General features: G+C 49.1%; 86 protein-coding genes and 3 riboswitches. Of the genes, 65 read left to right on the top strand and 21 right to left on the bottom strand.

The window, feature by feature from the left end; genetic code table 11:
- The first annotated feature begins 195 nt into the window (after nucleotides 1-195).
- The 14 genes from NE619_RS19310 to NE619_RS12660 all read left to right on the top strand — a co-directional run bounded on the left by NE619_RS19310 (nucleotide 196) and on the right by NE619_RS12660 (nucleotide 16,012).
- Complete coding sequence (locus NE619_RS19310; protein WP_420314508.1) at nucleotides 196-372, top strand: DUF6870 family protein; 177 nt, start codon at nucleotides 196-198, stop codon at nucleotides 370-372.
- Nucleotides 373-461: 89 nt separating this feature from the next.
- Nucleotides 462-2,114, top strand: coding sequence for a recombinase family protein (locus NE619_RS12720; RefSeq protein WP_256132805.1), 1,653 nt, complete (start codon nucleotides 462-464; stop codon nucleotides 2,112-2,114).
- Nucleotides 2,115-2,374: 260 nt separating this feature from the next.
- On the top strand, nucleotides 2,375-2,662 hold the full coding sequence (locus tag NE619_RS12715; RefSeq protein WP_256132804.1) for a type II toxin-antitoxin system Phd/YefM family antitoxin: 288 nt from the start codon (nucleotides 2,375-2,377) through the stop codon (nucleotides 2,660-2,662).
- On the top strand, nucleotides 2,650-2,958 hold the full coding sequence (locus NE619_RS12710; RefSeq protein ID WP_256132803.1) for a type II toxin-antitoxin system RelE/ParE family toxin: 309 nt from the start codon (nucleotides 2,650-2,652) through the stop codon (nucleotides 2,956-2,958). Before NE619_RS12715 ends, NE619_RS12710 begins: the two co-directional genes overlap by 13 nt.
- Before the next feature lie 83 nt (nucleotides 2,959-3,041).
- Nucleotides 3,042-3,869: an FAD-dependent oxidoreductase gene (locus NE619_RS12705; protein WP_330640745.1), complete on the top strand. Its 828-nt coding sequence runs from the start codon at nucleotides 3,042-3,044 to the stop codon at nucleotides 3,867-3,869.
- A gap of 387 nt (nucleotides 3,870-4,256) precedes the next feature.
- A riboswitch (glycine riboswitch) is annotated at nucleotides 4,257-4,344 on the top strand.
- Between the two features lie 119 nt (nucleotides 4,345-4,463).
- A complete protein-coding gene (gene gcvT, locus NE619_RS12700) occupies nucleotides 4,464-7,121 on the top strand; it encodes a glycine cleavage system aminomethyltransferase GcvT (protein ID WP_256132802.1) in 2,658 nt (885 codons plus the stop codon).
- Between the two features lie 100 nt (nucleotides 7,122-7,221).
- Nucleotides 7,222-7,605: a glycine cleavage system protein GcvH gene (gene gcvH, locus NE619_RS12695; protein WP_256132801.1), complete on the top strand. Its 384-nt coding sequence runs from the start codon at nucleotides 7,222-7,224 to the stop codon at nucleotides 7,603-7,605.
- A gap of 36 nt (nucleotides 7,606-7,641) precedes the next feature.
- Nucleotides 7,642-9,003, top strand: a complete 1,362-nt coding sequence (gcvPA, locus tag NE619_RS12690) for an aminomethyl-transferring glycine dehydrogenase subunit GcvPA (RefSeq protein WP_256132800.1) — start codon at nucleotides 7,642-7,644, stop codon at nucleotides 9,001-9,003.
- Between the two features lies 1 nt (nucleotide 9,004).
- Nucleotides 9,005-10,468, top strand: coding sequence for an aminomethyl-transferring glycine dehydrogenase subunit GcvPB (gcvPB, locus tag NE619_RS12685; protein ID WP_256132799.1), 1,464 nt, complete (start codon nucleotides 9,005-9,007; stop codon nucleotides 10,466-10,468).
- The gene (locus NE619_RS12680; protein WP_256132798.1) at nucleotides 10,461-11,477 is read left to right on the top strand and encodes a lipoate--protein ligase; all 1,017 of its coding nucleotides are present in this window, start codon (nucleotides 10,461-10,463) and stop codon (nucleotides 11,475-11,477) included. Before gcvPB ends, NE619_RS12680 begins: the two co-directional genes overlap by 8 nt.
- Nucleotides 11,478-11,531: 54 nt before the next feature.
- Entirely contained in the window at nucleotides 11,532-12,908 is a 1,377-nt protein-coding gene (gene lpdA / locus NE619_RS12675; protein ID WP_256132797.1) for a dihydrolipoyl dehydrogenase, read from the top strand.
- Nucleotides 12,909-13,086: 178 nt separating this feature from the next.
- Nucleotides 13,087-13,788, top strand: coding sequence for a LytR/AlgR family response regulator transcription factor (locus tag NE619_RS12670; RefSeq protein ID WP_256132796.1), 702 nt, complete (start codon nucleotides 13,087-13,089; stop codon nucleotides 13,786-13,788).
- 11 nt (nucleotides 13,789-13,799) lie between these two features.
- Nucleotides 13,800-15,074: a sensor histidine kinase gene (locus NE619_RS12665; protein ID WP_256132795.1), complete on the top strand. Its 1,275-nt coding sequence runs from the start codon at nucleotides 13,800-13,802 to the stop codon at nucleotides 15,072-15,074.
- 83 nt (nucleotides 15,075-15,157) lie between these two features.
- Nucleotides 15,158-16,012: an Mrp/NBP35 family ATP-binding protein gene (locus NE619_RS12660; protein ID WP_256132794.1), complete on the top strand. Its 855-nt coding sequence runs from the start codon at nucleotides 15,158-15,160 to the stop codon at nucleotides 16,010-16,012.
- A 193-nt stretch (nucleotides 16,013-16,205) separates the two neighbouring features.
- Here NE619_RS12660 and NE619_RS12655 read toward each other — a convergent pair whose 3' ends face one another.
- Both NE619_RS12655 and NE619_RS12650 read right to left on the bottom strand, forming a co-directional pair.
- Nucleotides 16,206-16,658: a threonine/serine exporter family protein gene (locus NE619_RS12655; RefSeq protein WP_256132793.1), complete on the bottom strand. Its 453-nt coding sequence runs from the start codon at nucleotides 16,656-16,658 to the stop codon at nucleotides 16,206-16,208.
- A complete protein-coding gene (locus NE619_RS12650; protein WP_256132792.1) occupies nucleotides 16,655-17,461 on the bottom strand; it encodes a threonine/serine exporter family protein in 807 nt (268 codons plus the stop codon). The genes NE619_RS12655 and NE619_RS12650 overlap by 4 nt, the downstream gene beginning before the upstream one ends.
- A gap of 192 nt (nucleotides 17,462-17,653) precedes the next feature.
- On the opposite strand from NE619_RS12650, the gene NE619_RS12645 reads away from it, so the two are divergent.
- From NE619_RS12645 to NE619_RS12630, 4 genes are all read left to right on the top strand, one after another.
- A complete protein-coding gene (locus NE619_RS12645) occupies nucleotides 17,654-17,812 on the top strand; it encodes a hypothetical protein (RefSeq protein WP_256132791.1) in 159 nt (52 codons plus the stop codon).
- Between the two features lie 132 nt (nucleotides 17,813-17,944).
- Nucleotides 17,945-18,649, top strand: a complete 705-nt coding sequence (locus tag NE619_RS12640; RefSeq protein ID WP_256132790.1) for a pseudouridine synthase — start codon at nucleotides 17,945-17,947, stop codon at nucleotides 18,647-18,649.
- A 13-nt stretch (nucleotides 18,650-18,662) separates the two neighbouring features.
- Nucleotides 18,663-19,394 carry an ABC transporter ATP-binding protein gene (locus NE619_RS12635; protein ID WP_256132789.1) on the top strand — a complete coding sequence of 244 codons (732 nt, stop codon included), beginning with the start codon at nucleotides 18,663-18,665 and terminating at the stop codon, nucleotides 19,392-19,394.
- Entirely contained in the window at nucleotides 19,387-20,304 is a 918-nt protein-coding gene (locus NE619_RS12630) for a SufB/SufD family protein (protein ID WP_256132788.1), read from the top strand. Before NE619_RS12635 ends, NE619_RS12630 begins: the two co-directional genes overlap by 8 nt.
- 539 nt (nucleotides 20,305-20,843) lie before the next feature.
- Here the strand turns inward: NE619_RS12630 and NE619_RS12625 are convergent.
- Together NE619_RS12625 and NE619_RS12620 are read right to left on the bottom strand one after the other, a co-directional pair.
- A complete protein-coding gene (locus NE619_RS12625; protein WP_256132787.1) occupies nucleotides 20,844-22,241 on the bottom strand; it encodes an APC family permease in 1,398 nt (465 codons plus the stop codon).
- Between the two features lie 41 nt (nucleotides 22,242-22,282).
- A complete protein-coding gene (locus tag NE619_RS12620; RefSeq protein ID WP_256132786.1) occupies nucleotides 22,283-23,521 on the bottom strand; it encodes a metal-dependent hydrolase family protein in 1,239 nt (412 codons plus the stop codon).
- Nucleotides 23,522-23,753: 232 nt separating this feature from the next.
- On the opposite strand from NE619_RS12620, the gene NE619_RS12615 reads away from it, so the two are divergent.
- Both NE619_RS12615 and NE619_RS12610 read left to right on the top strand, forming a co-directional pair.
- Nucleotides 23,754-25,829 (top strand): helix-turn-helix domain-containing protein, encoded by a 2,076-nt coding sequence (locus tag NE619_RS12615; protein WP_256132785.1) that lies wholly within the window; start codon nucleotides 23,754-23,756, stop codon nucleotides 25,827-25,829.
- 318 nt (nucleotides 25,830-26,147) lie between these two features.
- Nucleotides 26,148-28,043, top strand: a complete 1,896-nt coding sequence (locus NE619_RS12610; protein WP_256132784.1) for a heavy metal translocating P-type ATPase — start codon at nucleotides 26,148-26,150, stop codon at nucleotides 28,041-28,043.
- Between the two features lie 76 nt (nucleotides 28,044-28,119).
- On the opposite strand, the gene NE619_RS12605 is transcribed toward NE619_RS12610, so the two are convergent.
- Nucleotides 28,120-28,530, bottom strand: coding sequence for a MerR family transcriptional regulator (locus NE619_RS12605; protein WP_256132783.1), 411 nt, complete (start codon nucleotides 28,528-28,530; stop codon nucleotides 28,120-28,122).
- A 113-nt stretch (nucleotides 28,531-28,643) separates the two neighbouring features.
- Here NE619_RS12605 and NE619_RS12600 point away from each other — a divergent pair, with 113 nt between their 5' ends.
- Nucleotides 28,644-29,762: an aldo/keto reductase gene (locus tag NE619_RS12600; RefSeq protein ID WP_256132782.1), complete on the top strand. Its 1,119-nt coding sequence runs from the start codon at nucleotides 28,644-28,646 to the stop codon at nucleotides 29,760-29,762.
- Nucleotides 29,763-29,768: 6 nt separating this feature from the next.
- On the opposite strand, the gene NE619_RS12595 is transcribed toward NE619_RS12600, so the two are convergent.
- Complete coding sequence (locus tag NE619_RS12595) at nucleotides 29,769-31,424, bottom strand: AraC family transcriptional regulator (protein ID WP_256132781.1); 1,656 nt, start codon at nucleotides 31,422-31,424, stop codon at nucleotides 29,769-29,771.
- Nucleotides 31,425-31,626: 202 nt separating this feature from the next.
- Between NE619_RS12595 and NE619_RS12590 the strand changes: the two genes are divergently transcribed.
- The 3 genes from NE619_RS12590 (at nucleotide 31,627) to NE619_RS12580 (ending at nucleotide 36,905) form a co-directional block, all read left to right on the top strand.
- Entirely contained in the window at nucleotides 31,627-33,300 is a 1,674-nt protein-coding gene (locus tag NE619_RS12590) for an APC family permease (RefSeq protein ID WP_256132780.1), read from the top strand.
- Entirely contained in the window at nucleotides 33,272-34,903 is a 1,632-nt protein-coding gene (locus tag NE619_RS12585) for an amidohydrolase (RefSeq protein ID WP_256132779.1), read from the top strand. Before NE619_RS12590 ends, NE619_RS12585 begins: the two co-directional genes overlap by 29 nt.
- 478 nt (nucleotides 34,904-35,381) lie before the next feature.
- Nucleotides 35,382-36,905 (top strand): serine hydrolase, encoded by a 1,524-nt coding sequence (locus tag NE619_RS12580; RefSeq protein WP_256132778.1) that lies wholly within the window; start codon nucleotides 35,382-35,384, stop codon nucleotides 36,903-36,905.
- 376 nt (nucleotides 36,906-37,281) lie between these two features.
- On the opposite strand, the gene NE619_RS12575 is transcribed toward NE619_RS12580, so the two are convergent.
- A complete protein-coding gene (locus NE619_RS12575) occupies nucleotides 37,282-38,187 on the bottom strand; it encodes a MerR family transcriptional regulator (RefSeq protein WP_256132777.1) in 906 nt (301 codons plus the stop codon).
- Nucleotides 38,188-38,303: 116 nt separating this feature from the next.
- Between NE619_RS12575 and NE619_RS12570 the strand changes: the two genes are divergently transcribed.
- The 14 genes from NE619_RS12570 to NE619_RS12505 all read left to right on the top strand — a co-directional run bounded on the left by NE619_RS12570 (nucleotide 38,304) and on the right by NE619_RS12505 (nucleotide 58,223).
- On the top strand, nucleotides 38,304-38,945 hold the full coding sequence (locus NE619_RS12570; RefSeq protein ID WP_256132776.1) for a GNAT family N-acetyltransferase: 642 nt from the start codon (nucleotides 38,304-38,306) through the stop codon (nucleotides 38,943-38,945).
- A gap of 11 nt (nucleotides 38,946-38,956) precedes the next feature.
- Nucleotides 38,957-40,603 carry an APC family permease gene (locus tag NE619_RS12565; protein ID WP_256132775.1) on the top strand — a complete coding sequence of 549 codons (1,647 nt, stop codon included), beginning with the start codon at nucleotides 38,957-38,959 and terminating at the stop codon, nucleotides 40,601-40,603.
- A 51-nt stretch (nucleotides 40,604-40,654) separates the two neighbouring features.
- Nucleotides 40,655-41,569 (top strand): agmatinase, encoded by a 915-nt coding sequence (gene speB / locus NE619_RS12560; protein ID WP_256132774.1) that lies wholly within the window; start codon nucleotides 40,655-40,657, stop codon nucleotides 41,567-41,569.
- 161 nt (nucleotides 41,570-41,730) lie between these two features.
- On the top strand, nucleotides 41,731-45,621 hold the full coding sequence (locus NE619_RS12555; protein WP_256132773.1) for a hypothetical protein: 3,891 nt from the start codon (nucleotides 41,731-41,733) through the stop codon (nucleotides 45,619-45,621).
- A 24-nt stretch (nucleotides 45,622-45,645) separates the two neighbouring features.
- The gene (locus NE619_RS12550) at nucleotides 45,646-45,813 is read left to right on the top strand and encodes a hypothetical protein (RefSeq protein WP_256132772.1); all 168 of its coding nucleotides are present in this window, start codon (nucleotides 45,646-45,648) and stop codon (nucleotides 45,811-45,813) included.
- Between the two features lie 16 nt (nucleotides 45,814-45,829).
- Nucleotides 45,830-47,158, top strand: a complete 1,329-nt coding sequence (locus NE619_RS12545) for a hypothetical protein (RefSeq protein WP_256132771.1) — start codon at nucleotides 45,830-45,832, stop codon at nucleotides 47,156-47,158.
- Nucleotides 47,159-47,180: 22 nt separating this feature from the next.
- Nucleotides 47,181-47,900 carry a hypothetical protein gene (locus NE619_RS12540; protein WP_256132770.1) on the top strand — a complete coding sequence of 240 codons (720 nt, stop codon included), beginning with the start codon at nucleotides 47,181-47,183 and terminating at the stop codon, nucleotides 47,898-47,900.
- Nucleotides 47,897-50,179, top strand: a complete 2,283-nt coding sequence (locus NE619_RS12535) for a pentapeptide repeat-containing protein (protein WP_256132769.1) — start codon at nucleotides 47,897-47,899, stop codon at nucleotides 50,177-50,179. Before NE619_RS12540 ends, NE619_RS12535 begins: the two co-directional genes overlap by 4 nt.
- A complete protein-coding gene (locus NE619_RS12530) occupies nucleotides 50,170-54,444 on the top strand; it encodes an SDR family NAD(P)-dependent oxidoreductase (RefSeq protein WP_256132768.1) in 4,275 nt (1,424 codons plus the stop codon). Before NE619_RS12535 ends, NE619_RS12530 begins: the two co-directional genes overlap by 10 nt.
- 129 nt (nucleotides 54,445-54,573) lie before the next feature.
- Nucleotides 54,574-55,485 carry a ketopantoate reductase family protein gene (locus tag NE619_RS12525; protein ID WP_256132767.1) on the top strand — a complete coding sequence of 304 codons (912 nt, stop codon included), beginning with the start codon at nucleotides 54,574-54,576 and terminating at the stop codon, nucleotides 55,483-55,485.
- A 407-nt stretch (nucleotides 55,486-55,892) separates the two neighbouring features.
- Nucleotides 55,893-56,420: a GNAT family N-acetyltransferase gene (locus tag NE619_RS12520; protein ID WP_256132766.1), complete on the top strand. Its 528-nt coding sequence runs from the start codon at nucleotides 55,893-55,895 to the stop codon at nucleotides 56,418-56,420.
- Nucleotides 56,421-56,903: 483 nt separating this feature from the next.
- The gene (locus tag NE619_RS12515) at nucleotides 56,904-57,119 is read left to right on the top strand and encodes a hypothetical protein (protein WP_256132765.1); all 216 of its coding nucleotides are present in this window, start codon (nucleotides 56,904-56,906) and stop codon (nucleotides 57,117-57,119) included.
- 10 nt (nucleotides 57,120-57,129) lie between these two features.
- Nucleotides 57,130-57,267 (top strand): hypothetical protein, encoded by a 138-nt coding sequence (locus NE619_RS12510; protein WP_256132764.1) that lies wholly within the window; start codon nucleotides 57,130-57,132, stop codon nucleotides 57,265-57,267.
- Between the two features lie 2 nt (nucleotides 57,268-57,269).
- Entirely contained in the window at nucleotides 57,270-58,223 is a 954-nt protein-coding gene (locus tag NE619_RS12505) for a PstS family phosphate ABC transporter substrate-binding protein (protein WP_256132763.1), read from the top strand.
- A gap of 15 nt (nucleotides 58,224-58,238) precedes the next feature.
- Here the strand turns inward: NE619_RS12505 and NE619_RS12500 are convergent, their stop codons facing one another.
- From NE619_RS12500 to NE619_RS12475, 6 genes are all read right to left on the bottom strand, one after another.
- Nucleotides 58,239-58,952 (bottom strand): ABC transporter permease, encoded by a 714-nt coding sequence (locus tag NE619_RS12500; RefSeq protein ID WP_256132762.1) that lies wholly within the window; start codon nucleotides 58,950-58,952, stop codon nucleotides 58,239-58,241.
- Nucleotides 58,945-59,679: an ABC transporter ATP-binding protein gene (locus tag NE619_RS12495; RefSeq protein WP_256132761.1), complete on the bottom strand. Its 735-nt coding sequence runs from the start codon at nucleotides 59,677-59,679 to the stop codon at nucleotides 58,945-58,947. The genes NE619_RS12500 and NE619_RS12495 overlap by 8 nt, the downstream gene beginning before the upstream one ends.
- A gap of 88 nt (nucleotides 59,680-59,767) precedes the next feature.
- Nucleotides 59,768-60,412, bottom strand: coding sequence for a TetR/AcrR family transcriptional regulator (locus NE619_RS12490; RefSeq protein WP_256132760.1), 645 nt, complete (start codon nucleotides 60,410-60,412; stop codon nucleotides 59,768-59,770).
- Between the two features lie 171 nt (nucleotides 60,413-60,583).
- Nucleotides 60,584-61,339, bottom strand: a complete 756-nt coding sequence (locus tag NE619_RS12485) for a hypothetical protein (protein ID WP_256132759.1) — start codon at nucleotides 61,337-61,339, stop codon at nucleotides 60,584-60,586.
- Between the two features lie 15 nt (nucleotides 61,340-61,354).
- The gene (locus tag NE619_RS12480; protein ID WP_256132758.1) at nucleotides 61,355-62,206 is read right to left on the bottom strand and encodes an ABC transporter ATP-binding protein; all 852 of its coding nucleotides are present in this window, start codon (nucleotides 62,204-62,206) and stop codon (nucleotides 61,355-61,357) included.
- Entirely contained in the window at nucleotides 62,203-62,571 is a 369-nt protein-coding gene (locus tag NE619_RS12475) for a GntR family transcriptional regulator (RefSeq protein ID WP_256132757.1), read from the bottom strand. Before NE619_RS12475 ends, NE619_RS12480 begins: the two co-directional genes overlap by 4 nt.
- 445 nt (nucleotides 62,572-63,016) lie before the next feature.
- Between NE619_RS12475 and NE619_RS18895 the strand changes: the two genes are divergently transcribed.
- Nucleotides 63,017-63,979: a ubiquitin-like domain-containing protein gene (locus tag NE619_RS18895; protein ID WP_305146635.1), complete on the top strand. Its 963-nt coding sequence runs from the start codon at nucleotides 63,017-63,019 to the stop codon at nucleotides 63,977-63,979.
- A 22-nt stretch (nucleotides 63,980-64,001) separates the two neighbouring features.
- Nucleotides 64,002-65,105, top strand: a complete 1,104-nt coding sequence (locus tag NE619_RS18890) for a 3D domain-containing protein (RefSeq protein WP_305146634.1) — start codon at nucleotides 64,002-64,004, stop codon at nucleotides 65,103-65,105.
- A gap of 296 nt (nucleotides 65,106-65,401) precedes the next feature.
- Here NE619_RS18890 and NE619_RS12455 read toward each other — a convergent pair whose 3' ends face one another.
- Nucleotides 65,402-66,628: an alanyl-tRNA editing protein gene (locus tag NE619_RS12455; RefSeq protein ID WP_256132756.1), complete on the bottom strand. Its 1,227-nt coding sequence runs from the start codon at nucleotides 66,626-66,628 to the stop codon at nucleotides 65,402-65,404.
- A 198-nt stretch (nucleotides 66,629-66,826) separates the two neighbouring features.
- Between NE619_RS12455 and NE619_RS12450 the strand changes: the two genes are divergently transcribed.
- The 7 genes from NE619_RS12450 (at nucleotide 66,827) to NE619_RS12420 (ending at nucleotide 76,871) form a co-directional block, all read left to right on the top strand.
- On the top strand, nucleotides 66,827-67,603 hold the full coding sequence (locus NE619_RS12450; RefSeq protein ID WP_256132755.1) for an N-acetylmuramoyl-L-alanine amidase: 777 nt from the start codon (nucleotides 66,827-66,829) through the stop codon (nucleotides 67,601-67,603).
- 272 nt (nucleotides 67,604-67,875) lie between these two features.
- Nucleotides 67,876-69,411: a helix-turn-helix domain-containing protein gene (locus tag NE619_RS12445; RefSeq protein ID WP_256132754.1), complete on the top strand. Its 1,536-nt coding sequence runs from the start codon at nucleotides 67,876-67,878 to the stop codon at nucleotides 69,409-69,411.
- A gap of 124 nt (nucleotides 69,412-69,535) precedes the next feature.
- Nucleotides 69,536-70,819, top strand: coding sequence for a saccharopine dehydrogenase family protein (locus tag NE619_RS12440; RefSeq protein WP_256132753.1), 1,284 nt, complete (start codon nucleotides 69,536-69,538; stop codon nucleotides 70,817-70,819).
- Between the two features lie 132 nt (nucleotides 70,820-70,951).
- Nucleotides 70,952-71,143: a hypothetical protein gene (locus NE619_RS12435; protein WP_256132752.1), complete on the top strand. Its 192-nt coding sequence runs from the start codon at nucleotides 70,952-70,954 to the stop codon at nucleotides 71,141-71,143.
- 125 nt (nucleotides 71,144-71,268) lie between these two features.
- Nucleotides 71,269-72,534 carry a 4Fe-4S dicluster domain-containing protein gene (locus tag NE619_RS12430; protein ID WP_256132751.1) on the top strand — a complete coding sequence of 422 codons (1,266 nt, stop codon included), beginning with the start codon at nucleotides 71,269-71,271 and terminating at the stop codon, nucleotides 72,532-72,534.
- A gap of 136 nt (nucleotides 72,535-72,670) precedes the next feature.
- Complete coding sequence (locus NE619_RS12425; protein ID WP_256132750.1) at nucleotides 72,671-73,210, top strand: CHAP domain-containing protein; 540 nt, start codon at nucleotides 72,671-72,673, stop codon at nucleotides 73,208-73,210.
- Nucleotides 73,211-73,415: 205 nt separating this feature from the next.
- Entirely contained in the window at nucleotides 73,416-76,871 is a 3,456-nt protein-coding gene (locus NE619_RS12420; RefSeq protein WP_256132749.1) for a Cna B-type domain-containing protein, read from the top strand.
- Between the two features lie 83 nt (nucleotides 76,872-76,954).
- Here the strand turns inward: NE619_RS12420 and NE619_RS12415 are convergent, their stop codons facing one another.
- Nucleotides 76,955-78,085 carry an aldo/keto reductase gene (locus tag NE619_RS12415; protein WP_256132748.1) on the bottom strand — a complete coding sequence of 377 codons (1,131 nt, stop codon included), beginning with the start codon at nucleotides 78,083-78,085 and terminating at the stop codon, nucleotides 76,955-76,957.
- A gap of 488 nt (nucleotides 78,086-78,573) precedes the next feature.
- Between NE619_RS12415 and NE619_RS12410 the strand changes: the two genes are divergently transcribed.
- The gene (locus NE619_RS12410) at nucleotides 78,574-79,656 is read left to right on the top strand and encodes a serine hydrolase domain-containing protein (RefSeq protein WP_256132747.1); all 1,083 of its coding nucleotides are present in this window, start codon (nucleotides 78,574-78,576) and stop codon (nucleotides 79,654-79,656) included.
- Here NE619_RS12410 and NE619_RS12405 read toward each other — a convergent pair.
- Nucleotides 79,640-80,821, bottom strand: a complete 1,182-nt coding sequence (locus NE619_RS12405; RefSeq protein ID WP_256132746.1) for a hypothetical protein — start codon at nucleotides 80,819-80,821, stop codon at nucleotides 79,640-79,642. The two genes, NE619_RS12410 and NE619_RS12405, sit on opposite strands and share 17 nt — an antisense overlap.
- Before the next feature lie 132 nt (nucleotides 80,822-80,953).
- Nucleotides 80,954-81,069: riboswitch (SAM riboswitch) on the top strand.
- An 84-nt stretch (nucleotides 81,070-81,153) separates the two neighbouring features.
- Here NE619_RS12405 and metK point away from each other — a divergent pair.
- From metK to NE619_RS12380, 5 genes are all read left to right on the top strand, one after another.
- Nucleotides 81,154-82,344 carry a methionine adenosyltransferase gene (gene metK, locus NE619_RS12400; protein WP_256132745.1) on the top strand — a complete coding sequence of 397 codons (1,191 nt, stop codon included), beginning with the start codon at nucleotides 81,154-81,156 and terminating at the stop codon, nucleotides 82,342-82,344.
- A gap of 18 nt (nucleotides 82,345-82,362) precedes the next feature.
- Complete coding sequence (locus NE619_RS12395) at nucleotides 82,363-83,679, top strand: aspartate kinase (RefSeq protein WP_256132744.1); 1,317 nt, start codon at nucleotides 82,363-82,365, stop codon at nucleotides 83,677-83,679.
- 106 nt (nucleotides 83,680-83,785) lie between these two features.
- A complete protein-coding gene (locus tag NE619_RS12390; protein ID WP_256132743.1) occupies nucleotides 83,786-86,986 on the top strand; it encodes a J domain-containing protein in 3,201 nt (1,066 codons plus the stop codon).
- A gap of 8 nt (nucleotides 86,987-86,994) precedes the next feature.
- A complete protein-coding gene (locus tag NE619_RS12385; protein ID WP_256132742.1) occupies nucleotides 86,995-88,704 on the top strand; it encodes a molecular chaperone HscC in 1,710 nt (569 codons plus the stop codon).
- Between the two features lie 16 nt (nucleotides 88,705-88,720).
- On the top strand, nucleotides 88,721-89,032 hold the full coding sequence (locus NE619_RS12380; RefSeq protein ID WP_256132741.1) for a DUF6506 family protein: 312 nt from the start codon (nucleotides 88,721-88,723) through the stop codon (nucleotides 89,030-89,032).
- Between the two features lie 82 nt (nucleotides 89,033-89,114).
- Here the strand turns inward: NE619_RS12380 and NE619_RS12375 are convergent, their stop codons facing one another.
- A complete protein-coding gene (locus tag NE619_RS12375; protein WP_256132740.1) occupies nucleotides 89,115-89,564 on the bottom strand; it encodes a hypothetical protein in 450 nt (149 codons plus the stop codon).
- A 148-nt stretch (nucleotides 89,565-89,712) separates the two neighbouring features.
- Nucleotides 89,713-89,788, top strand: a riboswitch (cyclic di-GMP riboswitch).
- Between the two features lie 128 nt (nucleotides 89,789-89,916).
- Between NE619_RS12375 and NE619_RS12370 the strand changes: the two genes are divergently transcribed.
- A complete protein-coding gene (locus NE619_RS12370) occupies nucleotides 89,917-92,286 on the top strand; it encodes a hypothetical protein (protein WP_256132739.1) in 2,370 nt (789 codons plus the stop codon).
- 110 nt (nucleotides 92,287-92,396) lie between these two features.
- On the opposite strand, the gene NE619_RS12365 is transcribed toward NE619_RS12370, so the two are convergent.
- Both NE619_RS12365 and NE619_RS12360 read right to left on the bottom strand, forming a co-directional pair.
- Nucleotides 92,397-94,151 carry a helix-turn-helix domain-containing protein gene (locus NE619_RS12365; RefSeq protein ID WP_256132738.1) on the bottom strand — a complete coding sequence of 585 codons (1,755 nt, stop codon included), beginning with the start codon at nucleotides 94,149-94,151 and terminating at the stop codon, nucleotides 92,397-92,399.
- Nucleotides 94,152-94,274: 123 nt separating this feature from the next.
- Nucleotides 94,275-94,568, bottom strand: coding sequence for a hypothetical protein (locus NE619_RS12360; protein ID WP_256132737.1), 294 nt, complete (start codon nucleotides 94,566-94,568; stop codon nucleotides 94,275-94,277).
- 859 nt (nucleotides 94,569-95,427) lie between these two features.
- Between NE619_RS12360 and NE619_RS12355 the strand changes: the two genes are divergently transcribed.
- The 9 genes from NE619_RS12355 (at nucleotide 95,428) to NE619_RS12315 (ending at nucleotide 109,337) form a co-directional block, all read left to right on the top strand.
- A complete protein-coding gene (locus tag NE619_RS12355; RefSeq protein ID WP_256132736.1) occupies nucleotides 95,428-96,654 on the top strand; it encodes a saccharopine dehydrogenase family protein in 1,227 nt (408 codons plus the stop codon).
- 243 nt (nucleotides 96,655-96,897) lie between these two features.
- The gene (locus NE619_RS12350) at nucleotides 96,898-98,169 is read left to right on the top strand and encodes an HD-GYP domain-containing protein (RefSeq protein WP_256132735.1); all 1,272 of its coding nucleotides are present in this window, start codon (nucleotides 96,898-96,900) and stop codon (nucleotides 98,167-98,169) included.
- A gap of 104 nt (nucleotides 98,170-98,273) precedes the next feature.
- Nucleotides 98,274-99,563, top strand: a complete 1,290-nt coding sequence (locus NE619_RS12345; RefSeq protein WP_256132734.1) for an HlyC/CorC family transporter — start codon at nucleotides 98,274-98,276, stop codon at nucleotides 99,561-99,563.
- Nucleotides 99,560-102,313: a preprotein translocase subunit SecA gene (gene secA / locus NE619_RS12340; protein ID WP_256132733.1), complete on the top strand. Its 2,754-nt coding sequence runs from the start codon at nucleotides 99,560-99,562 to the stop codon at nucleotides 102,311-102,313. The genes NE619_RS12345 and secA overlap by 4 nt, the downstream gene beginning before the upstream one ends.
- 18 nt (nucleotides 102,314-102,331) lie before the next feature.
- Nucleotides 102,332-103,075 (top strand): alpha/beta hydrolase, encoded by a 744-nt coding sequence (locus NE619_RS12335; protein ID WP_256132732.1) that lies wholly within the window; start codon nucleotides 102,332-102,334, stop codon nucleotides 103,073-103,075.
- A 223-nt stretch (nucleotides 103,076-103,298) separates the two neighbouring features.
- Nucleotides 103,299-104,403, top strand: a protein-coding gene (gene prfB, locus NE619_RS12330; RefSeq protein ID WP_256132731.1) for a peptide chain release factor 2 whose coding sequence is annotated in 2 segments (ribosomal slippage) — nucleotides 103,299-103,373 and nucleotides 103,375-104,403 — 1,104 coding nt in all. Because the reading frame shifts where the segments join, the coding sequence is not laid out codon by codon here.
- Nucleotides 104,404-104,415: 12 nt separating this feature from the next.
- Complete coding sequence (locus NE619_RS12325) at nucleotides 104,416-106,674, top strand: Tex family protein (protein WP_256132730.1); 2,259 nt, start codon at nucleotides 104,416-104,418, stop codon at nucleotides 106,672-106,674.
- Between the two features lie 126 nt (nucleotides 106,675-106,800).
- On the top strand, nucleotides 106,801-107,952 hold the full coding sequence (locus NE619_RS12320) for a sodium ion-translocating decarboxylase subunit beta (protein ID WP_256132729.1): 1,152 nt from the start codon (nucleotides 106,801-106,803) through the stop codon (nucleotides 107,950-107,952).
- A 431-nt stretch (nucleotides 107,953-108,383) separates the two neighbouring features.
- Entirely contained in the window at nucleotides 108,384-109,337 is a 954-nt protein-coding gene (locus NE619_RS12315) for a N(5)-(carboxyethyl)ornithine synthase (RefSeq protein WP_256132728.1), read from the top strand.
- Between the two features lie 4 nt (nucleotides 109,338-109,341).
- Here NE619_RS12315 and NE619_RS12310 read toward each other — a convergent pair whose 3' ends face one another.
- Nucleotides 109,342-110,232: a LysR family transcriptional regulator gene (locus NE619_RS12310; protein WP_256132727.1), complete on the bottom strand. Its 891-nt coding sequence runs from the start codon at nucleotides 110,230-110,232 to the stop codon at nucleotides 109,342-109,344.
- Nucleotides 110,233-110,342: 110 nt separating this feature from the next.
- Between NE619_RS12310 and NE619_RS12305 the strand changes: the two genes are divergently transcribed.
- Nucleotides 110,343-110,927 carry a LysE family transporter gene (locus NE619_RS12305; RefSeq protein WP_256132726.1) on the top strand — a complete coding sequence of 195 codons (585 nt, stop codon included), beginning with the start codon at nucleotides 110,343-110,345 and terminating at the stop codon, nucleotides 110,925-110,927.
- On the opposite strand, the gene NE619_RS12300 is transcribed toward NE619_RS12305, so the two are convergent.
- Nucleotides 110,889-111,440 carry a helix-turn-helix domain-containing protein gene (locus tag NE619_RS12300; RefSeq protein WP_256132725.1) on the bottom strand — a complete coding sequence of 184 codons (552 nt, stop codon included), beginning with the start codon at nucleotides 111,438-111,440 and terminating at the stop codon, nucleotides 110,889-110,891. The genes NE619_RS12305 and NE619_RS12300 overlap by 39 nt on opposite strands.
- 239 nt (nucleotides 111,441-111,679) lie before the next feature.
- Between NE619_RS12300 and NE619_RS12295 the strand changes: the two genes are divergently transcribed.
- Nucleotides 111,680-112,597, top strand: coding sequence for a tyrosine-type recombinase/integrase (locus tag NE619_RS12295; protein WP_256132724.1), 918 nt, complete (start codon nucleotides 111,680-111,682; stop codon nucleotides 112,595-112,597).
- Nucleotides 112,598-112,819: the final 222 nt, after the last annotated feature.

Raw genomic sequence — 112,819 nt, 5'->3', positions numbered from 1 at the left:
GATGGATACAGAGCCTGCGAAAAGCAGGAAGTGTATGGACATGGAGCGATAGATAACTGCTGAAAGCGGTGTATGTATCGCAATATGAGACACAAATTTATTATTATATAAAGGGAATCTTGTTTTAATACTGGTCAAAAGGCATATTTGCCTATCGGCCAGTATATTTTTTTGTAAAAGGGGGTGTGTGCATATATGGAAACAGCAAACAGATACACCAAAGAATACAAAATAAAAGCATATATAAAACAAAACGACAATCCCTATTGCTTCCTTAGTGGGGAAACCAAAGTGACCATGTGCTTTAGCGATAACAGCCAAACGATCGAAAACAGATTAAGGCAGTATTTCATCACAATGAATCGCCGTTAGCATACAAAGGCGGTAATTGGCACATTACAGTTTCAAAGGCAACCTATGATAAAATAGAAGTACATGAAACTGTGGTTAAAGGAGGAACCATGGGAACAAGACTTACAAAGGAGGGTAAAAACAGAAATGGCGTCTATTTTCGCAGTCAAGGTATGCCGATTGTTTGGAATATCGGAGTGTATATCCGGCTTTCCGTGGCCGATGGAAACGATGTAAGCCTTAGCGTAAAAAACCAGGACGCGATTATTAAGAACTTTTTGGAAAACGAATTCAATGAACCCTACAGGCTCTATAAAACCTATATTGACGATGGCGTCAGCGGAACCACCAATGATGAAAGAAATTCTTTTCAGCAAATGATTCGGGATATTGAAGGTGGAAAAGTAAACTGCGTAGTGTCCAAGATGCTGTCCAGGGTTTTCCGAAACTATTCTGACCAGGGATATTTTCTTGAAGAGTATTTCCCAAGGATGGGTATTCGGTTCATCACCTTGGAAGCCCCAAAAGTAGATACCTATATGAATCCCAACGTAGTGCATGGCTATGAGCTGCCTTTAAATGGAATCGTCAACGACAGAATTGCGGAGTCCGCGTCCATGTCGGTTAGACAAACCTTTCGCAATATGCGTAGAGAGGGAAAATTTCAAGGAGGCTTTCCGCCATACGGGTATATAAGAAATCCAGAAGATAAGTACAGCTTTGTCATAGACGAAGAGGCTGCCGGTATTGTACGACAAATTTTCCATTGGTATGTATTTTGCCGTATGAATTTAGAAGAAATAAGACGGACTTTAAATGAAAGAAACATACCAAATCCCACTGGCTATAAAGTCTCAAAAGGATGTAACTACCAAAATCCCGGGGTTCAGGGAAATGAAAGCTTCGCCTGGAGCGCCCGAACGATCAAGATGATTTTGCAAAATCGAACCTATCTGGGAGAGATGATACAAGGAAAGCTTACGGTAATAAGCTACAAAGTTCATAAGCAAATCCAAGTGCCCGAAGATCAATGGGCGTCTGTCGCCAATCGACATGAGCCGATCATAGAGCAAGAGGTTTTTGACAAAGCGCAAGAGCTGTTGGAATTAAACAAAAGTATGAAAAGCTACCAATCGGAACCGTCGCTGCTGTCAGGATTTCTCTATTGTGCGGATTGTAGACGGAAAATGCACAAAAGAAAAAACGGGAAAAGAGTCTATTATGCGTGCAGTACCTATTATAAAAGGAACAAAAATGACTGTACATCGCATTTTACTAAGGCGGATATCATAGAGAAGGCAGTATTGGAAGCAGTTCAGCTACAGATTTCTTTCGCAGATGTGGATGAAGTTTTAGAGGGCATCACCGAGCTGGATGAAATGGAATACCGCAAGGAACAAAAGAATCAGCTTAAAACCGTAAAAGCAAAAATAAAAAAACTGGATAAACAATTAGAAGCCTTGTATTTGGATTACAATAAACGTATGCTGACGGAGAAGGAGTACCTGGGTTTTCGGAAAAAATTCTGTACGCAGAAAGAGGCTCTGGAAAAAAGCCTTGCCCAGATGGATGCTAATCTGAATGATGAAAAACAGAGGCAGGCCAAGCGAGATCAATGGAAAGAAGTGTTCAGAAAACATAAGAATATCACGGAGCTTAACAGGCAGATTCTGGAGGAACTGGTAGATCGGATTTATGTTGATGAGGAAAAGAATATTACCATTCAGTTTAAGTTTGGGGATTTGTTCAAAGCCTACATATAAGAAATGCCAGTCAGTGGCTGGCAAATTAACACGGATGTATTATAGCGAGTTGATTTCAGCTTCTGTCCGGAGCAGACAAAGCTGATGGATACTTACTTTGGATACAAATTGCTGGACAGAAAACAATACGATATTCTTTAATTGATCCGACTTCACTACAAGGTGGAATAGGCGTGAAATTTGCTCGACATAGCTCACAAATTATAGTAGAATTAATATAGTTTATAGGCAGGATTATACTATATGGAAGGAAGACGATTATGACTACGATTATCAAACCATCTGCCGCTATCAGGCAGAATTATAATGAAATTGCAGCTCTGTGCAAAGAAAAAAGGGAACCTGTGTTTCTGACGAAAAATGGTGAAGGCGAATTGGTCGTTATGGATGTAGAGACATATGATCAAAGAGTAAAGCAACTAGAGCTAAGAGAAAAATTAATAGAAATTGAAGAGCAGAGAAATCTGGGAGTTAAAGATTTCTCTGCCAAAGAAGTCGGAGCTGAACTGCGGCAAAAGCTCAGGGAGTATGCGGAATGTATGAAGTAGTGATATCTCCTGTGGCAAAACAGGCTTTTGAAGATTATATGCTTTTGTTATTGTCGGATAAAGGAATCGGTACAGCTGAAAAGTTTATTGCCGCATATGAAGAGAAAATCGATACATTAGCACAACTGCCATACTCTGGCTGCGGGAGGATCCCTAACATTCCTTCCAAGTACAGAGTGCTGATGTTTTGGCCTCATTTGTGGTTTGTTTATCAAATCAAGGAAGGTGAAAGCCCTACTGTTTATATAGAACATGTCATAAATGATATACAGAATTACGGAGATTTTCTTTTTTGAACAAGAAAAAAGTGATTCGAGTATTCCCTGAGTGCGTATAGCCCTAAAATCTGCTTACCAAATTACACGGCTCTACCGGGCCCATGGGCAACTGCCTTACATACGGCAACGGCTGCTGCATGTGCATCCTCAGATGCCCGTCCTTTGGCCCGAGAGTCAGCATCACCCAGAAAGCCGGTAAGAGCGATATCATGGGCAAACGAAAAGACGGCGCCTTCGGAGCCTTTAGCGGATCAGGCAAACTGGAAAAAGGGTCCCTGTCCGATGAGATCCGCCAGCAGCTGGACGAATACGGAGTAGCCGTGATTCCGGTGCCGAAGGAAGAAATCGTGCCGGAGAAGCTGGACCTGAAGGTCTGCCAGCAGTACGCCCTGACTGAGTACGCGGAGAACATCGTGCTGCTGGATACGGGGTACGCCAAGATTATGACGCCATTCTTCCCGTTGGAAAGCCTGCGGCGAGTTCCCGGCTTTGAAAACGCCAGGTACGTGGACCCCTATGCGGGAGGGAAAGGTAATTCGATCCGCTATCTGTCCGTTGCCGAACGGGAAAACACCATGAAGGCCACGGGAATTGAAAACATTTTCTGCGGCGGAGAAAAATCCGGGTTATTCGTGGGTCACACGGAGGCCATATCCACGGGAAGCCTTGCTGGGCACAACGCGGTGCGGTATCTAAAAGGAATGAAACTTCTGGAACTGCCCATCGGTCTGGCGATCGGCGACCTGATCGCTTTTGCTAACAAAAACCTGAAAAAGGAAGAAGGGCTGATGACCCGCTACACCTTTGCCGGAGCGGAATATTTCAAGAGGATGAAGGAAAAGGGGCTGTACTCCATTGACCCGGAGGAAATCCGGGAGCGGGTAAAGCGATATGGTCTTGAGGATATTTACAGCGAAAAACTGATTTAACGCAAAAGCAGAGAGGGCCGCCTTGAATGAACGGCCCTCTCTTTTAAATCTGCGGGATTTTAGCAGACAAGTTTTTATTGAAATATCAATTTCATTTCTGTATAATAAAGACAAGAAGGATGGACCGTTGAAAACGGTTAGCCTAATGTGGTTAAAAAAGTAACCGACACTTTGCTACGAGGCGGTTACTTTTTATGTATTCGATCAAAACCATCACAATAACACCGCTTTCGCCACCCATTCATGCCTTTCCTTATTATAGAGGAACCATCCAACGATTTCGACATATTTATAGTAAAATTTTTACAATTCATTTGCGGCATCTTAGTGAAAAATAATTGACGGAAAAATCTGACTATGATATAATTAAACAAAATTAAAAGTCGGATGAAGAGTTGGGGAGAGACTGTAGCGGATACAGCGCCGAAGGTGAACAGAGCGAAAAACTCTCAGGCAAAAGAACCGAACTTGGACGACACTCTGGAAAGCAGCAATGCACCGAAGAAGATAAATCTTTCAGGTAAAGAGACAGAGCGCACAGACATAATTTGTTTGTGCGCTTTTTGGTATTTTAAAAAGTGAGGAGGAGCTATAATGGCAGAATTAAAGCAGACGCAACTGCACCAAGCCCATGTGGACGCAGGCGCCAAGATGGTCGATTTCGGGGGATGGGAGATGCCGATGCAGTACCCGACCGGAATCATCGCGGAGCATCTGTATACCAGACATGGGTGCAGCATCTTTGACGTATCCCATATGGGTCGGCTGATCATAAGAGGACCGGAAAGAGTGGGGTTTCTGCAGCACGTAATGACCGGAAATGTGCAGGCCTTAAAGCTGAATCAGGCGCAGTATTCAATCATACCCAATGAACAGGGAGGTGCCATTGATGATGCCTATGTGTATCGTTTTGAAGAGGACTATTTTTCCGTGGTAGTAAATGCCGCCAATACGGATACTGTGTGGGAGCATTTTTCCGAGAAAATCAAAGACTTTGATGCTGTTATGGAGAATGTGACGCCCCTATGGGCAGCCATTGCCGTGCAGGGGCCGGAATCCAAAAACATTCTGCAGAGAATCGTCGGCAGCGTGCAGCTGACAGAACCGATGAGAAATGAACTGAATACCCTGACTGTGCCTTCTTTGGATAATATGGTGATGCGGATAGCCAAGACCGGTTATACGGGCGAACCCATCGGCTATGAAGTGTATGTGAAGAGCGAATATGCCCGAAAGCTTTGGGACAGATTGATCGAAGAGGGAGCGAGACCGGCCGGCCTGGGAGCACGGGACACAACCCGCCTGGAAGCGGGAATGCCCCTGCACGGGCATGAGCTGGGGCAGGATGAAGAGGGAAAGGAAATCCCCATCTTTGCCATCCCCCTGGCAAAGTTTGCCGTCAGCTTCGCGGAGCAAAAGGGCGCCTATATTGGGCGAGGTCAATTGGAAAAACAGCAGCAGGCCTTTTTGCGGATACATAATCGGGACTTCTCCGACTGCGCCGCTCTGCCGCGGAGAATCATGCCCATCACCCTTCTTGGCAGAGGCGTAATGCGCGCCGGCTGTCCGGTGCTGAAGGATGGAAAGAAAGTCGGCTATGTTTCCAGCGGAACGATGGTGCCCTACTATGTGTCGGAAGGCAAAGGTCTGAGTACGAAAATCACGGAGCAGATCAACCGGCGGAGCATCGGCTTTTGCTATATTGACAGCACCATACTGACCGATGAACGGGTGCAGGTGGATATCCGGGGGAAAATGGTGGATGCGGTGATACCGGAATTTCATATGAAAAATGACGCGCCGCCGTACACCCGCGTGATTCTCTATCGCCAGAAGGAAGACGAACCGGCGGAAAAGACGATACCGGGACAGGACGCCGCTTACAAGCTGATTGGCGATACCCTGAGCAACCATATTTGGCGGCAGGAGGAATGCATAAACCTGATCCCATCGGAAATGTCCGCTTCAAAGGCCGTGCGTATGCTGGAAATCGCAGATCCCTCATTCCGGTATGCGGAGCATCGAAAAGTAGCCTCCTTTTATGACGAAGAAATCTTTTACTATCAGGGAACGGAATTTATCGGCCGGGTGGAAGAGCTGCTGATGGAAGAGATGAAACGCTATCTGGGCTGCAGGGAAGTGGAGACCCGCGTAATCAGCGGCCAGATGTCCAACACCTGTGTGTTCTCCGCTCTCGTTGATTTTAAAAACCGCCTGAATCGGAAACGGGAACCGCGGCGCCTCGGCTATGTGCTGAACAACCATATTATCAAGGGCGGCCATCTTTCCGCTCAGCCAATGGGCGCGCTGAAGGATTACATCGCTGTGGACCCGGTTACAGAACGAAAGGCAGTTGTAAATTTCCCCGTATGCGCCGAAGATCCGTATCGGATCGATGTTGAAGAAACGAAAAAAATCATCGACGAATACAAACCGGAATTAATCATTTTTGGCAAGAGCATGGTAATCTACCGGGAACCGGTAAAAGAAATCAGCCAGTTCGTCCGTGAAATGGGATATGATACGAACATTATGTACGATATGGCCCATGTTTTGGGGCTGATCGGCGACCACTTTCAGAAGCCATTCGAAGATGGCGCGGACCTGGTAACCGGCTCCACCCACAAAACCTTTTTCGGCCCGCAGCGGGGCATAATCGGGGGAAACTGGAAAGAAACCGATCTGAAATACGAGTTATGGGAAACCATCCAGTCCCGCGCTTTCCCGGGGAGTACCAGCAACCATCATCTGGGCACCCAGCTGGCGCTTTTGATGGCAGTTTATGAGATGAACGCGTACAAGGACAAGTATCAGAAAAATGTCATTGCGAGTGCCAAAAGCTTCGCCCAAAGCCTGAACAGAGAAGGGTTGAGGGTGGAAGGCGACCCGGCGCTCGGCTTCACACAAACCCATCAGGTAATCGTGAATGTGGGATACGGAACCGGGCCGGAAGTGGCACAGAGGCTGGAGGACAATAACCTGATCTGCAACTATCAGGCAACGCCGGTGGAAGAAGGCTTCACCGCCTCAGGTGCGCTGCGGCTGGGAGTGGCGGAAATGACCCGTTTTGGCTTTACGGAAAAGGAATTCGATGAGCTGGCCGGCCTGATGGCCGCGTGTATACTCAAGGGGAAAAACGTAAAAGACGAGGTAATAAAGCTTCGCAGCAAATTTACCGATATGAAATACTGCTTTGACGATTCAAGGATGAGCAAAGCCCTGGAAGACCTGGGCGTGCGTTTGGGACTGTAAACAGCGTCAATGGCGGCTGGCAGTGAGAAGGTCAACATTTAAAAGGGGTATACAAAGTAAATGATTTGTATATTTGATATTAGTTTATGGAGGTAAAATTATGAATTTCCCAAAAGAATTAAAGTATTCCAAAACACATGAATGGATTAAGATGACGGATGATACCACGGCTTTGGTAGGGCTGACGGACTACGCCCAGAAAGAGCTGGGAGATCTGGTATTTGTCAATTTGCCGGAAGAAGGAGAGGAGTTTGGCGTCGATGATGTTTTCGCGGACGTGGAATCGGTGAAAGCGGTATCCGACGTCCTGTCGCCTCTGTCCGGGAAAATTGCGGAAATCAACGAGGAGCTGCTGGATGAACCTCAGCTTATCAATGCCGACCCCTATGAAGCCTGGCTGGTGAAAATCGATGAAATTACGGCTTTCGCGGACTTCCTCAATTCCGAGGAATATGAAGCCTTCGTTGAATCCTTAGAAAAATAATGATCCTTGAAAGAGTAGCTAAAGGAGGTGTTTTAAATGGGCTCCTATGTTCCCAATACCGAGCAAGAACAGATGGAAATGCTGAAAGAGGCGGGGTTCGACAGCTTTGAGGACCTGTTTTCCGAACTGCCGCAGGAGATGATAATCCCGGAGGGGCCGGATATTCCGGCAGGGATGAGCGAACTGGAAGTGGTCCGCAAGATGAAGTCCGTGTCGGAGAAAAACAAGGTCTATAAGAGCTGTTTTCGCGGGGCGGGCGCTTACCGGCATTACATTCCGTCCATTGTGACCAGCATCGTTGAGAAGGAAGAATTTAAAACAGCATATACTCCCTATCAGGCGGAGCTGAGCCAGGGGATTCTGCAATCGATCTTTGAATATCAGACCATGATTTGCGAGCTGACCGGCATGGATGTTTCCAACGCATCTGTCTACGACGGCGCGGTCGCGGCGGCGGAAGCGGCGATGATGTGCAAAGACAAACGCCACGAAACGGTTTTCGCAGCTGACACCATTCATCCCAATGTGATGGAAGTCATGAAAACCTACTGCCGGGCATCCAATACCAAACTGGTCGTTGTTCCCCGGACGGAAAGCCATCTGATCGATGCCGATTCACTGCGGGAGCTTCTTGAAAAAGAGGAGAAGCCGGCCTGCTTTTACATGCAGCAGCCCAATTTTTACGGCCTTCTTGAAGAACCGGAGCCTTTGGTGGATTTGACGCATCAGGCGAAGGCAAAGTTTATTATGGGCTGTGAGCCCACATCGCTGGGAATCTTAAAGACGCCGGGTGAATATGGAGCGGATATCGCAGTGGGAGAAGGGCAGCCCCTCGGTATTCCCCTTTCCTTTGGAGGCCCGTACCTGGGCTACATGGCGGCAAAAAAAGATATGATGCGCAAGCTCCCGGGGAGAATCGTGGGAGAAACAACGGACGCTGACGGCAAGCGGGCGTTTGTTCTGACCCTTCAGGCCCGGGAACAGCATATTCGCAGAGACAAAGCCAGTTCCAACATCTGCTCCAACGAAGCCCTGTGCGCGTTAACAGCCTCGGTTTATATGGCGGCGATGGGGCCGGAAGGAATTGCGGAGGTAGCCAGGCAGTCGGCTGCGAAGGCCCACTATCTGGCAGAAAAACTCTGCGAGGCAGGCCTGGAAATCGACAGGGAGCATGAATTCTTTAACGAATTCGTCGCAGCTGTGCCAAGGGGCTCTGGGGTTTCCAATGAAGAGATTTTGCGGGCGCTGGAGGAGCAGGGGATTTTAGGCGGACTGCCTCTTTGGGAAGGACACCTTCTCTGGTGCGCGACCGAGCTCAATACAAGAGCCGAAATCGAGGAAGCCGCCGGAATTGTAACGTCGGTTTTACGCAAAGCAGCTGATGGAAAGGAGGCATAGCATGGACTTGATTTTTGAAAAAAGCACTTCCGGGAGAAGGCTTTCGGTTCTGCCTGTATGCGATGTGGAGGAAGTTAGTTTTTCTCCTGACCGGTGCAGAACGAAAGCACTGAGACTGCCGCAGATGTCGGAGACCGAAATCAGCAGGCATTACAGCAGACTGGCAGAGCGGGCGTACGGTGTAAACGATGGTTTTTACCCCTTGGGTTCCTGTACAATGAAGTACAATCCCAAGGTGAATGAGACGGTCGCGGCATATAAAGAACTGACGGATATTCATCCTTTGCAGCCGGAAGATTCGGTTCAGGGCTGGATGGAAATTTTGGATTCAGCGGAAGAATATCTGTGCGGGATCACGGGGATGGACGCCGTGAGTTTTCAGCCGGCGGCCGGCGCCCACGGAGAATTTACAGGGCTGCTGCTGATCAAGGCGTATCATACCGCCAATCATGATACAAAGCGAAACAAGATCCTGGTGCCGGATTCTTCCCATGGTACGAATCCGGCCAGTGGAGCCATGTGCGGATATGAAGTGATCAGCGTTCCTTCCAATGAAGACGGCGGTCTGGATTTAGAGCAGCTGGCAGCGATGGCCGGGGAAGACACGGCGGGCCTGATGCTGACCAACCCCAATACACTGGGGATCTTCGACAAAGATATCCTGAAAATCACGGAAATCATCCATGAGGCGGGAGGACTGTGCTACTATGACGGAGCAAATTTAAACGCCATCATGGGAATTGTCCGCCCGGGCGACATGGGATTTGATGTGATGCACATGAATTTACATAAAACCTTTTCCACGCCCCACGGCGGAGGCGGTCCGGGCAGCGGCCCCGTAGCCTGCAAGGAATTTCTTGCGCAGTATCTGCCGGGAAAGAGGGTCAGCAAAACGGAAGGCGCCAATGGCGGACAGTATTGCTTTGCCTCCCCGGAACGTTCTTTCGGGTCAGTGGGTATGTTTTACGGCAATGCGCTGGTGGTGGCGAAAGCGCTGGCCTATCTGCTGGTTCTCGGCCGGGAAGGCGTGCCCTATACGGCGAAGAACGCGGTACTCAATGCCAAGTACATGAAAGCGAAGCTGGAAGACGTTTATTCCATTCCATACAGCGAGGCCTGCATGCACGAGTTTGTCATCAGCGCGGAAGACCTGAAACGGGAAACCGATGTGACCGCCATGGATGTGGCAAAAGCCATGATTGATTACGGGATCCACCCGCCCACTGTGTACTTCCCGCTGATCGTAAAGGAAGCGCTGATGATCGAACCGACGGAAACGGAAACCAGAGAAACCCTTGACGAAGCAATATCCATATTGCGGAAGATACGAGAAGAAGCGTATGAGAACCCGGAAAAGCTTGCCGGCGCCCCGCACAAAGCGGCCATAAAGCGGCCCGATGAAGTAACCGCCGCCAGACATCCGCTGGTCCGCTATTCGTTCGCTGAGTGTGAGAACGATGATTAAGCGATTATGGCTGTTGGACACAGCGGAAACGCTGCCGTACAAAAACCTGGCGGTAGAAGAATATCTGACCATGAACGTGCCGGAGGAAACGTGCATTTTATTCCTGTGGCGCAACCGTCATACGGTTGTGATCGGAAGGAACCAGAACCTGCTGAAGGAATGTGACGTGGAAAGGGCGGAGAAAGACGGTATATTTATGGTCAGGCGGCTTTCGGGAGGCGGCGCCGTATTTCACGATCTGGGAAACCTGAACTTTACCTTTATCGTCAGAAAAGAGGATTATGACATCTCCCGGCAGATCGGAGTGATTCTCGCGGCGCTGGAGAATCTGGGCATTACAGCGGAGCAAACAGGCAGAAACGATGTGACCGTCTGCGGTGCCAAGATATCAGGGAACGCGTTTTATCGGATGTCCGGGCGTTGTTACCATCATGGTACCCTGCTGATCGACACGGATAAAAACAAAATCGAAAAATATCTGCGAGTCTCAAAGGAAAAGCTTGCGCTCAAGGGCGTTGATTCTGTCAAATCACGGGTGGCCAACCTCCGGGATTTTAAGGCGGACATTACGGTCAGCGAAGTTAAGGAAGCTCTGGAAGATGCCTTTGGCCGGGTCTACGGCCTGCCGGTGAACCGCTTATCAGAAGAGACTCTGCCGTCAGGGACCATCGATCCGCTTGTGCAGAGATATCTTTCGGAGGAGTGGAACCGGGGCGAGAACCGCTTTTATAACCGGAGGCTGAAGCAGCGCTTCGATTGGGGCGACATAGAGATGCTTCTTCAAATTAAAAAGGGCATCGTCAAAGAGGCAGATATTTATTCGGATGCCATGGACCAGGATTATATCTCGCGTATGAAAACAAGTCTGGCAGGATGTGAATCTTCCAAGGAACGTTTAACAGCGGCCATTGACCGGGTTGCCGTTTCGCAGAACAATTTGTCGGATTCCATGATCGAGCGAATCCGCAGCGATGTGAAAGCGCTGATCCAAAACAGCGATCTGCAGTGAGGCCGGAGATGGTTTTAACCTGTTTGAACATTGAACGACGCAAGGAGCGAAGAAATGGAAAAGAAATATGACTTGATTATAATCGGGGGCGGACCCGGCGGGACGGATGCCGCGGAAGCAGCGGCGAAAAGAGGCCTGAAAACAGCGATCGTTGAAAAAAGCGCCATCGGCGGAACCTGCCTGAACAGGGGCTGCATCCCGACGAAAACGATTTTGCACACAGCGGGCATCTATCGGGAGGCGAAAAACGGCGGCTGCCTCGGCCTCGTCAATCAAGAGGGATTGAAGATCGATGCCGCCGTTCTGCAGGACCATAAGAATGAAATCTTAGAAAAGCTGCGGGACGGACTGACCTATACTATGGAGCATTGCAAGGTTGACATCATTGAAGGAACCGGAACGATCCTTGACAGCAGGCGTATAAAAGTCGGCGAGCGGCTGCTGGAAACAGAGCGTATCCTGATTGCTTCGGGTTCGACATCCATGAAGCTGCCCATAGAGGGAAGCGATCTGCCCAATGTGGTAACCAGCGATGAGCTGCTGGCATCGGTGCGCGTTCCCGACAGCATGGTGATCATCGGCGGTGGCGTGATTGGCATGGAATTCGCTGCCATATACAGCGATTTTGGCTGCCGTGTCACGGTCCTTGAATCCCTGAAACGGGTGCTTGATAATTTCGATAAGGAAATCGGCAGAAGCATAGCTATGATACTGTCCAAACGAAATGTGGATATCCATACAGAAGCCAAAGTGAATTCCATCGCCCGGGCTGATGATGAGCAGAGACTGATCTGTGAATATGAGGAAAAGGGGAATGTCTGTCGGGCCGAAGGAGAACTGGTTCTGATAGCGGCCGGGCGCTCTCCGTATGTGGAGTGCCTTTTCAGCGATGAAAGCTCTTCCGAAGTAAAACAAATGAAACGGGAACACGGCTATATCGCGGTCAATGATCGCTATGAGACCAGCGTTCCGGGGATTTACGCCATTGGCGATGTGACAGGCGGCATTCAGCTGGCCCACGCGGCCAGCGCGGAGGGCGTAAACGCAGTGGCCTGTATGGCCGGGGATCCGCCGCCTTTCAACCTGGACCTGGTACCGTCCTGCGTTTATACGGAGCCGGAGATCGCCAGCGTCGGACTTACGGCTGACCTTGCCAAAGCGGCCGGGCGGAAGGTCATAACAAGGAAATATCCAATGGGCAGCAATGGAAAATCCGTCCTGACGATGCAGGAACGGGGATTCATTAAAATAATCGCTGACGCCGAAAGCGAGAAGGTTTTAGGCGCGCAGCTGATGTGTGCCAGAGCGACCGATATGATTACACAATTTTCCCAGGCAATCGCAGCGGGTCTCAGCCTGAACCATATGGCGGAGATTCTTTATCCCCACCCCTCTTTCTGCGAAGGGATCGGAAAGGCCGCAGCCAAATGATAACAGGACTTCTCCTGAAAGATATGATATTGAAGGCTGAAAACGGGAAAGACTGCGGAGATTTTCGCGGTCTTTTTGCTTTTACAGCAAAATTCGCTAAAAAATCGACAAGAATAACAATCCATTATATGCAATTTATTTTATAATAAACAGGTATAATAAAATGGGAGGTAGCCACATGCATATTGCGATTTGCGAAGACAACCTGATGGATGCGCAGCGGCTCACATCGATGATCGACATGGCTCATACCTATGAAGTCTATTCCAGTGGGCAGAAACTGATTTCTGAAATGGAAGAATTATCTGCTCATTTCGATTTATATCTTCTCGATATTTTTCTGGACGATAACATGGACGGTGTCCGGCTGGCGCACAAGATACGCGACATAGATTCTGAGGCCTTGATTTGTTTTGTTTCCGCCAGCGATGATTTTTACCGGGAGGCCTATGACTTATATGCTTTTCAATATCTGGTCAAACCGGTGGGCCGTCAGGATTTTGAGAAAATGCTGGAGCGGGCGGCTCATACCATCAGACGCAACAGAGAAAGGGTCGTGACCTTTGAGCGGTACGGAAAACCCTATGCGATTCCTTACGGAGACATTCTGTACATTGCCAGCCAGGGGCATCGCCTTCTGTATAAATGCAAAGGCGGAGTGAAATATCAAAGCAACGGCAAACTCCAGGACGTGGCGGAAAAGCTGGACCCGGAAGTGTTCGCCCGCTGCCATCAGAGTTTCCTTGTAAATTTATATAACGTGGACGACTTGAAGCAGAATATGTTTTTGTGCGAAGGTGAAGAAATTCCGATTTCCCGCCCCTATTATAAGGACGTGAAGAAGCAATACAGGAAAGCACTTTTTGATAGCTTTGATTAGGAGAATATACTATGGAGACTTTACGTCAATTATCGATCATATGGGCACTGTTTCACGTATTTGTATTATTCATGATTATCTACCGATCCCGATATTCTTTTAAAACGACGATTACTGCTACGGTAACCTGCATTGGAATCATGGTCGCAGGCAATATATGGGGACTGATTGTGCTTGGCATAGATGTTATGGGAAAGTATTTTATTCTGACCTGCACGCTGCCCAGCATGATCTTCTATTTCTTTATGTCAAAGGACCGGGGCGGCCGTTTCTTTTTTACTTTTTGTCTTGTAGATACAATAATCCTCTGGCTTATGATTGTAACAAACTTAATCGATGTTTACATTCATGGGAAGGGCGTATTCATGCTGGTGAGCAGACTGCTTATTTTTCCGGCAGCGGAAGTGCTGGCATATAAATATGTACGAAAGCCCTATCTGGAAGTGCAGAGCAATGTAAAACGCGGATGGATTGTTTTTGCCGCGATGACAGCTCTGTATTATCTGCTTCTGGCTGTAATGGGAAATTGGCCGGCGCCGATTACCGACAGACCCGATGATTTACCGGCCATGCTGATGATTCTGCTGTTAATGCCCATGACTTACCTGGTTATCTTCGCGGCTCTTTATCGCCAGATATTGCTGTTTCGGACGCAGCAGAGTCAGCGGGAACTGCAGACCCAGCTGGAACATTATCGAATTCAGCTGGATAATCAGCAGATGGTTCGTAAAATGAAACACGATATGAAAGGGCACTTTACCGCGCTGTCGGGAATGCTTTCCGAGGGAAAAGTGCAGGAAGCCAGATCCTATCTGGAGGAAGTGGGGGATTATCGGGAGGAACTCAGCGGCCAGCAATATTGCGCGGATCCCTATTTAAATGGTGTGATCAGTCAATTTGTGATCCGTTTTGAGGAGCTGGGCGTCAGCCCGGAGCTTTCCATTTCCGTCGAAGCAGTCTTCAAACACAGGGTAGAACTGTGCCTGATTTTGTCCAACGCACTGGAAAACGCCCTGGAAGCCACGGAAAAACTGCCGGCCGCAGAGCGGTTTGTCAGCATACAAATGCAGAGAAAAAACAAGGACTTATTGCTGCTTCGAGTGAAAAATAACTGTGATAAGAATCTTTATATCAGGGAAGACCATCTGCCGCAGTCCGATAAAGAAGAGCCGGGCCACGGATACGGTCTCAGAACCATAAAGGATTTATCCGGCCGGCTTAACGGAGAAATGGTATGCTTCGCGGAAGGCGGGATGTTTGTTCTTGACGTAATGGTAAAAATTTAAAGACATAGACGGTTGACCCGGCGGCGCTGACCCGATATAATATAAATAACATATGTCAATAACAAAAGAGAGGAAATTAGAAAATGGAAGAAAATACAAGAGGCTGCAGCGATACCGGATGCACGGAAGAATGCTGCAGCGGATGTGAACACGCATGTGGAGATCAGCAGCCTGAGAGCCTGATCGAACCGACCAATGAATACAACAATATTAAAAAAATAATCGGCGTTGTCAGCGGAAAGGGCGGCGTGGGGAAATCCCTGATAACGTCCCTTTTGGCAGTAACGATGCAGAGAAAAGGCTACAAAGCGGCGATTCTGGACGCGGATATCACAGGCCCGTCCATCCCCAAGGCTTTTAATCTGAAAGAAAAGGCCGTGGCCAATGAACTGGGAATCTTCCCGATCAAGACAAAGACCGGAATCGGCACCATGTCCGTAAACTCTCTTCTGGAAGACGATACGGATCCGGTAGTTTGGAGAGGCCCGGTCATTGCGGGAACCGTAAAACAGTTCTGGACCGATGTGCTCTGGGGCGATGTGGACTACATGTTCATCGATATGCCGCCGGGTACGGGCGATGTGCCACTGACGGTATTCCAGTCCATTCCGGTGGATGGCATTGTCATCGTCACCTCCCCGCAGGAGCTGGTATCGATGATCGTTTCCAAGGCCGTTAAGATGGCCCAGCTGATGAATATTCCAATCGTGGGACTGGTGGAAAACATGTCCTACTTCACCTGCCCGGACAATGGAAAAGATTACAAAGTGTTTGGAGACAGCCATATTGAAGAGGTTGCAAAACAGCACGATCTGGAAGTGCTGGGGCGTCTGCCGATCGATCCCAAGCTGGCTGCGGCCTGCGACAAGGGAATGATCGAGCTCTTTGAAGGTGATTGGCTGGAAGCTCTGGCCGAGAAACTGGAGAAAATGGAGTAGCCGCCGGGAAGATAAGGAGAAGCGTATGGATTTGCAGGGACAGAACTGGATGCCTTGGGCGCTTGCCGGAGTCATCATCGTAGTAATGGTTTTATATGCGCTGGAAATGCGGCGAAGAAGGAACAAAAGAAAGTAAGAAAAGAGAGGGACCTGTCCGTGGATTGAAGCGGACAAGTCCCTCTTTTGACATGGGTTAAAGTTTTCCCGCTATATAGCTGGCTCTGTGGACGATGGAGAGAATGATGCGCAGGACCGCGCCTACTGCCAAAAGGCCCAGAGCGATTGAACCTGCCATCATCAGTGTATTGCTGCCGGTGGAGGCCGCCTCTTTGAGATCGCCGGAAACCAGGGCCGCCATTGTGTTGTACATGCCGGAGCCAGGTACCAGACAGAGGATACCGGGAATCGTGAAAATCGTTGAAGCGTCCTTGAACACCCGGGATGCGATATCGCTGAGCAGCCCTACCGCGCAGGAAGCGATAAAGCAGGCCACGATGGCCGACGTTCCCTGAGACATGAACAGCTGATAGACTACCCAGCCGCAGCCTCCGATGCAGGCAGCCACCGGGATGTGGCGGGTAGGCACATGAAAGATGATACAAAACCCCAGGGTCGCGAACAGCGCAAAGAAAAATGCGGATATCATATGAACGTACCTCCTCCTATCAGTGAACTGAACAGTGTGCTCCAAAGCTTCATCATGACGCCTGCCCCCGCAGCCAGAGAAATGGCGATCAGCGCCGCTTCCGTAGCTCGGGCCAGACCGGACAGCATATCGCCGGAGAGAAAATCACGAATTGAGTTGGTAATCGCCACGCCGGGGACGAAGATCATCAGGGTTCCGATGATAATGGCGTTGGAATTGGTATAAGGGATAAACGCCGTTGCCGTGAGGGCCAGAACCGCCGATACCGCACAGCAGCAGAACCCCCGGATAAAATAGTTGATCGAGTAGCGTTTCAGCAGCAGCGACAGCAGGTAACTGGCCGCTCCGATCAACAGCGCGCAGAGGAAATCCAGGACTCCTCCGCCAAAGAGCACCGAGAAAAAGGAGGCTACCAGAGAAGCTCCCAGCAGCCGTACCGGCAGCGGTGTCGGCGGAATATTATCAATTTCCTTAAGCCGTTTCATACCGTCTTCCACAGAAAGGTCCGTAGTCGTGAATTCTCTGGAAAAACGATTGATTTCGGATATTTTCGTAAGGTCGGTATCTCCGCCGCCCTTGATTCGCTTTACATAGGTATACATATCGCTGTGGTCCTCACCGCTGTCCAGGGAAACGAAGATCCCGGTAGGCATGGCGAACACTTCCACGTAATGAATCCGGCAGGCCTTGCAGATCCTCTCGATCGTATCCTCCACACGATAGATTTCCGCCCCGTTTTTCATCATCAGCTCCCCGGCGCGCACAGCCAGGATCAGCACCTTTTTTTGAAATGGATTAATCATGTAATAAGCCCTTCTTCGCAACATTTTACAGATATATGATTGATTACGTCCCATTATACCAAAAGGCCCTGCGGACAGCAAATGAAGAATCCATTAAAATATCTTCATAAAATCGAAAAAATCGGTTGACTTTTCCAGCGCATCACGTTATCATGGTAAAGTAATAAAGAAAATGTACGAAGGGAGGGCCACATGATGACAGTTCTGATTAAGGACAGCGATGGAAACGTTGTAATTGAGAAAGAAATCAACAAAGAAGAAGTTTTGTTGAAGGTATGCGTACGGGATGACGACCTTTCCGGAGGACAGAAAGAATACAGTCTTGAACAGGTATTTGGTTCTTACCACTAAGTATATAAATAAATCAACTCTCTTGAGAAGACCATGGAAGCATGGTCTTTTCATTTTGCCGCAAATGTGATAGAATCAAGCGATAGAGGAATCCGGAGGCTTAAAGGCCTCTTATATTTTGAGGAGAGAGTAATGAGACTGAATAAATATATAGCGCATGCCGGGCTGGCCAGCAGGAGAAAAGCCGATGAGCTGACCATAAACGGAAATGTGAAGATTAACGGAGTGACTATGCGCGAACCGGGCTATGATGTAAAGACGGGGGATGTGGTGGAAGTCAATGGAGTCACCATTCGCAGTCAGGAGAAAAGCGAGTACGTGCTTCTCAATAAGCCCATCGGATACATCACTTCCGTCCATGACGAACAAGGCCGACCGGTGGTGATGGAGTTGGTGGCGGACGTGGACGCGAGACTGTTTCCTGTGGGAAGGCTGGACTATAATACTTCCGGGATGCTGATTCTGACCAACGACGGAGATCTGGCCCATCACCTGACTCATCCCAGGCATCAGGTTCCCAAGACGTATCGGGCGAGGGTTTCCGGCGTGCTTTCGAAGGAAAAGCAGGACAAGCTGAGAAGAGGCGTGGATATCGGAGGCTTTGTGACTTCTCCCGCGCAGGTAAAGGTGATTAAGCAGACAGAGCGCTCCGCGATCGTGGAGATACAGATACGGGAAGGAAAGAACCGGCAGGTTCGGAAAATGTTCGCGGCAGTGGGAAACAAGGTGCAGGAATTGGAGCGAGTGGCCATCGGAGAGCTGTATCTCGGTCGTTTAAAAGAAGGCCATTATCGAAAGCTGACAAAGAAGGAAATCGAATATCTCAAAAGCTTATAGAGGAGGAAAAAACATGCTGAGATTAGAACATATTGCCTGGGAATCGCCGGACGGCGAAGAGATCATCCGGGACATTGACCTGAGTATAGGGAAGGGAAAGCTGATCGTTGTCACAGGACCCAACGGCGGAGGAAAGACGACGCTGGCCAAGCTGATCGCAGGACTTGTGACTCCGTCTTCGGGGCGGATTCTGCTGGACGGCGAGGACATCACAGAGGCTAATGTGACGGATCGGGCGAAAAAAGGAATCGCCTATGCTTTTCAGCAGCCGGTGCGCTTTAAGGGTCTGACAGTAAGAGACCTGCTGGATCTGGCCGCGGGCGGAGGGCTGGACGACATCGCCATCTGTACGCTGCTGGGGAAAGTCGGCCTTTGCGCGGAGGAATACATAGACCGGGAAATGAGCGCGTCTCTTTCAGGCGGTGAAAGCAAGCGAATTGAGATCGCCACGGTGCTGGCCCGAAATGCCAAGCTGTCGATCTTCGATGAACCGGAGGCGGGCATTGACCTTTGGAGCTTTACCCGTTTGGTGGAAACCTTCCAGGAGCTGCGGGAAGAACAGGACGGAACACTGCTGGTGATTTCCCATCAGGAACGAATCCTGTCCATTGCCGATGAGATCGTCGTCATTGGAGACGGGCATGTAAAAGGCGCCGGAGACAGAGAGGTGATCCTGCCGACGCTGCTGTCAGAAGAACGGACTATCCGCTGTCCGCAGGGAAAGGAGGAGATCTGCCATGAATAAGATTACAGAAACATTGCTGCGCATTGTCTCCGAGTACGACGGAGATTTTAAAGGCGCTTTCAATATCCGCGAAGACGGCATGTGCGCAGGCCGCCAGTCTACGGAAAATGTGCGTATTGAGCCTAAGAAGGACAAGCCTGGGCTGGAAATTCATATCAAACCGGGAACAAAAGGCGAGAAGATTTCCATACCGGCCTGTGTGACCAGAGGAAACGTTGACGACCTGGTATACAATGATTTCTTTGTGGGTGAAGGTGCGGATGTAACCATTGTCGCAGGCTGCGGCGTTCATACGGACAGCGACGATGAAGCCCGCCACAACGGAATCCACCGTTTTGTTCTGGACAAGGGAGCCCATGTCCTGTACACGGAGAAGCATATCGGCACCGGCAGCGGTACGGGAGCCCGGCGCATCGATCCGGTTACGGAAGTGGAATTGGCTGAAGACGCCACTCTGGAGATGGATACTGTGCAGATTAAAGGCGTTGACAGCACCATCCGCAAAACTACAGGCACCCTGGCGGCGCGCGCTACGCTGGTGGTCAGGGAAAGAATCATGACCGACGGCTACGAGAAGGCTGAAACGGATTTTGAAGTTACCCTTGCCGGAGAGGATTCAGGGGCCGACCTGATTTCCAGATCCGTTGCCCGCGGCAATTCCCACCAGATGTTCCGCTCTGTCATCAAAGGAGAAAATCGCTGCACCGGCCATTCGGAGTGCGATGCGATTCTGGCTGACAACGGAACCGTGTCCGCCGCTCCTGCACTGGAAGCCTCCCATGTGGACGCAGAGCTGATCCACGAGGCGGCCATCGGCAAGATCGCCGGCGAACAGATCCTCAAGCTCAGGACTCTGGGCCTTACGGAAGAAGAGGCGGAAGAAAAGATCATATCGGGATTCCTGAAATAAATAGATGGAGAGTCTTACACAATAAAGAAGAGCATTTGCAGCAAACACGTTTGCTGCAAATGCTCTTCTTGTGTTTTTTCCGGCCGCCCCCGGCTCTCCCGGCTTCGGCCCAAATGGCTGCGGTAACTTTTGATTATTTTTTCGGAAAGTTACGCAAAGCTGTGAGTTTGCGGGTACTCAAAATCGTAAACAGTGAAAATTTGTGCTGCAAACCGTTTTGAAGGCCGCGGAATCGTTGCGGGCTTGCGACCAAATCCTGATTTTACTGATAAATCCCGCGACCATTGTCACCGAAAAAGCACTTTGGTCGCAGATCAAATAAAGGGGAAGTCGAAGCTTTTTAAGCGATGTGCATACTTGTTCAACAACGGATTCATTTTAGCTTTCTTGTTGAGGTATTTCCAAGGTTTGCGGTCTCTGTAGCTGCGTAAAAAGGCATATTGATCGAAATCTTATGCTCCCATGCTTCTGTATCCTTGGAAAAAGGTCAACAAAAACTTGATTTTTTGCTGCGTGTTGATAAAAATTGAAAATACCCTTTATTGATGTTCCGAAGGGTCGTCCTCGTCAAAAGACAGGCGCTTGGGCGCAAGCTTGAACCCTTTTGTTGTGATAGCCAGATAGAGGAAGCCAAACAGGGCCCATGCGCCGCCTAATATCAGAGCCGCCCGGTCGAGATTGATCCAGATGATAAAGCAAACGGCCGCTCCGATCAAAGGTGAAATCAAATACTTTATAATATCCCAAAGGCTGCGCCGCCGTTTCTCCTTGATGAAATAATGAACGATTACGCTCAGGTTCACCATCACAAATCCGGCCAGGGCGCCGAAGTTGATGATAGAAGCGATGGACAGCAGGTCGATGAAGCTGCCGATTGCGATTACCAGTCCGGTCACGAGCAGGATGTTCTTGGAAGGCGTCTTGAACTTTGGATGAACATAACCGAAAAACTTCCTGGGGAAAACACCGTCTTTCCCCATTCCATACAGCAGCCTTGATGCGGAGGTCTGCGCCGCCAGGGAACAGGCGATACATGTTATTACAAATATTCCGGTATAAATATAGGCCATTGCGCTGCCGGCAACGCGTTCCATAAGCTCCACTACGGCAGTATCCGGGTCCGCAAATTCCCGCCAGCCTGTGGGCCAGCTCAACTGCATAAGATAGTTGATGACTACGAAGTATGCGCCCATGCCTATGGTTATGGCAATGATTGCCCGGCCCACCGTTTTTTCAGGCTTTATTGTTTCCTCCGCCAGGGTTGTAACAGCGTCACAGCCCAGGAATGACAGCACCACGATGGAGGATCCCGCAAAGATCGTACCCCATCCAACATTGGGCAATTCACTGGTGTTGACGATTCCCTGCAGATCAAACAAGCTCAGAAAACCGCCTTCGCCTACGATCAGCCGAACCATGACGAACATAAAGGCAACAATAAAGATTCCCGAAAGGAAAACAAAAATGTTGTTGGCCTTTGACACAAAATTGATTCCCACGTACTGAACCACAGTAAAGACCAGGCAGAATACAATTAAGAATACTTTCGGATGTACGGATGGAAGCAGAATGCTGCAGTATTCACCAAGCAGTATGTAGCTCAATACGGACAAAAGCGCGTAATCCAGCATCATGACCCATCCGGTCATAAAGCCCACATGCGGATTTATAGTATTCGATGTGTAGGTGTACGCAGAGCCGGCAACCGGATAGATGCGAACCATTTTTGCGTAGCTGAATGCCGTAAAGCACATAGCGATGGTGGCGACGATATACGTCAGTGCGACTGCGCCATGGGTCATTTCACCTATAATTCCCGTATAAGTGGTAGCGGTTGTAAATGACATATATGCGATGCCGAAGATAATGAGATTCTTAAAGGTCAGAATTCGATTGAGCTCTTTACCGCCCTGTACTACGTCAGGATTATTACTCACAGATATACCTCCCTTCTGCTGATTGCTTAAACCACTATTTGTTAGATGCAAGTTCCTTCCTTCATGATGAGCTGAATATTTTCCCTGCTGATGTTTCGGATGTCAGCTAACGGATCCTTTTCCAGCATAATTAAATCCGCAAATTTTCCTTCTTCCAAAGTTCCCGTGATGTCATTGACACCGAGCAATATGGAGCCGTTCTTTGTCGCGGCGATGATCGCTTCCATCGGCGTCATGCCCGCATTGACCAGCGCGTGGATTTCCTTGTGCGTATATGCTCCGTACGGCGTAAGGGTGTCGCAGAAGGAGTCTGCTCCCACAGCGATTCGGATTCCCATGTCATATACTGCCTTGAAATTGGTTCTTATTCGATTCAGTTCTTTTTCTCCCAGCGTGTTGCCTTGGAAACTCTGCTGCCCTTCTCTGATAGGAGGGTCGTACTCACTGAACCATTCGAAAAATAAGCCAATCGTTGGAACCAGGGTGATATCCTTCTCTTTCATTATTTCCAAACATTCCTGTGACAATTCTTCGCCGTGTTCAATACTGGTTACGCCTGCCTTTGCAGAGGCCAAAGCGCCCTCCGCCGACTCGCAGTGTGAAGCGACAGGGAGTCCGTAATAATTGGCTTCTTCCACCATTACGCAGAGTTCCTCGTAGGTGTAGTGCTGATCGGTTTCACGTTCCCAGGCCCAAAGACCGCCGCCCGTGGCCCAGACTTTAATGCAGTCCGAACCTTCACGGAGCAGCATCCTCACCGCTTTTCGTACTTCTTCCTGCCCATCTGCGATTACGGCCCATGGATGGGAGCGCTTAACGATCTCGATGGGGACTTCATAACTGTCGCCGTGTCCTCCCGTACGTGAAAGGCCTCTGCCGCAGGCGACGATTCTCGGTCCATTGAGCAGCCCTTTCTTAATCATGTTGCGTAGGTAGATACCGTTGGCGGAGATATCCCTGACCGTTGTAAAACCGTGCTTTAAGCTCTTCATACATTGAGCCGTCGATACCATGGCCTGCTGGATGTCCGATTCCATAACCCAATCCCTGCAGTAAGGGCTTTCCGTGCCCCCATAATGCACGTGGCAATCAATCAGGCCGGGAAGGACGAACTTTCCCTGCCCGTCGATTACTTCCGCGTCAACGCCTGAAATAGGCTGAGAGCTGATCTTAGCGATTTTTTTATCCTCAATTAAAATATTTTGATTGGTTCTGGCCTCATTGCTGCAACCATCAATAAGTGTACAATTTGTAATGAGATACTGTTTCATTTCCGTCATAGTTGTTCTCCTTATCTGAAATCTACTTTTTGATAAAACTTTTAAAATTCATGAATTTTCTTTATTATAGGAGTGAATGACAATGTTTTTAATCAACTATTGGCTGTAGAATGAAATAAACATGATTTTATATTTATTAAAAAATAATTTGAATCATTTTAATTATAAAAAAGAGAAGTTAGATGTTATAATTGTATAAATAACCGTTACAATGCGATTTTAGAGGTGAGACATGTATAAGGATCGCGTATATTTTGATTTTGCGCTGCCAATCTCTGCGAAAGTATGGGAACTGCCCTTTGATGACGGTCATTCAGAGAGCTGTTTCTTTTATCAGGAGCATTTGAAAATTATTTGTGTTCTTTCCGGTTCAGTGGCTTTATGTCGAAAGGGGAAGGTCACAAATTATAAAGAAAATGAAATGATTCTCTTAGATTGCAATGTGCTTTTCCGCATACAAGCGCTGGAAAAGGAAACAATCCTGCTTTCCATAGATGCGGACAGCAACTATTACAAGCAGGTTTTTCCGCACATAGCCTGCACGATATTTAAAGAACATCCGGAAGACCCGGACCATGAATTGCTTGCTCAGGTCTTGAATACGGCGGTTTCTGTGATAGAAGGCAAGAGTGAAAATTATTCCTTTATTGATGATACGGTTCAGGAAATTTTAAAAAATCTGCTGGACACTCAGCAGAGCTTCTGTTCGGTCATTGTTTCCAACTATAAAAAGAAGGAAATACAATCGGAATATGTTTATTTAATGCAGCAGGTGCTGCTTTACCTGAATGAGCATTACGACCAAAAACTGTCCCTGGCGGATTTGGCTGCCAGGAATTTGCTGAGCGATAATTACCTGTCCCACTTAATGAAAAAGATTTCGGGGAAAACATTTAAAGAGCTGGTAGCCTATGTGCGCTGCATAAAATCGGAACGGTACCTGATACAAAGCGATTGGAAAATAAACGAAGTGTCTTATGAAGTCGGGTTTTCTCTTCCGGCCTATTATAAAAATAGCTTTTTGAATCTATACGGAGCTGCCCCTCAGGAATTCAGAGAGCTGGTTTTGGAAAACAGCGGCAATAAAGCGGAGCCTGTTGTCTACAGTCAGGAGCAGGCAGTCAATACCATAAAAGCGTTTGCCCATAAGCACCATATTCAGTTGGCTTCCCTCTCCAGCCATATTTTTTCCGTGGATTCCATAAATATAGACAAGGCGATTTCAAAGTACATCAGCCCGCTATCGGAAAAAGGAGAAATCCGCAACATAAATTCCGAAATAAATGAAAGCACGCAGCAAGCCTTTGTTAACATGCAAAAAGAGTTTCGAATGCGGATCATTACCATCGATGGTGATACCATATTGACCAACGCCATGGAAAACAGCGGGCTGACGGTTATCAAAAACATCGACTACTTAATCAATTCGGGATTTGACATCGGCATTGTTCTACGCAGGGATTCTCCCCGCTATGTCAGCGCGCTGATTGACTTTCTGACCTTTTATTCAAGGCGTTTCAAAAATACCCTGAAATACATTTCCTTTTATCTGGAATTCAGCGCCGATAAGCAGCAGACGGAGTTGTTCGAAAAGCAATTATCCAAAAGGCTTTTCGATGAATTCGGCACATCCTTTCAAATAACCATATGGTCCCAGGATAAATCGAAATTTAAGTGCGCCCCGTTTTTATACGATTCCTTTGTTCTGACGCCCTTCGCAATGGACGAGCTCTTCCACTTCCGCGGCTGGCCGGGGGAACTGGCATTTTCATTGATTGATTCCGTAAATAAAAACGGGAATATCATGGCAGGAGGAAACGGGCTTTTAACATGGAACGGCATCAAGAAACCCTGGTGGAACGCATATCGGCTGGCATCAAAGCTGCGGGGCGATATCATCAGTGAAGGCGCTGATCACATTGTTACAAACGATAACGGCGATATCGTTATTTTGACCTATAATCTCTGTGGCTTTTCGCCGGGATTTTTAAAGGCCATCAACACGAAGGAGAAGCTGTATGAGCTGATACAAAAGAAAAATCAGGTGAGAGAACACCATTTCCAATTGGATAATATCCGCGGCGACTACAAAGTAATTCGCTTTTCAATAAACCCCAGCTCCTGCTTATTTTCAAAATGGGCCAAGCTGGGCTATCCTGCGTATTTAACCAGTGAAGAGGAACAGATTATTGCGGAAACTTCCCATCCTGAGGTGGATTTTGAGAAACTCAGCATAGACGGTAAGCTGAAAATTTCTACAGTTGAGGAATCTTTCGGTGTTTCGTGCGTGGTGTTGGAAAAACTGTGAGCTTGATTCGCACTGCAGGGCCGTGGAGCACAAATGTGCGTTTGAAAATGCCGTTTTGTTTACCAACTTGCTGGACTCTGCAGCCGCACGGGTCTGCCGGAACAAATTGGCTGTAAGTTTACGGAACGCATTACAAATTTTTGAAGATTTTGTGTGGGCATGAACGCTAAAATAGCTCGTCTCGTACACAAATCGTGTAAATTAACCCATAGAAGCAGTTGACATACCAGAAAAAAGCGAGTATACTACGATTAAACAAATAAGCAATCGTTTAATTAAAAACTTAACGCAAGTATAAAATCTGAGGAGGAAGAAAAAATGACGAGGAAACAGCGAATACAGCTTTATCGAATTATAGCGGCGGCAGTGCTCTTTGCGCTTACAGAGCTGCTCCCGCTGGACCCGGCGGGACGGCTGGCCGGGTTTCTGATCTGCTATGGAGTGATCGGCTGGGATATTATCTGGAAAGCGATCACCAACATCCTGCACGGTCAGGTCTTTGACGAAAACTTTCTGATGACCGTCGCCACTGCGGGAGCCATGCTTTTGGGAGAATACGCCGAAGGCGTGGCTGTAATGCTGTTCTACCAGGTGGGAGAACTCTTTCAGTCCTACGCTGTCAGTAAATCGCGCCGGTCCATCGCCGGCCTGATGGATATCCGCCCGGACTATGCCAATGTCCTGCGGGCGGGAAAGGTGACGCAGACGGACCCGGAAGGGGTGGCCATTGGAGAAGAGATTATTGTTAAGCCGGGAGAACGTGTTCCTTTGGACGGAACCATTCTGGAAGGCAGCTCAACGCTGGATACTTCCGCTTTGACCGGCGAATCGCTGCTGCGAGAGGCTGAGGCGGGCCAGGAGGTTATCAGCGGATGCGTCAATCAGACAGGAACGCTTCGTATACGAGTATCCAAGCCATACGGAGAATCCACTGTCGCTAAAATTCTGGACCTGGTGGAGAATGCCAGCAGCAAGAAATCCAAATCCGAAGCCTTCATTACACGCTTTGCCAGATATTACACACCGGCAGTCGTTATTGCTGCCGTGCTCCTGGCGATCCTGCCACCGGTGATCACAGGACAGCCATTTGCGCCGTGGATACACCGGGCGCTGACCTTCCTGGTAATCTCCTGCCCGTGCGCGCTGGTGATTTCCGTACCACTGAGCTTTTTCGGCGGCATCGGCGGGGCCTCCAAGTGCGGCGTACTGATTAAGGGCAGCAACTATCTGGAAGCACTGGCCAAAACAGAAACGGTTGTTTTCGACAAGACGGGGACTCTCACAAAGGGAGCCTTTGCTGTCAGCGGGTGTTTTCCGCAGGGAATCAGCCGGGACGCGCTTTTGGAATTGGCAGCCTATGGGGAAAAGGATTCCAGCCATCCGATTTCCAAATCTATTATAAAAGCTTATGGAAAAGCCATCGACGGCTCACGGGTGACCCAGGTGCAGGAGCTGGCAGGGCATGGAATTTCTGTCAGGCTGGATGGAAAACAGGTGCTGGCGGGAAACGCCAAGCTGATGGAAGAAAACCATATTCCTTTTGAAGCGATAAAGGAAAGCGGAACGGTAGTTTACGTGGCGCAGGACGGAGCGTACAGAGGAGCAATTCTCATTGAGGATGAGGTCAAGGAAGACGCGGCCAGAGTCATTGAGGAATTAAAGGCATCCGGCGTCCGCAGAACCGTCATGCTGACCGGCGATACCAGAGCTGCCGCCGAAAAGGTGGCCGGGAAGCTGGGGCTGGATAAGGCATATGCCGAACTGCTGCCGGCTGATAAGGTGTCCCATATGGAAGAGCTTTTATCGCAGGTATCCGAGAAAAAGAAGCTGGCTTTTGTGGGCGACGGCATCAACGATGCTCCGGTACTGGCCAGGGCGGATATCGGTATCGCCATGGGCGGCATGGGTTCCGACGCAGCCATTGAAGCGGCCGATGTGGTTATCATGACCGATGAACCGTCAAAGATCGCCGCGGCGATGCAGATTTCCAGAAAGACCTTGAGAATCGTATATCAGAATATCATTTTTGCTCTGGGAATAAAAGGTTTGGTCCTTATCCTAGGAGCATTGGGAATTGCCTCCATGTGGGCGGCGGTATTCGCTGACGTGGGAGTGGCAGTCATAGCTATTCTCAATGCCATCCGCGCACTGAGAGTAAAAAAATCAGAGAAAGTAGAAAACAGCGCAGCTTTCAAAGAATTGGCGGCAGCGTAAAACAGACAAAACAAGCAGGAGCCAAAGCAGAGATGCAGAGGCTCCTGCTTTCGGCAGCGCACCCGGCAGGGGCGAATCAGCCCGCTGACTGCCGCGGCCACTTGGCGGGATTCAGCCGGTCGGGGACGTGCTGTTCCAGAGTTTCCCGGTACATTTCAGCCTTTTTTTCCATGTAGGCCAGGCGTTTCTGCGCTTCTTCCAGCTGGGCCTGGGCCTTGGCTTTCTGCTCAAGAATGATCTGGTAGCGCATTTCTATGGTTGAATCCCCTTCCAGACACAGGTCCACATATTTTTTTACTGACTCCAAAGGCATTCCGCAGTCGCGGAGATATTTTACCCCGGTCAGCCAGTTGATGGATTCATCGTCAAAAAGCCGGTTGTTATTCTTATCCCGTTTCAGCGAGGGAACCAGCCCCTTGTCCGTATAAAAGCGGACCGTATGCTCCGAGAGATCCAGCATTTTGGAAACTTCTTTTACTGTATACATTTGAAAAAACCTCCTAAAAACCCTTGACTTCGAGCAGCTCGAAGGTGGTAAAGTAATGATAATACCAATGAGCTTTGGTGTCAAGAATTTACTTTCTGCAAGGAGGAACAGATATGACATATTTAGGAGAAAAAATCGGAAAACTGGGCTTTGGCCTGATGCGGCTGCCGCAGAAAGACAAGGCGATCGATGTGGAGCAGGTCAAGGAAATGGTGGATCGGTTTTTAGGCGCCGGGTTTACTTATTTTGATACGGCTTGGGCCTATGAAGGCAGCGAAGACGCCATCCGGCAGGCCCTGGTGGAGCGGTATCCCAGAGAAAGCTTTCAGCTGGCAACGAAAAACGCGGCCTGGATCAACTGCAAGAGCCGGGAAGAAGCCATCGCTCAGTTCGATACGTCGCTGAAACAGACAGGCGCCGGATACTTTGATTTTTATTTGCTGCACAATCTGGGAGAGAGCCGGACCAGGTTTTTCGACGACTTTGACATGTGGGGCTGGGTTCAGGAAAAGAAAAAGGAAGGCACGATCAAACATGTGGGCTTTTCTTTCCATTCCACGGCAAAGGAGCTGGAGGAAATTCTCACAGCGCACCCGGAGATGGAATTCGTACAGCTGCAGATCAATTATGCCGACTGGAATAACCCTGCCGTCCAGTCCCGGGAATGTTATGAGGTAGCAAGAAAGCACGGAAAACCGATCATCATTATGGAGCCGGTCAAGGGCGGCATGCTGGCTACGCCGCCGGAACCAGTAAAAGAGATTTTCAGGGAAGCGGACGAAGATGCGTCGTGTGCTTCCTGGGCTATCCGTTACGCGGCGGATCTGGAGGGAGTCATCACCGTTTTGTCGGGCATGAGTAATTTGCAGCAGATGGACGATAACCTTTCCTTTATGAAGAATTTTAAAGGTTTGTCAGATGATGAAAGAGCAACCATAGACAAGGCGCAGGAAGCTTTGAGTCGTATCCCGCTGATTCCGTGCACCACCTGTGACTACTGCGCCAAGGTCTGCCCGATGAATATCGGAATTTCCGGGTCCTTTACAGCGATGAATTATCTGACCCTTTATAACAACAAGCAAGGCGCGGCCTCTCAGGAAGAGTGGCTGGTTAACGGGCACGGGAAAAAGCGGGCTGCGGAATGTATCAAGTGCGGCAAATGCCAGGAAGCCTGCCCGCAGCATATTTCCATTATCAGCGAGCTGGAAAGGGTCAGTGAAGCCTTTTGCTGACAGGCTTTAGCCGGTACATGTAAAACTCAGATGGGCGATATCCAGAGGAGCGAGGAGCAGTGAATGCTGGTGGTTTTTTGTACTGGGCACGATCTGAAAAGAAACCTTCGGCACGGTCATCTGCTCAATACATTCGTAATCATGAGGGTTAATCGGGTTCTGAAAGTTCAGCTGGCACCAGTAGTCGATACAAGAGGAGGAGGCAGCCAGCAGCTTTTGCGTAAGCTTGTGACTTTGGGCAATGTTAGCAAAATTGAAGGTCATGTCCACGGAAACCAACGGATCGTCATTGAAAGCCAGGATGCTGTAATTCTCATGATTCCTCGTAACAATATATCCAGGCCCTGCATCAGAGATCTGTCCATATAGGTCGAGCCAGAACATACAGAGATAGTAAAGCGGTTTCTTCATGCCATTGACGGCGAAGATGCCGTTTTTGTTTTTTGAAGTATCAATGGCCTGCAGATGGGGAAGAGAAAGATCTCTGCTTTGGGAGGCCCTTTTTAACAGGGAAATACAATAGTCCTGAGGAAAAGCGCGATGATACAGCTGCGCCGGATTTTCATTTTTTTGTCCGCTTTTTTTAGCGGCCAGAACATGTTCAAACAGATGGCCGGAAACCTGACTGAAGAACCGGGAATCCCGCTCATCATCGGGGACAGACCGGAGGCTCTGGGGCTGGGCCAGGTCCAGCGTAATATGCCTTCTTTGGGGATTGGAATTTTCCAAAACCGTAATTCTGGAAAAATCCTTTTCAATCAAATCCAGAACTGCGTCCAAGGGTAAAATCCGCGCCTGAGGCTTTGCGAACATAACCGTTCGCTCCCGAAATTTCTGCCGGTATTCTTTGGGGTGCATGCCAAACCATTTTTTAAAAGAATCGACATAATAGTTATAATTGGAAAAACCCACATCCATGGCTATCTTGGAAATAGCTTTATCTGTGGCAAGAATATCATATTCGGAAATCTCAGCCCGGGTCATATTGAGAAAATCGCGAAAGCTGGCGCCGACAAAACGCTGGAACAGGTGGGACAGATAGAAGGTGTTCATATTTTCGGCGGCTGCGATAGCGGAAAGGCTGATTTTGCAGTTGTAGTTGGCGTAAATGTAAGCGACGATGCGGCTGATTCGATCGATCTGAAAAACGTCGTGGGTGCCGCGATGCTCCCAGGACTTATTATCATTAATCATAAAGTTTCGAAAATCATTATGGAGCGTTTTTAAAATTCCGGTGGCGCTTTCAATCATTACCTGCCGATGGTGATCGTAGGTTTCCCGGCTTTTTAATACCAGAGAAAAAATCTGTCGCCTGAGCAGAGCCTGACTGGTATAGATAATATCGGGATCCGTGGAGTGAATGGAAAATACCTGGTTGCCCAGATTGGGGAACAGTGTGGAAAAGTATTCGATATCGAAGCTCAGCAATATGATTTTACTGGTTTCGGTCAGACTTTCAAATCCGTGAATGTCCTCGGAATGGATGAACTGAATGCCGTTTTCCTTTATATGATAATAGCCGTAAGTCAGTTTCAGTTCCACCTCGCCGGAAAGAACATAGCAAATTTGGATATCGCTGTGAAAATGCCAGGGATAGCTTCCCAGCTCAAGAATCTGCACTTTAACCGGCAGATTGTCTTCATAAGTAATCTTTTCTAACATAAAATACGCCTCCGTAAGCAGGGGGTAAGCGGGCAATACTTTCTTTTTTGCTTTCTTCCATTATATCATCGGATTTAATAATAAAAAATAATGAAATAATTTAGAAAATTCTAAAAAATATTAGCAACAAAAGCATAGCCGCGGCCCGGGCGAAAGACTATACTGAACCAAATACATCATTTGGAAAGGAAGGTATGCAAAAATGAGTGGACAAAAAGACGGCGTCAATGCCTTAAAAAAACAGAAAGTCGGATTGATCAGCCTGATAGCCATCATGTATTGTGCATGCGCCGCGGGCGCTTTCGGCGTTGAAGAAATGATTACGGCCAGCGGCCCGGGAATGACCATCATCATGCTGCTGGTGTTTCCGCTGATCTGGGCGGTGCCCTTTTGTATGGGCGTAGCGGAGCTGGGAGCTATTATGCCCGACGAAGGCGGCTCTTATGTCTGGGTCAAACGAACGCTGGGCGAATTCTGGGGGTTTATAGGAACGTTTCTTCTGGCCATCTCCTTTTATGTGGCCAATGCGGTCTACATCGTGCTCTCCGTGGGCTATTTGTCCTATTTCGTAGAGCTGACGGTTTTTCAGGCTTTCTGCATCAAAGTAATTTTGATCGCGATTTTCACCGCCATTAATCTCATGGGAATTCAGGAAGTCGGGAAGGTCAGTACATTCCTGACAATAATCGTAATCGCGGCCTTTGCTCTGGTAGCGATCGTAGGCTTTCTGAACTGGAATCAAAACCCTATGGAACCTTTTGTGCCCAAGGGCGGAGGAATGATCGAAAGCATCGGCGGATGCGCGTCTCTCTGCATCTGGATGTACTGCGGCTACATCAGTATTCCCAACATTGCGGGGGAAGTGGATAATCCGCAGTTGATTCCCAAAGCAGTGCTGCTTTCTCTACCTTTGATCACAGCGACCTACGTACTCCCCACCATTGGCGGACTTGCTTCGGTTGGAAACTGGGAAAGCTGGACTGTGGACGGCAGTAGCGGCGGCGTTGGATTTTCCAGCGTGCTGACGCAGTATATGGGGCCGGCCATGGGAATCGTTTTCTGCGTGGTTGCCATTGCCTCACAGCTGGCTATTTTCAACAGCCAATTGGCTACCGGCTCCAGAGGCTTCTTTGTTCTGGCAGATGACAACCTATGCCCAAAATTTCTGCGTAAGGTTTCCAGGAAAAAAGGCGTTCCTTATGTAAGCGTGCTGCTTTATACGGCTGTCACTCTGGCGCTCATGGAATTTGAATTTACCGCGCTGGTGCTTCTGGAAGTCATATTCGGCCTGGCTACATATGTACTTGTTTGTATAGCCTTAATCAAAATGAGAAAACTCTATCCGGTTGAAGAGCGAAAGGGTTTGTTTGTGATACCGGGCGGCAAAGCGGGGCTGTATTACTGCGGGCTGCTCCCGATTCTGGTATGCGTCATTGTACTGCTTTTAAACGGTACGGACTACTTTTTAGGCGGGATGCTCTTAATCCCCATTGCGGTTTTATTCTATATTATTTTCAAGCGCTTTTACGGAGGACTTCATAAAACAGATCCGAATCTTTACCCGATCAATGGGAAAACAAAACTGGCCCGGGGAGATTTGAGCCGGTTCGGCGCCTTTGCCCTGATAATCGGCGTATATTCGATGATCAGCGTGCCGTTTTTTAACTGGTATGAGGGCGATTGGGGACAGGAATATTATTTAGAGGAATATGGAAGCGGTTTGTTCAGCAATTTCGATGGCATGCTGAAAATCCTCTTGATCTATGGAATCGTTATGGCCGCAGCGGGTATTGCATTGTCCCTGTTGGGGAGAAAATACGACCCGGTACAAAAGGAGGTGGACCTCAATGAAGACAGCGGAAAGCTTGTATTATAACGGAACCATTTATTGTTCGGCAAAGGCGGACTCCCGGGCGGAAACGGTGGCGGTGGCTGGAGGGAAGATTCTCTTTGCCGGAAGCCGCCAGGACGCGGAGCCGTACATACAGGAAGAGACGGAGCTGATTGACCTGAAGGGCGGGGTCATGTTCCCCGGATTTATTGACGCCCATGCCCATCCGGTTATGGCGGCATATTTTCTTTCCGGCATCCTTCTTGATGTGAATATGGGGCGGCAGGAAATTTTAGCCGCCGTTCAAAAGTATATCGGGGAGTACCCGGAAAAAGAAACATATTTCGGCCATGGTTACGCGGAATGGTTCTTTGAAAGGGAACGGCTGCATAAGGAAGAGCTGGATGCCATTTGCCCGGATAAACCGATTGTGATTACAGGCAGCAGCGGCCATGAAGGCTGGTGCAACAGCAAAGCGCTGGAAATGGCGGGAATTGATCGGAACTTTCCGGATCCGGTACCGGGATTTCATTTTTTCAGAAGAGACGAAAATGGAGAACCTACGGGGAATTTCATGGAAATGGGCTGTCTGTCAATTCTATGTGAACGTTTGAATCTGTTTGAGGAAGAAACCGTTCGCCGGCAGCTGAAACAAGTATTTGAATATTTTAGCAGTATTGGAATTACAGCCATAGCGGACTGCGGCTCCCTGCCTTTCATGGAGGAGATGGGTTTGCCGATTATCGCCGATATGGCGTATGACCGCTCACTACGCCAGAGGATTTTTGGCTGCTGTTTTGTCGCCCGGCCTGAGGACAAAGAAGGTGCCGTGGAGCAATTGCGGCAGCTGCGTAAAACCTATTTCCTGCCCGACTGGCTGGAAATGAAAACCTTGAAAATTATCAATGATGGTACGATGGAAAGCCGGACAGCCAGCTTGTCAAAGCCCTATTTGGGCGCGGCCCGATGTGTCAGTCCCATGCTGGAAGGAGAGGATTTACAGGACTTATGTCTGGATGCGGCAGGGAAAGGATTTGACGTCTATATCCACGCCATCGGTGACCGGGCCATTCACGAAACGGTATTGGCGGCGGAGAAAATAAGGCGGGCAGGTTTCCATAAGACCAGGATTACCAACGCCCATACGGAACTGGTGCAGGAGGAAGACATTCCCAGGTTTGCTCAGTGGAATATAACGGCCAATACCACCGGCGGATGGCATTATGGGACGGAGGATGAAAAAAAGACCATCGGCGAGAGAGCGGACCGCCTGTTCCCGCTCCAATCAATTTTACAGGCCGGGGGAAGGATGAGCCTGGGCAGTGATTTTCCGGTCGACGAGCAGGGGGCAAATCCCATGATTTCCATGGAAACCGGCGTAACCAGACAGCTGGCGGGCAACAGGGAGGGCTTGATCCTGCAGCCTGAAAGTCAGCGGCTTACCATTGAGCAGATGCTGGAGGGATATACGGCCTCCGCTGCTTATCAACTGGGCATGGAATCGAAACTAGGATCCATAGAGCCCGGCAAATACGCGGATTTCACGGTCCTGGGAGCTGATCCCTTTGAGGTGGAAACCTATCAGATTCATAAGATTCCAATCTGCATGACCGTGGCAGGAGGGAAGATAACCTATAAAAAAGAGTAAAACCTTTGTACTAGGTGGCGCGGCATTGAATTCTATCCAATGCCGCGCCACTTATCTTTAATTGGCTGCGGTTTGGCCAGCGGTCTGAGCGTTTGAATCCGATGTTGTTTCCCCATATCCGATCGAAAAACGCCTTTTATGGATAAAAGTTGTGGGCTGGAAGGGTCTGTTTTGAAGCATTCTCTTCCAAATGGCCTATTTGTAAAAAACCAGGCCCGGGAACCGTTGCAAAATTATCCATATTCGCTATAAATTAAAGGCAAATGGGTAAACGCTTTTCCTGCGCCGGGCACTCCGGTTTGGCAGCACTGACAAATAAAAAGAAAATTCAGAAAAAATAACTTGACAAAGCAAACTGAAACATATATAGTTACAGTTACAGACGGGAACGCCGGAAAAAGGTTAAGCGGGGATAAGAGAATCATTTAAAAAGGGGAACGCAATGCAGGGTGCTGCAGGAAGAGTAAGGAGTAAAGTCATGAATACACGTGAACATGAGACGATGAAAGTAAGGGGAAGCGCAGATGTTTCGTATCTGGAGAAGACAGTGGATCAGATGGTATGGGAGTTTATGGAGGAAGAAGAGATCCCCGGGCTGACTCTGGCAATTGTACAGGCGCCGTACATACCCAGGGTAGTGGGATATGGAGTGTCCGACGCTCAGCAGAGGAGACTGGCCTCAGCCAATACCATGTGGCCGGCAGGGCCGATTTCTCAAGCCTTTGCCGCCGTAGCAACCATGCAGCTATATGAGGACGGCACATTACAGCTTGAAGATACTGTGGGGAAATGGATTCCGGAGGCGCCGGGATCATGGAAAGCTATCACAGTGCTGCAGCTGCTCCGCCATGCTTCGGGACTTGCCGATTACCGGCAGGACAACGCCTTCTGCCCTTTCTGCAAATGGACCTTTGGGGAGCTGATGGAGTTGACAGCGGATATGCCTTTGCGATTTACGCCAGGCATGGACGTGGAGCAGAGCGCCACCAATTTCCTGCTGCTGACAGAGATCATTGAACGGGCCTGCGGGATGAGCTATCACGATTTTGTTACGGAACGGCAGATTCGATATCTGGGACTGCCCAGAACCGGGTTTGCGGAGAATCTGGATAAGTTCAATTACGAAGACGTTTCTCTGACCGGCAATGTCCACCAGAAATTTAAAGCGGACGGTTTATACATTGATCCCACAGAATCGGCGGCCAGCTATGGGCCGGAAGGTCAACCTGTAGCGAGGGTCGAATCGTCGGCGCTGAGAGGGTTTTCCGATCTATGGGCTTCGGCGCAGGACATTTCGTTTTGGGATATCAGCCTGGCCGGTTCTGTTCTCATCCACAGTCAGGAGTCCCGGGATTTGATCTATAAGCCGTGGCAGCTGCCGGACGGCAGAGAGGTTCCGGCTGTGGCGGGCTGGCAGTTCTATAAGCATCGGGGACTGATGGACATTAAGGGTTCTGTTCCCGGATTTTCGTCTTTCCTCAGCAGGTTCACCCATGCGGAAGAATTGGTCTGCGTGACGCTGCTGGCCAATAAGGAAGGCGTGGATTTCACCAATCTGGGGAGAAGAATCGCCGGAGCGTTCGGAGATCTTCTGTCCACCAATTACGACGATAACAAGCTTTATTTGCTGGAAGGACAGCTTTCGGCCGCGGATACGGTAACCCGATTGGAAGAAGCACTGACAGAGCGGAATATTCCGGTCTTTGCCAAGTTCGATCATCAGCGGAACGCAAAAGCGGTGGGACAGGAGCTGCGGCCTACTACGGTGCTGGTTTTCGGATCGCCGGAAGTGGGAACCGGACTGATGCAGGCGGATCAAAGCATTTCCCTGGAGCTGCCTTTGAGGATTTCCGTGTGGGAGGATGAAGCGGGGAGCACCTGGCTGGCGTTCCCGTGGATGCAGAAGCTGGCCGCGGGTTACGGACTGGCGGAGAATCCTGTGATTCCGAAGATGCAGAAGCTGCTGGAAACGCTGGTTCGCAGGGCAGGCAGCGTGTACTGATTGATTGGATGCGGATCAGAAGTTCAGGTCTGGGTGCAGCTTTCCATATTTGAAGTTTCTTATCCATTTTAAGCAGAAAAAACGCCTTTATGGATAAAAGTTGTGGCCTGGAGAGGTCTGTTTTCGACCATTTCCTGTTAAACAGCCTAATTTAAAAAAAGAGTCCGCAGACCATTACAAAGTTATCCAGATTATTCTCAAAAGAAGCGAATCTGGATAACTTTTGTTATACGATATTCAACCTTACGGCAACGCCGATACGATCCGGTCAGAATAGTATATGAGCAGGATTAGGCAGCGTTATCTCTTACCTGCCGCCGCCCATTAAGAAGGTTTATTTCTTAATAGGACAGTCCTTTGTTATGGATGAATAATTCTATACACTCTCAATGGGTATACAGATCTCTGTGATACAATTTTCAGGGTCATCAGGATCATAAGAGTTTTTCAAGTGGAGTTCGGCGGGAATTCCGGTAATCTTATAATTCTGCGTGTTTATCCATCGAATCATTTCCGAATAAGTCTCTTCCAGTTCATCATTATAGTCTGGGCCGTAGCAATCTCCGACGTGGATGGCTGTAACATATTTCCCTCCAAGTATTGTTTTGAAACGATTATCTTCAAGCATAAATTTGCGCCTTTCTACAGACAGGCATATTTCTGTATCCAGGTGGGAAAAATCATCAATTTCCATATTCTCATAATAGTAAATTCCGATATATGGTTCTCTGGCTTCAAGGCCCATTGCTTTGAGATCCTGCTCACATTCCATACAGAAGGCGGGTTCTTCCATTAAATCGATGATCCTTCTCTTTGAATAGACAAATTTTTCTTTTATTTCCCGTATTGCAAAATTCATTCTATTAAGAAGCGGGTATGTGCTGTTCTTAGCTTTTATGTCTTCAATCTTTGAATTGATCTGTGCGTTTATCCTGTTGAGATTTTTTATCTCCAAATCCAATTCAGATTTTCTGTGATTCAGAGCGGTGATAAGAGTAGGAGGACTTTGATTGTCCATAATTTGTCCGATTTCTTTTAGAGAAAACCCAAAAACGCTGAGTTCCTTGATAAGAAGTATCTCAGTTATCTGGTCTTCCCTATAATACCTGTACCCAGTCATTTCATCTATATTGCTTGGGCTGAAAAGGTTAATCTTGTCATAATAACGAAGGGCTTTTACCGATACCCTTGCTATATTTGCGAACTCTCCGATAGAATATTTCATTGTTTCATTATATAATACCGGAAACCTCATTTCAAACGATTTATCCCACTTCAGCAAGGTCTTCCCAATAATTGTTTAAATATTTAAATAATATGTTGACACTCCCCCGGGGGGAGACTTTAGTTTTGAAACAAATACACATACTGTTTAAGTTGATTTGAAGGAGGATGAATATGAAAAATGAAAAAATTATTATTAAAACACCGGACATAGGCGAATTCGAAGATGTTAACCGCATCGATTCCGAAGCATGGTCAGTGCTGCCGCCAGTACCCGATGAAAAAGAAGATCTGTTCAATATTCTAAAGACTTTTCCAGAGGGGTTTTTGTCTGTATATGTTGATGGTGAAATAGCGGGCAATTGCTATACTGTAAGGCTTAATTATGACATTGATCACCCCGTCAGAACATGGGAAGAAGTGTCCGGTAACAGCCGTGCCGATAACCACGATGCAAACGGAGATACGCTATATGTGATTGCTCTTGGCATATCGCCCAGATTTCGTGGACGCGGGCTGGGTGAAAAACTGATTAGAGCGCAGCAGGACAATTGCGTGAAATTCGGCTGTAAAGCTTTGATTTTGGGGTGCAGAGTACCTGATTATCACCAGCATTCAGATATGCGTATCGAAGATTACATCAAATGGAAAGACGATAACGGTAAATATATTGACAAGGAGCTGAGGTTTTATTCAAAATGTGGAATGGAATTTATCAAGCCGTTGCCTGAATATATGTCAGGCAATAATGCCGACCCTTATAGCCTGAACTATGGGGTGCTGTCAGTTTGGAATAATGATTTGTATAGTAAGTAAAGGAGGCTCAAATGAGTTGCAATTCAACAGGAGGAATTGAAGGCGTGGAAGGCCTGAAAAAGAAGAACTTAGGGCCTGTTTCCATAGCGTTTTTAATATATTGCCTGGCTGCCGCGGGCGCTTTCGGCATTGAAGAGATGATTCCGGTCAGCGGCCCGGGTTTAACGCTTTTGATGCTTTTGATATTTGCGTTTATATGGTCATACCCGATATGCAATATAGTAGCGGAGACCGGTTCGTTACTGCCATCTGAAGGAGGTCTTTATATAAGTGTACAGAAGGCTTTCGGTGAGTTTTGGGGATTTCAAAATGGGTGGTGGCTGACGATAGCTTTTTATCTCTCATCCGCAACCTTTGTCTCCATTATCGGCGGCTACACCGCGCAACTGCTCTCGCTGGATGAAACCGGTACACAGCTTGTCAAACTAGCGGTTGTAATTATTTTTACGATCGTCAACCTGTTGGGGCTAAAAGAAGTAAGCATCATATCAAATATTCTGTCTGTGGCTATTTTGACGGCATTTGCGCTTGTCTGTATCGTTGGCCTTGCGAACTGGCAGCACAATCCGGTACAGCCTTTCATTCCGGAAGAGACCGGACTGCTGGAAGCCATTGGAAATTCAATTTGCATATGTGTTTGGATGTATTCAGGATATGAATGTATCGCGAACATTGCAGGTGAAGTGACAGACCCTCAGGTTATTCCCCGCGGTCTCAAAATTGCATTGCCGGTCATCGCCGTTTCATATATACTTCCCACATTGGCAGGGCTGGCTTCGGTAGGTCCGTGGGATACATGGTCCCTCGAATTCAATCAGGAAGGCAGTGTGGGATATGCTACTGTTTTACAGCAATATATCGGTCCTGTTGCGGGATATGCGTTTTTGGTAATCGCCATTATATCTCAATGCGCTATCTTTAATACCTATATTGCATCAGGGTCAAGGGGATTCTTTGTAATGGCAGATGATAATCTGTTTCCAAAGGGCTTTGTAAAAGTAAGCAAAAAGCGAGGTATTCCCTATATTGGTGTCATTTCCATAGCACTGGTATCACTGCTTTCTACGCAATTTGACTTTAACTTTCTTGCAATAACTACAACCGTATTCCTGCTGGCTGTGTATATATTAAGCGCATTGGCAGTTCTGAAACTCAGGAAAAAATATCCGATCGAGAACAGAAAGGGACTTTACATCATACCAGGCGGGAAAGTTGGTCTATATTTTTGTGTATTTCTGGTAGTGGGGCTCTCTATGTTTTCATTTGTAATCAATGGAACGGATTACCTTCTGATTGGTCTGATTGGTATGCTTTCAGGTCCTGTAATTTACATCGTATGCAAGATAAAATACAAAGGGTTGACTCTGAAAGAGCCGGATGAATATAAGATAAATCCCGCAACGCGGCTGGCGGCAGGAGATATGCAGAGAATCTCTCTGTTCATAGTGTTTTTAGGCCTTATAGCCTTTATAGCCCAATTTTTCATTAGGCTATATGAAGGTTCCTGGGGAGCGGAATACTATCTTGAAACGTGGGGATCAGGGCTTTTGTCAAATTTTGAATTGATGTTGAACATACTGGTGTATGGCGGGGCAGCGTTTATAATCGCAGGCTGGATATCCTATCGAATATTCAAAAAGAAGGATCCGGTAATATAAAAATTGAAATAAAAGTTAAGTTTAAATCAGCATGATTGCTAAGGAGGAAATATGCTAGATAATTTTAAATTATTCAACGAGTCATGGTTGAGGTGGGGTGCCAAAAGAAAAGAAGACGCAAAGGTATGTATCATGGGAATCCCATTTGATAACGCAACCAGTCTGAACAAAGGGACCATGTATGGACCAGATACTTTAAGAAGGCTGTCGATCGATCTTTCCGATATAACGGAAAGCTTTAAACCATTGAAAGACGAAATCCTGTATGATATTGGCGACATTCAAATTGATCTGAACTGGGAAAGATACTATAAAACAGTGGAAGAGGAAGCATATAGGTTAATGGCGGATGATCAATTCTGTCTGTTTCTGGGAGGCGATCATTCGGTAACGATTCCCTTGCATAAGGCATTTGGAAAATGGCAGAAAAAGAAAAACAAGGATGCACGCATAGGCATAATTCACTTTGACGCCCATTACGATTTATGTGATGAGTATGATGGTCATAAATGGTCACATGCATCTACGGAAGCAAGGGCGCTTGACGATGTCATCAAGGGAGAAGACTTGCATTTTCTTGGAATAAGGGTTGCTGAAAAGGCTGAACTCGATACCATTAAAAGAAACCCAGGGATCAAAACTATAACAGCGCTGGATATTTTTCAAAAAGGTTACCTGTGGGCGTATAAAGAATTGGAAGCGCACTTCAAAGACTATGATGCCGTTTACTTCACTCTTGATATCGATGTCCTGGATCCGGCATTTGCCCCAGGCACAGGAACCCCGGTTGCTGGAGGGATATCCTCCAGAGATCTGATAGAGCTTTTCAAACTTATGCTGGAAGGGCTTCCTGTCAAGGCTATGGATATCGTTGAAGTTGCTCCGCCGCTGGATGTCAATGATATAACCTCCTGGGCCGCGCTCAGAATAATTCATGAACTATTGCTTTATAAAAGTTACAATTAAGATTGGGCAAGATACATATCTAAGGGGCCTTGCTTTTACCCAAATTCCCAAAAGACCCAAAAACTCACAAATTGTTCATTTTCTCCCAACGACATAATTAGTAAATAGTGCTAAAATATAGTAAATAGATTGAATTTTCTGTAATAAGCAAGGAGGATATGATGGGTCACTTTCATTTTATGCTGCCCAATTGCCAAAAGCCTGAACGCCTGTGCCTGAGCATCGGCGGACAGGCTTTTTCTGTACAGGAGCACACGGAGGAATCGCGGGAAGAGGCAGCCAGGTCCAATCTGGCGCTGGCTGCCATACCGCGGCAGCAACGGGCACAAATCAATTATTTTGCGGAAGTAGAGCTGGACAAGCTGCCGGAAAACCGGCTGCTGAGAGCACAGATCACCGAAAAGGAGACCGGTGACAGCCCTTTCAAGCTGCCGGTTTTACATCATTTTTCCGTTTATATCCCCAGAAAACACAGGGAACTCTACATGGACAGATATGTGATGCCTCAAATGACGGCGGAAAGAAACGATGCGGCGGACAGTTTGTTTTATCTGGATCCCAAGCTTTCCATGCTGGGCGCTGAGGAAGAACAGCTGCTGCAAATGCTGGCAAGTGCGGAAATGGACAATGGGGACTTTCTGCTTCGGCTCAATCTGGACGCCGGATACCTTCTGACTCCCATGGATATCGCAAAATCGCTGGTTTTCCAGCATCCAAATCTGGCCAACGCCCAGCCCGGCACCGCTGCCGTCGTTATGAACGAGCATGTGGCGCCTTCCCGTGCCAGCAATCCAGAACAGTACCAAAAACTCTATAATCTGGCTACGGACATCAGCAGGCAGGGGCCGGACAAATGGTGTTACCGCACAAACGTGACCAACCGGACGACCGGAAAAGAAATGGTCTATGAGTACGATATCGCCAGCCATAAGACCGGGGATCGAGTGGAAATCTACGATCTGTCCGACCGGACGCTGAAAAGCACCGCCGATCCGCTCAGGGGCGCCCTCAGCACTGCCAACCAGGACGAACGTTTGCAAAACTACACATGGCATACGGCGCCAGGCACTGCCTGCGACGAAAAGGATGCCAGTACCCGTCAAAAACAGCAGATGCGGCAAAGAGCGGACCGCAGCGGAGGCGTGAGCTGGTCGCTGAAAGAACAGACGCCGCTTCGGGGCATGAACCTTTATCAGAACAGCATCCGAGTCAATGATAAAACCTTCAGCATGGATGTGAAAAATTACTGGCTGCGGACTTTGGGAGCATACTATCGGCTGCTGGACGATAAGGGAACGCCCTACGGAGAAAAGAAATTTTCTACGATAGTCGTCCCGGTGGATACCCTGATGGGAATTCCCATGCCTGTCTGGAAGACAACGGTAGAACTGGATTTCCCGGACGACGCTTCCGGTGTCGATCTGCTCTTCGGCGGTCTGGGAACCTCCGGTTACGATAAAGACGTATGTATCGACGGAATTGCCTTGACCGCTATCTTCCAATTGGGAATCCCCACATTCTTCCTATTCATCGACGCAGGACTTGTTACAACAAAAGTTCTCACAGAGGCCATGAAAGATAAAGCATTTGTCAATCAGGTAGTGCAGACCTTTGTGGAAGTAATCAAAGCAGGTATCTATAATGGTCCTACTGTAGGGCTCATTTATTCGCTCCTGGAGATTACGGGCAAGACCATCGGCGGGATATTGGCGACAAAACTCTTTGAAAAGATTTTTATCTGGATCATGGGGCTGAAAACAAAGCAGGAGATTGAAGCGGAGCTTCCAGTGGCAGGATGGATTTTGCGCATTGCCAATGTGGTGATGGATCTGGCCCAGCTGGCCCAGACCATAGCCGAAGTTTGCAGTTCTCCCGCCGTAATCAGCGCCAGGGTGACCCGCAGTATGAATATGAAAGCCATCGTAAAACCGGACCCGGCCCATGGAGAACCGGGCCGCCCGCAGACCGCCGTATGGCCGGCTGCCGCGGACAACTGGAAGATAGAGCTGCTCTACAGAGGAGGCACCAATAAAAGCACGGTGGGAACGTTTTCCAAAACCACCGCGTCGGCTCCCATCGAAGCCAGCTTTACCCAGGTTCCGGCCGGAGGGGAATGCAAGATCTACGCCTCCGCTTATTCGGAAAACGGGTGGCTGTGCGGCAAATGGGAGAGCGACTGGATCAAGGCCCTTCCCGACGGGGGCAGCGATACCAAAACCGTGACCGGAGCGATCACAGAGGTACTGGTGCCCCTTACCTGCGATGTGCAGTATCAGTATAAGGAAAAACTGGTCTATGACGAAAGCGGCTACGGCTGGCATGAAGGGGACAAACCCAGGGAAACCATCAAAGATCTGGGACAGGGTACCGGCGACCGTCTGTGCAGGCTGGAGCACATCACCTACAGCACCCACTTGAAGCAGGCCGGGTACGTGTGGAACGCCGCCGGTTCCAAGCTTCCGCCCGTATTGGAGCAGGAAGAGGGGCTCACTGCCGAATATCTGGCGCAGAATATTTCCGTTCTGGGAAAGGAGACTTTGAACCAGCGGCTGAAAACCTCAGAGCTGGGGTTCAGCGGCCAGCCCTGTATCGCTTACAACAAGTTTGGTGAAGGCGGCGACAATTTCATTCTGGACCCCAGGAAGGGACAATGCCATCTGAGAAAGGTGGACCTGATGGATGGAAAGCATGGATTCGGCTTTACAAACGCGGCGATGAAAAGCTACGGAAGATTCAGCCAGAATCATCTGGACGCAATGGTCATCCATCCCGATGGAATCGCCATCGCCGTCAACTGGAAAAACAGCAAAATGGAAATCCTGGAAATCCCCGAAACCCCGTCGCCCGATCAGGAAGCCAAAGAAGCGCAGCTTCTGTCAGGACAGGGAGTCCGCCAGGGTCTGATGGACGGCCCCACAGCCCTGAAAATCGCCAGAGACGGGAGGATACTGATTCTGGAGACCGGCAACAGGCGGATACAGGGATTTGATACAAAGGGCAACCCGGTTCCCGGTTTTTTGGGGGAAAAGCGGCTGGAAGGCAAAACGTCACAATATGCGGCGGATCTCGATCAGGAGCAATTTTCCGATTCTTTGCGTGAGCTGTTCCGCCGGGCAGGCATGAGCAAACTCTTTACCATTGAGGAGGGCTGGCAGCAGCTGCTGGACAGACAATGTTTAACGGAGGATCTGCGCCATGCACTGGCGGAGCAGGGTCTCTATCTGTACTGGGACGAGAAGGACTCCCGGGGAAGCGCGGCGATAAAAACCGTGCGGACGGGCGCGGAATGGGAAATCATCGAACCGGCGAGAAATTACCGCTACAAAGCGATCAAGGAGCGTGGAAAAATCAGCATCTATGAGTTGATTACGGAAATGGAAATCAAAGCAGTCAAGGCCGGAGAAACCTGGCAGCTTACAGATATAGCGGGAGGACGGGCATTCCTGGCCAGAGCAGAAGGCAGAGCCATCCGCTTTTACGACTATCTGTCCTACGTCAGCCTCAAAAAATTTTCTCGGGCGGATACTTATCTGGACTTTTCCATTGAAGGGCTGGGCTATTTATATGTGCTTTCCTACAGTGGCAGCGGCAGCAGGGCGGAGGACTATCACCTGGATATCTACCAGCCGGACGGAAGCTTTCTGGTACGGACGCCGGACAACCGCCTGCAGCCGGAAAATCCCCATTATCCCAACGTGGCAAAATTTGAGGTGGATGAATTCCGCAATCTCATCACCCTGAATTTTGAAAAAATCACAGGAGCAGGGGGAAGGCCGGAGCCTTCCGTCAGCCAGTGGAATCCCACCACGCCCCTTTTCGAGCTGGACAAATCCCATGACGGGGAATTGCGGCGGGGCGACATGAAAGCGGTCCGCAAGTTGTTTGCGGAGCACCGGATCACGCTGACAGACAGCGCCCGGTTGACAGCGGTAAAAGCGGGAGAACGTTACCTGATTGAGGACAGGCAGAAGGTTGCGGAAAAAGAGAGAAAGCTGGAATTCGATGTAATCTTGTGCGTGGACAAATTTTATGTTTATCGCATTTTAAAATAAGCCTGCATGGAAAAGGAGCGCGGAATGGAAAAGCAAGACATTGTCGTAACCAAAGAACGTCCGCTGTTGTTAAAGGGGAGCGGTACCTGGGAATACGGAACCATCACCATTAAGGCCGGCGGCTGCATACGCCTGGAAAACCAGGGCGGAAAAACCGTCATCCGGGCAGACCGTATAATCAAAGAAGGATAAGAAAGGAACACCTATTATGTGTAAAGAAAGAGATCAGCTGCTGATGGAAGTCATGGATTGGCAGGAAGAATATTTTATTAATCACGTCAAGGAAAGAAAACCGCAGAAAGGGACGATTTATACCAAAGATTACGAGGAAGGATTTTTTATCACCCCGGAAGCGTGCAGCCTGGGAGAACCGGTGTATCTGGACGTTCCCGACCTGGACACCATGAAAAAGCTGTGCAATCCCGACGAGCTGGTGGCGATGGGAGAATACGGCTCCCTCTGCGGAGAACTGCCCGAGTGGGAAGCCGCGGACAGTCTGCGGGATTTTTCCGACTTTTCCATACTGGAAAAGTCCGCTCTGTGCGATGCTTTCAATCAATACGTGTATCGGGATTCCAGTCTGGTAAAATCCTATAAGCAGCCCCTCAACCAATACTATTTTCCCATGAAGGTGCCTGTGTTTGAATATGAAGATATTGTGGTGACCAAGGGACACCCTCTGTATATCGGAAAAGAGGGTGATGAGCCGACCATTGTACATTTCCGCAATATGACATTGGAGAAAGGAGCGCAGGTCATAACCCGGGGAGTGGTGCAGGTAATCAGCGATAAGGTTAAAAGTCTGGGGACCAAAGCAGAGCCCGATATTCTGGCCAGCGTGGGCAATAACGGGGCGGATAATACGGGGGCGGCCGCACAGGGGGCCACAGGAGATCCGGGTACCCCGGGCACCTCGGGAACCAGCGGAAAAAATTCTTGTTCAATCCAACCGTCATCCGGAGGGCCCGGAGGGACAGGCAAGACCGGAGCTCTGGGGAAATCCGGCTGGAACGGTACCAACGGCGGCATTCTGGAGAAAAAACAACGGGTGATGGAAGGCTTCTTTTATGTCTACAGCAACGGAGGTAACGGAGGCAACGCGGGCAGAGGCGGCAAAGGCGGAACCGGAGGCAATGGCGGCGATGCGGCACCGGCCAATGGGCATTGTCCGGCAGGAAACCCGGGAACAGGCGGAAACGGAGGAGTTGGCGGCATCGGGGGCAACGGTGGAAACGGAGGCGATGGAAAAGAGGTCAATATTATGTATAATCAAGAGGCCTCTCCTACTGCGAAATTTAAGGTGCTGACACCCGCTCAGGCGGTAAACATGGGATTGCCCAACGCAGCAGGCGGAACGGAAGGCGCAGGCGGGTTTGCCGGTGAGGGAGGGATTGGCGGAAGATGCTACGATGCAAGCGGCAAGCTGGTTCCCAGCGGCGATACCTATAAGGGTCAGCCCGGAGTACCCGGCAGCGATGGCGATGCGGGCGAAACGGGAAGCCCCGGGGACATCTTCATCAATGGCACCTATATCTAATGACACCGGAAAGGCGGAAACCATGGACATTCTTTTTATGACCTCCTGCGGCAGCGAGGGCCTGCCCGGAGCAAAGGGCGATGATATCACGGAAAAAGCTGCCAGCGGAGCGGATGGCAGAGAAATAAAAAAATTCCTGAAAAAAGTTTATCAACCGGCAGAAAACGGAACGGACGGCATAGATGCCGGACCTGCGCAAAAGGGATCGCCGGGCCAGCCCGGGGATCCGGGAGGAAGCTGCGGCAGCCTGATTTTAGAGGTAAAAGAGCTTATCTGCGGGACCCAGCTTACCATCATGGCCGACGGCGCGGACGGCGGCAGAGGCGGCCATGGAGGTGATGGCGGCCGCGGGGGAGCAGGCGGTGACGGCGGAAAACAGCTGGAAAAATATCAAGACCAATATCCCGAGGCCAGAGGCGGACGGGGAGGCCGCGGCGGTGATGGAGCGGATGGGGGCGATGGCGGTCCCGGTGGGAACGGCGGGACTGTTACAGTGCGTTATGGCACAAGCAATCTTTCCGATCCTGTTTTTGTCAGTGCGGGCGCAGGCCAGGGCGGCCCTGGTGGAAACGGTGGAAATCCAGGCCCGGGAGGCGCCGGAGGAAAAGACGGCGTACGGGAAGGCGCGGAGCCTTCCTATGGACCTGAGGGTCCCGCAGGAGCAGGAGGCGGCAGTGGGAGCATGGGATCGCCGGGCGACAGCGGAAACATTTTTATTGAGCAGACGGAGGAGCTGAGATGAACGACTTTACAGGAAAATACTGTTTTCAGGCTGGGGCGGACGGTTTGTGGGTGACGGTGGATGAAGGGAATAAGGTACTGAGATTAAGCGGCAGTCAGGATGGAAACAGCAGGTTCAACTTCTATGGCTCTGCCGGGGGAGCATCGGCAATCCAGGCCATGAACGGCTGCTATGTGACGGAGGACGAAGAATACGCGGCGGCCCTGCCCGAGCGGAAAGACGCGGCGGCCTTCTTTCTGGAAGCTGGCGAAAAAGCAGAAGAAGTGGTAATTTACAGAAAGCTGTCCAATCATTGCCGTTCCTATTTAAACGTTGAGGATGGCCAGCTTCGACCCTGTATAAAAGGAGAAAGCGAAACGCCGCCCCATACGGCGCGGTTCATTTGCAAAGAGCTTTCTTATGGACTGAAGCGAATCCTGTCCGAAGGAGCAAAGGGTCAGGATCTGAGCCGGGTCGATTTCAGCGGCCTCGTCCTGCGTGGAATCGATCTGCGGAAAGCGACAGTTCAAAACGCGGATTTCAGCCGGGCCGATCTTACCTCCGCCCTTTTACGGGAAAGCGACTTTTCCGGCAGCTCCTTTGCCGGGGCAGTGCTGAGGGACGCAGCGGCGCGGCGGGCGATTTTCGCAGGCTGCAACCTGATTGGGTGTGCAGCCCCAAATATGGGTGCGGAGGAAAGCGATTTTCAGCGGGCGGATTTATCTTCGGCGGATCTGCGCAATGTTTCCTTTATCAGGGCAAACCTTTCAAAGGCGATTCTCAGAAAATGCTGCCTTACCTATGCGACTATGGTGGGAATCGATTTACGGGGCGCTGATCTGACCGGCGGAGAAATGGCCATGGTCAGTTTTTCTCAGATAACGACCGACCATGAGACCGTATTCAATGAAGTATCCGCCAGGCGAAGCAATTTTCGGCATCAGGATCTGGCAGGGGTCAGTATGGCCCATGGGGATTTCAGACAATCGTATTTTGACGGGGCCAATCTGACGAAGGCGGATCTCAGCTATGCGGATTTGAAAGAATGCAGCTTTGGAGAGGAGGCAATTCTCAGCGGTGCCTGTCTGGCCAATTGCAGACTGGCCGGAGCGCGGTTCGTGGGGGCCCAGCTGGCTGCTGACGGTAAGGGAGCGCCGCCTGCCGATCTGACCGGAGCATACATGCCCGACGCAGTCATGAAGGATTCCAACCTGATGGGCGTCAATATGAGCGGGGTCAACTGGTATGGGATAAACGCCACCGCCGAGGGAAGCCATATGGAGCGGGTGGATTTCAGCAATGCGGTTCTCTCCACCATGAAATTTACTCAGGCCGATCTCAACGGCTGCGTTTTTGACCGTGCGAATCTGATCTGTACCAACTTTCGCGGCGCCCGGCTGCGCCCGGCCGACGGCAGAAACGTTTCCTTTTCTTATGCCAACATTCAGGGGGCGGACTTCTTTGAGAGCGAAATCGTGGATGCGGCTTTCAGCAATGCCGCCGCATGCCAGCCTGCCCAATGGCTTTTTTCCGTAGAGGGAAAACAGGCCAGGGACTGCCGGCAGGACCTTAACAACGGGGGAAAACCCCTCTCGCAAAGAGTGCGGGAGCTGTTTTGTGACAAGGGGTTGACCCTGCCGGAGAAGGCGGTTTCTCAGGTTTATCTGACAGACTGCTATTGGCGGATTTGCGCAGAAGAGGACTGTCTTTATACGGTGACCATGGAGTACGATCAGCTGCAGGTAAGGGGCGGAATCCCCGGCGTGCATTTGTTTACGGTAGAGGACCGGGACGGGAGCATCCGCCGTGAACTGCAGCAGTCGCAGCCGCAAGTGCCAAAGAAGCTCACGCAGGCTTTCAGCGACGCAGGCTACAGGCTCAACCCTTCGGCCTCTGTGGCAGGCTGCGGAGAAGAAGGGCAGGTATGGAGCATCGATAACGACCTTCACTCTCAGAGTCAATTGCAGACGGGCTATCTGGAATTCTGTGTGTCTCTGTCAGGAAAGGATCAGCTGCGGGTTTTCGGAACTGTGCTGGGAACTCTGCGTGTGGGAGAGGGTCACGTCTATGAACAGCAGCGGGATGTTATGCTGGCTACCAAATGGGTCCCGGATCTGCTGCGGGGAAACAGTCTTTGCCCCAGCGGGCAGAATATTTCCATAGTAACCGATCCCAGACCGGCGGTGCGAAAGACCTGGGACGATGTGATGACTGCCGACCGGCTGCCCAAAGAGCCGGAATGTATACCGGACCCCTTCCATTGGTGCGAGGGTGATAAAGGAGGGGCAAGATGGAAATAAAGAAAAAGGAAGCAATCGCAGTCACCGGGATGGGCTGCCGATTTCCCGGAGCGCCTTCCCCGGAGGCCTTTTGGAAGCTATTGAAAAATGGGATCGATGCTGTAAAAGAGGTTCCTGCGGACAGGTGGAACGCCCGACATTTTTACGATGAAAACGATCTGGTAAAAGGAAAGGCCATTTCCAAGTGGGGCGGCTTCATCGACGGCCCGGAACTGTTTGATCCGGCTTTTTTCGGTATTCCGCCGGCAGAAGCAAAGTATATGGACCCGCAGCAGAGGCTGCTTTTGGAGGTGGTGTGGGAAACGCTGGAAAACGGCGGCTACGTTCCTTCCTCCCTTGGGGGCGGGAACATCGGCGTGTTTGTGGGCAACTTCGGAGCTGATTATCAGATCATCCAGAGGCAGGATCTGTCGGGGATGCTGGTGAGCAATTTTTCCGCCACCGGCAGCTCGTCGGCTATGCTGGCCAATCGGGTTTCCTATACCTTTGATTTCAGAGGCCCTTCCCTGGCAGTGGATACGGCCTGCTCCTCTTCTTTGACCTCCGTGCATCTGGCCTGCGAAAGCTTGCTTTCCGGCCAGTGCGATATGGCCTTGGCAGGAGGAGTACAGCTGCTTTTGTCACCGGACGATTTTATCGCCGAATCAAAGGGCGGTTTTCTTTCTCCTACCGGAAGGTGCCGGGCTTTCAGCGAGGATGCGGACGGATATGTGCGGGGCGAGGGCGCGGGTATGCTGGCGCTTAAAAGGCTGAAAGACGCCGAGCGGGACGGCGACCGAATCGACGGTGTGATTTTAGCTTCCGGCCTCAATCAGGACGGAAAAAGCGCCGGAATCACGGCACCGGCAGGCAGAGCCCAGGCCATGCTGATGCGGGAGGTATGCGGAAAGGCGGGCATCCGGCAGCAGGACGTTCACTATGTGGAAGCCCACGGCACCGGCACCAGGCTGGGAGATATAACGGAGATCAACTCCATCGGACAGGTCTACGGAAGACAGACGGAGGCCCCTATTTACGTGGGATCGGTTAAAACCAATATCGGCCACGCCGAGGCTGTCTCCGGAATCGCAGGGTTAATGAAAGCGCTGCTGTCGATCCGGTATGGGAAAATCCCGGCGCACCTGCATCTAAAGCAGCCGCGAAAGTCGGTGCCATTGGATCAGTATGGGATCCGTATACCGACGGAAACCCAGGACTGGAACCAGCCTCCGGAACAGAGAATCGCCGCGGTAAACGCCTTTGGCTACGGCGGTTCCAATGCCCATATCATTCTGTCCGGTATTGCCGATGGAAAACCACTGCCGCAGAAAACAGACGGTCCATATGTCCTTCCCTTATCGGGGAAAACCGAAAAGGCGATGCAGGTGCTCTTTGAAACCTATAAGGACTTTGATTTCAGCTCCTGTAGTCTGGATGATCTCTGCTATACGGCAGCGGCGGGACGGGAGCATCATAGATGCCGGGCTGCCCTGATCTTCGATAAGGAAGAATCGCTGAAAGAGCTTTTGCAAAATCAAGCTTTAGCTTCGGGCCAGATTTTAGGCGAGGGAACAGGCGGTCGGTTCCGGGAGGCTGAGGAGCTGGCGGAGCGGTATGTCTGCGGGGAGGATTGCGCCTGGGAAGAATTCTATCCTCAGGGGAAGCCTGTTTCCATACCCACCTATTGCTTTCAGAGAATTGCCTGCTGGAATGAGTCCAGGGCTGTGCGAAGCCAGCGTTTATGGGAGACGGAAGGTGAGCTGATTGGAAGACGGGTGGATGGCGGGCTGCCGCAGTGGGAACAGGAAGTACGGCTGTGTACGATGCCATATTTGAAGGGTCATCGGGTACAGAATCAATGCCTGTATCCGGGGGCTGCCTTTGTCCTGACAATGCTGGAAGCGGGTCAGCAGATATACGGCTTCAAAAATCCGGGTGCATCGGAAGTGCGGTTTGAGAAGATGATGGCCGTGGAAACCTCTTTTCCTTTAAAATACTACACTTCGCTGGACCCGGAGAGCGGAGCATGCAGGATCTGCGGAGGAGTGGGCGGCGGTGCTCCGGCTCTCTGCGCCGCAGGCACCATCAAGCGGGCGGGAAGAAAACATACCCGTGCCGATTTTGCCGAGTGGAAAGCTTCGCTGTCCGGGTACTGTAAAAAGGAAGAACTGTACGACCTTTTAGCAGAGGAGGGCTTTCAGTACGCAGGCGATTTTCAGGGAATTGAAGAGGCATGGTATGGGGAGGACCAATGTCTGGCCAGGATCAGTGTGGAATCGGGGGAAAGGTGGCAGCCCTTTGAACTGGACTGCTGCTTTCAGTCCATGCTGGCAGCGGAGCTTGCGTCGCCCGGCGGAGACGAAGCAGGGTTTCAGTATCCATCGAAGATCGGAGCATGCAGTCTGGGCGCAAAACCAGGCGACTGCATTTATGCCTATGCCAGCTTAGTTGAACGGACAGAAACGGCGACCGTGGGCCAGGTGGAACTGTACGGCGAGGACGGAGCGTGGATCGGACAGATACGGGGCTTCAAAAAAGAGACTCCGGCGGCTCTGGAAGGGTGGCTCTATGAACCGATTTGGAAAAAGGCCGCTTTTCCCGCCGGCGACAGGGAAAAACCTGCCGGGCAGCCGCAGAGATGGCTTGTATGCCCGGGCGACCCGGAGCTGGGGGAGTGTTTTCAAAAAACGGTGGCGGAAAAGGGTGTCCAAGTAATCCTTGCCAGCCTGCAGGAGTTGGAGCAGAGCGACTCTCTGCTGAAAAACGCAGATGAATTTTTATTCTTTGCCGGCTGGGACGCAGAGTGGCAAAGGCTTTGTGATGCCGCCCTCTGCCAGTCGTCGCAGGGCGGAATTTCCCAGAAGATGTGGCAGGAGCTGGAAGAAGGCTGCCTTGATTTTCTCAGGCTGTTGCAACGACTTTCTTCCTGTGAAACCGCGCCGGAGTTCCATCTGGTCCTGAAAAAAGAGGAAGCCAATCCCTTCACCGGCCACATAAAGGGCTTGGCCAGAACCGGAATTCTCTGGGAGTGCAGAGAGTTTTTTAAGAGTATGATTCAGGTGGAGGGAAAGCTGGCTGTGCAGGAAATCTGCGATCGGCTGGCGGAGCATCTTTTGGCCGGCAGAGGTGAAAAGGAAATTCTTCTGGCAGAGGACGGCAATTACCTTCCCGGATTTCAGTCCCTTTCGCTAAAACAGACTGTTCTCAAAAATCAGTTTGACCCGGAAGGAATCTATCTGCTGGCGGGCGCTTTCGGCGGTGTGGGCAGGGAACTGGCCCTGGCTCTGGCAGACAGTGGCGTAAGGAAGATGGCTTTTTTAACAAAATCGCCCCTGGATGCGAAACGGGAGGCGTTTATCAGGGAGCTTGACCGGCGGGGAATTCGTGTGCAGGCAGAGATCGCAGACGTCTGCAAAGCCGAACAGCTTTCCTCTGCGCTGAAAGCCGTAAAAAAAGATGGGGAAATAAAGGGCGTGATTTATGCGGCAGGGACGCTGGACGACCGGCTCTTTTCCAGGGTGGACCGGGAAAGCTTTCGCTTTGTTTACGAGGCTAAAGTTCTGGGAGCCTGGAACCTGCATACTCTGCTGGCGGATCAGCCCCTGGAACATTTCATTCTTTGCTCCTCCGCGTCATCCTTTGTGCCTGGCATGGGGCAGGGAAGCTACAGCGCCGCCAACTGCGGGCTGGATGCTTTGGCCGCCTGGAGAAGAAGCCGCGGCCTGCCCGCCCTCAGCATCAACTGGGGACCGTGGAAGGCGGGAATGGCCCGGGACATGGAGGAGGATTTTCAGGAACGGGGCATGGAAATGATCGGGCCGGAAATGGGCAGGCGTTTGTTTGAACAGCTTGTCTGCTGCGATGCCGGCCAGGTTCTGGCTATGAAAACGGACAGGAAAAAGATGCTGGCCTTTATGGGAACGGAGCGGTCGTACCTGTTCCATGATATGGGCGAAGCCGGCGAAGATGGGGCGGATGGCCGCAAGCTGGACTGGTTTGTGAGCAGGCTGCGGAAAGCCCGGGCAGAGGAGCTGGATTCAATGATTCGTTCGGCCTTCAAAGAAGCCATGGGAGAAATTTTGATGCTGGAGCCTGAGGAGCTGGAAGAAGAGCGGACCCTTTCTGCCATGGGCATGGATTCCATCGATGCCTTTTCTTTGAAGGTGGAAATAAACGATTCCTTCGGCGTGCAGGTGCTGATCGATGAGCTGATGGGCGGAATGTCCCTGGCGGACCTGCTGGAGCTTCTGACCCGGAGAGTGAAAAAACTGATTGATGCAGAGTAGTGGGTCGGATCTGGCACATGGGGTCAACATGAATCCGCACGGGTCCGGAATGGACCGGCTGCGCACCAGAGATGCTTTCCATGGGGCCGCATTTGTGATATCCTATTGGAAAGAAGGAGGACGGACTGGATGTGTCGAATTGCAATCATTGGAATGGGAGCTTTGGGCGTCATGTATGCCCAGCGGTTTACAGAAACTTTGGGGTCTGCGCAGGTGGCAGTGCTGGCTGACGGGGAGCGGATAAAACGATATGAAAAGGATGGTTTTTTCTGCAATGGCAAGGCCTGTGAGTTTACTTACAGGACTCCGGAGCAGCTAAAGGAAGCGCCGGAGCTTTTGATCTTTGCTGTAAAATACAGGGGGCTGGCCGCCGCCATTGAGACGGTACGGGACTGCGTGGGAGAAAATACGCTGATCCTTTCCTTGCTCAACGGGATTTCCAGTGAGGAAATGCTCATTGAGGCCTTTGGCGAGGAAAAGGTCGTGTACTGCGTGGCCCAGAAAATGGACGCCCAAAAAAGCGGCAACCAGGCCCGGTATGTCAACATGGGCGAGCTGGCTGTGGGTGAGCTTCACGGAGGCATGACGCCGCGGGTCAGGCGGGTGCGGGAAATTCTGGATCAGGCCCAAATACCCTGTGTGCTGCCGGAGGATATGGAACAACTCATGTGGAGTAAGCTGCTGTGCAATACGGGGGTCAACCAGACGACAATGATTTTTGAAGGCTGCTATGAAATGGTTCAGCGCCCGGGCAAGGAACGGGATCTGATGATCGAGGCCATGAAAGAAGTGATCGCTGTGGCCCGCGCCCGGGGAATCAACCTCACCGAGCGGGACATGGAGGAATGGATGGCTGTGCTGGATCAGCTGGACCCCAAGGGAGAAACTTCCATGCGGCAGGACGGCAGGCATCGGAGAAAGACGGAAGTGGAGCTTTTTTCCGGGACCATCCGCAGGCTGGGCCGGGAGATGGGGATCGCCACGCCGGTCAACGACCAGTATTACAGGAAAATTAAAGAGATGGAAGCGGAGTGGAGTTAGGTGCCTTTGCTGTTAATGAGGGCCGGCCGCACCCAGCGGCCAAAGGCAGGGCCAGCAGCTTTGCCGATTTAAGTATAGAGGTGAAAGGTAATGATGTATCCATATATGATTTTATCAGATGAAACACAAATTACGCATTCCCACATAATAGAAGAGAAGGGCGTGCAGAAAATAGAAGTACACTTTGAACGCCCGACAGAAGATGGATTTGATACCGCGAAATTGATGTAATGACGTAGGCCCTGCGGGCCCACCGGGCGTGAAAAGTGAAAAATTGTGCTGCCGGTTGCCTGGAAGGCCGCAGAAACGTTGAAAATCCCGTACCCCTTTTCAAAAACAGGACTCGTTACTGGAACTGTCTTTTTGGTAAAAGAAGCTCGACCATACTCTATTTGGAGGATATTAATATGATAAGAAAAGCGACAGCAAACGACCTGACGGTTGTTGCAAAGATGTATGACGATGTTGTTCTTTATGAAAAAGAACATACAAAATATACGATTTGGCAGACAGGCGTATACCCAACCATTGAGACGGCAAAGACCGCATATGAGGCGGAAAGCTTATACGTGTATGAGGAGGAGGGCGAAATCTGCGCAAGCGTTTATCTTGACAATCATCAGCCGCAGGAGTACGACTCCGTGGACTGGCCGTCGAAAGCAAAGGAAAACGAATATCTGGTGGTGGTTTTGCTCTGTGTGGATCCCTTGAAGGCGGGCCGCGGCATAGGCCAAGCGATGATGAACTTCATCTTTGAGGAAGGAAAGCGGCGAAACCTGAAAGCAGTCCGGCTGGATACGGCAGGCCATAATTTACCGGCAATTGCATTATATCAAAAGCTGGGCTTCGATATTGTGGCCCGTGCGCCTATTGCGCTGGGCGGACTCATAGAGGATTCCGGACACCTCTTTCTCGAAAAAAGTTTGCAGGATTGAGCTGGCTTCGACGCAGGAGTCAGCTCAAATTAACTTATAGGAAAACCTGGAAAAAGGGCAATTTGCTATTTTTATCAACACGCAGCGAAAAAACGGGTTCTTGTTGACCTTTTTTCAAGGATACAGAGCATGAGCGCAGAGAAACTGGGCTAAAATGCAGCTTTGAACAGTGGCAGAGGCCGCAAACCTTGAAAATACATCAACAACAAAGCCGAAAAGAATCCCTTGTTGAACAAATAGGCACATTGCTCAAAAAAGCTGTGACTCACCAATTGAATCGGCTTTACCGCAAGGTGGAACATACGTGAAACGTACTCGACTTGGCTCGCTTGTTATGCGATTTGCGACCAAATTCGCTTATATATTTAAAATCCCGCGACCAAACAGGCCAAAATTGTGTGATGGTCGCAGATCGAGTTTGCCGGACAGAAACGGTTGGAATGACCCGTTGAAATATAGTGTGTAGAAGAAAAGGAGGAAACGATGGTCATCTCATTGATATTTTTCGCAATGATTGTGAGCTCGATTGTATGGTTTGTGAAGTCGCTCATAAATTACAGAAAAACCCCGGAGTCTGATGTGGAAAACCGGAAACTCCACAAAAAGACGTTGATTTCATCATTGATAACCATGTGCGTAGTGGTGGCGTCTGTGACCGCGCTGGTGATAACCTTTGTTTCTGTAATTAACAATATGTGAGGAGAAGAAAATGAGCGATAAATTATTCGGAAGACTTCTGATCTGTCTTACGGCGCTGGGCTGCGTCTGCACAGCAGGATTGGTGATCTATACGATCTACTTATACTCCAATTGCTCAATTATCTCTTTCATCGCAAACGGGAGGTAATGATGAAATTGGTGAAACAGATTTCAATTCTGGTTCTTGTTGCCCTGGGTTTTGTTATATTCAATGTTACCGTATATACGGTCTGTACAAAACCCTGTCTGCCGGACAGAAGCGAGGCAATGCAGGCAAAATCCATTGAGCTTGACCAGTACCTGCCCTTTGATGAAAATTCCCAAATTGTAAACATAAAATCAAATTGCGAAATGAAGGGGGAGCTTCCTGTCATTGACGGAGCAGCGGCGCTTTACCCCGTATGCTCCGCCTTTGTCAATGCGGTTTATCCTCAAAGCGCGGTTTCCTTTGACGGTGAAACCTTTGCCGCCGACAGCAAGCTGCAGATGAACAACACTCGAGGAGCATATAAAGCAGTGGTTGATGGAAGCGTCGATATTGCTGTTTGTGCCTACCCTTCGGAAGAACAGCTTCAATACGCCGCCGATCAGGGTGTGAGCCTGGAGCTGGTTCCCATCGGCTGTGAAGCGTTCGTCTTTATCGTCAATGGGGACAACCCTGTCGATGGACTGACCACAGAACAGATAAGAGGCATATACAGCGGCGACTACACAAACTGGTCGCAGCTGGGCGGCAAAAAACTTCCCATTAACCCCTTGCAGAGAAACGCCGGCAGCGGGAGTCAGACGGCAATGCTGTCTTTCATGGGCGGTGAGAAAATAAAAAAGAATTTTACCGGTTTTCTCGGCAGTGCCATTGGTTTTTCCTTCCGCTATTATGTTGAAGCTGTCGCTGCGCACGGCGGCGTAAAACTATTGGCGGTGGACGGCGTTTACCCGGACAAAAACAACATCGCCAACGGAAGCTACCCGATTGTCAGCAATTTCTACGCCGTATACGATAAGGCCAATGACAATAAAAATGTCCGCCCCCTCATCCAATGGATGTTATCAGAGGACGGACAGCGGATTATTGAGAAAACGGGCTACGTTCCCGTTCACTGACAACCAATATAAGGGTTATACCTCCATGCAGCTGATTTTCCGCTTTAAGCTGCTCAATACGAATATGACACAGGCCAATCCCGATACGAGGACGATAGCGGCGCTCATTAGAGGGTTCAGTATGAATGCTGCTGACATCAGCTGACAGAGGATGACGGAAAAAATGACAGCGGCAATGATTGTAACAATGACCGATTGTTTGCAAAATCCGAACCACAGAGCGACCATTCCCCATACTCCGGCTGCCAGCGAGTAAAGGAGCAGAGACAAAAGGCCGTTACAAACGATGCCAATGGTTAATTGATCCGCACAAAGATGAAATACGCTTTCTGTTGAAAAGAAAACTCCCAGGGCGATCATACCGCAGAGCAGCATGGAGGCGGCAGTATAAAGAAAAACCATAGTAAGCTTTGCCCTTAAAATGCGCCAGCGCGCAACAGGATAGGAGAATAAAAGGGCGGCTCTTTTTCCTGAATATTCTTCTACAATGAACTTGGCGGACATGGCAGAGGAAAGGATCATAAAGGCTACCATGCAGATAATGTTGGTTAAGCCGAGGAGACTTTTATAGGACATAAACATGGCAAGCTCGTTCTCCGCCGGATCTATTTTGGGAATGGCAGCAAGCAGATACAGAAGCAAAAGCATTACTGCTGTAATGATGATGACTGCCAGGTTATAAGAGCGCAGTCCGTTCCGTTTCAATTCTAATGCTATCAGCTTATTCATTCAAAACACCTCCGTTTGTAATCGACATAAAGTAATCTTCCATCCCGCTTGGATATTTTTCTTTGATTTCCTGCGGGCTTATTTCCTGCAGGATTGAACCCTCCGCAAGGATGCCGATGCGGTCTGCGATCTGCTCGATTTCAGAAAGAATATGACTGGATAATAAAATTGTGAGGCCTTCCTGATTGGCCAGCCTTTTGAACAGCCCCCTCATTTCTCTGATGCCCACGGGATCAAGTCCATTGATCGGCTCATCAAGAATCAGCAGGTCGGGTCTGTGTATAATTGCGCGGGCAATGCCCAGACGCTGGCGCATACCGAGGGAAAAGGCGGAGACCGGCTGTGTTCCGACATTGAATAAGCCGACTGCTTCCAGCGTGTCCTTAATATCGGTACATGGTGAATTCATGTACTCCAGATGGATTTGCAGGTTGTCAAACGCCGATAAATGTTCATAGAAGACCGGCGTTTCTATCAAACTTCCTGTTCGTTTTAAAATTTCAAGATTGTTTTGCACGCTGTCCATGCCCAAAACAGTTGCCTGCCCCATTGTGGGTTTCAGCAAACCTAAAAGTAATTTAAACACGGTCGTTTTCCCGGCGCCGTTTTTCCCCAGGAATCCATAGATTGTACCTGACTCAACGGACATATTGCAGTTTTTTATTACCTCTTTGCCGTTAAAGGTTTTGCAGAGATTTTTTGTCTGCACTGCCAGAGCTGTTGCCATAATAATGCCTCCTTTTTATATACATATGAATGTATGTATAACTTTATTTAAAAACTGCCGTAGCATCGGCAGTTTATTGCGTGATTTTTTATGCAGTATGAAATTTGTCATGGAGATCAACGAAACAGTCGTGCAAGTCATCATCAAACAGCGGTAAGCCTATATTTTCAAACATGATTTTCAATTGCTCATATTTACGTAGGTACTCGCTTTTGCTACTGGGGAAAATCATAGGACTGAGCCATATGTTGAGCAGCAAGAGGAGCGTCTCTGCCGTATATTGAGGATCTTCCACATGGATAGAGCCGTCAGCTACTCCCTCTGCGATGTATTGGGCAAAATAAGGAGCCAGTGAATTGACACTGTCTAAAACCTGTTTGCCGATACAGATCGGGCTAGTTAAGACGCTTGTGGCAATCTGTCCAAGTTCCAAGGTATCATCCCGTTTAAGCGAGAATTTCAGAATATATTTCACCTTCTCCAGGCCATTGAGCCCGGTCATTTTTTCTACTGCCTCAAAGGGATTGTTGCCCATGAAAACGCGGGTGGTGACGGCATCAATTATTTCATCTTTCGATTTGAAATGATGATAAAATGCGCCGCGGGTAATATCGCCCAGTTCATCGACAATATCCTGCACCGTTGTCTGCTCCCAGCCTTTTTCCAAAAAGAGCCGGGTAGCGGTATCTAAGATTCTCGCTTCGGTAATTTCCGGATATTTGTTTCTCGGCACTGATCAATCCTCCTTACATACATTTGAATGTATAAATGCTAACATCTTTAAAACGATTTGTCAAATAGAAAAAATATCCCCAGCCACATAGATCAGCCAGAGATATAAGTTTCGTTGTTGGTAAATTTGCGTTGGTTACAGGGCTTCCATCACCTGCTAATTAATCGCTTTTCAGCGTTTGACAACGGCTTTTCGCATCAGAAGATAGGAAAGCGCGCTGAAAAGGATAAACACTGCCAGACTGGTGAGCACTACGCGGAACGGCGTGCAGGCAGCCGCAACTATGAAACGTGCGAAAGCCATTGTGAGCCTGCCGTTAAAGAAATGGGTATCCAGCCAGGGAATAATCATAAAACACAGCACCGGAACCCCTGCGCCCACGATAACCTTACCGGTTTTGGCAAGGCGGTAAAACATAATGGTGATAAAATATCCCACAGCCATAGCAGCCAGAGCCAGAACGAACTCGAAGAAAAAGCTTTCCAGATGGATCACAAAAGCGCTGGTATTGGCAGTTTGGGCAGGGTACAAACCTTCATAAAAGGTTACTGCGATAACCCCCTTGCTGGTCAAGGATAAAGCTGCCAGAGAGATCAGGCCGATCACCTTATCGACCAGAGCCATGATTGCCGCCACAGACAGCATGGTAACGATTTTCGCGGAGAAGAGCGTTTTCCTGGAAACTCCGTTTTGCAGGGACAGGAGAAAGGTCTCCTTGAAGGTGCACAGCCCGATGACAAAGAGAAAAATGACCGTTGCCATTTCATTGCCGTTGACAGAGCGGGTATACGATTCGCCCGCACCTGTGGTGACGAGAGCCGAACTCAGGCCGGAGACGACGAAAAGCCCGATGATCACCAGATAGAAAATGAGGATCGCCTTTTTATGGTCCGCCATTTGATAGCGGTAGCTTGCTAATATGTTCATATACAATCACACTCCTTAAGAATTGGTCAGCTGAATGAACAGCTTCTGCAGATCCAGCTTGGTTACTTCCAGATCCTCCGGAATTTCCCGGCGATCAGGCACGCCCATAATGTGGGCCGTTTTCAAGCCGCCCAGGCTATCAACGCCAATGACCTCTTTCCCCTCGATAAAGGCATCGACCTGACTGGCCTTCCCGGAAACCGTATATCCCTTGGATAATAAGGATTCGCAGGATTCGTTGCGGATGATTTCTCCGTTTTTTATGATTACAATATCTTCGATAACCCCCGACACCTCCTCGATCAAATGGGTCGAGATGATGAACGTGCTGGGTCTGTTTCCGTATTTTTCAATCAGCAGCCGGTAAAACATGTCCCGGTGATTGGCATCCAGTCCCAGGACCGGTTCGTCCAGCAGCACGTAAGGCGTGTTGACGGAAAGAGCAATGATGATCTTGAAAATCGAGGAATATCCGGTGGAAAGGGAGTTTACCCTCTTTTTGGTATCCAGCCCGAATTGCGCCGCCAGATTCTGTGCATAGGCCGCATCGAAATCAGGATAGAAATTCTTCGTCCATTTGAAGACTTCCCGGATTTTCATTTTTTCCGGATAAAGGGTCTGCTCACTCATCAGGTAGATCATCTGCTGAGCTTTGTCGTTTTCCACGGCAGGCAGATCGTTTACGCTGACCTGGCCGGTATCGGCAAACAGGCGGTTGGCGATGATGTTGAGCAGCGTGGACTTCCCGGCACCGTTTCTTCCCAAAAGACCATAGATCTTATTCTCTTCAAAACGCAGGGATACACCGCGCAGCGCCTGTGTGGCGCCAAAGCTTTTGGATATGTCTTTTAACTCAATGCAGTTCATTTGCTGAATCCCCTTTCAATCATAGTTTTTATATCTTCGGCAGTCAGTCCCAAACGCTTGGCCTCTTCCACCAGTCCGGCGATATAGCTGTCGAAGAACTGTTCCCGTCTGATCTGCTGCAATTTTTCCGTTGCTCCTTGATTTACAAACATGCCCACACCCCTTTTCTTATAAACGATTTCTTCATCAACGAGTAGGTTGATCCCCTTCAAAGCCGTGGCCGGGTTGATCTTATAGCTGGCCGAAAGCTCTGTGATCGAGGGGATCTGTTCTCCTTCAGGGAAAGCCCCGGAAAGAATAGCGTCTTCAACGCCTTCTGCGATCTGCAGAAATATGGGCTTACTTGATTCAAAGTCAAGTTTCATGTGATCCCTCCTTTATTGTTATACGAACATAACTTAATTTGTTAAGTGGTTAATTACTTGAGTAACTAACTATAGTGGTATTATGTCATAGGCAGTTGTGACTGTCAAGGGGATTTATAGAAAAGAATAAATTTCTGTTGAATACGAGCGGTTGAACAGAAAACAGTATGATGCCGGCCATAGCGAGCGGACTGAACGGATTTGAGCATGCCTACGGCCTGTCTGCGGTAACTTTTTTACGTAAAAATGGGGTTTTTTACGATAACTTTTTGAAATGGATGGAAACGTTGGAATTCCAAAAACGTTACAATGTGATTCCGGCTGTGGGGAGGGGCAAAAACTTGACAGAGCTCATCAGTTTGCTATAATAATTTTTGCACAGTGTATTTATAAAGAATACACTGTTTTTTCTTTTCAGGAGAATGCAAAGGATAAAGGACAGCCTATGATTAAAAAACTCGCAGACCACAAAATGCTGATAATATGCCTGGGAATGCTGCTTGTGATTATCGCACTGGCTTTCCTGCTGCTGACACAGCTGGTTTCGAAAGAGGTGCGGCTGGTGGTGGACGGGCAGACTCAAGCCATTGAAACCAACAGTTACGATGTGGCTGAGCTGCTGGAAGAGAACAATATCGAATTAGTCAAGGAAGATTCCGTTACGCCAAGCATAGACAAGCCTCTGACAGACGGAGCGGAAGTTAAGGTCAGGAAGGCCGTTGAATTCACCCTGCAGGCAGATGGGAAAACCGAGGAACTAAAAGCTCTGCCCAAGACGGTGGGGGACGCGCTGAAATACCACAAAATCAAGGTAGGTGAAGCGGATAAGGTCAGCCCGGCGCTGAATGAACCGCTGACAGCAGGAGCTCAAATCGTAATCAACCGGATCACCACCGCAAAGGAAGAGGTCACGGAAGAAATAGACTTTAAGACTAAGACGAAAGGTGATAACGACCTGCCCGCAGGAACGACAAAAGTCGTTAAAAAGGGAGAGAAGGGGCAGGACAGAGTTGTCTATGAAATCACCTATTCCGACGGAAAGGAAATTGCCCGCAGGGAATTGGAGCGGGAAACAATCAGCAAACCGGTCAACAAGCTGGTCGCCAAGAGCACCAGAGGAACCATTCAGGGCAAAGAATACACAAAGAAATTTACTGTTAAAGCCTACTCTTATACAGGCGGCGGCCGAACAGCCATGGGGACCCAGGCCAGAGTCGGTGAAATCGCAGTGGATCCAAGCGTAATCCCGCTGGGTACAAGAGTATATGTGGAGGGCTACGGTTTTGCCAGAGCCGAGGATACCGGCGGAAACATCAAAGGCAATACCATCGACGTCTACAAAAATTCAGAGAGCGAATGCCTCAATTGGGGCGTTAGAAATGTAACAATTTATATCCTCAGTGAATAACTGAGCCAGCAAAGGAGGGAGTATGAAAAAAGAAGAAGTAAGCAAAGCACGACGATTGGGAGCACTCTCAGTGTCAGCGATAATGCTGATGACTGTTTTTACCCCGCTGTCCGCTTTTGCGGAAACGGCGGAGACCGCGGAAACAGAACCGGCAGGCGAAACAGCCGCGGCATCGCAGCAGACAAGGGGAGCGCAGACTTTCTCGCAGGCAGCGACGCAGGAGACAACATCAACTCAGGCACCCGCCGCCAGCCAGGCACCCAAAACTCTGGCAGCTCCGGCAGGAGTTAAGGCTAAGAGCGTGGGTATGAAGACCATCAAAATCCAATGGAAAAAAGTCGAAGGCGCCAGCGGATACAGGGTCTATCGTTCCACTAAGAAAAACGGCAAATATAAGAAGATCGCTACCGTCAAGGGCGGTAAGACCAGCTATAACAATAAAAAGCGCACCACAGGCAAGACCTACTATTATAAAGTAAGGGCTTACAGCGGCAGCGTTCAGAGCGGCTACTCCAAGACCGTATCCGCAAAAGCAAGACCTGTGAAGACGGTAGTTAAGGCGAAGGCCGGGGAAGAAAAGATCACTGTGACCTGGAAAAAGATCAGCGGCGCTTCCGGCTACCACGTATATCGCAGCGGCTCCAAAAATGGAAAGTATAAGAGAATCAAGACCATAAACAAAGGTAAAATTACCCGCTTTACCAATTCGAAATTAAAAGGCGGCAAGAGCTATTACTATAAAGTAAGAGCGTATAAAAAAATAAAAGGCAAGAAAGTTTTCGCCGCTTACTCCGCCCCGGCATCCGCCAAGGCGAAAAAGGTTAAGCTGAAGACGCATAAGAAGGGCTTTTCCTATAAAAAGAAATTTGTCGTTAAAGCCTATGCTTACAGCGGCGGCGGCAGGACAGCCATGGGAACCAAAGCCAGAGTCGGAGCCATAGCAGTAGATCCAAAGGTCATTCCTCTGGGAACCAAGGTATATGTAGATGGCTACGGACACGCAAGGGCCGAGGACACCGGCGGAAATATCAAAGGCAAGACTGTGGATCTGTATATGAACTCCAGCAGCAAATGCTATAAGTGGGGTGTAAAATATAAAACGGTCTATGTAGATGTGAGAAAATAAGAAAAAAAGAAACTGTTCACTTTCAAGTGGCAGTTTCTTTTTTTCTTGGGGATGCGGCGCCTTTTGGCTTCGCCCGGCTCCCGGGTGCCTCATCTTGTTGTACCAATCCAAAATATTCCAAAACGTGTACAAAGTTTAGCAAATCCCATATTTGTACACGTTTTACCATTTAATTCCATAGAGGCCGTTTCTCGTCAGCGGTCAGTCCGCTTTCCAGCACAGCTTCCCGTACCCAGCTGCTGACTTTGCCGACCGGCCTGGCCCCCCCCGAAATGTTGGAAAATGCGTAGCCGCAACTACCGCAGATGCTTCTCCAAAAGATCGATGAAGGTATCCAGTCCATCCCGCTTGGGGAAGATCGCCCGGGCGGAGGAAGCATTGCCGCCGCCTTTTCCGTTATAGATAGAAGCGTTCTCTTTTACCAGCTTGCCGCAGTCGATGCCGCCGTCAGAGAAAAGCAGCAGGGTATTATCCTGCGGGGAAACGATCAGAAGCAGTTTGGGGATCTCTCCGATGAGAGGACGGCCGATGTTGAGAAGATCGTCGGTTTTCATATCGTCATATTCATATATGAAGATGCCTTCGCGGCCGGGAGCATCTCCGCTTTCTGCACTGGCAAGGTCGCTGCGGATGGCTTCAATTCTTTCCTGGATTACAGACTGCCGCAGAACATGCAGCTCGTTTTTCACGGCTTTTGTTTTTTCCTCACGGGACTTGATTTTGTCCATCAGATCATCGACGCCGGCTGAATAGCGGTTGCCCAGGGCGGTGATTAAATCATGCTTTTGGTCGTAATCCATAAGCGCACGTTTTCCCGCCTCAAAATAGATTCGGAACATGCCTTTGTAGTGCTCAACCTTGTAGAGCTTGATGATCCCCACCTGTCCGGCCCATGCGGGGTGTGTCCCGCAGCAGGCCACGCAGTCGGCTGCGTTTTTTTCATCTCCCACGCAGACGATGGAGATTTCCTCGTCAATCGCCAGGGCTTTACGGAGTGGCATTTTTTCCGCTTCCTCACGGGTCTCAAAGCGCCGCACTGTTACAGGCGCATCGGACCAGACCACTTCATTGGCGGCCAGCTCGGCCTGCTTTGCCATTTCCCAGGTGACTTCCTTTATCTGCGGGTTTTCCTCCAGAGAGATATCTATGGTCATATAGTCCTGTCCCATATGAAATCCGCGGTTGACACCACCGAACAGCTGGTAGCAGATACCCGACAGAATGTGTTCGCCGCAGTGGCGCTGCATATTGTCAAAGCGCCTTTCCCAGTCAATCCGGCAGTGTACCTGCTGCCCCTCTTTAAACGGGGCCGGAGAGGCAAGACGGTGATACACCAGATCATCCTTTTCATAAACCTCGGTTACTTCCAATCCGTCAATGGTTCCAAGATCACAGCTCTGGCCGCCCCCTGTGGGGAAAAAGACAGTCCGGTCTAAAAGGACCGTATCCTGCTCTACGCCGGCTACCGCAGCCTCACATTCTCTTTGATATACATCTTGCTGATACAGTTTTATCGTGTTCATAGGCGACTCCTTATTTCAATTGATAGTTCAATAAAAAGATTGTAATATAAATTATGCAAAAAAGTCAAATGTTAGGCTGTCCAAATAAATCAACTTGTTATATAATAAAAGAAACCTGTACTAATTTGCTGTAGAATAAGTGAGCGGTTTGCTTCATACAATTTCAAAGGAGTCTTTCCAATGAAATGAGGTGGAGTAATGAAAAAAAGACTGATACAGGCAGGTATCTGTATAGGTTTGCTGCTTTTCGCGACGGCTTTTGTGCCGGGATACAATCAGATTGCTGCCAAGGTGGAAAGTGTCATGGGGACGGATGTTCTGCTCATCGATCCGGGGCACGGCGGCATAGACGGAGGCGCTGAAAGCGGGCAGGGCGTTTCGGAAAAGGCCATTAACCTGGCGATCTCCCAGGAGGTAAAAGCACTGGCTGAGAAGGCCGGGTGGCAAGTGGTTATGACCAGGGAAACGGATACGGGGCTCTATGAAGAGGGCAGCGGAGCGATTCGCAGTCTTAAAACCCAGGATCTGAAAGCAAGGCGGGAGCTGATTAAGAAGACGAATCCGGTTTTGGCAGTAAGTATTCATCTGAACAGCTTTAAAGAAGATCCGTCGGTCAGAGGCATGCAGGTTTTCTATCCCGGTTCAGGCGGAGAGGAAGAGGTTCTGAAAAAGAGCAAAAAGCTGGCCGAAATCCTTCAGGATACAGTTGGAGCGACTCTGGAAAACAGCAGGAAGAGAGTGGCGCTCCCCAAATCGGATGTGTTTCTCTTTAAGGAAGTGACTGCGCCCATTGCGATCATCGAGTGCGGATTTCTCTCCAACCCGGATGAAGCAAAGCTTTTGGAAAGCAGCCAGTATCAACAAAAACTGGCGAAAGGAATCTTCGAGGGAATTACGGAATTTTCCGGAAAAACGCCCAGAAAAAATATCAGAATTGTTGATAATTCCGAGAAAACCAAGGAAAGTGGGATATAACAGAACAGGGTGTGGATAACTGGTGGGACGGAAAAAGGTCTTGACAGAGAAAACGTTGAAAACAATGGATTATTCTTGATTGAATTTTCCACAGGCAGCTTGGGATAAGATTGTATACGATTTAGAAAAAAGTGTGGATAAACGTCGAAAACCTTAAAATTAGCCACATTTGAAGTTGTTGAAAAACGTTCTTTTAAAAGGAGAACATGGGTTTACATAATGTGGGCAAAAAACAAAAGAAAATTTTTTTGAGGAACAAGGAGGATAAAGGGTTGTTAAAAGAAAAGAATATTTATAAGAACGAATTGCCCGTCAGCGTGGTAGTGGCGAACATTGAAGAATATCCCATCCACTTTCACGATGACATGGAAGTGGTATATGTGCTGGAAGGCAGTGTGGTCCTTCGGAACGGTTACTATACATATACCCTGAAACAAGGTGACATTTTTATCCTTAACGACAGAGAGATGCACAGCTTCACCAATACCGGAGAAAAAAACATGGTGATGATGCTCCAGCTGGACCTTACTTATTTTTCGAAATACTATGATAATCTCAGGAACAATTTTTTCGTTACAGATATGGAGGACGACAGCGACGAAAGCCTGGAAATTCTCAGAAACATTCTTGCCAGGATCATGATGGAGATCCTGCAGAAAGGATATGGATACGAGCATAAGGTCATTGAGAGCACCCATAACCTCATCGCCTGCCTTATGTCCGACTTTCAGTATTTTGTCATGGAGGACGGAAAGTTTGTCAACGAGGCCAAAAACAAAGGCAACAAGATTCTGGCAGGCCGCCTGAACAGAATCACCGATTATATGTACGATAATTATTCCAGAAAGCTGACGCTTAACGAAATCGCCAATCGCGAGCATCTGAGCATCTATTATCTTTCCCATGTCATAAAGGAAGCGACCGGCCTGAGTTTTCAGGATCTTTTGAGCTTTATCCGGGTAGAGGAGTCGGAAAAGCTGCTTTTGGGTACCAATAAAAAAATCGGGGCTATTGCGGAAGAGACCGGATTTTCAGCTGTCAGGTATTATATCAAGCATTTTGAAACCTGGTACGGTATGCACCCGCTGGAATACAGAAAGCAGTTTACCGGAAAGGTTATCAGCAGAGAGACCCACGCCCAATACACCCGCAGTACGCCGGCAGAGATCGAGGAAGCCATACGGCAGCAGGTAAAGGGTGTTTACACCGACTATATTAATAAGCAGAAAGCCAAACCGATCATCGTCGATGTGAATATCCACGACGACTATATGGGATACCGGGCAAAATCCATGGAGCTGAAGGAGCTGATGGAACGGGAGAACATGAAACCCATGGCCGGACCGTATGAACTGTTAAAGAGCCTGGGCGAAACCGTGATCGCATCGGGACAGAATTATATCATCACGACAGCCTCCAAATATCCGGGACCATTGAGCAACTTAAGCATATTAGTATATAATTTTAATGAGGCGGTAGAGGCGGATTTGAAAAATACAACCAGCAAGGAAACGACACTGGATATCATAAAAAAATATGATGAAGAAATCGAATTCCTGGTTCGCTGTTCAGGGCTTTCCGGAGAATTTAAAATTTCCAGATACAAAACCTTCCGGGACAAAGTAATTTCAGACCTTGAGGACGTTATAAGACCCCACGGAACATTCAGCCGCAGAGAGGAGATCGTCAGTCAGTGGACGTCCATGCCGGTGATTGAATTTGGAGAGTTCGCCAGCTCCGATACATTAAGCCTGCGGACGACCCTCAAAGGGTTCAGTGCAGAATTGTTGCTGATAGACAAAAAATAACAGCAAATAAGTATTTATTTATAGCAAATGCATTGTTGTAATTTTCAGATATCTCTGATAAGATTAACCTATCAAATTTAAGACATGGATTTATGTTTTAAGAAAAATGTTTGGAGGTAGGAAGATGAAATTACTTATTATCGGAGCAGGCGGCGTAGGAACATCCGCAGCAAAAATTATTCAGTTAAGAGGAGCAGAAGGTGACTGGGCGGAAAAAGTAGTAGTGGCTGACTACGATTTCGAAAGAGCGAAGAAAGTTGCCAATGAAATCTGCGGCGGCGGAAAATTCGTTCCTGCACAGATCAATGCCATGGATCCTGAAAGCATCAAGGCCGTTGCTAAGGAACACGACATCACGTTCGCAATGAACGCCTGTGATCCAAGAATGAACGAAACCATTTTCGATACTTGTCTGGAAGCAGGAATCGGATATCTGGACTGCGCTATGACTCTGGGTACCGAGCATCCGGAAAAGCCTTACGAGCTGGCTAACATCAAACTGGGCGACTACCAGTTCGCAAAGCAGAAGGATTGGGAAAAAGCGGGAATTACGGCAATCTGCGGTTCCGGCGTTGAGCCAGGTATGGCTGACGTATTCGCGAAATACGCAGAAAAGCACCTGTTTGACAAGATCGATGAAGTTAACGTAAGAGACGGAGACAACTATGGAAACACAGATTCCGACTTCGGATTCTCCGTATGGACGACTATCGAAGAATGTCTGCAGCCGCCAGTAATCTGGGAAAAGAACGAAGAATACCCGGATGGACACTGGTTCTGTACAGAACAGTTCTCCGAACCTGAAATCTTCAACTTCCCTGGCGGAATCGGCGATGTTGAAGTAATCAACGTAGAGCACGAAGAAGTACTGCTGGTACCGAGAGAAATCGATTGTAACAGATGTACGTTCAAATACGGTGTTCCGGCTGACTTCAGAAAGAAACTGATGGTTCTCTTCGAATACGGCCTGTCCGACAAGAAGACCAAGATCAAGGTTGGCGACAGCGAAATCACACCGAGAGACTTCGTATGTAAGGTAATTCCTAGCCCGGTAGACGCAACGATGACCATGACAGGAAAAGGCTGCGCGGGAACATGGGTAACAGGATGGAAAGACGGAAAATACAGATCCATCTACCTGTATCAGATCGCGGACAATCAGGAATGTATCAAGAAGTATACTACAAACTCTGTAGTAGCACAGACAGCAGTAGGTCCAGTGATCATGATGGAACTGATCGCAAAGGGAATCTGGAGCGACGCAGGCGCATGGGGACCGGAGCACTTCGATCCAGATCCATTCGTAGAAAGACTGGCTAAGTATGAATTCCCGGCTGGAATCAGAGAAATGGATTCCGAATATGCGGACATGATCAACGAACAGAAACTTCTGGATGCACTGAAATAAGAGTTGAAAGACGAATAGAAAACGGTACATAATTTAAAATGATTCTGTTGAAGGCGGCCATATTTTGGCCGCCTTTTGTGGTATGTGCTTTTTTCGGCGGTCCTGCGGCCCTGCGGGTAAGGCGCCTTTGGGATGAATAGAGATAGCATGTGGGAGGGAAGCGAATGCGCGGTCCTGCGACCAAGGCGTCCCTTTTTGGCCAATGGCTGCGGGATTTATCAGGGAAATCAGGATTTGGTCGCAAACCTGCAGCCCATCCCAACCCCGCTCTCCGCCGCAGCCGGGCTGCGGCAGGACAGTCTTAAAAGTGCGACAAAAATTTAGAAAATTCTGACTAAATCTATTGCATTTTCTTTTATATTCTTCTATAATAAAATTGTACAGAATTTTGTGCAATTCCAGACGGAGGAGAGGATAACCGAGAAGATAGAAAGGGAAAGGTGAGTATCATGTTAGGCTTAAACAGAGATTTTGAAGTAATGCCAACACCCGAATATGTTTACATCAAAGTGGATCACGATTTTCGCAGGGGTGAGGCTGTGCGCGCCGATAAGGGCGAACATATAAAAGTTGGGCAGCCGATTGTTTCGTACAGCGGCATATATAATTCCGTAGTATGTTCCAGCGTATCCGGATACATCGAGGATTATGTGATGTGCAACGACTTCGGTACAATGGAAAGTGAATTTGTCAAAATAAAAACAGATGGGAAGCAGGAACTGTGGGAGGGACTCCGACCTTTGGAAATCAAGGACAGAAACGACTTCCTGCGGGCTGTGGAGAGCTGCGGTATTCGGGGAATCGAGGGTATTACGCTGGCAACCTGTCTGCAAATGGAAAAGCATGAATTGGACCGTCTGGATACTTTGGTAGTTAACGCTGCCGAATGGATGGAGTACAGCGACGTGGAGATTTCTGTCATTAAAAAGCACGCTGAAATAATCATTGATACGATCTGCATGACTATGAAATATCTTGGACTCAAAAAATGCTTCATCGGAATCATTGAGGGGAGGAAAGATGCCATTGCCTGTCTGGCCTGGTATCTCAAAGAAAAAGACCTGAACAACATTGAAATTGTTCCTCTGGAACATATTTGCCCGCCGGGCTCCGACAGGCTCCTGGTATTTGAAACCACAGGAGAGCTCTTAGATGCCCGAATGCTGCCGACGGATATGGGGGTACTGGTTGCCAATATTGTTTCCTTTAGCGCGCTTGGCAGGTACATTCAGGAGGGCGTTCCGGTAACTTACAAGTTGATTACGATTACCGATACTGAGAGGACCGGTGTCAGAAATATTCTTACTCCGCTGGGCGCCACCATCGAAGATATCTCCCTGTACTGCACCGGTAAAAAAACACCGCCAAGGGAAATCCTTCTGGGAGGCTATGATGTTGCTTCGCTGCTGAAAAACTATCAGCTTCCGCTGGGGCGGGACAATATGGCAGTATTCGTTTTCGATGATTCTCTGGGAGAGCCAAAGGCACCATCCCTTGAAAAGTGTACGGACTGCGGTATATGCAGGCAGAACTGCTCCGCAGACCTGGATCCGGGAGAGGTTTATCGCGCCTTTATGGTGAACGATATGAAGAGATTGAAGGCTACCGGAGTGGAGAACTGCGCGGAATGCGGAAGATGCGCGTATGTATGTCCGGAAAAGAATCCTCTGAATTACATTGTGAAAATATCAAAAGAAATGCTGCTCGAAAGATAAAAGACTGCAGCGGGAAGCGCTGTCGGAAAGATAGTGAGGGCTGAGCCTGAAGAGAGGTTCCGCCCTCTTTTTTTGTGCCCAGGGTTCTAACCGGTGAAAGAGCCTCATAAAATTGGACCAGCAGAGAGGTAAACGTATGAAGCAGAAACTGGTCGCAGGAATTCTTCTGATCCTGACAATTTTTATATTTTGCGGAAGAGTTGCTTCCCAGGGAGCAGGGCAGCAGACGGCGATGCGCACAGAACCGCCGATGAAAGGCCATCGGGGAACGAAATTTTATTATAGCCGCGAGATCAATCCGTTTTATCCGGAATTGGCACCTTACCACCGGACGAGGGGCGGATATGTGACCGGAAACTGCACCTGGTATGCCTGGGGCAGAGTGTGCGAAATGAGGGGCAGCAAATTGGAGCACGTTTTTACAGGAGATGCCGGTACATGGTTTGAACAGAACAAGAAGGAAAGCTGTTACCCCTACGGACAGGAGCCAAAAAAAGGAGCAATCCTCTGTTATAAAACACATGTGGCGGTTGTGGAAGACACCGACCCGCTAACCGTTTCGGAATCCGGATGGAAAATAGAGAACAAAAAATCCCGGATCGTATTTCATTGTGGTGAGCCCTGGCGAAAAGAAGAAAAGCCGTTGGGATATATTTATGTGACAGAAGATGACTGATAAATCAGCAGGCGGATACTTTTATCCTATCAATTTCCTGACAATTTTGGGGGACAATTCAACCCAAAATTAAAGCGAATAAAAAGTTTTAAGAATATTTTGGAAAAAAGGTTAAAATGTAACCAAAATGTAAACGGTGAGGTTTATGATAGAGCCATAATAAACAGCCGGTTATTTGACGCAAATAAAGTCAGGAGTGGAAGATATGAAAAAGAAGAGAGGGAAAAAGTGGATAAGCGTGGTTCTGGCGATTATGCTGATTGCTTCACAGGCAGCAGCTATGACGGCTTTTGCAGAAGACAGTGATGGCCAGACAAAAGCAGTCATAGCATCGGAACAGGCCGATGCAGGGTCGGAACCAACTGAAAAAGCAACAGTGGAAACAAAAGGCAAGGCAGAGAAAGAATCGGAAGTGAAAGCTACCGAGAAGACGGAGCCGACGGTAAATACAGCTTCGGAAACCAAAAATAAAATCCAAGCAAAAGATGAAATCCAGCCGGGCACAAATCAGGACAAAAAAGACAAGAAAAAAGTAGAGACAGAGGCTAACCGTGAAGAACCAACCACGGAAGCGACAAAAGAAGTATCTCTCTATGAGATCAGCCTGGAGATACCGGAATTAAACGGAACGGTAAAGGTAAGAGCTGCTGACGGCGCTGTAACGGAAGTGACAGAAAATACCTATCACACGAAAGCGGCTCAGGGCGAACATGTAAAACTGGAGATTTCCCCAAAAGAAAACTATGAAATCGCTCAGGTTCAAGTAAATGGGAGCAGAGCGGAAAGCACCGAACTGAACGGAAATACCGCAGTTTACCGGATTGGGGACATAAACGCGGACCAGAATATAAAGGTTTTCTTTAAAGAAAAAGAGCAAATTACTAACAGCGCGCCCATAATAAAAGCAGCGGCCGCAAACGCTGCGGGCCTGAAGGGAAAACCGCAAAAAGGAAAGGACAAGCCCTCAGGCGGGGACAGCGATTTTCAGAAATACGAAAAGAGCGGTGAGTTCATAAGCATCAATGAAGGGCCGTATAAAGGCTGTGTTGGAGTAAAGCTTACCGGAAATTGTGCAGTTGTCAAACAGGCAGGATTCGCCATTCTCTGGACACAGTCCCCGCTCACCGAAAGTGAGCAGCAGGAAGCCTGGGATTATTTCAAGCAGAACGATAAGAGTCTTGTAAACGGTGTTACCCGTTATTTCTACACATCCGGGATGGGAGCATCCTATACTGTGTCCGGGACAAATGGCGGAACCTACTATTTCGGCGTGGAGATAGACGGAGCAACTTATGTGCTTGCGCCAAGCGCGGACAAGGTAAGCCATTTCAATATAGGCAACTTTGAGCCGTCAGGAAGCAAGCCTGTGACTTTAGAACTGTCTGCATCCAAGACGGTAGGGGGACAGATACCGACAGCCACGGAGAAATTTTCTTTTAAGGCTGAACCGGTCAGCGCTCCGGCGGGAGTGAGCCAGCAGCCGCAGACCGTAGAAAACCAGGGCGGCAGCGTAACCTTTAGCTTTACGTATGATAAAGAAGGCGAGTACGTTTATAGAATACGGGAAGTCAAAGATAGCGGCGGCAAAGCCTATGTTTATGATGATAAAGTCTATTACGCAAAGATAAAAGTTACTTCTGCCTCAGGCAGTCTCAAAGCGAATATAGTTGGATTTTATACGAATTCAGCATGCACGCAGACTGTGACCGGCATAGAATTCAGCAACAGTAGGCTGGCGCCGATAACTGCATCCTTTAAGGCGAAAAAACATATAGACGGAAAGCCATTCCAGGGATATGACGGGCTGTTCAAATTCAAGGCGGAATTAGTCAACCCCGGGGGCATTGACTACGCGACCAGATCTGTGGAGGGGACCAATACGGCGGACGGTGATATTACCATAGGACCTGTGACATTGGAGCAGCCAGGCACCTATATTTATCAACTGAGCGAAAATGCTATGATAAGCTCTAGCCATAACTTTGCCTATGACCAACAAAAATATTACGCAGAGGTTAAAGTGGTAGCAAACGGAGAACGGCTGAGTCAGACGATAACATATTATAAAACGTATGAAGATGGAATAGTGAGCGAACCCATAAACACGGAACCAGTTTTCAATAATACGACTCCGGAGATACTGCCGGTTAATAGCATTTTTACAGCGAACAAAACTGTAGACGGAAAAATTCCTGGGGAAGACCAGATCTTTTCCTTTAAGGCGAGCCTGCTCAGCAGCAGTCCGGATCGAGACGGAGCTCCAGACCAGATTCTGGCGCAGAACAAGGGGAATGAGGTTTCATTTGGCCTCCTGCAATTTACAAAGCCAGGCACCTTTTTGTATAAAATAGAAGAACTGCCTAATCCGGACAACAGCAGATATGTGTATGATTCGACCAGTTTTTATGTAAAGGTTGTGGTATGGATAGCAGATGGTGCACAAGACCGATTGATGGCCTCCAGGCAGTATTACAAGGATGAAACATTCACCTCAACCGTAGCAAAGGTAGCCTTTGACAATAAAACCAGGACCGCATCTGTTTCCGGAACCAAGACCTGGATCGACGGCGATAACGAGAGCGAAACCAGACCGGGCTCCATTACCGTGCGGCTGATGCGGGATAACGAGGAAATCGATCATCAGGTGGTTACGCCTGATCCGCAGACCGGAAACTGGACGTACAGTTTCAGTGGTTTGCCTGAATTTGATACCAAGGGAAAAGCAATTAGCTATACAGTGGAAGAAGATAACGTGGAAGGCTATGAAACAGAATATCAAAAAACAGAGGAAGGCCTTGATATTGTCAATACGCTGAAACAGGTAAATGATGTGAGTGTTTCAGGAGTAAAGACCTGGGAGGATCACAATAATGCATATCAGACCAGACCGGATCAGATAACCCTTACCCTGTACGGGGATGGCCAAAAAGTTGACGAACAGATCGTTCGGCCTGATGAGGACGGCAGCTGGAGGTATGCGTTCAGCGATCTCCCAAGATACAGCGAGGATACAAAAAAAGAAATCAACTATACAGTAAAAGAAACCATGGTGGGCAATGAAGAAACGGAGTCCAGCGGATATCTGCCGTCCTATATCGGTGGTAGCCGTGAAATCGGGATTGTCAACACTCTGATTGAAGAATATTATCCGATTGAAGGAGAGAAAGTCTGGGTAGATGACAATAATGTCAAGGGACTCAGGCCGGAATTCATTTTAGTAGATATTCTGGCCAATGGAACGGTCGTAGATACCATTCGGGTAAGTCCGGACGCAAACGGCGATTGGAAATATATCTACGAGCCTGAAGTCTATTATGATAAAGAGGATAAGCCGATTACCTATACGCTGAGAGAGCGGGAGGTTCCGGGATATACCGCATCTTATGCGGCAGACAGTTTCAATATCATCAACACCCTCAACAAAGAAGAGGGGCCGCCGGAAGATGTGATCCAATATTACTACGATAACGGCGGGGATGATGGGAACAAAACGGTCATTACAACTTCGTCCACAAAGACGACAGTATCTAAGGATACAAAGGACGTGAAGAGCGTTCAAACCGGCGATGACATGGAAATTCTTCCATTGGCAATTCTTGCCGCACTGGCAGCCCTTATGGCGCTGGCGGCGTTTATCAGAAGAAGGCCGGATGAAAAATAAAATTTCGCTGTGAATGAGCGGATCGTATAATAAAAGAAACCGGAGCAGCCAAAGGGCAGTTCCGGTTTCTTTCTGGCTTAGGATTAATCTTCAAAGATCGCCGCTGTTTTTTCCATGATCTCACTGATCGGCAGGTGCTGCGGGCAGTGATCCTCGCAGGCCTTGCAGCCCACACAGTCGCCGGGCTGTCTGCCCTTGGTGAGCCATGTGGGGTAGTCTTCCTTGATTTTGGGGTTTCCTTCATAGAGAAACCATTCGTTATAAAAATTGATTGCCGTTGGGATGTCGATTTTTTTCGGGCAGGGCATGCAGTATTTGCAGGCTGTGCAGGAATACTGTATCAGCTTGTTGTATTCATCCGATACCCGGTCGATGATCGACAGCTCCTTTTCCGTCAGGCTGTTCGGCTCAGCGTCGGAGAGGATGCGCAGGTTTTCCTCCAGCTGCTCCTTTGCGCTCATGCCGCTTAAAATCACCATGACTTCCGGGTGGTTCGCTACCCAGCGGAAGGCCCATTCGGCAGGAGTCCTTTGGATCTCAGCCTGTTTCCACAGCTTTTCCACGGAGGAAGGCAGCGCATCGGTCAGCTTGCCGCCCTTCAAAGGTTCCATGATTACCACAGGAATATTTTTTTCTGCCGCGTACCGGAGGCCTTCTTCACCGGCCTGGAAATCCTTGTCCATGTAATTGAGCTGGATCTGGCAGAAATCCCACGGATAGGCATCGATCACCTCTTTGAAGAGAGAAAGCTCATCGTGGAACGAAAAGCCGATATGCTTGATTCTGCCCTTTGCCCGCTGCTCCTCCAGGAATTCCATCAGTTTAAATTTTTTCGCCCGTTTCCAGACAGGAACCGTGATGTTATGAACCAGATACATATCGATTACATCCACCTGCAGGCGGCTGAACTGCTCTTCAAAGAGCTCCTTCATTTTTTCTTCGTCCTTTGCCAGCCACACGGGCATTTTGTCCGCCAGCAGAACCTTTTCGCGATAACCGTCTTTCAGCGCCTCGCCGACAATTTTTTCGCTTTCGCCGTCGTGGTACATATAGGCGGTATCCACATAATTTACCCCTCGGTCGATGGACTGGCGGATCATGGAGATCGCCTCTGCGCGGTCTACGGTCCCGTCCTCTGAGAGGGGCAGACGCATGGTGCCGGTTCCAAGGAGGGAAACCTGTTCTCCTGTTTTGTTAAATGTACGATATTGCATATATTCATCTCCTTATCTTTTGTGTTATACTATTCTGAGCGAATTGATACCGGCGTTGCCGCAAGGTGCAGAATAAGTGAAAGATGCTCGACTCGGCTCGCATCTTATACTATTTTCATCACTGAATACGGCGTTGCCGCAAGGAAGAAAATAGTGAAACTTGCTGCGACGTGGCTTGCAAGTTATACGATTCTGGTCTGAATGAGTCGGGGCCGGCTTGCGGGCTGCGGTAACTTTTCAAAAAATTGATGCAAAGTTACGCAAAGTTGTGGGTCCCGCGGGTGTTCGAAACTGTAAAAAACGAAAATTTGTGCTACCGACTGTTTTGAAGGCCGCAGGATCGTTGAAAAGTGCGTAACTTTTCGAAAAAATCGGGAATAGTTACCGGAACCGCCGTTTGCGGCACAGCGGCTACGAGCTGCCGGATAAAACTTTACGATATTGAACGGTCGCACCATAGATTATAACCAAGGAAAGGAAGAATCGCAATGGAAAATATCATAAAACAACTGGATGGATATGCGGAAGAAGCGCTTTTTTACCACGATCTGCCGGGCCTGGCCATTTCGGTAGAGGTGGGGGAAAAGGGCCCCGCGCATCTTCGGGGACTGAACTATAAAAAGGCTTTGGGCGTAAAGGATGTTACAACGAAGGAACCCCTGATGCCGGAACATATTTTTCATATGGCGTCCGTATCCAAGCTGTTTACTTCCGCGGGAATCCTGCAGCTGTGCGAAAAGGGAAAGCTGAGCCTTACGGACCGGCTTGCGGACCTGCTGCCTTACGTGTCTATCGCAGATGAGCGATATGGGGAAATACAGCTGATTCATATGTTGACCCATACATCGGGAATGGGCGATGTGGAGGACTATCACTGGGATGAACCGCAGACAGATGAACTGGCACTGAAAAACTACGCCCTCAGCGGGGAGGTAAAGGATTCCCATATGCTGTGGTCTCCGGCGGAAAACAAATTCCGCTACAGCAATATCGCCTATGAGCTTTTGGGACTGATTATCTCGGAAGTATCGGGGCGGAGTTACGAACAGTATATGAAGGAATTTATCTTAGACCCGCTGGAAATGGACGATTCCACATTCCTGACTTTTGAGCGGGCGGATGGCAGCCTGGATCTCAAAGACTTGAGCCGGGCGGGAATGGCGATGCCCCATACAAAGGACAAAGAAAAACATATTATTTTGGAAAACTATTATCCGTACAACCGACAGCACGGCCCCAGCTCGACGCTGACCAGCAATGTTTTCGATTTGGCCAAATGGGCGAAGGCTCATCTCGAGAGAAAGTTTTTCAAAGAGAAAACTTACGAAGAAATATGGAAAAAGCGCGCCACGGTCCCCAATAACGGAGAAGGAATGGGCCTGGGATGGTTCATGCGCCGTCAGGGAGAATACGATATCTATGGACATGAGGGCACGGATGACGGATTCCGCGCCAGCTTCTGGATCTGCCCCGCGCTCTGCGCCCACGTTACCGTGGTGTCAAACATCAGCCGCGGAGCAGTAAAAAAGATCAATAAAAAGATTTTCGAAATCCTTATTCGTTCCGTATAAAATCGAGGAATTCGTTGAAATCCTCAAAATCGCTCTGGATGAATTCATAGAGGATCGGTTCCTTGAATTCGTACTTGGCTGTCGCCATCAGATAAGGCGCCAGCACGCTTTTCCGCAGATCCCGCTCCAGGGCGTGGATTCCGCTGAGGCTGTAGGAGGAAACGATCAGCTGGCCGTAATCGGTGATGTAATACAGCCCGAAAACGTCCTCGCTGAGACGGAAAATCCGTTTGTTGACATGATTGTTATTGTTATTGAACGCAAGAAAAAGCTTGCCATTTTCATGGGGCGTCATCATCGTTCCATGGGTCATTTGCCCGATGCTGCTGCTGAAATCTTCAGGCGTCATGAGAACTTCATACACCGTAACGAATTCAGGACGGGAGAGCATCATCGCCGCCTCAGTGGGGCTGACCGGAAAGCCGGAACACTTTTCAAAGGAAGTGATCCGGTTTTTATTTACGGTTATTTCCGATACCAGCAGCGTGTACTGATCGTTATATTCGATCAGGGATTCACACAGATAAGTACCCGGCTCCAGTTCGTTTTCGTCAATGGTGTTCTTGCACAGAGTCGCCGGACGATGTTCGGCGTATATGTCCAGAGGAAATTCCCCCTCGGTGAGCCAGGAGGCCGCTTCATAGTCGTGGCCAAAGCAGCGCATCAGAAAATAATTGATAACCTGATAGGCGGAAACAATCCGGTCGCACTGCTTATCAATCAGCAATTTCTGCTCATTGGGGTTGAGCACCGTGGGATGCTCGATGAGAAATTCATATTCCTCCCGGCCTTCCGGCAAGGGCAGCTTGTGACGCTGGTTAAAGCGAGCGTACTCGCACAGCAGATATCTGGCTTCCCGCTCCGTGACCTCCACCTTTTTGCCGCCCAGCCCGCCAATCATGGCCTGCTCGATGGCAGCGATCTCTTCCACATTGTTGCCCGAGATGCTCTTGTAAGTTTCAAATCCGTATTCTTCCGCGTCCAGATAAAAGAACTGGTGAAAATCCGGAGAAATCTCCTGCTCAGGAATCCGCCAATGTATATAAAGCCCCATAACGCCCATCAGACGGGTATCGGTGACATAGGCTCCCATGAAATATTTTTTCTGCGTTTCTTTCGGAGCGCTGAGTCCGCCCTCGATTACTGTAAAATTTGGTTTGGTCAAAATTGGTACCTCTTTAAATTATAATACATAAAGTATAACCCATTTTATAAAAATTACAAGTAGGCATAGCACCTATTGACAAGCAGGTTAAATACTATATAATATATAAGGTAATTAAAAAACATATAGAAATCCTTATTAAGAGCGGCAGAGGGAATAGGCCCAATGAAGCCCGGCAACCTAGATGTTTCTCAAGGAACAGAAAAGGTGCTAAATCCTACAGAATAGTTTATTCTGAAAGATGAGGAAAGATAACGAAAATATCAAACCTCTTCTTTTAAGAAGAGGTTTTTTCGCTAGATGAGGATTCTATGAGAAAAGAGGAGGAACAATTGATGAAAAAACTTTTTACATCAGAATCAGTGACAGAAGGGCATCCGGATAAAGTCTGTGACCAAATCTCAGACGCCATTTTAGATGCGATCTTCGAGCAGGACCCTTACGGACGCGTAGCTGCGGAAACCACGGTGAACACCGGATACGCGATGATTATGGGAGAAATTACTACCGAATGTTACATAGATATACAGAAGATCGCCAGAGACGTGATCTGTGATATCGGGTATACCAAAAGCGATTACGGGTTTGACGGCAAGACCTGCGCCGTGCTGACGGCTATCGACGAGCAGTCGCCGGATATCGCGCTGGGCGTGGATAAAGCGCTGGAATATAAAGAAGGCGTTCTGGCCGATGAGCCGGAGGAGACCGGCGCCGGAGATCAGGGCCTCATGTTTGGCTTTGCCTGCAATGAAACCCCGGAACTGATGCCGATGCCCATCGCTATGGCCCACAAGCTGGCAAGACGCCTGACCGAAGTGAGAAAAGCGGGACTGCTGCCATATCTGAGACCGGACGGAAAAACGCAGGTAACGGTTGAATACGATGACGATAAAGTAAAGCGGATCGATACGGTACTGATTTCGTCCCAGCACGACCCGGACGTGACCCACGACCAGATCCAGGCGGACATCATCGAACAGGTGGTAAAACCGATTATCCCCGCGGAACTTTTGGATGAAAACACAAAATACTTCGTCAACCCTACCGGCAAGTTTGTTATCGGCGGGCCCCACGGGGATTCCGGGCTGACCGGCAGGAAGATTATTGTAGATACTTATGGCGGATACGCACGCCACGGCGGCGGCGCTTTCAGCGGTAAGGACCCGACGAAGGTGGACCGCTCCGCTGCTTACGCGGCCAGATACGCAGCAAAGAATCTGGTGGCGGCAGGACTGGCCGATAAATGCGAGATCCAGCTGGCGTACGCCATCGGCGTGGCAAAACCGGTATCTGTTCTGGTAGATTCCTTCGGGACCGGAAAGGTTTCCGATGAAAAGCTGGCCCAGCTGGTGGAAGAACATTTCGACCTGCGGCCCGCGGCCATTATCCGCGATCTGGACCTGAGAAGGCCGATCTACAGACAGCTGGCGGCATACGGACATTTTGGCAGAACGGACATTGACGTGCCTTGGGAAAAGACAGATAAGGCCGAAGCTCTGAAAAAGAGCGCAGGCGTTTTATAAAAACAGGAGGAATGATAAATGGGCATAAAAGTAGCGAAATTCGGCGGTTCCTCGGTGGCGGACGCCATTCAGATCGGAAAGACGAAAAAGATCATTGAGGCTGATCCGGATCGGAAATACATCGTGGTTTCCGCACCGGGAAAACGGTTTGACGGGGATACCAAGGTAACGGACCTGCTGTACCTGTGCAAGACGCACATTGAACACAACCTGCCTTATGAGCAGCTGTTCCAGGTGGTGTGCGACCGCTATAAGGTTACGGAGGTAAACCTGGAGGTGGAAGTGAATATCCAGAAATACCTGGATGAGATCAAGTCGAATCTGGAAAAGGGAACGACTTCCGATTACATTGCCAGTAGAGGCGAATATCTCAACGCCATACTCATTGCGGCATATCTGGGCTACGACTTTGTGGACGCACAGAGTCTCATCCGCTTTAACGCCAAGGGCAAGATGCTGGCAGAAGAGACCGACCAGGCATTGAAGGCAGAGCTGGCAAAGCACGACAGAGCGGCCATCCCCGGCTTTTACGGCTGCAGTCCGGACGGCAGCGTCAAGACATTCAGCAGAGGAGGCTCCGACATCACAGGAGCGCTGGTGGCCAGGGCCGTAGGCGCAGAGGTTTATGAAAACTGGACCGACGTATCCGGTTTCCTGGTGGCGGACCCGCGTATCGTGGAAGGTGCCAAGCCGATCAGCACCATTTCCTATAAGGAACTGAGAGAGCTTTCCTACATGGGAGCTTCGGTGCTTCACGAAGACGCCATTTATCCGGCAAGAGTCGCCGATATTCCCATCAACATCCGCAACACCAACCGGCCGGAAGACGAGGGTACCCTCATCACTGCCGAAGCAGGACCGCTGGAAGACGGACAGATTATCACCGGTATCGCAGGCAGCAAGGATTTTACGGTAATTGCCCTTTACAAGAATATGCTCAGCGATGAAAGGGGCTTTGTCCGCAGGCTGACGGGAATTCTGGAGGACTTTGACATTCCTCTGGAGCACCTGCCCAGCGGCATTGATACGGTATCGGTCGTTCTTTCCAACAAATCCATCGACGGCAGACTGGACGAGATTCTGGAACAGTTCCAGCAGCAGCTCAAGCCGGATACCATCGACGTATCCGAGGAGGTGGCGCTGATCGCTACGGTAGGCTACGGTATGTCCGACCGCCCCGGCGTATCGGCAAAGCTGTTCACAGCTCTTGCGGAAGCAGGCGTGAACATTCGCATGATCGACCAGGGCTCCAGCGAAATGAACATTATCGTAGGTGTTGAGAATAAAGATCTGGAAACGTCGATCCGAGCCATTTACAACGCTTTCGTAGAATAAGAACATGAAAAAACAGCGGGCAGAGGAGTTTTTCTCCTTTGCTCGTTTTTATATCTGTGGTATGATTTCCATAATAGATTGATTCCGATGACAGTAGGAGATAAACATGAACATATGGGACATCCTGGGAATCCAGGAGACAAACGATAAAAAGGCGATTCAGGAGGCCTACCGAAAAAAACTGACCGTTACCCATCCCGAGGACAGCCCGGAGGAATTCATGGCTCTGCGGGCCGCGCTGGAGGATGCGCTGAAAGCCGCGGACAGAATTGACAGCGGCGACGAAGGCGAAGCGCCCACGCCGGAGGAAACCTGGGACGACGGACCGGTAGGCGACTGGATGCGGCGTGCGGACCAGCTGTACCGCCATTTTTCCAGGCGTATCGATCCGACCCAGTGGGAAGAACTGTTGAAAGAAGACGTGTGCCAGAATCTGGATACAAAGACGCTGGTGAGAGATGCCCTGCTGGAATATATGCTGGACCATTTTTTCCTGCCTCAGTCCGTGGTGCGGATTTTGGACAGCTATTTCAGTTTCATGGAAAATATGGATGAGCTGAGGGAAAGTTTTCCTCAGGCATTTCTCGACGCGGTCATTGTTGAATCCATAGAACAGCAGGAATACCCGCCGTACAAGTTCCTTTACGGCGACGACAGTCTTCCTTTTGACGAATACCTGCGCCTCAGCTCCGGACTCAGCGGATGCATCGCAGAAGGGGATACGAAGAAGGGCAGGGAGATTTTGGAGCAGATGAAGGCGACCGGAATCCGCTCCCCATATTTCCAGATCGAAAAGGCGAAAATCTGCTGTCAGGAAGAACATTATCAGGAGGCCCAAGAGCTCATAGAGGAGCTGCTGCCTGAATATGAAGAGCTGTCCGATGTGAGACTGATGCGGGGCGATATCTGTTTTTGCCTCAACGACTATGAAGCAGCGCGGAGGGAGTACAGCCAGGTGCTGCAGGAGGAGCCGCTTTCCCAATGGGGACGGTTTGGGCTGGCGAAATGCTATGTGAAAAACGGGAAACTGAAGGAAGCCAACGAAATCTTATGCCAGCTTTTGCAGGAGGACCCTTACGATCAGAGCGCAGAGGAATGGCTTCATGAGTGTAATGAGCTTTACATAAAAGACTTAAAGGATCGGCTCAGGGCGGACGGGGAAAACCAGGAGCTGCTCTTTGAGCTGGGATGGGCCTATTTCCAAAACGGAAAATACGAAAATGTTTTGGAACTTTTCGAGAATATAGAGCCGGAAGAAGCTCACCAAATCCAATACAACAGCCTTATCGGAAGAAGCTGCCTGTACGGAGGAGATGAGAAGGAAGCCCTTTCCTATATAAAGGCCTGGGAACAGTGTCTGCGAAACCTTACGGATACGGAGGAAAACCGAAGGAAAGTGGAAGATCAGCTGCCCTATGTGTTCCAGCTGGAAAGCTCCATTTACCAGAGCCTGGGGCAGACGGAAGACGCTCTGTCGCTGCTGAACCAGCTCTTGGAACAGAATCCGCGGGATGGGGAGGTTCTGCGACAGAAGGGACAGATCCTTTACGAGCTTTGGGACTTTGAAGGCGCAGTGGATGCTCTGACCGGCTCCATCGAGGCGGACCGAAATTCCCACGTGTCCTATTTAATGCGGGCAAAGGCTTTCTTCCATATGGATTATTACGGCGAAGCCTTTGACGATTGTGAGCGGGCTTTGGAGATTTACCCCTATGAGCTGGCGGCCTATGTTTATAAGATAAAAATTCTCATTGAAGCAGGCGAGCTGGAAGAGGCGGAGGAAACCATCGCCTATCTGGAAGGGGAAGAAATCTCGGGAAGTGAACTGGAATTTCTCAAAGGATATATTGAGGAAGCCAGGGAGCGGTATCTTTACGCCAGGCGTATCTATTACAAAATCATCGAAGACACAGAGGCAAAATCTGACCAGGAAGGCATTTTCGAGGTGGAAAACCTGGCTGAGGTTTATCATCACCTGGCCGTTATGGAGTATAATGGTGAGGAGGATGACTTTACCTCGGTGGTGGAGCTGATCGATCAGGGCCTTGCTGTCGATGAACGTTATGTGCCGCTGCTGGAAATGAAAGCGGAAATCGCACAGGAATGCGACCGCCCGGAGGATGCGCTCCGGCTGTACCAGCGGATACGGGAGGCGGCACCGGGCCGTATCGGCATCTGCGGAATGATCGACGGAGTCTACCGGGAACTGGAGCAGTGGGATAAAGCCCTGGAGTATGCCAATCTCCAGCTGCAGCAGACGGAGTCGGCCTACGCGTATATGCGCAGAGGACAGATTCTAACCTGCCTGGACCGGCTGGATGAAGCCTGGGAGGACTTCAGCAAGGCGGTCCGGCTGGATCCGGAGCTGGAATACACCTACAATTATATGGGCGTGATTCTGGAGTTCCGCGATCAGGAGGAGGAAGCGCTGAGCTACTACAGGAAAGCCATTGATATGGGCGAACAGACAGGGGAAACCTGCGAGGAGGCTTACGCCAACGCAGCCAATCTCCACTGCCGAAGGGGCGAATACGAAAAGGCGCGGCAACTGTTGCAGGCCGTGTATGAAAAGACAAAGGAAACCAAATATCTCTGCCAGCAGATTGAAATCTGCAGGCTTTCCGGAGATTTTTCCAAAGCACGGCAGGCGCTGGAGGCATATAAAAGAGCGGAGCAGCTGGGTGATTATGATTTTATATACAGATGGGAGAAAGCCCATATTTTCCGCGATGAAAAACAGACCGCTGATGCTCTTGTGATCTATGAATCCGAAGGAAAGTCGGAGCCGGCGGCGCTGAAAGAAGCGGGAAAGCTCCTGTATTATAAAGGAAAATACCGCAAGGCATTGAAATACTTTTTTAAGGCCATCGCAGGGCTGGATCGGGAGCATTGCTACGAGGAACCGGAGTTCGTGGAAGCCGACTATCATCTATGGGCGGCGAGGGCCAGCCTCAAGCTGGGGAAAAAAGATGACGCGGCGCTCTTTGCGCGAAACGGGCTGAAAAAGATCCCCGATGATTTCGAACGTTCCCTGGGCCACTGCCTGCCGATGATCTATCAGATGATGGGAGCGCTTTACGCGACCCAGGGAGATTATACAAGTGCGCAGGGGTTTCTCGAGAAAGCCCTGCAATTGAGAAAATGTGACTATTGCAACTATGGATGCTGCATCGACGCTCTGTATGAGCTGGGATATCTGTACGAGCTGACGGGAGATAAGGAGCGGGCTCTGAACTGCTATAAAGAAGGGCTGCGCTTTGCTCCCGCTGACAACGACTTATCCTCCGCAGCGGCGAATCTGGAGTAAAAGATAACATGAAAATCGGAATTGACTTAGGAACGACCAATTCATTGGTGGCATATTATACGGACCAGGGGCCGAAGATTATCCCCAACCGGCTGGGCGAGAATCTGACCCCTTCCATCGTCAGCGTGGATGAAGAGGGAATGGTCTATGTGGGAAAAACGGCGAAAGAGCGCATGTCCACTTTCCCCGACATGACGGCCTCTCTGTTTAAACGGAGCATGGGGACGGAGAAGGAGTTTTCTCTGGGAAACAGCAAATTCCGTGCGGAAGAGTTGTCCTCACTGGTACTGCGGGCGCTGAAAGAGGATGCGGAGAGTTATCTGGGAGAGCCTGTTACGGAAGCGGTTATCAGCGTACCGGCCTATTTTAACGATATACAGCGTAAAGCAACTAAACGGGCGGGAGAGCTGGCAGGCCTGACGGTGGAAAGAATCATCAACGAGCCTACGGCGGCGGCCATCGCTTATGGACTTCACAATCGGGCGGACCATACCCGCTTTCTGGTGTTTGATCTGGGCGGAGGAACCTTTGATATTTCCATACTGGAACGGTATGGAAATATTATGGAGGTGAGGGCTATCGCAGGAGATAACTTCATTGGAGGAGAGGATTTTACCAGGGTGCTTTGCGGCATGATGCTCCATGAAAACGGCATTGATGAGGATTCGCTGACGGCAAAGGAGCAGGTATATCTGCAGAGGCAGGCGGAAGCCTGCAAGCTGGGGTTCTCTGACAGCAGTGTTTCGTCCATGAAATGCGTGCTTAAGAAAGAAACCTACGAGCGGGAGTTTTCCCTGGAAGAGTACGAGAGAAATTGCCAGCTGCTTCTCACCCGCATACGAAAGCCCATTGAACGAAGCCTGAAAGACGCCAACGTGCGCCTTGCCGATATTGATGAAATCGTTTTGGTAGGCGGAGCGACGAAGCTGCCGATCATCCGCAATTTTGTGGGCCGCATCTTCGGGCGCATACCCAACACGGACGTCAACCCGGATGAGGCCATTGCCATGGGCGCGGCCATTCAGTGTGCCATGAAGGAGCGGAATCAGGCGGTGCGGGAAGTGGTTCTCACGGAGGTCTGCCCTTTTACTCTGGGGACTTCGGTAGCTGTTCAGCGTTTGGGAGAAATGCTGGAAAGCGGCCATTTCCTCCCGATCATCGAGCGCAATACCGTGATCCCGGTCAGCAGGACCAACACGCTGTACACGGCCGGCGATTTTCAAAGAAAGATAACGGTAGATATCCTGCAGGGCGAAAGCCGGTTTGCCAAGAATAATCTGCTGCTGGGGGAGATTACGGTGCCGGTTCCGGCGAAAAAAGCGGGCGAGGAGTCCATCGACGTGACCTATACCTATGACATCAATTCGATTCTGGAGGTAAAGGTCAAAGTCAACTCCACCGGTGTCACGAAGAAGATGGTCATACAAAAAGAAGGCTCCCAGCTGACAAAAGAAGAAGCCGAAAAGCGTATGGAAGAGCTGAACTATCTGAAAATACATCCGCGGGAGCAGGAAGCAAACAAGCTGCTGCTGTTTCGAGGAGAACGGCTTTATGAAGAGGCCACCGGTGATCTCCGGCAGGAAATCGACTTTTTGCTCAGCCAGTTTGAAGCTGTTTTAGACAAACAGGATCAGGGCGCTATCGATCAGGCCAGAGGGGAAGTAAAGGAAGCTCTGGACGAAATCGAGGCGGCCATGGAGGACGACCTGTTTGATTAAGGATAAGGAGGAAGATATGAAAAGAAAAGTTTGTTTTATGTTCATCAATGGTGAGATCAAAGCGCCGCAGCGCAGCGTCATGGAAACCGGAGAAAACGGGGAGATGATCCTGGTGGGTGTCGGCAGCTATGAATCCGCCGCAGAAGAAGCAGTTAAGCTGGCGGATGAAGGCGTAGTGGCTCTGGAGCTGTGCGGAGGCTTTGGCACCATCGGCCACGCGAGGGTTACGGAAGCGGTGGCGGGCAAATGTCCGGTGGGCGTGATCCGCTTTGACAATCACCCGGGCTACGACGGAATGTCCGGCGACGAAAAATGGGGAGCTAGATAATTTCATATGGCTGTCCGGCTAAAGAAGGGACCCTGTGCAAACTGCGGGAAACGGTTTGTACAGGGCCTTTCTCATTTTTGTTCTACAGCTTTTCACGCCGATAGTTTTCCATGGCGACGATCAGTTTCGCGGACAGCTTGATCAGCTCCATGGCAGCCTGGCGCAGGTCCAGCGTTTCGTTCTTGATTCCTTTTTCTATTTTATCCATGAGGGCCGTCTTTTCCTGAATAATGGCGGCGGAATCGTCCTTTTCATCTAATTTCCCGCTGGGAATCTGAAAGACGCCGATTTCCCGAAGGGCGTTTTCGTAATCGAGAGGGCCATCTCTGTGTATCAGCAGATCGATCTCATTGAGTACCTTGGAGACGTGCATGGTGGTTGCTTCCAGATACTTGATGTGGAGCTGGCGGCGCTGCGTTTCATCGTCAATTTTTCGGTAATGGTTCATCACCATGAATCCGGACAGCCAGCCGGAGAGCATCCCGGTAATCATTCCCACTGCCACGGAAACAAAGATTTCGTACAGGTTCAAGCTTATTCACCTTCTTTCACACTTTTTTAGTGTTTTCCGCTGGTGGCTGTGATATTCATGAAGGCTGCGGAACGGGGAAAATCCTTTATCTGGAAACGAGCTTACTGTTATTGACAATAGTTTGATAAAGGCGTATGATTAAACCATACAATTGAATGGGCAAAGCCGGGGAAACGCGGTGACGCAAAGCTACAGGGCCTGTAAAATGGCAGCCAGCTGCGAAAAAACATAGAATGTGTTTCTATTTATTTTTGCTGCGTCATCCTTTGGGATGATTTTTTTTGGCCCCGGATATGCTCTGCTGTGTGCAAGGAAAGGATACGGGTATTTCTGTATAAGACAGGTGATTGACATGAAAAAGCTTAGGAAAATCGTTTTGATGGCAGCTATAATCGGGCTTTTAAGTGCTTTGTCAGGGCTGACCGTTTGGGCAGATGAGGCGGCAGCTTCCGGAGCCGATGGGGAGAATGCAGGGGTCATGAAAGAGGGCTCTCATATATATGCCAACGGCGTTCCGATTCTGATTAAACAGGGTGCCGATGGAAAAGCCTATGTGTACGACCAGTCAGGAACGGAAAAGCTGCTGGAAGATGAAGTGGGCCCGGGGACGGCGATCTACGGAGGCGGAAAAAATGTTCCCGTTGAGGGTGATACCAGTATTGTCATTGACAATGTCCAGACTGGGTTTGTTTATGGCGGCGGATATTCGGACGGCAGCGGGAACGCGGATGTAAGCGGAAACGTCACCGTTCTGATTAAAGGTAAAGTCGATGCGTCAACGGTCTACGGCGGAGGGCGCGCCGACGCTGCCAAGGGAGATGCCAGCGCCAATGTAAAAGGGACTGCTTCTGCCAAAATCCTGGCAGATCCCACAGGTAATCACGGCAGCATTTACGGGGGCGGCTACGCCAGCACCAGCGGCAGCTTTCAGGCTTCGGCTGTGGTGGGAAATGCCTATGCTCAGACTAAAGGCAGGACTTATTCGCTCCGGGGCGGCGGCACGGCACATGCCGGCGGTGACGGCAGCGCACGGGCCGATGTAAAGGGGAAGATTTCAATTCAGCTGGATGCTGTCGATATCCGAGAGGTATATGGGGGCGGCTATGCCAGCGGAAAAAATGCCGGCGCCGGTGCCGGCTCCGTTGAGGTGATCGGTAACGGAAATGAAATGATGATCCTCTGCGCAGGAGGAGATGCGGATAAAGGGAACGCGGATATTGCCGGAAACATTCGCATAGAACTGAAAAACTTTTCCAATCTGTACGGATATATTTACGGCGGAGGCAATGCCGTCAACGGGGGTTCAGCAAACGCCGGATCGGTAAAGATGCTGGTTAAAGACAGTATCACCCCGGTAGAAGAACAATTTAAAGATTATTGGGTCTGTGCCGCCATTTATGGCGGAGGGACGGTTGATGCTGCTTCCAAGGCCGATGTGGCCGGTTCCGTTGAAATGGAATTTACCGGCGATAAGCTGGCAGGGAGCATACTGGGAGGAGGAGAAGCCAAAGGAGACGGCTCTGCGGATGTCGGCAGCTCACAGATTCAAATGTCTGAGTGTTCAGGAATTTTTGTAGACGAACTGGATGATACTTTTTATGCTTCGGCAGCGGCAGGCGGTGAGGCCGAGGGAGATGTTCCATGTTCAAAAGCAGAACTTACGGTTTCCAACAGCCAGCTGGATACGGCATGGGGCGGTTATGTGAAGGGCGGACAGCCTTGCCCTCTCGAAGGAACTGCGGTTTTGCAGGTAACCGGTGATAAAACAAAGATCAGGGAAGCAGGTCAGTTTGATACCATTGAGCTGAAACGGCCTCTGTCTCTTGAGAACTTTGTGCCTAAAAAAGAAGGCGTACCGGCGGTGCTGATCGCTCCGGATATGAAAATCGGTGAGACTGCCATAGCCTGCGGCAGCGGTGAAGCGCAGGCCGGATGGTTTGCCCTCAGGGAGGGAAGCCTGGGATATGAGAAAGTGGAAAATCAATCCCTGTGGAAGATTAAAGAAAAGGGAACTGTTGCCATACCGCCGATCAGCACAGAGGTCAAGCCCGGAGTGCCTGACATTGCGATCAAGGATAAAGACGCTCAGAGCTTTTTGTCGGAGGAGGATAAGACGGACATCGCGGCGGGAAGTTTGATTCAGTTTGTTGTCAGAGTAGATAAGGTAGAAAGCCCTTCCGGGGAAGTAGTCAAGGAAGTGAAAAATGCTTTGACAGACAGCGGAAAGACGCTGGGAAGCTATCTGGACATCAATTTAATCAAAATCAAAGACGGAACCGAAAGCAATATTTCTGAGCTGGGAAAATCTATGGAGATGACTATTTCTGTGCCGGAAGAGCTGCTGCCGGATTCCGATATCAAGCGGGAGTTTTCCGTTGTGCATGTACATGAAGAACAGGACGGAACGCTGGTGACTACAGAGCTTTTCGACCAGGACGATAACGACAAAACAGTAACCGTAGCAGTAGACCGATTATCGACATTCGCGCTGGCATATACAGACCACGGTCAGAACCATCAGGTTCCGGCGGCGAATTCGGAGAAAACAGGGGAAGCTAAAGATAAAGACAGTGCGGCCCCATCATCGGCAAACGCAACGTCTGTCCAGGAAACCCCTGCCACGGGAGATGATTTTTCATTGTGGCAATGGGTTCTGCTCGCTTTAGCCAGCGGCGTTATAATTTTTCTCTGTGTCAGACCCTTTCGGAAGAAAGAGCAGTAATGAAGGTACATAGATATGAAAAAGCAGCTGTCCTCTGATTGGAGGAAGCTGCTTTTTGATTCCGCCATGTACATGCGGGAGAATGTAGGAAGCCCGGGAGGGGAGGCGCGCTATGCTCGTTCTCCTTCATCGCTTATCGGTGCGAATATTTCCAGGATAGAGGCGGAATTATGGTAAATCAGGAAATCCTTCGGACTGTGGCCCTTTTCCAAACGGAAAAAACGGGTTTCGCCGTCGGAATTATCATTGATACGCTGCTTGAGCAGAGGCGGCAGGGTCTGTTCCTGCGTTTTCAGGCTGCGAAGGATATTGTGGCAGTTCTCGTTCCAGGGGAAATCCCGGCGGACCAAGAGGCTCTCACAGGGAATTTGATCCAAGGCCAGATGGATATCCAGTGCCGCGTCGGAATCCGTATTGAGCAGCAGGATTGCCTGTACTTCGCCGCCGCTGATTAAAATATGAGTCCCGGCATCGTAAAACTTGGGCTCGGAAAGCTGAGCGAAGCAGTCATAAACCTGATAGGCGGGTGTTCTGAGACCTTCTGCGGTAAAAAGAGCGTTCCGTTCTCCCAGCAGGCGGATGCGGGAGTGCCCGGCCTGCAGGACCTGCTCGAAGGCTGCCGCCGTATCGGGGGCGGCGATCAGATCTTCATCCCGGATGATCTGATCGGCAAAGAGGGGGATCTCCAGCGGCTCCAGAAGCTTCCACAGGCTCTTTTCCAGGTCCTTGTTCCGTCTGGTGAGGCTTTCGTCGAGGATAAAGGCTGCTGGCCGGATTCGCTGAATACTTTCCCGGTAACAGCCCAGATTGAGGGCGGCTTCCAGTGAATCGATGACAATGCGGGGGGCGCAGCGGTCCCAAAAGTTAAGGAAGCTTTTAACGCTGAAATCCGGCTTTACCGTGACCCTTTCAGGCGGCTTGCGGCCCTGCTTGGAAACGTTGAGGAAGGGTGTCAGCAGTGCCAGCGCTTCTTCCTGGGTAAAGGGGTTTTTAAAAGACCGTTCGCAGGGGTGATACTCTTTTCGATACTGAGCAGGCGTTTTCCCATGCCAGGCCGAAAAGCATTTGTTAAAGTAATTAGGCGATGAGAAGCCGCACTCCTGACTGATCTGCATCAGCGTCATGCTGCTGAACACCAAAAGTTTTTCAGCGTATTCCAGACGGATGGCGTTGACAAAGTTTTGAAAGTTGAAGCCGAGGGTCTTCTTGATTAAATGGGAAACGTAATAGGAGCTCAAGTGTTCCATGTTGGAAACATCATCAAGGGTAATCTTTTCTTTATAATTGAGCATGATGTAGCGGGTGATGCGGGACAGTCGCTGCAGGTCATCATGGCTCATGTCTTCCTGGCTGGTCTTATACTGGTAATCTTCCATAAAAAAACCCTGGAAGTGATTGACCAGAATAGAGACCAATTGACTGACCTCTTCTGTCAGAAGGGAGATATTCCGATTCTTTGCCGTATAGTCCGCGGCCATTCTGGAGATGTGTCCCTTCAGACGGGTCAGCTTGCTTTCCAGGAGCTGCTTGTTTCCGGCCGGCCCCTCCATGCACTCCTCACAGACAAAGAACATATAGCGGATATTGGGATAAAGATGCTCAAACCGCCCGGTATCCACATGGACGGACAGCAGCAGAATATCATCGGATGAATCATGAATCTGATGCAAATCCTCCACATCGGCGATAATCAAATCACCAGGATTCAGCTCATAATCCGTATGATAAATCTGATAGTGGGTCGTCCCGCGGAGCACCAGCAGGATTTCAATTTCCTTATGACAATGCTTGCTTTCCTCCCCCACATTGAGAAAAGACAGCTCAAAAGGAAGCTCATCTATATAAGAAACACTTTCCAACAGCATACCTAACCTCCGTTTTTACATAGAACCATTCTAACCGGCAAGCCGCGTCGCAGCGGATTTCAATGGTTCCGTCCTTACGGCAACGCCGTATCAATCAACGGAACCATTATACCACCAACCGCCTCAAAAGGGAAAGCGGAACATACTGGCGGAATTGTCAAAGCAGAAATTTTCATTTTGCCCTGCGACCAAGGTGAGTTTTTGTGGGCAATGGTCGCGGGATTTGCCGGCAAAGTTGGGATTTGGTCGCAAACCCAAAACCATTCTCTGCTCTCTGCTGTAGCAGGGCTGTGTTTTGCCTGCGTTCTGTTCGAGTTCTGCCAAGAAGAAACTTCTATTTAATTTCGCGTTGTAACGTGCTAAATTGTTTTCGGATCTTTTATTCAAAAAATGGGGCAAAAGCGGATCTTTTTTCAACGTTTCTTACACATGCCGGTCAATTTCCAGTGGAAATTTCTAAAGAATAAATCCGCAAACCCCGCAAACCCACATATTTCGTCCGCTGTTGCGCCATTTCAAAGCAAAAAGCGCCAGGTTTCCGGTCGTCGTCGGTCATCTTCTTGTCAGGCGACTCGTAAGTTATAAGCTTCTATATGAAAGGGTACCCGGTCCCAGCGGCTGGCGGCCGCCGGGCATGAATGAAAGACAATGCCAGCAGAGGTAACTTTTTCTTCAAATCGGCATCGGGTTACGCAAAGTTGTGGGTTTGCGGGTGCCCGAAAATGCCAGAAATGAAAATTTGTGCTACCGGCTTTTTCAGAAGCCGCGGAATCATTGAAAAATGCGTAACCCTTTGAAAAAAACAGGAAAAGTTACCGGTTGGGCATGGAGGGCACATGGCTTTACGGCAGGTGGGGCCTTGTGAGAAACGGCCCAAAAGGCGGATTGCTATTTTTATCAACAAGAAAGCCGAAATGAGCCCGTTGTTGAATAAATGTGCATATTGCCAAAAAAGCTGTTAATTCACAGGTTTCACGGAAATCATACTGTGTTCTTTCCTGAAAGTATCGTTTCCCTGCAGTTTTTTTCTCCGCTTTTTCAGCGCAGATAAGTCCAAAAAAATTTCCCCGGTTACATGACTATATAAATCTTGCGCTCAAAGAGGCCGGATCTTGCTCCGGACTCCAAACTTACGAAATAATCTGAAAATATTGGCGGCGAACAGAGCATATAAAAATGCAAAAGATGGCAACAAGTAAATTTCGCAGCCGCTTTCTTTCCGCTATAATAAAACCATGATAAAAAATGATTGATTGGAAAGGTAAGGTATAGAAAAATGGCACTGAAAAAAATACTTGTATTAGGAGTTGGAGCACAGGGTTCCGCAGCAGCAAGAAGACTGGATGTTGACCCGGGCGTAGCAGAAATCGTCTGCGCTGATTATGATAAAAAAGCAGTGGATAATCTGGTAAATGACCTGACAAAGGCCAGAGGCACCCAGGTTGACGCACACAGCAAAGACAGCATCGTTGCTGCGGCTCAGGGAGTGGATCTGATTCTCAACGCTCTTCCGCTGGAATGCACAAAGAACGTTCTGGACGCGGCTCTGGAAGTAAAGGCAAACTATCAGGACTATGCGGCAACTACAGCTCTGCACGAAGACTGGGTTGAAAGTATCCGCATTCAGTATAATGAATATGGCCCGAAATTTGAAGCAATTGGCAGAACCGCCATTGTAGGAACAGGCTCTGCGCCGGGACTCATCTGCGCCGCTACAAGAGACGCGATGCGTTATCTGGACACCTGCGATACCATTTACAACATCGTTTGGGAAGGCGTTGAAGCCAAGAGATTCCAGCCGTACTGGTGGTCTCCTGTAACAGCTCTCCACGATATGAGTGAAGAAGCTTACGCGTTTGTCGATGGCAAGCTGGTTCGCACCCCTGCCTTCGAATTGCCGATCAAGAGACAGTACGATTACATGGATGAGGAAATCACGTTTGTAGAACACTGCCACGATGAGCCGATCCATTACAGCTTCAATGCCGAAAAATTCTTCAAGGGCGCAAAGAACGCTTACTTTAAGTATGCGGGCGCTGGCGTTGATTTCGCAAAACCGCTTTACAGAGCAGGACTGCTTTCTCATAAAACCGAAACCATCAAGGGCGTTGAAATCGCACCGTTCGATGTAGTGCTGGCTCACGTTCCGCCTGCTCCGAAGTTCAAGGAAGAAATCAAGGAAATCATTGACGAAGGTCTTGTTTCCGACTCCGGCTGCATGGTAATCGAAGCCTATGGTAAGAAAGATGGCAAAGACGTGCTGGTAGAAACCCACGTAAATGCTCCGGGACTGGTTGAATCCTATGAAAAATCCGGAATCACAGCGGAAATGTACCTGACCGGTCAGGGCGGATATCTGTTCACAAAACTGTTTGTAAACGACAAGTTCGACCAGACAGGATTAATCTCTTCCGACATGCTGACATTCGAGCAGGTTGACGCTTACTTCGAATACGCGGCAGAACTGGATATCACCTTGGATACAAAGGTAAAAGAATTGTAACTCCTTTGGGGAGTACATACTTCCTCAGGGTGAAACCTGAAAAATATAGAAAAGTCATGTAAAATCGCTTCTTAAAACATAATAGCATAAATCCGAGCGAAGAGAGCGCGCAGTGATGTGGGCTCTCTTTGCTGTGCAGAAATTTTATGAAGGCCGCAGGCATATACTTAATGCAGGGGCAAATAAAATTTGTTATAATAGCTCTACTAACTAGAAGGCAGATGCAGGAGGATGCAATTAACTATGAATCCACTCAATGGCAGAAATCTATTCCATATTATTCGAAGGTCGCTCAATTTTGTCGATGAGCGTCTGGTTGGCCACGGAGAACAGGTGGCGTACATAGTATTAAAGCTTTTGGAAGAAGACGGGAGCTACGACACAAGACAGCGCTGCGGTATCATCTTTACGGCGCTGCTTCACGACATAGGAGCTTACAAGACAGAAGAGATTGACAACATGGTGCGGTTTGAAACCAAGGATGTACAGTCCCATTCCATCTATGGATATCTATTCGTCAAATATTTTTCGCCCTTTGCGCAATACGCTTCGGCGGTATTATTGCACCATATGGATTATCAGGATTTTTCTGAGCCTTCCTGCCGGTCTGAGGATCAAAAGCTGGGGCAGATTTTCAACCTGGCCGATCGGGCGGCCCTTTGCGGGGAGACGCAGCCTGCCAACGCCAATCAAATCATGAAAAAACTGAAAACCTACAGCGGCAGCAAGTTTTCACCCGCTGCTCTGGACTTGCTGGAAAAAGCTGAAAAGCGCGGTCCGGTACTTGGCAGGGTGGACAGGGAAAAGCAGACGGCAGAGCTTTTGAGTCTGCTGGACAGCTGGACGAATGAGGATGAGATCGACCGGTTTTTGCAGATGCTGGTCTTTTCCATCGACTTTCGCAGCCGATATACGGTAGCCCATACCTTTGCCACGGCGCAGATCAGCATGGATTTGGCCCGGATTTTCGGAATGGCGGGCAGAGATTTGCAGCGGGTCAAATACGGGGCCTTTCTTCACGATCTGGGTAAGGTGGGGATTCCTCTCGATATTCTGGAATCGCCGGGAAGACTCAGCGACAGCGACATGGCCCTGATGCGCAGCCACATCCTTCTGTCGGAGAAAATCATAAAAGGGCAGATCGAGGAAGAGACAGCGCTGATCGCGCTTCGCCACCATGAAAAGATGGACGGCTCCGGCTATCCAAGGGGACTTGGGGGCGAGGAGCTGACCATTGCCCAGCGGATCGTCGCCATAGCGGATATCGTCAGCGCCCTGAACGGTGAAAGGAGCTATAAAAGACCTTTTCCGCCGGAACGGGTCAAGTCCATTCTCAGGGAAATGGCGGGCAGCGGCAAACTGTGTCCGATGGTTACCGCGGCCATGCTGGATCACTTCAATGAAATCATCGAAAAAGTAAACAGCGGCAGCAGGAAACTCTACGAGCTGTACCATCATATAGAGGAAGAATACCGGCAAATCCTGAGCAAATATCCGGATTTCGCAGAAAATTAATGTTAAATTCAGGTGAAAAGGGGGTCCGCCCTCTTTTCATTTACCCAAAAACAGGCTATACTAAAGTATTGAAATATTTTTATACGCAGGAGGAAACATTTTAAATGGAAAGTCACATAATTGTGGACATCGTAGTAATCGTAATACTTGTCGTACTGTCCTCGTACTTTTCCGCAACAGAAACCGCCTTTACTTCCCTCAACCGCATCAAGATGAAAAACATGGCGGGCGACGGTAATAAGCGTGCGGAGCTGGTGCTGAGGCTGGAAGAAAATTACGATAAATTGCTGACCACAATTTTGATCGGTAACAATATTGTAAATATTACTATGACCGCTATTTCCACGCTGCTTTTTGTAGAGCTGTTCGGAGCATACGGCCCGACGCTGTCGACGATCGTAATCACAGTAGTTGTTCTGGTCTTCGGCGAGATTACGCCCAAAGGGATCGCCAAGGAATCGGCGGAGTCCTTTTCCCTGTTTTCGGCACCGATCATCCGCATGCTGATGGTCCTCATGACCCCTATCAATTTTCTCTTCACAAAATGGAAGCAGCTGATGGCAAAGATCTTTAAGTTCGGCGATGACCGGACGATTACCGAGGATGAGCTTCTGACTATTGTGGAGGAAGCGGAGAACGTAGGCGGCATTGATAACGAGCAGAGCGAACTGATCCAGAACGCTATCGAATTCAACGAGCTGACTGCCTGGGACGTACTGACGCCCCGCGTGGATATGGAGGCCATCGACGTAGAGGATTCGAAGGAAGAGGTGGCTAAGCTGTTTAAGAAAACCGGATTTTCCCGCCTGCCGGTCTATGAAGATGACATTGATAAAATTATGGGGGTACTAAACCAGAAGGACTTCCATAACTATATAGTAGGAACCAATAAGAATATCTCCGATTATGTGATGCCGGTAGTATTTGTAGCCGGAGCCATAAAAGTATCGGCGCTGCTGAGAAAGATGCAGCAGATGAAAACCCATCTGGCCATCGTTATCGACGAATATGGAGGCACGGAAGGGCTGGTAACCATGGAAGATATCATAGAGGAACTGGTAGGAGAAATTTACGATGAGCACGATGCTGTTATGTCGCAGGAGATCATTCCGCTGCAGAACGGCAGCTACCGGGTAAAATGCAATGCCAGCATTGCCAAGGTCTTTGACTTTTTCGATATTGAAGAAGACATGGACGTACAGACGGTCAATGGCTGGGTAGTCGTCCAACTGGACAAGCTGCCCGTAAAGAACGATACCTTCCAGCAGCAGATTGAAAACAAGCTGCTGAAGGTAAGAGTAACAAAAGCTGATGACCGCAGGGCATTGGAGATAAACCTGGTGGTAGAAGAAATAGAGCCTGAAGAAGAAAGGAAAGGGGAACAACAGAAATGAGCTTTATGGAAAAAATCTTTGGCGACCTGAATGCGAAAGAAGTCAAGAAGGTCGCTAAAATTGCAGATAAGGTAGAGGCCTACGATGAACAGATGCAGGGCCTTACCGATGAGCAGCTGCGGGAGAAAACCGCGGAATTTAAGGAAAGACTGACAAAGGGCGAGACCCTGGATGACATTCTGCCGGAGGCTTTCGCGGTCTGCCGGGAGGCTTCGGTAAGGAGCCTGGGAATGAAACACTTCCGGGTACAGATCATCGGAGGTATCGTACTTCATCAGGGCCGTATCGCGGAAATGAAGACTGGTGAAGGTAAGACGCTGGTAGCAACGCTGCCGGTATATTTAAATGCTCTCGAGGGCAAGGGCGTACACGTTGTCACAGTCAACGATTATCTGGCAAAGCGAGATATGGAGTGGATGGGAAAACTGTACACCTTCCTGGGGCTGACCGTGGGATGCGTCATCCATGGGATCAGTGAAGAGGAGAGAAAAGCCGCCTATGGGGCCGATATTACTTATGGAACCAATAATGAATACGGTTTTGACTATCTGAGAGACAACATGGTTCTCTACAAAGAGGATATGATGCAGCGGGAACTGAACTTTGCCATTGTCGATGAAGTGGACTCCATCCTCATCGACGAAGCCAGAACGCCGCTGATTATTTCCGGACAGGGCGGAAAATCCACCGACATGTACAAGACTGCGGACCGCTTTGTAAAGGGCCTGACCGTGGAAACCGATTTCACCATTGAAGAAAAGGATAAACAGGTATCCCTCACCGAGGAAGGTGTAGATAAATGCGAACAGTTCTTCAATGTAGAAAACTTTTCCGATCCGGAAAACATGGAGATCAACCATCACGTGCTCCAGGCTCTGAAAGCCAGAAACCTGATGAAGCGCGACGTGGACTACATCATAAAGGACGGGGAAATTGTAATAGTCGATGAGTTTACCGGCCGTCTCATGTTCGGAAGACGCTACAGCGACGGACTCCACCAGGCCATCGAAGCCAAAGAAGGAGTTCTGGTGCGTTCCGAATCCAAGACGCTGGCGACCATCACCCTGCAGAATTATTTCCGTATGTATCAGAAGCTGGCCGGCATGACCGGTACGGCCAAGACAGAGGAAGATGAATTCCGGGATATCTATAACATGGACGTAGTAGTGGTTCCCACCAATATGCCCATTGTCAGAGAAGACCTGCAAGATGCGGTATACAGCACGGAAAATGGCAAATACAAGTCCATTGTTGATAAAGTGGTTGAGGCCCATGAGACCGGACAGCCGGTGCTGGTGGGTACCATTTCCATTGAGAAATCGGAGATTATCGCTAACAGCTTAAAGAAAAGAGGCATCAAGAATTTTAACGTTCTCAATGCCAAGCACCATGAGCAGGAAGCCGAAATCATTGCCGAAGCCGGAAGATTGGGGACCATCACCATTGCCACCAACATGGCCGGCCGTGGTACGGATATCATCCTGGGAGGCAACCCGGAGTTCGAAGCCAGACGCGAGATGCGGAAAATGGGCTACAGCCCCGAGGCAATCGCCTTTGCCACCGGATTTGTTCAGACCGATGATCCGGAGCTTTTGAAAGCCAGAGAAGAATTCCACCGTCTCCACGATCAATTCAAGGAAGAACGGAAAGAAGAACAGCAAAAGGTAATCGAACTGGGCGGACTGTGTATCATCGGTACCGAGCGCCACGAATCCCGAAGAATCGATAACCAGCTGCGAGGCCGTTCCGGAAGACAGGGCGACCCGGGCCGCACGCAGTTCTGCATTTCCCTGGAAGATGAGCTGATGCGCCTCTTTGGCGGCGAAAAGATGCAGAATGTGGTAAAGCGGCTGGGCGTAGAGGAAGATGAACCGATTGAAGCGGGAATGATTACCCGTTCCATTGAGGGAGCGCAGAAGAAGGTGGAAGGCCGTAACTTCTCCATTCGTAAATACGTGCTCCAATACGATAATGTTATGAACAAACAGCGTGAGATCATCTACGGCGAGAGGAAAAAGGTTCTCTTTGGAGAGGATCTCCGTGAGGATATCACCAGCATGACCCACGAGCTGATCGATGAAGTGGTGGAACCGATCACCATCGCCTCCAGATTTGCCGAAGAATGGGACCTGGAAACGCTCAACGAGGGACTAAAGAAGATATCTCCCAACTTTGAGCCGCTTTCCTTTACAGAGGATGAATTCCTGGATCTGAATCCGGATAATCTCAAAGAGCTGGTCTATGACAAGTTCGAGGAGCTGTACCAGGCGAAAGAAAAAGAGATCGGCATAGAAAAGATGCGTGAAGTAGAGCGGATGATTCTGATCCGTGTTGTTGACAACAAGTGGATGGATCACATCGACGCCATGGATCAGCTGAAGAGCGGTATCGGACTTCGCGCTCTGGGACAGCAGGACCCGGCTGCCGCATACGCGCAGGAAGGCTTTGATATGTTCGAGCTGATGATCCAGTCCATTAAGGAAGAAACCGTCAAATTCTGCTACAGCGTAACCGTACAGACCAGAACGGAGAGAGTAGACGTTATCGGTACCGGCGAGGGCCATAAAGATGAATATGTGGATGATGAGCCGATGATGGGCGGCGGAGAACTGCCCGAAGAGGAGCAGATCCCTCAGAGAGAAAAGAAGCAGGAACCGTACCGGAGAGAACATCCGAAAATTGGCCGCAACGACCTTTGCCCATGCGGCTCAGGTAAAAAATATAAAAACTGCTGTGGAAAAAACGCATAGTATTTTGAGAGGCTGACGATGAAAAAAGAAATGCTAAAAAGCAGAAACGGTTATGAGATTCCCTGTCTGCACACCCTGACAGGGAATGAACGGAAGGCTGTTCTTGTAATCCACGGCTTCGGCAGCAGCAAAGGAAGCCCCACAGCTATGATGCTGACAGAAGCATTGCCGCAGCAGGGGATCGGGACCCTCGCCTTTGATTTTCCGGCCCATGGTGACAGCCCGGTGGACGGATTAAAGCTGACGATCGAAAACTGTCTGGATGATCTTGCGTCTGCGGAAGCCAGGATCAGAGAGCTGGCGCCTGACGCGGAAATCGGTTATTTTGGCTCCAGCTTTGGCGCATATACGGTGCTGAACTATCTGGCAGAGCGGCAGCCTGCGGGGAGGAAAGCCTTTTTACGCAGCGCGGCGGTGGAAATGCCCAAGCTGTTCCGGCATAAAACAGAAGCCGAGCAGCGGCAGCTGGAAGAGGAGGGGTATGTGATCGTGGATCGGGATTATCTGCGGCCGCTGAAGCTGACGCAGGCATTTTTCGACGATCTGGATGCCCATGATGTTTTCCGGCTTTATCGGGCCGGCCTGGCAGATCTGGCCATGGTACACGGCAGTGAGGATGAAACGGCCTCACCGGAGGCGGCCCGGCGGTTTGCCAAAGAATTCGGCGCACGGCTTGTTATGATTCCCGGCGGCGACCACAGCCTTTCTCATCCGGGTATGCCGGAAGAAGTGCTGAGACTGGCTGCTGAGTTTTTTAAATAATACGTTTACAAAAAAAGAGCGGAGCAGGCTTTGAAGATGAAAAAGGGATACCACATGGAATTTTTCCTGTGCGAGATCCCTTTTTTGATTTAAATGTGGACGCTTGAAGCCCAGACCGGCTGTCCCGAAAATAAAAATCCCCCTTGGAAATTTTTTGCGGGTGGGGTATACTAAACTATCGGGCCTTTCCGGGCCTTATTCAAACAGAGAGAGGGATGAAAGCATGGTAGAATTAGAACAGATCAAATCTGATCTGCCCAGCCTGAAAGGCAGGCTCAAAGAGGCAGGTGAGTCCCTTTGACCTGGCCGGTTTGAGGGAAGAATTAAAGCGTCTTGAGGAAAAGACCCAGGCGGAAGGCTTTTGGGACGATCACGAAAATGCCCAGAAGGTCATGAAAGAGAAAAAATCCATTGAGAACAAGATAGAAGAATACGAAGCGCTGGCCACGGAGATCGAGGATGTGGAAGTGCTGATTTCCCTTGCCGAAGAAGCGGAAGACCCTTCTATGGCCGGGGAGATACAGGAGGCCTATGACGGTGCGGCGGAGAAGCTGGAAGAGCTGCGGCTGGCCACCTTGCTGACCGGAGAATACGATAAAAACAACGCCATCCTTTCGGTGCACGGAGGTTCCGGTGGCACCGATGCCAAGGACTGGGCGGAAATGCTCTTCCGCATGTATGTCAGATGGGCGGAGCAAAAGGGATACAAGGTCAAGATCCTCGATTACCAGGAAGAAAAAGAAGGCGGTATCAACAGCGCTACGGCAGTGGTCGAAGGGGAAAACGCCTACGGCTACCTGAAAAACGAAAAGGGTGTCCATCGCCTGGTTCGCATCTCGCCGTACGATTCGTCGGGCAGGAGGCATACTTCCTTTGCTTCCATGGATGTGATCCCGGAGATCGACGATGACATGACGGTGGATATTGATCCCGATGACCTGCGGATCGACACCTTCCGTTCCAGCGGCGCCGGCGGGCAGCACGTCAATAAGACCGACTCCGCCATCCGCATCACCCATATACCGACCAACATCGTTGTTTCCTGCCAGAATGAGCGGTCTCAGCATCAGAACAGAGAAGTCGCTATGAAACTGCTCATGTCCAAGCTGGTGGAGCTGAAAGAACAGGAGCATAAAGAGAATCTCAAAGAGCTGCAGGGAGACTACAGTCAGATCACTTGGGGCAGTCAGATCCGTTCTTATGTGTTCCACCCGTACACTATGGTAAAGGACCACCGGACAGGCGCGGAGGTGGGAAACGTCAATGCGGTCATGGACGGCAATATCGACTATTTTATCAATGAAAAGCTCAAACAAAAAGAAAGGTAAAAAACAGGCTCTATGAACATTATTGAAAAACTAGCAAAAGAATTTGAACTGAAGCTGTCCCAGGTGGAAAACACGGTGGCTTTGATTGACGAAGGAAACACCATTCCTTTTATCGCCAGATACAGAAAAGAAGTGACCGGCGGACTTTCCGACGTGACATTGCGCGACCTGGATGAACGCCTTGCCTATCTTCGCAATCTGGAAGAACGCAAGGAAGAGGTCATTCGCCTGATCGAGGAACAGGGAAAGCTGACGGACGAGCTGAAAGAAAAGATCATGGAGGCAGAGGTCCTGCAGAGAGTTGAGGACCTGTACAAACCTTACAAACAGAAAAAGGCCACCCGTGCGTCCAAGGCAAAGGCAAGGGGATTGGAGCCGCTGGCGCTGACCTTCTGGGCGCAGGAGCTGGAAGAGGGTTCCGTGGAGGAGCTGGCCGGACCTTTTGTGGATGAAGAAAAAGAGGTGCCCGACGCAGCGGCGGCAATCGCAGGCGCTATGGATATCATGGCGGAGATGATTTCCGACGACCCGGAACTGACCGCGAAGATCCGTGAAAAGACCCAAAACAGTGGACTGATCGTGACGGAAGCCGCGGATCCGGAGGAAAAGACCGTATACGAAATGTATTACGAATATCAGGAAGCTATAAAAAAGATTCCCAATCATCGGATTTTGGCCATCAACCGGGGAGAAAAAGAAAAGAAGCTGAAAGTAAAAGTAACGGTTCTGACCGAGGATATGGAAAAGCTGCTGCAGCAGGCGGTTATCACCAACGAAAGATCCATTTTTACCGATCTTTTGAAGGAAACGATTGCCGACGCTTACAAGCGCCTGATGGCTCCATCCATCGAGCGGGAGATGCGCAATATGCTCACTGAGCGGGCAGAGCTGGAGGCGGTGAAGGTGTTTGCCAAAAACACGGAAAAACTGCTGATGGTTCCGCCTGTAAAGGGTGCCAGAATCATCAGCATCGACCCGGGCTACCGTACCGGATGCAAGGTGGCCGTCCTCAACGAAACGGGAAAACTGCTGGCCTACACCACCGTCTATCCGACACAGCCTAAAAAAGATGTGGCGGGGACAGAAGCCACGCTGAAAAAGCTGGTTGATAAATACAAAATCAACGTTATCGTCATCGGCAACGGAACCGGCTCCAGAGAAACGGAAGAAGTGGTAGCCAACTTCATTAAAAAGAACGGTCTGGACATCAGCTACACTATCGTCAACGAAGCCGGCGCGTCAGTTTACTCGGCTTCCAAGCTGGCTACTGAGGAATATCCGGACCTGGATGTAACCACCAGAGGAGCCATGTCCCTGGGACGCAGGCTTCAGGACCCGCTGGCGGAGCTGGTTAAGATTCCCACGAAGAGCATCGGGGTCGGACAGTATCAGCACGATATCAATCAGGGACTGCTGGAGTCAGCTCTGGACAATGTGGTGGAAGACTGTGTAAATCGGGTGGGGGTAGATCTGAATACGGCATCTCCGTCCCTGCTGGCCCATGTGGCGGGAATTAATATGGGAATCGCCAAAAACATCGTAGCCTATCGGGAAGAACAGGGATCGTTCGCGGACCGCAAGGAACTGAAAAAGGTTTCCAAGCTGGGAGAAAAAACCTTTAAACAGTGCGCCGGTTTTATGCGCATTTCCGATGGAAAAAACCCGCTGGACGCCACTTCCGTCCATCCGGAATCCTATAAAGCGGCGGAAGCCATGCTGAAAAAGTTGAAGATCGACAAGAAAGAGATCATCCGCGGCGGCGTGGCCGATATCGAAAAGCAGATCAGCCAGCTGTACGCAGAAGAGAGCAAGCCGAAAAAGGTTGAAACCAGAGGCAAAGGCCTTGCTGCTTTAGCTGAGCTGAGCAAGAAAAAAGAAGATCCCCGGAAAAACCTGGGCAGAGCCATTGAAAAGCTTTCAGAAGAACTGGAAGTGGGACCAATGACGCTGAGGGACATCATTGAAGAAATCAAAAAGCCGGGAAGAGACCCCCGTGAGGACGCGCCGGCGGTGGTGTTCAGAAACGATGTGCGCAGCTTTGAGGACCTGGAAGTGGGCATGGAAATGATGGGTACTGTGCGCAACGTGGTGGATTTCGGCGCCTTTGTGGATATCGGTGTCAAAAACGACGGACTGGTGCACATTTCCGAGATCAGCAATAAGTTTATCAAGCATCCGATGGATGCGGTTTCCGTAGGGGATACGGTGAAGGTGAAGATTATAAATATCGACCGTGAAAAACAGAAGATTGGCCTGACCATGAAGCTGTAAGGCATCCCAAGTGTATACAGTATTTATCCCCGTACAAGGTTGTAATAAATGGTTATATGTGTTAGTATTTTAACGATTGGTGCAGGTCTGCACTTGTACGTCATTTAGAAAAGGAGACGAGAGAAAATGCTAATTGAGACACTCAGTAACTTCTGGCAGGATACCGGCCTGGCTAATGTGGCATATCAAAATGTCATCATGATCGTGGTATCGTTCATTTTTCTTTATTTGGCAATCAGGCATGGGTTTGAACCTCTGCTGCTGATTCCAATTGCTATGGGTATGTTATTATCCAACCTGCCAATAAGTGGTATGTTTATTGAGCATGCGGAGATCACATCATCGAATCAGCTATCGGATATTGGGCTGCTGACCATATTCTACGCGCTGAAACCGATTTTCCCATCGCTGATATTCTTGGGAGTAGGGGCGATGACGGACTTTGGACCGCTGATTGCGAATCCGAAATCTCTGATTATGGGAGCTGCTGCGCAGTTCGGAATCTTCTTCGCGTTTTTCGCTGCGATTATTCTGGGCTTTGACGCACAGGGCGCGGCATCCATTGGCATTATCGGCGGAGCAGATGGCCCGACTGCGATCTATCTGACCAGCAAACTGGCGCCGCAGCTGTTGGGACCTATCGCCGTAGCAGCGTACTCCTACATGGCACTGGTACCGATTATTCAGCCGCCAATTATGAAGGGGCTGACAACCAAGAAGGAACGTGTGATCAAGATGGATCAACTGCGAGTGGTAACTCAGAAAGAAAAGATTTTATTCCCAATCGCAGTTACCGTTATCGTAGTATTGCTTCTGCCTGCAGCAGCGCCGCTGATCGGTATGCTGATGCTGGGCAACCTGTTCAAGGAATCCGGAAGAGCAGACAGACTTTCCGACACCGCGCAGAACGCAATGATGAACATCGTTACGATCCTGCTGGGTCTGGCTGTTGGAGCCTCCGCTACAGGGGCGACCTTTATTAAGGCCGAAACACTGAAAATTGTAGTTCTGGGCATATGCGCTTTCGCAGTGGGAACTGCAGGCGGCGTTCTGATCGCAAAACTGATGAACGTGCTCACCGGCGGAAAGATCAATCCGCTGATCGGATCGGCTGGCGTATCCGCAGTACCGATGGCCGCCCGGGTATCTCAGAAGGTGGGTCAGGCAGAGAACCCTTCGAACTTCCTGCTGATGCACGCTATGGGACCAAACGTAGCCGGTGTAATCGGATCGGCTGTAGCCGCTTCGGTAATGCTCTCTATGTTCGGCGGATACTGATACATATCGAAAATCTCTAAAATCATTTTTATACAAGAAAACAGGCTTGTTGCTTTTAGGCAGCAGGTCTGTTTTCTTTTTTGTTTTCTATCGTCTTTATACAATCTTAATGCCCCGGCCCAGACCCTTAACCCCATTTTTATACGAAACCTCCTATAATGAATATGTAAGTTATCTGAATTTACTGACTTTTATTGGACTTTGTGTTATACTGGTACTAAGGCTAAAGTTGAAGAGGAAAGGCGCCGCATAAGGCGAACAGAGAACATAGTATAACAATCGTGCGGAGTGGAACGTAGCTTAAGCTTGGGCAGACGTTCCATATTTTTTTGTTTATTTGCGATTTTACTCAGTGACTCTTCCGTGGCAAGCCCGAAAACAGCCTGCATAATGAGTATATTACAAAGGAATTACGGAAGGGAGAACATATTATGAAATTGGGATTTATAAAACCGGATTTCCCCAATGAAAAACGGGTGGCCATTTTGCCGGAGGATATTTTAAATAACGAGCTTGATAATCAAATTTTTATTGAAGAAGGCTTCGGCGAATATATGGACGTTGACGATGGCGATTACCGCAGCGCAGGCTGTGAGGTTTTTTCCAAAGATGAAATCTTTGAGCGCAGCGAGGCGATTTTTTCCTTGAAGCTTATGCAGCCGGGCGACTATGGAAAACTGCGAAATAATCAGCTGATCGTAGGCTGGGTACACCCGGATGGGTCGGGAAAAGAGTTCACGGAAAAGGTGGCCCGGCCTAAGTCGTTGGTAATAGCCGATTTGGATAACATCCATCCAAAGGTCTATTATAATGACAGTTCTGTGGCCATCGATTGGCTGAAACGCGACTTTATTTACAAAAACAGTTATAATGCCGGCTATTCGGCTGTGATGCACGCATTATTGTGTTTTGGACTCATCCCCAGTCCCTCGACGCAGGTCGCGGTGCTTTCATCGGGCAATGTGGCGCAGGGAGCTTTCTCCGCTGCTGTAAAACTGGGCGCACGCCCCAGGATGTTTTATCGGAAGACAATGAAGGAATTTTATTCGTCCATCAGCCGGTATGACATAATCATCAACGGCATAGAAGCCGATCAGCCCGGCAGCTATATTATTTCCCGGGACCAATTGGAAAAGTGCAGGAAAGGCTGCCTTTTCATCGATGCGGCAGCCGATGCGGGCAACGCTATCGAAGGCACCAGGTACACCAGTATTGACGATCCGATTTACAAAGAAGATGGTTTGTATTTTTATGAGGTCAATAATGTACCTTCTATTTTCTATAAAAATTCAAGCGTCGATATCAGCCGCTCTTTCTGTAAAAATGTCTATAGCAGAGATGTTAAATGCTTTTATGATTTGGCGAGGACTATCGGATATAGATAATTTTTTAAACACTTCCGTACTGGCAGACCAGGTCGATGAACAGCTGCATGAGAGGGCTGATCCATTTGTTTTTATGGCGGCCGCATACGGCAGTTATGATTTTGCCGTCCAGTTCGGAGTCAATTGTGCACAGTTCTCCATCCTCCAGCTCTTTCTTTACGGAAAAGGAAGGAAGATAAGACACGCCCATATCGTTTTTTACCAGGTTTTTAATGGTGGGAATACTCCAAAGCTCGATGGTATGATCCAGGGTAATATCCTTTTCTTTCAGATATGCCTCAAAAATCTGCCTGAAAACACAGGCGGGTTCGTTAATGATGAAAGGAAGGGGAAGCTGCTGGCCGGGTGTAATAAAATCAGGGAACTGCTTACGGATCTTTGGCGAGGCCACCAGAGCCAGAGGATACTGTCCGATGGGATAAGTGGTGAGCGATGAACCCAGTCCGCCGATGTCTTGATAGAAGACTCCCAGATCAATGGAACCCTTGAGCAGCGCGTCGCGGATATCGTAACAGTTCATGGAGCGCAGGAATAAGCGGGCCTGCGGGGCCTGCTCATGGAATTTTTTCAAGACGGCCGGTATTTTATAACACATCATGGTTTCCGCTGCGGCAACATGAAGGTCGCCTTGCAGCTGGGACAGATCTTCGGTAAAGTTCTTCATTTTATCCACGGAGGATAGTACCTCATCCACATAGGGAATCAATTTTTCCCCCGCTTTTGTCAAAACCATTCTGCGGCCGATTTTTTCAAACAGAGGAGCGGACAGCTCCTGCTCCAGCTGCTGTACCTGGAAGGTGATGGTCGACTGGGTATAACTGAGCTTTTCTGCGGCGCGGGAAAAACTGCCTTCCTCAATGATCGTTTTAAAAGTCTGTAAATATTTAAGTTCCATGCTTCCCCCTCCAACAGTTCAATTATATTGAAATTAAAATTTGATTATTTCAATTTGTTTTAACGAATTCCTTGGGTTATTATAAAATAGAAAGGGGAGTGAAACAAGTGTTGAATCAAATTTTAATTGCTTTTTTGCCATATGCTTTTGTTACTGCTTTTACTCCGGGACCCAATAATATTCTGGCCCTCAATTCTGTCAGCAATTACGGGTGGAAAAGAAGCCGCTTTATGCTGGCGGGCATCTGCAGCGGCTTTCTGTGCGTTATGGTTGTCTGCGCCCTGGGCTGCTTTGAGCTGGCCCAATATCTGCCGGCCTTCGTTGATCTTATGAAATATGTTGGGGCTGCGTATATTCTTTGGCTGGCGCTCCATGTGGCCCGCAGCAAGCCATCCGGTGCAGGAGAGACGGAAAAAACCTCTTTCTGGAAAGGGTTTATGCTGCAGTTTGTCAATGTGAAGATTATTCTGTACGGCCTGACGGTTTATACAGGGTATGTGCTTGCGGTGTCCCAGTCGCCGGCGTATCTGCTGTTGAGCGTGATTTTGAGTACCGTGGTGGGATGTGCGGGCACTCTGACCTGGGCCGCGGTGGGAGGCATTTTAAACAGGTTCATCGGGAAGCATTATAAAGGCTTTAACCTGTCCATGGCGCTGCTACTGGTTTGGTGCGCGGTTATGCTGCTGGTGGAGTGACAGGCTCAGGTGGTTTCGTGTCAAGAAAATTCCAAAGATCGCCCCGATAAGGATAATAGGCGCTAACCTAACAAACAGCCATTCAAATACGTGAAAAGCTGCTCCGAAAACGGCTGTTTCAGGATCACTATAATTCCAACCCAAGTAAGGACTATTGATTGCTATTAGGACCGCAGAAATTATTACTATGATCGCGCACAATGAGATAAGCAGCCGATGAACCCTCTTTTGTTTCGTGGCCTTTCTTTGTGCAAGCTGCAAGTTTATAATCTCCAGTTTTTCGGCAATCGCTTTTAAGTCATCGACCTTCGGCTCAATAACGTTTTCTCCAAGCAAAGTGCTTACAGGTGTTTCGAGTGCTTCCGATATAGAAATCAACATATCAGAGTCAGGGACGGACCGTCCATTCTCCCATTTAGAAATTGTTTGTCGCACTATATTCAGCTTGATAGCAAGTTCTTCTTGCGAAAGTCCTTTTGATTTTCTGATTGCTTTAATATTTTCGCTTAACATTAGGGATAACCTTCTTTCTTTGTAGTGTTACCATTATTGTACGAGGAAGTGACCGTTGCTGCAAGCAACGCATAGTAACATTCATTTTGTTACATTGTTTTTCGCTACTTTGTGCTTGTATTATATGGAATTTACACGAAAAATGAAATGCAATGTGCGGGAAGTGAAATGTAAAAGAAAATAAATCTGTAAAATTGTAATGTGGTAAACTGTTAGAAAAATACATGGAGGATAAAGGCATGAATTTAAAAGAACAGGTATTACCATATTTAGAGTACTGCGAATTTAGAAAAGAGCTGGATAAAAAGACACTTAAAGCATACCGCATTGACCTAAGACAATTTTTTGAGTTTTTGGCAGAAAAAGAAGTAAGTAAAGGGAACATGGAGTCCTATATTACATATCTGCACAAAAGTTTTCGGCAGAAAACGGTCAAACGAAAAATAGCTTCCTTGAGGGCCTTTTTCAATCATTTGGAGGATGAGGAGCTTTTGGACACTGAGAATCCATTTCGCAAAATAAAAGTCAAATTTAAGGAAAAGCTCATCCTTCCAAGGGTCATTTCCAGAAATGATATAGAGAAGTTATTGAACTATATTTATAAGACCAAACGCACGGCAACTGCAAGTCAAAGAAAGATCATGCTCCGGGATCTGGCAGTTATCGAATTGTTTTTTGCGACAGGGGCAAGGGTTTATGAGATATCGAATTTAAAGAAAAGTAATATTGATCTTAATTCGGGGGCAATACGAATCATGGGAAAAGGAGGGAAGGAACGTTATATTCAAATTGGAAGTGCGGAAGTTTTGTCTCTTTTGAATGAATATTATAAAGAGAACGAGCAGGAAATCAAAAGAAGCGAGTATTTTTTCGTTAATAGGCGCGGATTGCGGCTTACAGAACAGTCGATCAGAGGTATGATTAAAAAATATTCTAAGGAGGCCGCAATCGAAACCCATATTACGCCACATATGTTTCGCCATTCTTTTGCTACTTATCTGATTGAGGAGGGTGTGGATATAAGCTATGTTCAGGATATCCTAGGACATAGCTCCATTAAGACTACGCAGATATATGTGCACATTGCATCTGAGAAAAAGGCTGAGATTTTGAGGGCGAAGCATCCACGGCTTAGGATGAATATTACAGCTGCATAAGGAGTGTGTTCAAATTATTGACAAATGGCCAGCTTTTACAACGGGTGGCCTTGTTGGTGTGTGAAAAATTGGGGAAAGTTTAATTGGAATGTTTGGATTTATTGTCGGAGGAGGGGAAATGTGGTAGAATTTATATATATTGTTAGGCAGAATATGTTGTTGCCAGTGGATAATATATAGTTATCAACGATACTAATCATTTTTAAGGGGATTGATTATGGC

The organism is Anaerovorax odorimutans (assembly GCF_024459955.1).
Classification (GTDB): Bacteria; Bacillota; Clostridia; order Peptostreptococcales; family Anaerovoracaceae; genus Hominibacterium; species Hominibacterium odorimutans_A.
The sequence above is the reverse complement of the archived record's forward strand: the minus strand, read 5'-3'. Positions and strand labels throughout refer to the sequence as shown.

Excerpts from the sequence above, each read along its gene's own strand:
- NE619_RS19310 (WP_420314508.1), top strand. The coding sequence starts at position 196 with ATGGAAACAGCAAACAGATACACCAAAGAATACAAAATAAAAGCATAT.
- NE619_RS12720 (WP_256132805.1), top strand. The coding sequence starts at position 462 with ATGGGAACAAGACTTACAAAGGAGGGTAAAAACAGAAATGGCGTCTAT.
- NE619_RS12715 (WP_256132804.1), top strand. The coding sequence starts at position 2,375 with ATGACTACGATTATCAAACCATCTGCCGCTATCAGGCAGAATTATAAT.
- NE619_RS12710 (WP_256132803.1), top strand. The coding sequence starts at position 2,650 with ATGTATGAAGTAGTGATATCTCCTGTGGCAAAACAGGCTTTTGAAGAT.
- NE619_RS12705 (WP_330640745.1), top strand. The coding sequence starts at position 3,042 with ATGGGCAACTGCCTTACATACGGCAACGGCTGCTGCATGTGCATCCTC.
- gcvT (WP_256132802.1), top strand. The coding sequence starts at position 4,464 with ATGGCAGAATTAAAGCAGACGCAACTGCACCAAGCCCATGTGGACGCA.
- gcvH (WP_256132801.1), top strand. The coding sequence starts at position 7,222 with ATGAATTTCCCAAAAGAATTAAAGTATTCCAAAACACATGAATGGATT.
- gcvPA (WP_256132800.1), top strand. The coding sequence starts at position 7,642 with ATGGGCTCCTATGTTCCCAATACCGAGCAAGAACAGATGGAAATGCTG.
- gcvPB (WP_256132799.1), top strand. The coding sequence starts at position 9,005 with ATGGACTTGATTTTTGAAAAAAGCACTTCCGGGAGAAGGCTTTCGGTT.
- NE619_RS12680 (WP_256132798.1), top strand. The coding sequence starts at position 10,461 with ATGATTAAGCGATTATGGCTGTTGGACACAGCGGAAACGCTGCCGTAC.
- lpdA (WP_256132797.1), top strand. The coding sequence starts at position 11,532 with ATGGAAAAGAAATATGACTTGATTATAATCGGGGGCGGACCCGGCGGG.
- NE619_RS12670 (WP_256132796.1), top strand. The coding sequence starts at position 13,087 with ATGCATATTGCGATTTGCGAAGACAACCTGATGGATGCGCAGCGGCTC.
- NE619_RS12665 (WP_256132795.1), top strand. The coding sequence starts at position 13,800 with ATGGAGACTTTACGTCAATTATCGATCATATGGGCACTGTTTCACGTA.
- NE619_RS12660 (WP_256132794.1), top strand. The coding sequence starts at position 15,158 with ATGGAAGAAAATACAAGAGGCTGCAGCGATACCGGATGCACGGAAGAA.
- NE619_RS12655 (WP_256132793.1), bottom strand. The coding sequence starts at position 16,658 with ATGATATCCGCATTTTTCTTTGCGCTGTTCGCGACCCTGGGGTTTTGT.
- NE619_RS12650 (WP_256132792.1), bottom strand. The coding sequence starts at position 17,461 with ATGATTAATCCATTTCAAAAAAAGGTGCTGATCCTGGCTGTGCGCGCC.
- NE619_RS12645 (WP_256132791.1), top strand. The coding sequence starts at position 17,654 with ATGATGACAGTTCTGATTAAGGACAGCGATGGAAACGTTGTAATTGAG.
- NE619_RS12640 (WP_256132790.1), top strand. The coding sequence starts at position 17,945 with ATGAGACTGAATAAATATATAGCGCATGCCGGGCTGGCCAGCAGGAGA.
- NE619_RS12635 (WP_256132789.1), top strand. The coding sequence starts at position 18,663 with ATGCTGAGATTAGAACATATTGCCTGGGAATCGCCGGACGGCGAAGAG.
- NE619_RS12630 (WP_256132788.1), top strand. The coding sequence starts at position 19,387 with ATGAATAAGATTACAGAAACATTGCTGCGCATTGTCTCCGAGTACGAC.
- NE619_RS12620 (WP_256132786.1), bottom strand. The coding sequence starts at position 23,521 with ATGACGGAAATGAAACAGTATCTCATTACAAATTGTACACTTATTGAT.
- NE619_RS12615 (WP_256132785.1), top strand. The coding sequence starts at position 23,754 with ATGTATAAGGATCGCGTATATTTTGATTTTGCGCTGCCAATCTCTGCG.
- NE619_RS12610 (WP_256132784.1), top strand. The coding sequence starts at position 26,148 with ATGACGAGGAAACAGCGAATACAGCTTTATCGAATTATAGCGGCGGCA.
- NE619_RS12605 (WP_256132783.1), bottom strand. The coding sequence starts at position 28,530 with ATGTATACAGTAAAAGAAGTTTCCAAAATGCTGGATCTCTCGGAGCAT.
- NE619_RS12600 (WP_256132782.1), top strand. The coding sequence starts at position 28,644 with ATGACATATTTAGGAGAAAAAATCGGAAAACTGGGCTTTGGCCTGATG.
- NE619_RS12595 (WP_256132781.1), bottom strand. The coding sequence starts at position 31,424 with ATGTTAGAAAAGATTACTTATGAAGACAATCTGCCGGTTAAAGTGCAG.
- NE619_RS12590 (WP_256132780.1), top strand. The coding sequence starts at position 31,627 with ATGAGTGGACAAAAAGACGGCGTCAATGCCTTAAAAAAACAGAAAGTC.
- NE619_RS12585 (WP_256132779.1), top strand. The coding sequence starts at position 33,272 with ATGAAGACAGCGGAAAGCTTGTATTATAACGGAACCATTTATTGTTCG.
- NE619_RS12580 (WP_256132778.1), top strand. The coding sequence starts at position 35,382 with ATGAATACACGTGAACATGAGACGATGAAAGTAAGGGGAAGCGCAGAT.
- NE619_RS12570 (WP_256132776.1), top strand. The coding sequence starts at position 38,304 with ATGAAAAATGAAAAAATTATTATTAAAACACCGGACATAGGCGAATTC.
- NE619_RS12565 (WP_256132775.1), top strand. The coding sequence starts at position 38,957 with ATGAGTTGCAATTCAACAGGAGGAATTGAAGGCGTGGAAGGCCTGAAA.
- speB (WP_256132774.1), top strand. The coding sequence starts at position 40,655 with ATGCTAGATAATTTTAAATTATTCAACGAGTCATGGTTGAGGTGGGGT.
- NE619_RS12555 (WP_256132773.1), top strand. The coding sequence starts at position 41,731 with ATGGGTCACTTTCATTTTATGCTGCCCAATTGCCAAAAGCCTGAACGC.
- NE619_RS12550 (WP_256132772.1), top strand. The coding sequence starts at position 45,646 with ATGGAAAAGCAAGACATTGTCGTAACCAAAGAACGTCCGCTGTTGTTA.
- NE619_RS12545 (WP_256132771.1), top strand. The coding sequence starts at position 45,830 with ATGTGTAAAGAAAGAGATCAGCTGCTGATGGAAGTCATGGATTGGCAG.
- NE619_RS12540 (WP_256132770.1), top strand. The coding sequence starts at position 47,181 with ATGGACATTCTTTTTATGACCTCCTGCGGCAGCGAGGGCCTGCCCGGA.
- NE619_RS12535 (WP_256132769.1), top strand. The coding sequence starts at position 47,897 with ATGAACGACTTTACAGGAAAATACTGTTTTCAGGCTGGGGCGGACGGT.
- NE619_RS12530 (WP_256132768.1), top strand. The coding sequence starts at position 50,170 with ATGGAAATAAAGAAAAAGGAAGCAATCGCAGTCACCGGGATGGGCTGC.
- NE619_RS12525 (WP_256132767.1), top strand. The coding sequence starts at position 54,574 with ATGTGTCGAATTGCAATCATTGGAATGGGAGCTTTGGGCGTCATGTAT.
- NE619_RS12520 (WP_256132766.1), top strand. The coding sequence starts at position 55,893 with ATGATAAGAAAAGCGACAGCAAACGACCTGACGGTTGTTGCAAAGATG.
- NE619_RS12515 (WP_256132765.1), top strand. The coding sequence starts at position 56,904 with ATGGTCATCTCATTGATATTTTTCGCAATGATTGTGAGCTCGATTGTA.
- NE619_RS12510 (WP_256132764.1), top strand. The coding sequence starts at position 57,130 with ATGAGCGATAAATTATTCGGAAGACTTCTGATCTGTCTTACGGCGCTG.
- NE619_RS12505 (WP_256132763.1), top strand. The coding sequence starts at position 57,270 with ATGAAATTGGTGAAACAGATTTCAATTCTGGTTCTTGTTGCCCTGGGT.
- NE619_RS12500 (WP_256132762.1), bottom strand. The coding sequence starts at position 58,952 with ATGAATAAGCTGATAGCATTAGAATTGAAACGGAACGGACTGCGCTCT.
- NE619_RS12495 (WP_256132761.1), bottom strand. The coding sequence starts at position 59,679 with ATGGCAACAGCTCTGGCAGTGCAGACAAAAAATCTCTGCAAAACCTTT.
- NE619_RS12485 (WP_256132759.1), bottom strand. The coding sequence starts at position 61,339 with ATGAACATATTAGCAAGCTACCGCTATCAAATGGCGGACCATAAAAAG.
- NE619_RS12480 (WP_256132758.1), bottom strand. The coding sequence starts at position 62,206 with ATGAACTGCATTGAGTTAAAAGACATATCCAAAAGCTTTGGCGCCACA.
- NE619_RS12475 (WP_256132757.1), bottom strand. The coding sequence starts at position 62,571 with ATGAAACTTGACTTTGAATCAAGTAAGCCCATATTTCTGCAGATCGCA.
- NE619_RS18895 (WP_305146635.1), top strand. The coding sequence starts at position 63,017 with ATGATTAAAAAACTCGCAGACCACAAAATGCTGATAATATGCCTGGGA.
- NE619_RS18890 (WP_305146634.1), top strand. The coding sequence starts at position 64,002 with ATGAAAAAAGAAGAAGTAAGCAAAGCACGACGATTGGGAGCACTCTCA.
- NE619_RS12455 (WP_256132756.1), bottom strand. The coding sequence starts at position 66,628 with ATGAACACGATAAAACTGTATCAGCAAGATGTATATCAAAGAGAATGT.
- NE619_RS12450 (WP_256132755.1), top strand. The coding sequence starts at position 66,827 with ATGAAAAAAAGACTGATACAGGCAGGTATCTGTATAGGTTTGCTGCTT.
- NE619_RS12440 (WP_256132753.1), top strand. The coding sequence starts at position 69,536 with ATGAAATTACTTATTATCGGAGCAGGCGGCGTAGGAACATCCGCAGCA.
- NE619_RS12435 (WP_256132752.1), top strand. The coding sequence starts at position 70,952 with ATGAATAGAGATAGCATGTGGGAGGGAAGCGAATGCGCGGTCCTGCGA.
- NE619_RS12430 (WP_256132751.1), top strand. The coding sequence starts at position 71,269 with ATGTTAGGCTTAAACAGAGATTTTGAAGTAATGCCAACACCCGAATAT.
- NE619_RS12425 (WP_256132750.1), top strand. The coding sequence starts at position 72,671 with ATGAAGCAGAAACTGGTCGCAGGAATTCTTCTGATCCTGACAATTTTT.
- NE619_RS12420 (WP_256132749.1), top strand. The coding sequence starts at position 73,416 with ATGAAAAAGAAGAGAGGGAAAAAGTGGATAAGCGTGGTTCTGGCGATT.
- NE619_RS12415 (WP_256132748.1), bottom strand. The coding sequence starts at position 78,085 with ATGCAATATCGTACATTTAACAAAACAGGAGAACAGGTTTCCCTCCTT.
- NE619_RS12410 (WP_256132747.1), top strand. The coding sequence starts at position 78,574 with ATGGAAAATATCATAAAACAACTGGATGGATATGCGGAAGAAGCGCTT.
- NE619_RS12395 (WP_256132744.1), top strand. The coding sequence starts at position 82,363 with ATGGGCATAAAAGTAGCGAAATTCGGCGGTTCCTCGGTGGCGGACGCC.
- NE619_RS12390 (WP_256132743.1), top strand. The coding sequence starts at position 83,786 with ATGAACATATGGGACATCCTGGGAATCCAGGAGACAAACGATAAAAAG.
- NE619_RS12385 (WP_256132742.1), top strand. The coding sequence starts at position 86,995 with ATGAAAATCGGAATTGACTTAGGAACGACCAATTCATTGGTGGCATAT.
- NE619_RS12380 (WP_256132741.1), top strand. The coding sequence starts at position 88,721 with ATGAAAAGAAAAGTTTGTTTTATGTTCATCAATGGTGAGATCAAAGCG.
- NE619_RS12370 (WP_256132739.1), top strand. The coding sequence starts at position 89,917 with ATGAAAAAGCTTAGGAAAATCGTTTTGATGGCAGCTATAATCGGGCTT.
- NE619_RS12365 (WP_256132738.1), bottom strand. The coding sequence starts at position 94,151 with ATGCTGTTGGAAAGTGTTTCTTATATAGATGAGCTTCCTTTTGAGCTG.
- NE619_RS12355 (WP_256132736.1), top strand. The coding sequence starts at position 95,428 with ATGGCACTGAAAAAAATACTTGTATTAGGAGTTGGAGCACAGGGTTCC.
- NE619_RS12350 (WP_256132735.1), top strand. The coding sequence starts at position 96,898 with ATGAATCCACTCAATGGCAGAAATCTATTCCATATTATTCGAAGGTCG.
- NE619_RS12345 (WP_256132734.1), top strand. The coding sequence starts at position 98,274 with ATGGAAAGTCACATAATTGTGGACATCGTAGTAATCGTAATACTTGTC.
- secA (WP_256132733.1), top strand. The coding sequence starts at position 99,560 with ATGAGCTTTATGGAAAAAATCTTTGGCGACCTGAATGCGAAAGAAGTC.
- NE619_RS12335 (WP_256132732.1), top strand. The coding sequence starts at position 102,332 with ATGAAAAAAGAAATGCTAAAAAGCAGAAACGGTTATGAGATTCCCTGT.
- NE619_RS12325 (WP_256132730.1), top strand. The coding sequence starts at position 104,416 with ATGAACATTATTGAAAAACTAGCAAAAGAATTTGAACTGAAGCTGTCC.
- NE619_RS12320 (WP_256132729.1), top strand. The coding sequence starts at position 106,801 with ATGCTAATTGAGACACTCAGTAACTTCTGGCAGGATACCGGCCTGGCT.
- NE619_RS12315 (WP_256132728.1), top strand. The coding sequence starts at position 108,384 with ATGAAATTGGGATTTATAAAACCGGATTTCCCCAATGAAAAACGGGTG.
- NE619_RS12310 (WP_256132727.1), bottom strand. The coding sequence starts at position 110,232 with ATGGAACTTAAATATTTACAGACTTTTAAAACGATCATTGAGGAAGGC.
- NE619_RS12300 (WP_256132725.1), bottom strand. The coding sequence starts at position 111,440 with ATGTTAAGCGAAAATATTAAAGCAATCAGAAAATCAAAAGGACTTTCG.
- NE619_RS12295 (WP_256132724.1), top strand. The coding sequence starts at position 111,680 with ATGAATTTAAAAGAACAGGTATTACCATATTTAGAGTACTGCGAATTT.